This window comes from Streptomyces sp. NPDC006602, from assembly GCF_042870385.1.
In the GTDB taxonomy this organism is placed as follows: Bacteria; Actinomycetota; Actinomycetes; order Streptomycetales; family Streptomycetaceae; genus Streptomyces.
Map to the genome: position 1 here is coordinate 1 of NZ_JBIAHG010000008.1, position 112,971 is coordinate 112,971.

The following is a 112,971-nucleotide window of genomic DNA, read 5'->3' on the forward strand; positions in this document are numbered from 1 at the left end:
TCCACCTCTCCGAGGAATTCCAACTCCACCCCGAACAGTCCACCGACGCCATCGTCATCCACCACCCCGAAGCCAAATACTTCAACGCACGCTGAAACGTCTGAGACGCGTCTCACCGAGCGCGCTGATCGGATAAGTCGTACACTGGTCGGTCCACCGCAGGCCGGTTCCCCATGTGGGAACCGGCCTGATCGTCCCTCAAGGAGGTGCGCCCGGATGACCAGTACGGTCCCTGCGCCAGACACTCGTACGGCCGAAGGCTCAGCCTTGCAGGCCGTGCTCCTCGACATGGACGGAACCCTGGTGGACACCGAGGGCTTCTGGTGGGACGTCGAGGTCGAGATCTTCGCCGGCCTCGGCCACGCCCTCGACGACTCCTGGCGTCATGTCGTGGTCGGCGGCCCCATGAGCCGCAGTGCAGGATTCCTGATCGAGGCCACCGGCGCCGACATCGCCCTCGCTGAGCTCATGATGCTGCTGAACCAGGGTTTCGAGGACCGTATCGACCGTGCCCTGCCACTGATGCCGGGAGCGACCCGGCTGCTCGCCGAACTGGCCGCGCACGAGATTCCCACGGCCCTGGTATCCGCCTCGCACCGGCGCATCATCGACCGGGTGCTCACCTCGCTGGGTCCCCAGTACTTCGCCCTGACGGTCGCCGGGGACGAGGTGGGGCGCACCAAGCCGCACCCCGATCCCTATCTGTTCGCCGCCGCCGGACTCGGCGTGGATCCGACCAGATGCGCGGTCGTCGAGGACACCTCGACCGGCGTCGCGTCGGCGGAGGCCGCGGGCTGCCAAGTGGTGGCGGTACCGTCCGTGGCGCCCATCGCCCCGGCCGCCCGGCGCACCGTCGTGACCTCGCTCGAAGAGGTCGACCTGGCATTTCTGCGCGGCCTGATGACGGAAATGCGCTAGGCGTTCACCCAGCGTGCAGCGCCGATAGGCCGTCAATTCCCAAGGGTAATTCGACCATGGCGGATGGCCGAATTCCGGTACTGGAACAGACCGTTGGGAATGTGACGTTCCCCACTTGCGTGAGGGTCGACAGGGGGATGGGGCGTATGGTCTCCGCCCCCTGTCGGGGGATTGAGGCGTGCCCTTGTGTCCCGATTCGTGAAACCCTGTACTAATCCTTCCGGCCTCGGGTTTTCGGTCTGTCCGCAGCCGGTTCCGCTGCGTGATGGGGCGTCAACTCCGGTGGCTGTGAACTGCCCTGCAGGTGCGGACTAATCTCCTAGCGAGAACATCACCCTTACCCCGTGATCCGCTGCGACACCCCTGCATGCCGGATACACGGACTCGACAGCTCTGGAGAAACTCGAGCATGAACCGCAAGACTTTGGTGCTGCCGGCCGTGATCGGCCTGCTCGCGCCGGTGCTCGCTGCCTGTGGCGGGTCCGACAGCGGGAGTGACAGCGGCAGCGCGATCGTCGTCGGCACCACGGACCGGTTCACCGCCTCGAAGGAGGCCCCCGCGCCCCTCGACCCGGCGTACGCCTACGACGTCGGCTCCTGGAACATCCTGCGCCAGACCGTGCAGACCCTGATGATCCAGCCGAAGGGTGAGGGCGACCCCGTACCCGAGGCCGCCGAGAGCTGCGGCTTCACCGACTCCGGCAACGAGCGCTACGCCTGCAAGCTCCGGAGCGGCCTGAAGTTCGCGGGCGGCGACGCCATCACCGCCGAGGACGTGAAGTTCTCGATCGACCGTGCCCGCGCCATCAAGGCGGACAGCGGTGTGTTCGCCCTGCTGTCCACCATCGACACCGTCGAGACGCAGGGTGACAACGAAGTCATCTTCCACCTCAAGACCGCCGACGCCACCTTCCCGTTCAAGCTGTCGACGCCCGTCGCCGGCATCGTCGACCCCGACGACTACGAGAAGGACAAGCTGCGCGACGGCTTCGACGTGGACGGCTCGGGCCCGTACACGCTGCACGCCGAGGTCAAGAACGACGAGCTCGTCGACGCCGTGTTCACCAAGAACCCCAATTACAAGGGGACTCTGAAGGTGAACAACGACAAGGTCAGCATGCGCTCCTTCAAGGACGCCGACGCCATGGGCGCCGCGCTCGACAAGGGCGACATCGACGTGATGACCCGCACCATGTCGCCGGAGCAGATCGACAAGCTGACCAACGCCACGAGCGGCGACATCGACATCGTGGAGACGGCCGGCCTGGAGATCCGCTACCTGGGCTTCGACACCAACGCTCCGACGGTGAAGTCCAAGGCGGTCCGCCAGGCGATGGCCCAGATCATCAACCGCAGCGAACTCGTCTCCAAGGTCTACGGCTCCCAGGCCGAGCCGCTGTACTCGATGGTCCCGGCGAGCATCACGGGCCACTCCAACGCGTTCTTCAACAAGTACGGCGACCCGAACCTCACCAAGGCCAAGGCCATGCTGGGCCAGGCCGACATCAGCACCCCGGTGAAGCTGACGCTGCACTACACGACCGACCACTACGGTCCTGCCACCAAGCAGGAGTTCGAGGTGCTGCAGAAGCAGCTCAACGACAGCGGCCTGTTCGACGTCAGCATCGAGGGCGCCCCGTGGGACACCTTCCGCCCCGCCGAGCAGAAGGGCCAGTACGACGTCTACGGCATGGGCTGGTTCCCCGACTTCCCGGACGCCGACAACTACCTCGCGCCGTTCCTCGACAAGGACAACACCATCGGCTCGCCGTATGTGAACAGCGAGATCCGCAACACCCTGATCCCGGACTCCCGCCGCGAGGCGGACCGGCTGGCCGCTTCCGCCGACCTGACGGACATTCAGGACATCGTCGCCGACGACGTTCCCGTCCTCCCGCTGTGGCAGGGCAAGCAGTTCGTCGCCGCCCGCGACGACGTCACGGGAACCGCGTACGCGCTCAACTCCTCCTCGACGCTTCAGCTGTGGGAGCTCGGCCGCGGTGTGAGCGGCTGACACCTTCCGTGCCCGGGGCCCGGGTGGGTGGCCCCGGGGTCCGATATCGACGACAAGGCACCTGTACGTGAACAAACGCAACCAGTGGCCGGTCCTGCCCATCGTGGCGGGGCTGGCCTCAGGCCTGTTGACCGGCTGTGGAACGCAGTCCGGCGACTCCTCAGGCAGTGGTTCCTCGGTGGTGATGGGGATGTCCGACGACGTCCTGGCCACCGACCCCGCCTCCGGCTACGACCCCGGCTCCTGGCTGTTGTTCAACAACGTCTTCCAACCGCTGCTGAGCTTCCCCAAGGGCGCCACGGAACCGAAGCCGGAAGCCGCCGAGGAATGCTCCTTCACGGACACACAGACCCAGGTCTACAAGTGCACCCTGAAGAACGGCCTCAAGTTCAGCAACGGTGACTCGCTCACCTCTCAGGACGTCAAGTTCTCCTTCGACCGCATGCTGAAGATCAACGACGACGCCGGTCCCGCGATCATGTTCCCCATGCTGGAGAAGGTCGAGACCCCGGACGAGAAGACGGTGGTCTTCCACCTCAACACGTCCGACGCCACCTTCCCCAGCAAGATCGCCTCGGGTGCCGGCTCCATCGTCGACCACACTCAGTACGACGCCGACGGGCTGCGCAAGGACGGCGAGGCCGTCGGCTCCGGCCCGTACAAGCTGGACTCCTTCGGCGAGGACGAGGCCGTCTTCTCCGTCAATGAGAACTACAAGGGCACCGCCGACGTACAGAACACCGGCGTGACGCTGAAGTTCTTCCATGGCGACCAGTCCGCACTGAAGAAGTCCCTGCTCGACAACAAGGTCGACATCGCCTACCGAGGCCTGTCCGCGAACGACGTAGCCGACATCGAGCAGGCCGACGACAGTTCCGGCGTCGAGATCGTCGAGGGCAGCAGCGCCGAGGTCCAGCACCTGGTCTTCAACATGGACGACCCGGTCGCCGGTCAGCTCGGCGTCCGCAAGGCCATCGCTCACCTGCTCGACCGCGACGCCCTCATCAAGGACGTCTACCAGGGCACGGCCACCCCGCTGTACTCGATCATCCCGGCGGGCATCTCCGGCCACAACACGGCCTACTTCGACACCTACGGCGCCCGCCCCTCCAAGGCCAAGGCCGCCGCCGCCCTCCATGCCGACGGCATCACCGGCAAGGTGAAGCTGACCCTCTGGTCGACCCCCTCCCGCTACGGCCCCGCCACCGACGACGAGCTGAAGGCGATCGCCGAACAGCTCAACGCCAGTGGCCTGTTCGACGCCGACGTGCGGTCCGTGGCCTTCGACCAGTACGAGCAGGACATCGCCGACGGCAAGTACGGCGTCTACGTCAAGGGCTGGGTGCCCGACTACCCGGACGCCGACAACTTCACGGCGCCCTTCTTCGGCAAGGGCAACGTGCTGAGCAACAACTACGCCAACAACACGATCACCGGCTCGCTCATCCCGCAGACCGCCGCTGAGAGCGACCGCGGGGCGACGGACGCCGCCTACGGCAAGCTCCAGAACATCGTCGCCGACGAACTCCCGGTCCTGCCCGTCTGGCAGGCCAAGCAGTACGCCGTCACCCGCGACGACGTCTACGGCCTGGAGTACTGCCTCGACGCCTCGACCGTGTTCCGGTTCTGGGAGCTCAGCAAGGGCTGAGCGATCTCCTGCGAACGCCGAGGGCGCCCCCGCTTGTGAGCGGGGGCGCCCTCGGCGTAGTACGACTGATCACTGCGCGCCGGGGCGCACCAGCCCGCTCTCGTACGCGTACACCGCCGCCTGAACGCGGTCGCGCAGCCCCAGCTTGGTCAGGACGTGACCGACGTGCGTCTTGACGGTGGTCTCGCTGACGAAGAGGTCGGCGGCGATCTCCGCGTTGGACAGACCCCGCGCCACCAGCTTCAGCACCTCCACCTCGCGCTCGGTGAGGGTGTGCAGCGTGTCCGGCACCGGCTCCTCGCCGGACGGCAGATGCGTGGCGTACTTGTCGAGGAGCCGACGCGTGATGCTCGGCGCGAGCATCGCCTCGCCCGCCGCCACCACCCGGATCGCCTGGACCAGCTCGTTGGCCGGGGCGTCCTTGAGCAGGAACCCGCTGGCTCCCGCGCGCAGCGCCTCCACCACGTACTCGTCGAGGTCGAACGTGGTCAGCACCAGCACCTTGGCCGGACCGTCCCGCCCGGGCCCGGTGATCTGCCGCGTCGCCTCCACACCGTCCATCCGCGGCATACGAATGTCCATCAGAACCACATCGGGCTGCAGTGCACGCACCTGGTCGATGGCCTGGAGGCCGTCTCCGGCCTCGCCGACGACCGCGATGTCCTGCTCGGCCTCCAGAATCATCCGGAAGCCGGTACGCAGCAGCGGCTGGTCGTCGACCAGTAGGACGCGGATGGCCACGTAAGTCTCCTTCGCTAGTCCGGCCCCATTCTGCCCTGCGCCGCGTCCCCGGACTCCGGCGCCCTCACCGGCAACGGATAGGGCGGCGGAGTGCCGCCGAACTCCGGGCAGTGGGCCTGGTGGTCGCACCAGCCGCACAGCTTGGTGGGACGAGGACGCCAGTCGCCCGACTCCGTGGCCTCGCGGATCGCCTCCCACAGCGCGTGCAGCTTGCGCTCGACACGCTCCAGGTCGGCGAGGACGGGGTCGTATGTCACGACGTCACCGCTGCCGAGGTAGACGAGCTGGAGCCGGCGTGGGATCACGTTCTTCAGCCGCCACACCACCAGGGCGTAGAACTTCATCTGGAACAGCGCGCCCTCCGCGTACTCGGGCCGGGGCGCCTTGCCCGTCTTGTAGTCGACGATCCGCACCTCACCGGTGGGCGCCACGTCGACCCGGTCGATGATCCCGCGCAGCTTCAGCCCGGAGTCCAGTCGGGCCTCGATGAACAGTTCGCGCTCGGCCGGTTCGAGCCGGGTCGGGTCCTCCAGCGTGAACCAGCGTTCCACCAGCCGCTCCGCCTCGCCGAGCCAGCGAGCCAGCCGCTCGCCCTCCGGATCGTCGGCGAACAGCTCGACGACCTCGGGCCGGGTCTCCCTGAGCCGGTCCCACTGGCCCGGGATCAGCGACTTGGCGCGCGGAGCGGTCCGCTCGGCGGCCGGGGCGTCGAAGAGCCGCTCCAGGACCGCGTGCACCAGCGTGCCCCTCGTCGCCGCCTCGCTCGGCTTCTCGGGCAACCGGTCGATCACCCGGAACCGGTACAGCAGCGGGCACTGCATGAAGTCACCGGCACGGGAGGGGGACAGGGAGGCCGGCGCCAGGGCCGTGGTCCCGGCTATGGCTGTCGTGGCTGTCGTGGCCGCGGGGTCCACCACCGCTGTCGCCGCCGTCGGCTCGGCCATGACCGGTGCGTCCACCTCCGCGGTGTCGCCGCCGGTGGCCGCCATGTCGCCCTCGGTGCTCGTCTCCATGCCCACAGACCATACGGCCCACCACTGACAGTGACCCAGTCGCGGTCGTGACCTCTGCGACCACGGAGGAACCACGGAGGAACCACGGGGGGTGCCGGGGGGAGTGTGTCGCGACGGCCGCATACCATCGACCCGAGACCCTCCCGCCCGGCAGGCGCGGGAGACGCTTCGAACGAGGGGACACCGTGGACGAGAGCGGCGGTAGCGGGCAGCCGCGGCCCGGCAAAGACGAATCGGCCGAGCACCACGCAGCACCTGTGACCCCGGCCCCCGACCCCGCCCTCCCCGACCGGACCACCCCGACCGACGAACCGACCATGGTCGTACGACGGTTGGATCTCCCCGCCGACGACAGCACCGGGGACGAAGACGCGGGCCACGAAGGCGCGGGCCACGAGGACACGGGCCACAAGGACACGGCGCCCGAAGCCAACAGCCCCGCGGAGTCCGGCCAGGACGCGCACGGTCCCGAGGCGCAGGCCCCCGCAGACACCGGACAGGAGCGGGGAACCTCCGACCCCGGCCACCAGCCCACCCGCACTCCCACCCCCGACGACCACCAGAGCGCCCGCACACCCGCCGCCCCCGAGGACCAGCCCCACCCCGACGCCTCCCCCGGGGACCGCACGCTCGCGCACTCCGGTCTCGCCAAGGGCCGACCGCCCCGGCGCCCCCGCCAACCCGGACCCGGCGGCGGCCTGCTGATGGGGCGGCCGTTCGGCGTGCCGGTATACGTCGCGCCCAGCTGGTTCCTCGTCGCCGCCCTGATCACCTGGGTGTTCGGCGGCCAGCTCGACCGCGTGCTGCCGGAACTCGGCGCCGCCCGCTACCTGGTCTCCCTCTTCTTCGCGGTCGCCTTCTACGCCTCCGTCCTCGTCCACGAACTGGCCCACACGGTCGCGGCACTGCGCTTCAAGCTGCCCGTCCGCCGCATCCAGCTCCAGTTCTTCGGCGGCGTCTCCGAGATCGAGAAGGAGGCCGAGACCCCGGGACGCGAGTTCTGGCTGGCCTTCGTCGGCCCGCTCCTCTCCCTCGTTCTCTCCGGCCTCTTCTACCTCGCCCTGCAACCCGTCGAGCCCGGCACGGTTCCGGGCGTCCTGCTGGCCGGCCTCATGATCTCCAACCTGATCGTCGCCGCCTTCAACCTCCTGCCCGGTCTGCCCCTCGACGGCGGCCGTATGCTCCGCGCGGTCGTCTGGAAGATCACCGGCAAGCCGATGAGCGGCACCATCGCCGCCGCCTGGGTCGGCCGCGCCCTCGCCGTCTCCGTCCTGATCGGCCTCCCGCTGCTCACCCAGTCCGGCGCGCTCGGCTCCAACGCCGAGGACAACGTCGGCATGGACACCGTCATGGACGCCCTGCTCGCCGCGATCCTCGCCGCCATCATCTGGACCGGCGCCGGCAACAGCCTGCGCATGGCCCGCCTGCGCGAGCACCTGCCCGACCTGCGCGCCCGCAACCTCACCCGCCGCGCGGTCCCCGTCGAGACCAACACCCCGCTCTCCGAGGCCCTGCGCCGCGCCAACGCCGCCGGAGCCCGTGCCCTCGTCGTCGTCGACGCCGACGGCCACGCCATCTCCCTCGTCCGCGAGGCCGCCATCGTGGGCGTACCGGAACACCGCCGCCCCTGGGTCGCCGTCAGCGGCCTCGCCCAGGACCTCACCGACGGCATGCGAGTCTCCGCGGAGCTGGCCGGCGAGGACCTGCTGGACGCCCTGCGAGCCACCCCGGCCACCGAGTACCTGGTCGTCGAGGAGACCGGCGAGATCTACGGCGTCCTGTCCGCGGCGGACGTCGAGCGCGCCTTCGTGAAGGCCATGGCCCGCCCCTCCTAGTGGTCGGCACCCCTCCGAAACGCCGGTAGGCTGTTCACATGTCCGAACCGACCGGTGCCGCCCGCAGGCGCGGGCCCTTCAAGGTCGGGGACCAGGTTCAGCTGACCGACCCCAAGGGCCGCCACTACACGTTCACGCTCGAGGCCGGGAAGAACTTCCACACCCACAAGGGTTCCTTCCCGCACGACGAACTGATCGGCGCTCCCGAGGGCAGCGTTGTCCGCACCACCGGGAACGTCGCCTACCTCGCGCTGCGCCCCCTGCTCCCCGACTACGTCCTGTCCATGCCCCGTGGGGCAGCCGTCGTCTACCCGAAGGACGCGGGGCAGATCCTCGCCTTCGCCGACATCTTCCCCGGCGCACGCGTCGTCGAAGCCGGCGTCGGCTCCGGCTCGCTCAGCAGCTTCCTGCTGCGCGCCATCGGCGACCAGGGCATGCTGCACTCCTACGAGCGCCGCGAGGACTTCGCCGAGATCGCCCAGCAGAACGTGGAGCGCTACTTCGGCGGCCCGCACCCCGCCTGGCAGCTCACCGTCGGCGACCTCCAGGACAACCTGAGCGACCCCGACGTCGACCGCGTCATCCTCGACATGCTCGCCCCCTGGGAGTGCCTGGAGGCCGTCTCCAAGGCACTCGTCCCCGGCGGCATCCTGTGCTGCTACGTGGCGACCACCACCCAGCTCGCCCGGACCGTCGAGTCCATCCGCGAGATCGGCTGCTTCAACGAGCCGACCTCCTGGGAGACGATGATCCGCAACTGGCACGTCGAGGGCCTGGCCGTCCGCCCGGACCACCGGATGATCGGCCACACCGGCTTCCTGCTCACCGCCCGCCGCCTCGCCGACGGCGTCGAGCCCCCCATGCGCCGCCGCCGCCCCGCCAAGGGCGCCTACGGCGATGACTACACCGGCCCCAACGCCGACGCGGGAGCCGGCCGCTAGGACCAGCCCCAGGGCGGCCCGGTGCCGCGACAACGTACAAGTGCCGTGGCCCAGTTCCCGAAGACACCCGGGAACTGGGCCACAGCGCACCCGTGTTGACACCGGAATCCGCGGAACCACCCACGACCCCCCACAGCGCCCGGCCCCTGAACGCCCACCCCGCCGTTCCCCCGCACTGTGACGTGTGGCACCATGCAGGCCACCCCCACCGGCACAGCCCTCACGGGAGACACTCTTCGTGCAGCAATCCGCCGTCCCGGAACTGGCACACACCCCTACCCGGCCGATCCACTGGGTCGCCACCGCGACGGCGGTCGCCGGGGTCGTGGCCCTCTCCTCGGTTCTGCAACCCAACCCGGCCACGGCGGCCCAGGCGGCCGGCCCTCGGACCAAAGGTGCCCCCGCCCTCACCGCGCCCCCCGATCCCACGGGCGTCGACTTCCCGATCCAGTGCGGCCCCGTCAAGGAACTCGTGCAGAAGAAGGCATCCGGAGACCTCGACGGCGACGGCAGGCCGGAGACGGTGGTCGTGGTGCACTGCGACGCGGCGATGGGAACCCCACCCGACGGCGTGTACGTCCTCACCCGGGCCACGGAGACCGGCAAGCCGCGGGTGGTCGCCACCTTGATCAGCCCCAAGGACCGCCTCACCGTGACCGACTTCGCCCTCCGGGACGGAGCCGTCCTCGCGACGCTCCTCGGTTACTCGTCCGCCGACGTGCCCAGTTGCTGCCCCGACGTGAAGGACAGCGCGAAGTGGCAGTGGAAGAACGGCGCGTTCGTCCGCTCGACACCCGCCGGAACCCGGAACGTGTGAGCCGCGCAACCGGCACGTGTGAGAAATCAGACAGAGATAACGGCGCGTAACGGCAAGATCACTCGGCGTCCGGGCCGTAGATCTCGACCCTGTCCGAAACCCGACGGACGTGGATGCAGTCACCCGGACACTCCTTGGCGGAGTCCACCACATCCGTGAGAAGCGGCAGCGGTACGGGTGTTGTGGCGCCCTTGTCCTGAAGCAACTCGTCGCCGGAGCCCTTCACATAGGCCAAGCCGTCGATGTCCAGCTCGAACACCTCGGGCGCGTACTGGGCGCAGATGCCGTCGCCGGTACAGAGATCCTGGTCGATCCAGACCTCCAGGTCCTCGCTGTCGGCCCCGGCCTCCTGCTGCACGCTCATGTCTCCTGCCGTTTCTGCGCCGAGCCGAACGGGAATCCGGCCAGCTCTGACGGGTGTTGAACGCTTTGACCCTACCTCCGGCAGCTTTCCAATCATGTTCGGTGGGTATTCCCCTGGCGTGAGGGAGAGCGCAAGGGTGAAGATCGGACACACCCCGACAGTCTTTTGATCTAGGGGTTTCAATCGACACCCACCCAGGTAGGGTCTGGAAGCGTCCAGCTCCCCTTGGAGGAGGTGAGGACCGTGGCAGCCCACGACGACGACATGAACCGCGGCATCCGCCCGGGACGAGGGTCCGAAGACCCCGCCGGGCAGGTTGCCTATCTTGAGCAGGAGATCGCCGTCCTGCGACGCAAGCTCGCCGACTCTCCGCGACACACGAGGATTCTCGAAGAGCGGATCGTCGAGCTGCAGACCAATCTGGCCGGCGTGTCCGCCCAGAACGAGCGACTCGCCAACACGCTCCGTGAGGCCCGTGACCAGATCGTGGCCCTCAAGGAGGAAGTCGACCGGCTAGCACAGCCGCCGGCCGGCTTCGGTGTCTTCCTCATGGCGAACGAGGACGGCACGGCGGACATCTTCACCGGCGGCCGCAAACTGCGGGTGAACGTCAGCCCCAGCGTCGAGCTCGAGGAGCTCCGGCGCGGCCAGGAAGTGATGCTCAACGAGGCTCTCAACGTGGTCGAGGCCATGGAGTACGAGAGCGTCGGCGACATCGTCACCCTCAAGGAGATCCTCGAGGACGGCGAGCGCGCCCTGGTCATCGGGCACACCGACGAGGAACGAGTGGTACGGCTCGCCGAGCCGTTGATGGACGTCACCATCCGGGCCGGTGACGCCCTGCTGCTCGAGCCCCGCTCCGGCTACGTCTACGAGGTCGTTCCCAAGAGCGAGGTCGAGGAACTCGTCCTCGAAGAGGTCCCGGACATCGGCTACGAGCAGATCGGCGGTCTGGGCGGCCAGATCGAGGCGATCCGCGACGCGGTCGAGCTCCCGTACCTCTACCCCGACCTCTTCAAGGAGCACGAACTGCGGCCGCCCAAGGGTGTCCTGCTCTACGGGCCTCCCGGATGCGGCAAGACGCTCATCGCCAAGGCCGTCGCCAACTCGCTGGCCAAGAAGGTCGCCGAGGTGACCGGACAGGCCACGGGCAAGAGCTTCTTCCTCAACATCAAGGGCCCCGAGCTCCTGAACAAGTACGTCGGCGAGACCGAGCGGCAGATCCGCCTCGTCTTCCAGCGTGCCCGTGAGAAAGCCAGCGAGGGCACCCCCGTCATCGTCTTCTTCGACGAGATGGAATCCCTCTTCCGCACCCGTGGCTCCGGTGTCAGCTCGGACGTGGAGAACACCATCGTCCCCCAGCTGCTCGCCGAGATCGACGGCGTGGAGGGCCTGCAGAACGTGGTCGTGATCGGTGCCTCCAACCGCGAGGACATGATCGACCCCGCCATCCTGCGGCCCGGCCGGCTCGACGTGAAGATCAAGATCGAACGTCCGGACGCCGAGGCGGCCAAGGACATCTTCGGCAAGTACCTCACCGAGCGCCTCCCCCTGCACGCCGAGGACGTCGGCGAGCACAGTGGCAGCAAGGCCTCCACGGTCCAGAGCATGATCCAGACGGCCGTGGAACACATGTACGCCGAATCCGAGGAGAACCGCTTCCTGGAGGTCACCTACGCCAACGGCGACAAGGAAGTCCTCTACTTCAAGGACTTCAACTCCGGCGCCATGATCGAGAACATCGTGGGCCGCGCCAAGAAGATGGCGATCAAGGACTTCCTGGAGCACAACCAGAAGGGCCTGAGGGTCTCCCACCTCCTCCAGGCCTGCGTGGACGAGTTCAAGGAGAACGAGGACCTGCCCAACACCACCAACCCGGACGACTGGGCCCGCATCTCCGGCAAGAAGGGCGAGCGGATCGTCTACATCCGAACGCTCATCACCGGAAAGCAGGGTGCGGACACCGGACGCTCCATCGACACGGTGGCGAACACCGGTCAGTACCTGTAAAAGACAGGGCGGCTGCGGGTGCCCTCAGCGGGTACCCGCAGCCGACTGTTTTTCGGGCGATGCTGGAGCAAGGCAATGACGCAAATGATCTCCCCACCAGCGCAGAGGCGTTCTAGGCTCTTCCATACCGCCGAGTCGCGCAGTGCGGGGACGGGCACCGCACACGCACCGGAGCGCCAGCGGTACTTGAGCGGCGTCCCCGACCGAGGACGCCGCCGGGCAAGGAGGGCCGCATGACCGTACGGCGAGTAATGGGCATCGAGACGGAGTACGGGATCTCCGTCCCCGGTCACCCCAACGCCAATGCCATGCTCACCTCGTCCCAGATCGTCAACGCCTACGCGGCGGCGATGCACCGGGCCAGGCGAGCCCGCTGGGACTTCGAGGAGGAGAATCCGCTGCGGGACGCGCGAGGCTTCGACCTCGCCCGCGAAGCCGCCGACTCCAGCCAGCTCACCGACGAGGACATCGGCCTGGCCAACGTCATCCTCACCAACGGCGCGCGGCTCTACGTCGACCACGCACACCCCGAATACAGCTCTCCCGAGGTCACCAACCCCTGGGACGCCGTCCTGTGGGACAAGGCCGGCGAGCGCATCATGGCGGAGGCGGCGGAGCGGGCCGCCCAGCTCCCCGGCGCCCAGCCGATCCACCTCTACAAGAACAACACCGACAACAAAGGCGCCTCCTACGGCACGCACGAGAACTACCTGATGAAGCGGGAAACCCCCTTCTCGGACATCGTGCGCCACCTGACGCCGTTCTTCGTCTCCCGCCAGGTCGTCACCGGCGCCGGCCGCGTCGGCGTCGGCCAGGACGGGCACGAGCACGGCTTCCAGCTCAGTCAGCGCGCCGACTACTTCGAGGTCGAGGTGGGCCTGGAGACCACCCTCAAGCGCCCGATCATCAACACCCGCGACGAGCCGCACGCCGACGCCGAGAAATACCGCCGCCTGCACGTGATCATCGGCGACGCCAACCTCTCGGAAATCTCCACATACCTGAAGCTGGGCACCACGGCGCTCGTCCTGTCCATGATCGAGGACGGCTTCATCGCCGTCGATCTGGCAGTGGACCAGCCCGTACGCACCCTCCACCAGGTCTCCCACGACCCGACACTCAAGCGCCTGGTCACGCTCCGCAGCGGCCGGACACTCACCGCGGTCCAGCTGCAGATGGAGTACTTCGAACTGTCACGCAAGTACGTGGAGGAGCGGTACGGCGCGGACGCCGACGAGCAGACCAAGGACGTCCTCGCCCGCTGGGAGGACACCCTCAACCGGCTCGAGAACGACCCGATGAGCCTGGCCGGCGAACTGGACTGGGTCGCCAAGCGGGAACTCATGGAGGGCTACCGCCGCCGCGACAACCTCGACTGGGACGCCGCCCGGCTGCACCTGGTCGACCTCCAGTACGCCGACGTACGGCCCGACAAGGGCCTCTACAACCGTCTGGCGGCCCGCGGCCGTATCAAGCGGCTGCTGACCGACGACCAGGTCGAGCGGGCCCGTACGAAGCCACCGGAGGACACGCGCGCGTACTTCCGTGGCCGCTGCCTGGAGCAGTACGCCGACGACGTCGCCGCGGCCTCCTGGGACTCCGTGATCTTCGACCTGCCGGGCCGGGACTCGCTCCAGCGCGTTCCAACCCTGGAACCGCTTCGCGGAACGCGAAATCACGTAAAGGAGCTCCTGGACCGTTGCCGGACGGCAGAAGACCTGGTCAGGGTACTGTCGGGCAACTGAGGGGTACCCGGGGCCGACTCGGCCCCACAGGGTGGAATCCCCGCCGTCAGGGAATCATCGAGGTGGTTCCCGGACGTTGAGGAAACTGCGGGGCCGATGTCGGACCCTGCTTGTAGGGTCTGATCAAGAACGTCGAACCGAGCGGGGTGAGGGTTATGGCGACCAAGGACACCGGCGGCGGACAGCAGAAGGCGACGCGCAACACCGAGGAGGTCGAGGAGGCGCCCGAGGCGCAGGCATCCGAAGACCTCAAGGAGCGCCAGGAGAAGTTGAGCGACGACGTGGATTCCGTCCTGGACGAAATCGACGACGTACTCGAGGAAAACGCCGAGGATTTCGTTCGAAGCTTCGTGCAAAAAGGCGGACAGTAAGCGGTCGTTCGGCCATTTATCCTTCGAATCGAAGGAAACAGGGGATTCGGGAGTGGCTGGGGAACCGCACGAGAAGCGGTGTACGGGCTGCAAGAGGGACTTGTCCGTTGCCGCATTCGCACAGGACAGGAACCGGAGTGACGGTCTCCAGGTGCGGTGCCGGGAGTGCGTGGCGGAATACAGCGCCGCGCACTACCGGCGCCGCCGGGAGGCCATGGGCAAGCCGGTCCGCGAGAAGGTGGACGTTCCGGCCGGGCACAAGCTCTGTCGGACCTGCGGCGAAGTGAAGCCTCACAGCGAGTGGCATCGCAACGCGAGAGCCTCGGACGGCCTGTCGACGCGCTGCAAGGCGTGCCGAGCCGCCGAGGGGCGTGCGGGTCACCTCAAGCGCCAGTACGGGCTCACCGAAGCCGAACGTGACGAGTTGATCGCGTCTCAAGCGGGCGTCTGCTGCATATGTTTGGCGGCTCCGGCCGCACATGTGGATCACTGCCACAACACGGGTAGGGTCCGAGGCGTACTGTGCTTCAGCTGCAATGCCGCACTGGGGCAGTTCAAGGATCGGCCCGATGCCATAAGGCGGGCTGCTGCTTACGTGGAAGGAATCGCGTGGAAGCCAACACTCGTAGCACCGGGCGTCTACCAGCTGCCTTCCTGACGCCTGGGTCGTCCTCCTTCATGGACTTCCTGTCCGAACACCAGCCGGAGATCCTTCCGGGTAACCGGCAGCTCCCGCCCACCCAGGGTGTGATCGAGGCGCCGCACGGCACCACGATCGTGGCCGTGACGTTCCCCGGCGGTGTCGTGCTCGCCGGTGACCGGCGCGCCACGATGGGCAACGTCATCGCGCAGCGCGACATCGAGAAGGTTTTCCCGGCCGACGAGTACTCGGCTGTCGGCATCGCCGGCACCGCGGGTCTCGCGGTCGAGATGGTCAAGCTGTTCCAGCTGGAGCTGGAGCACTTCGAGAAGGTCGAGGGTGCGCAGCTCTCCTTGGAGGGCAAGGCGAACCGCCTGTCGACCATGATCCGTTCCAATCTCGGCATGGCCATGCAGGGTCTGGCCGTGGTCCCGCTCTTCGCCGGGTTCGATGTGGATCGTGGCAAGGGGCGCATCTTCTCCTACGACGTCACTGGTGGCCGCTCCGAGGAGCACAATTTCGCGGCGACGGGCTCGGGCTCGCTCTTCGCCCGGGGCGCCATGAAGAAGTTCTTCCATGACGGTCTGACCGAGGCCGAGGCCACGATGCTCGTGGTGCAGGCTCTCTATGACGCGGCAGACGACGACTCGGCGACCGGCGGTCCCGATGTCGCCCGCCGGATCTATCCGATCGTGACCGTGATCACCGAGGACGGCTTCCGCCGCCTCGACGAGGACGAGTCCTCCGAGATCGCCCGCTCGATCCTGGAGCGGCGTCTGGAGCAGCCCGACGGCCCGCGTGCCGCGCTGCTTTAGCCGACGGGCCGGTTGTTGCCAAGGTGATCCAGGGAATTCGACGGAATCCAGAAGAGAGGGACGGATAACCGGTGTCGACGCCGTTCTATGTCTCACCCCAGCAGGCCATGGCCGACCGGGCGGAGTACGCCCGTAAGGGCATCGCCCGTGGCCGCAGCCTGGTCGTGCTGCAGTACGCCGACGGCATTGTCTTCGTCGGCGAGAACCCGTCCCGTGCGCTGCACAAGTTCAGCGAGATCTATGACCGGATCGGCTTTGCGGCCGCCGGCAAGTACAACGAGTACGAGAACCTCCGCATCGGTGGTGTCCGGTACGCCGACCTGCGGGGTTACACCTACGACCGTGACGATGTGACGGCGCGCGGTCTTGCCAACGTCTACGCCCAGACGCTGGGCACGATCTTCTCCAGCGCGGCCGAGAAGCCGTACGAGGTGGAGCTGGTGGTCGCCGAGGTGGGCGAGACGCCCGAGGGCGATCAGATCTATCGGTTGCCGCACGACGGTTCGATCGTGGACGAGCACGGCTCGGTCGCGGTCGGCGGCAACGCCGAGACGATCAGCACCTACCTGGATCAGCGCCATGAGGACGGGATGTCGCTCGCCGGGGCGCTGAAGTTGGCCGTTCAGGCCCTGTCCCGTGACACCAACGGCAGTGAGCGGGAGATCCCCGCGGAGCGGCTGGAGGTGGCGGTGCTGGACCGTACGCGTCCGCAGAAGCGCAAGTTCAAGCGCATTGTCGGTCGTCAGCTCGGTCGGCTGCTGGAGGCCGGTGGGGCGACGACCGAGGCGGAGAGCGCCGAGGAACCCGACGAGAAGTAGTCCACCCTGCTCCTGATGTGCCCCGGCCGATCCATCGGCCGGGGCGCAGGTGCTTCAGGGGGCCCGAGGTGGCGCCGTGGAGCCCCGTACGACGAGCTCGACGGGAATGTCCCCTGCCTCGGGTGTTCGGCCCTCCAGGACGGCTAGAAGGGCCAGCATGCCGCGTTCCCCGAACAGTTCGGCGTCCAGTCGTACGGTCGTGAGTTCGGGGTCGATGGCGGTGGCCAGGGCGAGGTCGTCGAGGCCGGTGACGGAGGCGTCGTCGGGGACGCGCAGGCCGAGGCGGCGCAGCGCCTTGTAGGCGCCGGCGGCGAGCTTGTCGTCGTCGCAGACCAGTGCGGTCGGTCGCGGGCCCGGGGCGGCCAGCGCGGCTTCGGCGGCGGCCAGGGCACCCTCGATGGAGATCGGTGCGTGGGCTGTGCGCAGCGAGGTGCCGGGCACGGCGCCGACTCGGGCGGCCAGCTCGTGGGCGCGCACCTCGAAGGTCCAGGAGGGCACGTCTGCCGCCAGGTGCAGGAAGCGGCGGTGTCCCAGGCTCAGGAGGTGCTCGGCGACCTGTCGTACGCCGTCGGTGATGTCCAGGTTGACTGTGGCGACGCCGAGGCTTCCGGATGGATCGCTGTCCAGCATGACCAGCGGCAGCTGGTCGCCGCGGATCGCGGAGAGGGCGTCGGCGGCCATGGAGGAGGCGATGACGCCGTCGAGGGCGGCCTGCGCGGAGGCGAAGGGGTCCCGGGCGGGGCCGATGCCTTCGGGGGAGGGGTACAGGACCACGCCGAAGCCGTGTTCGGCGGCGACCCGGGCCGCGCCTGTGTAGACGCCTGCGAAGAACTCGGTCGTCAGCGCGGGGACCACGAGGAGCACGGTGCGGGTGCGGCCCAGGCGTAGGTTGCGGGCGGCGAGATTGGGCCGGTAGCCCAGCTCGCGCGCGGCTTCCCGGACTCGCTCGGCGGTCGTCTCCGACACCCGTCCGCGCCATTTGTCGCCGAGGACGAGGGAGACCGCGGCCTGGGAGACGCCGGCGGCCTGGGCGACGTCACGGCTTGTGGGGCGGGTGCTGCCTTGTGCCACCGGCTGTTTGCTCCTCTTCTTCGGGTCGTTCGCTCCGGGTGCTCCAGCCGGCTGTCCAGGGTGCGCCCGTGCTCAGCGCTTCGTGCCTCCGCGCGCTCGCGCCCTTGATACTGGCGCGCTCCCTGGGTGACTCCCTGTCGTCTGGACGTGTGACAGCGCACATGGTACGTATGACAGAGGGCGTTATACGTAAAACCTCACGCGTCACCGGCGCACCGGGCGAGCAAAGGGTTGGGACATGGCCGCGGGATACCTGGAGATTCTCAGGGCGAGGCATGCCGTCCGGCTGCTCGCCGGCACGCTGGTGGGGCGGCTGCCGAACGCCACCGCGGCGATCGCGATCGTGCTGTTCGTGCGCGCCGAGGGCGGCACCTACACCCTGGCCGGTGGGCTCGCGGCCGTGTACGGCGTGGCCAACGCGGTGGGTCAGCCCGTGCTCGGCCGCCTCGTCGACCTGCGCGGTCAGCCGCGCGTCCAGCTGCCCGCCGCTCTTGTGTCGGCCCTCGGGATGGCGGTCTTCGCCTTCGCGGGCACCGATCCGCTGCCGCTCGCCTACGCCGCCGTGGCGGCCGCCGGGCTCTTCACGCCGCCTCTGGAGGGCGGTCTGCGGGCACTGTGGCCGAGTGTCCTCCGTAGGGAGGACCAGGTGCACACGGCGTACGCCATGGACGCGGTCGCGCAGGAAATCATGTTCACCGTCGGACCGTTGCTGGTGACCCTGTGCGTGGCGCTGTGGTCGGCGCAGGCCGCGCTGCTCGTCCTGAACGCCGTCGGGGTGCTGGGCGCTCTCTGTGTGGTCCTGTCGCCGCCCTCGCGCGCTTGGCGCTCGGCGCCGCGCGAGGCGCACTGGCTGGGCGCGCTCAGGTCGCCCGGACTCCGCGCGCTCCTCGGCGCGTTCTTCTTCGTCGGCGTCGCGCTCGGCTCCATCACCGTGGCGTCCGTGCCGTACGCGGACGACCACGGCGGCGACGCGGTGTACGGCTGGCTGATGGCGGGCATCGGGCTGGGTGCGCTCATCGGCGGCCTTTGCTACGGGGCGCGTCGGTGGACCGGCGAACCGGCCCGGCGACTGCAGGCCTTGGTGGCGCTTCTGGCGGTGTGTTATCTGCCGTTGACGCTGATGCCTGGCGCGGTCGCCATGACGCTGCTGACGGTCCTCGCCGGCGTCTTCCTCGCGCCCGCCATCGCCTGCGCGTTCGTGCTGGTCGACCGGCACGCGCCGCGTGGCACGGTCACCGAGGCGTTCTCCTGGCTTGTGACGACGTTCACCGTGGGCGCGTCCGTCGGAACGGGCCTCGCGGGGCCGGTCGTCCAGGCGGGCGGGGCCCTGTGGGGCTTCGTCGTACCGGGTGCCGCGGGGGGCGTGTCACTGCTCGTTCTGCTGGCCACCGGGCGGGTCCTCGCAGCTTCCGCCGGGGGTGCGGTGGTTGCGTCTTCATCGGAAAATGATCCAAACCGTGCTGTCGAACCCCGTTTCAGCTCGGGGGATCGGGCGTAATGTTCACTCATGGACCGCCGCATTTTCGGGCTGGAGAACGAGTACGGCGTCACGTGTACGTTCAGGGGACAGCGGCGCCTGTCTCCCGACGAGGTGGCGCGGTACCTCTTCCGCCGTGTCGTGTCATGGGGCCGAAGCAGCAATGTCTTTCTGCGGAACGGTGCCCGCCTCTATCTCGATGTCGGGTCACATCCGGAATACGCGACACCGGAATGTGACAACGTGACCGAACTGGTCACGCACGACAAAGCAGGCGAGCGCATTCTGGAAGGACTCCTGGTAGATGCCGAACGACGCCTGCATGAGGAAGGAATCGCGGGCGACGTCTACCTCTTCAAGAACAACACCGACTCGGCGGGCAACTCCTACGGGTGCCACGAGAACTATCTGGTGGCCCGGCACGGGGAGTTCTCCCGGCTCGCGGACATCCTCATTCCGTTCCTGGTCACGAGGCAGCTTCTCTGCGGTGCCGGCAAGGTGCTGCAGACCCCGCGTGGCGCCGTGTACTGCGTGAGCCAGCGGGCCGAGCACATCTGGGAGGGCGTCTCCTCGGCGACGACGCGCTCCCGGCCGATCATCAACACTCGCGACGAACCGCACGCCGACGCCGAGCGCTACCGCCGCCTGCATGTCATCGTGGGCGACTCCAACATGTCCGAGACGACGATGCTGCTCAAGGTCGGCGCCACCGACCTGGTGCTGCGCATGATCGAGGCGGGCACCGTGATGCGTGACCTCACCCTGGAGAACCCGATCCGGGCGATCCGCGAGGTCAGCCACGACATCACCGGCCGCCGCAAGGTCCGCCTGGCCAGCGGCCGCGAGGCCTCGGCCCTGGAGGTGCAGCGCGAGTACTTCGAGAAGGCCGTGGATTTCTGCGAGCGCCGCGGCATCCGCACCGGCACCGTCGAGCAGGTCCTGGAGCTGTGGGGCCGTACGCTCGACGCGATCGAGGCCGAGGACCTCGACCGGATCGGTACCGAGATCGACTGGGTCATGAAGTACAAGCTCATCGAGCGGTACCGGGCCAAGCACAACATGACCATGTCCCACCCGCGGGTCGCGCAGATAGACCTCGCCTACCACGACATCCACCGACGTCGTGGCCTGTACTACCTGCTGGAGAAGAAGGGCCAAGCCGCCCGGATCTGCAACGACTTGAAGATCTTCGAGGGCAAGTCGGTTCCGCCGCAGACCACTCGGGCGCGGCTGCGCGGCGACTTCATCCGGCGGGCGCAGGAACAGCGCCGTGACTTCACGGTCGACTGGGTTCACCTCAAGCTCAACGACCAGGCTCAGCGCACGGTGTTGTGCAAGGACCCGTTCCGTTCGGTGGACGACCGGGTCGAGAAGCTGATCGCCGGAATGTGAGCATCGCGTTCCGGAGGAACATTCGGAACGCAACACGGGCGCCGTACGTTTCGCGTACGGCGCCCTTCTCACGCCGTAGAGTTGCGCGCACGCCATCAACAAGATCGACCGATTACGAGGCCCCCACCGTGCGCCGACGCTCACTGCTCATCGCCGTACCCGCTGGAATGATCACGCTCGCCGGGTGCGGCGACGACGATGGGGCCGATTCGGCCGAGGCCACTGACAGCGCGTCGCCCTCGGCGTCGGCCTCGGCGTCCGTACCGCCACCGAAGATCGTCGACGGCCCGCTGCCGGCGATCAACGGGGGCACGAAGTTCGGTGAGAAGCCGACGGTGGCCAAGGGCAGCGGCGTCCCGTCCAAGGACCTCGCAGTGAAGACGATCACCCCGGGCAACGGCACCACGGTGGCCGAGAACGACTACATCCAGGCGAACTACCTCGGTCAGATCTGGGACACGGCGAAGGTCTTCGACAACTCCTACGACCGCAAGACGCCGCTGCTCATCCAGCTCGCCACGAGCAGCATCATCGACGGCTGGCGGTATGCCCTGACCGGCAAGAAGACCGGCAGCCGAGTCGAGTTCTCGGTCCCGCCGACGTGGGGCTACGGCAAGGAGGGCTACGCGGAGGGCGGCATCAAGGGCACCGACACGCTGGTCTTCGTCGTCGACCTGATGGAGACGTTCAACGCCAAGAGCTCCGCCAAGGGCACGAACGTCGCCCAGGACAACGTGGACGTGCCGAAGGTCGGCACCAACACCGACGGCAAGGCGCCCTCCATCGAGGTCCCCAAGAGCGACGCGCCGAAGAAGCTGGTCGCGAACTACGTCATCGAGGGCGACGGCGAGGTGGTCGCCGCCGAGAACACCGTGCTCGTGCAGTACAAGGGCGTCCTGTGGGACTCCGGCAAGGAGTTCGACTCGACGTACGGCCGCAAGGCGCTGACGTCGTTCTCGCTCCAGCAGGTCGTCAAGGGCTGGTCGCAGGGCCTGACCGGCAAGAAGGTCGGCAGCCGCGTCCTCGTCGTCGTACCGCCGGACCTGGGCTACGGCGACAGCCCGCCGGCCGGCAGCGAGATCAAGAAGGACTCCACGCTGGTCTTCTCGGTCGACATCCTCGCGAAGATGTGACCCCACCGAGATGTAAGACTGTGCCTGTTGCCTTTCCGTACAACGCACTTTCCGTACACACGCAGGAGCTAGAGACGTGAGCATCGACAAGCCCGAGATCGACTTCCCGGGCGGCGAGCCCCCGGCGGACCTGGAGATCAAGGACATCTGGGAGGGCGACGGCGCGGTGGCGCAGGCCGGCCAGACGGTCACCGTCCACTACGTGGGTGTCGCCTTCAGCACCGGCGAGGAGTTCGACGCCAGCTGGAACCGCGGTACCCCGTTCAGCTTCCCGCTGGGTGGCGGCCGGGTCATCAAGGGCTGGGACCAGGGCGTGCAGGGCATGAAGGTCGGCGGCCGCCGCCAGCTGACCATCCCCGCCCACCTCGCCTACGGCAACCAGAGCCCGACCCCGGCGATCAAGCCCGGCGAGACGCTGATCTTCGTGGTCGACCTCCTCGGGGTCTGATCGCCCGACGACCGGTCTCGACCGCCTGGGGCCCATGCCTGTCCGGGCATGGGCCCTCGGCTTTTGCCGCGCCACTTCGGGGCGGTACGGTCATCGTCCGTAAGCACCATAGGGAGGCGAAGGGCGTCGATGGCCATTGCCAAGGCCGAGCGACTGATGAACCTGGCGCTGTGTCTGCTCGGGACGCGGCGGCCGCTCAGCAAGCGCGAGCTGCGTGAGTCCATCGAGGCCTATCTGGAAGCCGGGTCGGACGACTCCTTCAACCGCATGTTCGAGCGCGACAAGGACGATCTGCGCGAACTCGGCCTGGTCATCGAGACCGTCGAGAACCTGGACGGCGAGGTCGGCTACCTCGCCCGCCGCGACAGCAACCGCCTCCCGCCCGTCACCCTGGACGCCGAGGAGGCCGCCGCCCTCGGGCTGGCCGCCAAGGTCTGGCAACAGGCCCGGCTCGCCGGCGCGGCCAGCGGTGCCCTGCAGAAGCTGCGCGCCGCGGGACTCCCCGAGGACTTCGACCCGTACGAGGCCCATGGCGCCCTCGAGCCGCGCATCCCGGTGCACGAGACCGCGTTCGAGCCGCTGATGCTGGCCTGCCGCGACCGCCGCCCCGTCGTCTTCGACTACCGCAAGGCCACCGCCGCCCGCCCCGAGCCCCGGCACGTCGAGCCGTGGGCACTGGAGTGCTGGCGCGGCCACTGGTACCTGGCGGGCTGGGACCGCGACCGGGGCGCCGAGCGGGTGTTCCGGCTGTCCCGGATCACCGGCAAGGTGCGCAGCCGCGCCACCCGGTTCACCGCCCCCGTGCCCGACGTCGTCACCGTCCGCGAGACCGTCGCGAGCTGGGCCGGCGAGACCGCCGACCGCACCGCGCTGATCCGGCTGCGCTCCGGCGCGGGCTACCCCCTGCGGGCGAAGGCCGCCTCGGTGCGGGAACTGGGGGACGGCTGGGACGAGTTGGAGATTCCGTACGGCCACGGGCTGGACGCCTGGCTGGTGGAGTTCGGGCCGGACGTGGTGGTCCTGGAGCCCGCCGAGCTGCGGGCCGACGTGGTGGACCGGCTGCGCGCCGTGGCCAAGGGCTGAGGGGGCAAGGACGTGGTGGGAAAACCGGCCAGGCCGACGAACGCGATCGACCAGACCAGGCGGATGCTCTCCCTGGTGACCTATCTGAAGGAGCGCCCCGGCGCACGGGTCGAGGACGTCGCCCGGGCCTTCGGGATCACCGAGGACGAGCTGGTCTCCGACCTCGACGTGCTGCCCATGTGCGGTACCAGCTTCCGCGGCGGCGATCTGCTGGACATCGACACCGACGGCGAGCGCATCTGGTGGCACAACCCCGATGACGTCGCCGAGCCGCTCGGGCTCGCCGCCGACGAGGCCACCGCGCTGCTGGTCGCCGCCCGCGCCGTGTCCACGCTGCCCGGCCTGCGTGAGAGCGACCGGCAGGCGCTGCTGCGGGCCACCGCCAAGGTGGAGGCCGCGGCCGGCGAGCAGGCGGGGGCCAGCTCCCGGCTGTCCGTGACCTTCGAGTCGGAGGGCGGCGTCTTCGCGGACGTCGACCGGGCCATCTCCGAGCGCCGCCGCCTGTGGATCCGCTACTACTCGCCCGCCCGCGACGAGGTCACCGAGCGCGAGATCGACCCGATCCGGCTGGTCAGCGTGGGTCACACCTATGTCGAGGCCTGGTGCCGCCGCTCCGAGGCGCGCCGCACCTTCCGGCTCGACCGGGTCGCCGAGATCAAGATCCTCGACGAGCCGTCCGCGCCGCCCGAGATCGAACTGCGGGACCTGTCCGAGGGACTGGTGCAGCCGGCCGCCGAGGACCCGGAGGTCGTCGTCGAGGTCGGCCCCGGCGGACGCTGGGTCGCCGAGTACTACCCGCACGACAGTGCCGATGAGCTCCCGGACGGCGGGCTGCGTATCACTCTGCGCACCCCGGAGCCCGCCTCGCTCAGGCGGCTGGCGCTGCGGCTCGGGCGCGAGGGCCGGATCGTCTCGCCGCGCGACCTCGCCGACAGCGCCCGCGAGGCGGCCCGCGAGGCGCTGGCGGCGTACGACGGGGTCGAGGCGCAGGGCGCGCACGGGGGGCGTGGGGTTCAGGGCGGTCAGTACGACAGTCAGGAGCAGGAGCTTTGAGCGAGACGTCGACGTCCGGCGTGGGAATGACGGTGGCCGCCGCGTTCGCCGGGATGAGGAGCGCGACCCCGGTGACGTTCAGGGCCGGCTGCCCGGACTGCCGGGGCTGCTTCGAGCTCACCGCGAGCTCCCTGCGCCTGGCCATCGGCGCCAACAGCCGCACCACCTTCTACTCCTTCACCTGCCCCGACTGCGGAGCGGCCGTCCGCAAGCCGGCGGGCGAACGGATCGTCGAGCTGCTGACCGGCGGCGGGGTCCGGACCTTGCGGCTGCACTCCACCCTCTAGGCTCGGCCCATGTTCTGGGCGATGTTCGCGGTAGCTGTGGGTTTTCTGGGTCTCGCCGTTCTCGGTGTGCTCGCCGTAAGGGTCTTCCTGGAGGCGCAGCGTCTGGGCAGGCAGGTGACGGACTCGGCGCAGCGCATCAACCGGGCCGCGGAGGATCTGGAGCGCGCCTCCACGAGCGTGGCCCGGTCTGTGGACTCTCTGTGAGGCGTCCGGGGTGGCCCCTGTGAGTTGCGGGTGTGATGCGCTTTGGGGCACTTCGCCCTGTCGACTTGGCGGTTGCGGCAGGTACGCTGCATGTCGCGGTCCGGAGAACGAGGCCCGGGCCGCGGACCGGGAGTATGCACAGGGATTGCCACGCGTTTACCCCTGAGCGTTACGATCGCTGTCAGTACGGTCGATCGGACACATGTCCGACCGGTCGGACAGCACCCCACTCCAGCCGCCTCGGTGAGAAGGTAAAGACTTATGTTCGGAAGGCTCGGCGCCCCCGAGATCATTCTCATCCTCGTCGTCATCATCCTGCTGTTCGGCGCCAAGAAGCTTCCGGACATGGCGCGCTCGCTCGGCAAGTCCGCGCGGATCCTCAAGAGCGAGGCCAAGGCGATGAAGTCCGAGGGCCAGGACAACGCGTCCGCTCCCGCGGCCCCGCCGCACGACGACCAGCAGCCCCCCGTCCAGCGCACCATCCAGGCCGCCCCCGGCGACGTGACGAGCTCGCGCCCGGTCACCGAGCCGACGGACACGACCAAGCGCTGACGCAGGGCCGGTGACCTCCGGCCCGCCGCACGAGATGGGAACGTGGGTTGCTGAAGTCTGCCCGCCAAGAGGAGAAGGATCCCGAGGGGCGGATGCCCCTCGCGGAGCATCTTCGTGAGCTTCGCAACCGGCTCGCGAAGGCGATGCTGGCCATCGTCGCGGTCACGGTCGTCGCCGCCTTCTTCTACAACGACATCATCAATCTCATCACCAGACCGATCCTGGACTCGGTCGGCTGTGAGCAGAGCTTCGAGCAACTGGCGAAGTCGAAGTCCAGTGAGCCGTGTGCGCAGATCACCATCAACGGTCTGCTCACCCCCTTCACCCTGGCGTTGAAGGTGTCGCTGATGGCCGGCGTGGTCCTGGCCTCGCCGGTGTGGCTCTACCAGCTGTGGGCGTTCGTCGCGCCCGGCCTGCACCGGCACGAGAAGAAGTACGCCTACGCGTTCGTCGGCACGGGTGTCCCGCTGTTCCTCGGCGGCGCCTACTTCGCCTACACGGTGCTGCCCACCACGGCGAAGGTGCTGCTCGAGTTCACCCCGGCCGACGCTTCCAACCTGCTGCCGCTGGACGACCTGCTCGATCTCGTCATCCGCATGGTGCTCGTCTTCGGTCTCTCCTTCGAGCTGCCCCTGCTGCTGGTCTTCCTCAACCTCACCGGGGCGATCACCGGCAAGCGGATGCTCGGCTGGTGGCGCGGCATGATCATGGGCATCACGGTGTTCGCGGCTGTCGCCACGCCCAGTACCGACCCGCTGACGATGCTGGCGCTCGCCGGACCGATCTGGGTCCTGTACTTCGGTGCGGTCCTCTTCTCGCTGCTCAACGACCGGCGCAGGCGCCGCCGCGACGAACTGGGCCCCGCCGACGACGAGGCCTCCGAGCTCGACCTCACCCCCGAGGACATCGGCGACGTGGAGACCGTCTCGGCCAGCCGGGCGCTGCCCGAGCAGGCGAGCACGGAGCGGGTCAACGGTTATGACGATGTGACCTGACCGAGTCGGCCGCTTTTGTAACGTCCGGGCCGTGACCAGCGAGATCACCCTCTTCGTCAACCCCACCGCGGGTCGCGGCCGGGGCGCCCACGCGGCGCAGCCGGCCGCTTCCGCTGTGCGGGCGGCCGGTTTCTCCGTGCGTACGGTCCTCGGTGCGAACGCCGAGGACGCCCTCGCGCGCGCGAGCCGCCGTCGCGGAGGGCACCGGCGCGCTGATCGCCGTCGGCGGTGACGGCATGGCGAATCTGGCCCTCCAGGCGGTCGCCGGTACCCGCACCCCCTTCCGCCTGGTCGCCGTCGGCACCGGCAACGACTTCGCCCGCGCCCTCGGCCTGCCCGTGCGCGACCCCGCCGCCGCGGGCCGCCTGGTCGCCGACGCGCTCAAGGGCGCCCGGCTGCGCGACATCGACCTCGGTCGGGTGGACGGCCGCCGACCGTCCCAAGGTCACCGTGGTGCGGGCGGCCAAGGTCGAGAGCGCCGCCGACGGGATCACGGGGTACGCGGACGGGGAGCCGCTCGGGCCGCTGCCGCTGACCGCGCGCTGTGTGCCGGCTGCCGTACGGATCGTAGGGCCGTGAGCTGCGGGGATTCGATGTTTATCGTCATCGGATCCGGATAATGATCGTCCTGTTGTCAGTGGGGCCCGGTAGTCTCGAAAGCACGATGACAGAGGACCTCTCACCGGCCGAGCGGTACGCGGCAGCACGTAGGCGCGCTGTCGAGCAGGCCACCGCGCTCGCCGGTTTCCGCGAGATGTACGACTTCGGCCTCGACCCCTTCCAGATCGAGAGCTGTCAGGCACTCGAGGCGGGAAAGGGCGTGCTGGTGGCCGCGCCCACCGGCTCGGGCAAGACGATCGTCGGCGAGTTCGCCGTCCACCTCGCCCTCCAGCAGGGCAAGAAGTGCTTCTACACGACACCCATCAAGGCGCTGTCGAACCAGAAGTACGCCGACCTGTGCCGCCGTTACGGCGCGGACAAGGTGGGACTGCTCACCGGCGACAACAGCGTCAACTCGGGCGCCCCGGTGGTCGTGATGACCACCGAGGTGCTGCGGAACATGCTGTACGCGGGCTCGCAGACCCTCCTCGGCCTCGGGTACGTGGTCATGGACGAGGTGCACTACCTCTCCGACCGCTTCCGGGGCGCGGTGTGGGAAGAGGTGATCATTCACCTCCCCGAATCGGTCACGCTGGTTTCGCTGTCGGCCACCGTGTCGAACGCCGAGGAGTTCGGCGACTGGCTCGACACCGTGCGCGGCGACACCGAGGTGATCGTCTCCGAGCACCGGCCCGTCCCGCTGTTCCAGCATGTGCTCGCCGGGCGGCGGATGTACGACCTGTTCGAGGAGGGCGAGGGCCACAAGAAGGCCGTCAACCCCGACCTCACGCGGCTGGCCCGCATGGAGGCGAGCCGGCCGTCGTACCAGGACCGCAAGCGCGGCCGTGCGATGCGGGAGGCCGACCGCGAGCGGGAGCGCCGGCAGCGCTCCCGCGTCTGGACGCCGAGCAGGCCCGAGGTCATCGAACGGCTCGACGCCGAGGACCTGCTGCCTGCCATCACCTTCATCTTCAGCCGCGCCGCCTGCGAGGCCGCCGTCCAGCAGTGTCTGCACGCGGGTCTGAGACTCAACGACGACGAGGCGCGGGAGAAGGTGCGCGCTCTGGTCGAGGAGCGCACGGCGTCCATTCCTACGGAGGATCTGCACGTCCTCGGATACTACGAGTGGCTGGAGGGCCTGGAGCGCGGCATCGCGGCCCACCACGCGGGCATGCTGCCGACGTTCAAGGAGGTCGTCGAGGAGTTGTTCGTACGCGGTCTCGTCAAGGCGGTGTTCGCGACCGAGACTCTCGCGCTGGGCATCAACATGCCTGCGCGTTCCGTGGTGTTGGAGAAGCTCGTCAAGTGGAACGGCGAGCAGCATGCCGACATCACCCCGGGCGAGTACACCCAGTTGACAGGGCGTGCGGGTCGGCGCGGCATCGACGTCGAGGGCCATGCGGTCGTGCTCTGGCAGCGCGGCACCAGCCCCGACCACCTGGCGGGACTGGCCGGTACCCGCACGTATCCGCTGCGCTCCAGCTTCAAGCCGTCGTACAACATGGCGGTCAATCTCGTCGAGCAGTTCGGGCGGCACCGCTCTCGTGAGCTGCTGGAGACGTCGTTCGCGCAGTTCCAGGCCGACAAGTCGGTCGTCGGGATCTCGCGGCAGGTGCAGCGCAACGAGGAGGGGCTCGAGGGCTACAAGGAGTCCATGACCTGCCACCTCGGCGACTTCGAGGAGTACGCGCGGCTGCGCCGCGAACTCAAGGACCGGGAGACCGAGCTGGCCCGGCAGGGTGTCAACCAGCGGCGCGCCGAGGCGGCCGTCGCGCTGGAGAAGCTCAAGCCGGGGGATGTCATTCACGTCCCGACGGGCAAGTACGCGGGCCTCGCCCTGGTGCTGGATCCGGGGCTGCCTGCCGGTCGGTCCAACGGCCACCGCGGCTTCGAGCAGCACGACGGCCCGCGCCCGCTGGTGCTGACCGCCGAGCGGCAGGTCAAGCGGCTCGCGTCGATGGACTTCCCGGTGCCGGTCGAGGCGCTGGAGCGGATGCGGATCCCGAAGTCCTTCAACCCGCGCTCGCCGCAGTCCCGTCGGGACCTCGCCTCCGCGCTGCGCACCAAGGCCGGGCACATTACGCCGGAGCGGGCTCGGAAGGGGCGGTCCCAGGCCGCCGACGACCGGGAGATCGCCCGGCTGCGCACCGCCCTGCGCGCGCATCCCTGCCACGGCTGCAGCGATCGGGAGGATCATGCCCGTTGGGCCGAGCGCTATCACCGGCTGTTGCGTGACACGTCGCAACTGGAGCGGCGTATCGAGGGGCGCACGAACACCATCGCTCGTACGTTTGACCGGATCGTCGCGCTGCTGACCGAGCTGGACTACCTGCGCGGCAACGAGGTCACCGAGCACGGGAAGCGGCTGGCCCGGCTGTACGGCGAGCTGGACCTGCTCGCGAGTGAGTGCCTGCGGGCCGGTGTGTGGGAGGGGCTGGCCCCGGCCGAACTGGCTGCCTGCGTCTCGGCGTTGGTGTATGAGTCCCGGGTTTCCGACGATGCCATGGTGCCCAAGGTGCCCTCGGGCAAGGCGAAGGCCGCGCTCGGGGAGATGGTGCGGATCTGGGGGCGGCTGGACGCGCTGGAGGAGGAGTTCCGGATCACCCAGACCGAGGGGGTGGGGCAGCGTGAGCCGGATCTCGGGTTCGCCTGGGCCGCGTACATGTGGGCGTCCGGGAAGGGGCTCGACGAGGTGCTGCGCGAGGTGGAGATGCCTGCCGGTGACTTCGTACGCTGGTGCAAGCAGGTCATCGACGTGCTCGGGCAGATCTCGGCCGCCGCGCATGCCGAGGGGTCTACGGTGGCGAAGAACGCGCGCAAGGCGGTCGATGAGCTGCTGCGGGGGGTTGTCGCTTACTCGTCGGTGGGCTGAGTCGAGGGTGCGTGTCGCGTGTTGCGCCTTCGGTTGTGGTGGGGTCGGGGCTGTGTCGGGGGGTGTGTCCGTCCTCGGAACGGCGCGGAATCGGTTGCTCGCCGACTCAGCGGTGTTGACGCGCCAACCCTGCGGGCGGACACCCCCCGACACGTCCTCTTCTCGCCGTGGGCGGGTGCGGGGTGCGGGGTGCGTGGAGTCCGACTGACTGACTTCAGCGGCTGAGGTACGCGCGCCAGCCGCCGTACGACGTGATGTCCTCGGCGTTCTTGAGAGCGCTTGGTTCGCAGAGGAAGCCGGGGAGGCAGGTGCCGTCCGCGAGTTCCACGCTGCCCAGGGTCATGGGGCGGGGGAGGGCGCTCAGGAGTCTGCCGAGGCCCTCTGCGGGGAGGCGCCATATTTCTGTTTCGATGGGGGCTCCGCCCTCGCCTACGTGGACGAGGCCCGGCTTCGGCGGGTCTGTGGCCAGTGCGTGCAGGTGGTACGCGGGCGCTGTTGTGGTCGTACGGTCCAGGCGGGCGCCCAGGGACAGGAGTTGCGGGTTGAGGGGTTGGCCCGAGAGGTGGGCCCCTACTACCGCGAGGCGCGTTTGTTGCTGGAGGAGGGCGGCTATGCGGGCGAGGCGTTCGTCCGTGAAGGCCGGGCCGATCAGCATGACGCCGAAGGGCAGGCCGTTGACCTCGCCGGCGGGGGCCGCCACCGCCGCCAGGTCGAAGAGGTTCGTGGAGTTGGTGAAGCGGCCCAGGCGGGCGTTGGCGCCCAGCGGGTCGGCGGCCACCTCGGCGAGGGTGGGGTGACCGGGGGTGGTGGGGAGGAGGAGAGCGTCCGCGTCGGCCAGTTCGGCGAGGGTGCGGGTGCGCAGGAGCGTCAGGCGGTCGGTGTCGGCGAAGAGCTGGTGGGCCGGGATGTCGCGGGCGCGGGTGATGATGCCGGCGACAGTGGGGTCCAGGGACTCGTCGGCTTGGGTTATTGCCTTGTCGACAAAGGCGCCTACTGCTGTGTAGCGCTCGGCTACGAACGCGCCCTGGTAGAGCATCGCGGCGGCCTCGGTGAAGGGGCCGAGGTCGATCTCCCGCACCGAAGCGCCCGCCTGGACGAGGTGGGCGACCGTGGCCTCGTACGCCTGTGCCCAGCCCTCGTCCAGTTCGCCGAGCTGGTCCCGTGGCGGGACCGCGATCCGCCATGGGCCCGGTGTGCGCTGCGGGAGCGGGGGGAGGTCGCGGTCGGGCGGGGACGCCATGCAGGACAGTGCCTGCTCGGCCTCCGGGAGGGTGCGGGCGAAGACCGTCACGCAGTCGAGGGAGGCGCAGGCCGGGACCACGCCCGTGGTCGGGACCAGGCCGCGGGTCGGCTTCAGGCCGACGATGCCGTTGAACGCGGCCGGGACGCGGCCCGAGCCCGCGGTGTCGGTGCCGAGGGAGAAGTCGACGATACCGAGAGCCACCGCTACGGCCGAGCCGGAGCTGGAGCCGCCGCTGATCCTGGCCGGGTCGAGCGCGTTGCGGACGGCGCCGTACGGGGAGCGGGTGCCGACCAGGCCCGTCGCGAACTGGTCCAGGTTCGTGGTGCCCAGCACGATCGCGCCCGCCGCGCGCAGGCGGGCGACGACCGGGGCGTCTGCCTCGGGGTCGTAGGCGTACGACGGGCAGCCCGCCGTGGTGGGCAGGCCGGCCACGTCGATGTTGCCCTTGGCGGCGAACAGGCGTCCGGCGAGGGGGAGTGGTTCGCGGGCGGCGACCCGTTCGTCGATCGTGCGGGCCTCCGCCTCGACCTCCGGCTGTGGGCGCAGGTCGATCCAGATCTCGGGGCGGTCGACCGCTTCGATGCGGGCGTAGGCCGCGCGGACACGGGAGAGGGCGGTGGACATTTCTGTTTCCTCTTTCACTGTGCGGCAGGGGCCAGGACCAGAAGTGCCGTCCCTGCCTCCACCTGGTCCCCCGGCCTGGCCAGGATCTCCGTGACCACGCCGGCCATCGGCGCGTGCACCCTGGACTCCATCTTCATCGCCTCCAGGGCCAGCAGCGGCTGTCCGGGCGTCACCTCGTCGCCCGCCTCGACGTTCAGCTGCCATACGGATGCGGCGAATTCGGCTTCGATCAGACGGCCGCCCGGCGGGAGGATCACCTCGGCCGGGGGAGCGGCCGGTGCGGCCGCGGCCTCCGCCCGGGTGAACTCGCCCGCCGCCTCCCACGCGTCCCGCTCGGCGGAGAAAGCCGTCTGCTGGCGGGACCTGAACTCGGCGATCGACTCGGCGTTCTCAGCCAGGAAGGCCTGGTACCCGGCCAGCGAGAAGGTGCCCTCCTCGATGCGCGGTACGAAGCGGCCGGACGTGATGTCGGCGCGGAGGTCGAGGAGTTCGTCCGCGTCGACCGGGTACCACTTGATGCGGTCGAAGAAGCGGAGCAGCCAGGGGGAGCCGGGCTCGAACGCGCCGCGCTGCTGCCAGCCCGACCAGACCTGGGTCGTCCGGCCCACGAACTGGTAGCCGCCGGGGCCCTCCATGCCGTAGATGCACAGGTACGCGCCGCCGATGCCGACCGAGTTCTCGGCCGTCCAGGTGCGTGCCGGGTTGTACTTGGTCGTCACCAGGCGGTGGCGGGGGTCGAGGGGGGTGGCGACCGGGGCGCCCAGGTAGACGTCGCCGAGGCCGAGGACGAGGTACTCCGCGTCGAAGACCGTGTCGTACACGTCCGCCACCGACTCCAGTCCGTTGACCCGGCGGATGAACTCGATGTTCCACGGGCACCAGGGCGCGTCGTCGCGGACGCCCGCCATGTAGCGGGCGATCGCCTCGCGGGTCGCCGGGTCGTCCCAGGAGAGGGGGAGGTGGACCGTGCGGGAGGGGACCACCAGTTCGTCGCTCGGGGGGAGGATCGTGGTGATCTCCCGTACGGCGGTGAGGAGTTCCTGCTGTGGCAGGCGGTGCGGGTCCGTCCGGATCTGGAGGGAGCGGATGCCCGGTGTGAGGTCGGTGATGCCTTCCGGGCCCTGCTCGGTCAACGCCTCCATCAGGGCGTGGACACGCATGCGCAGCGCCAGGTCCAACTGCATCGGGCCGAACTCGACCAGCAGGTTGTCGTCGCCGCTGCGGCGGTACGTGACGTCGCCGTCCCGGGCGAGGATGCCGCCGTCCACGATGGCGGGGCGGGGACCGCCCGACACGTCCACCGGGGCGAAACGCACCGTGTCGCCGGGGCGCAGCTGGCCCATCTTCCAGCGTTCGGTGCTGATCACCGTCGCCGGGCAGACGAATCCTCCGAGGGAGGGACCGTCCGGGCCGAGCAGCACCGGCATGTCGCCCGTGTAGTCGACGGCGCCAACCGAATACGGCGTGTCGTGGATGTTGGACGGGTGCAGTCCCGCCTCGCCGCCGTCGGTACGCGCCCAGCGCGGCTTCGGACCGACCAGGCGGACGCCCGTGCGCGCCGAGTTGAAGTGGACCTTCCAGTCGGCGGCGTAGAAGTCGTGGATGTCGGCCTCGGTGAAGAACTCCGGTGCCGCGTGCGGGCCTTCGACGGCCCGGATGTGCCATGCGGCGGTGAAGTCCGGGCGGTCTTCGTGCGGTACCGGCCCGCCCTCGGCGACCGTCCCGCCGTGCAGGACGTCACCCGTGCGCAGCGCCCGTCCGCCGTGCCCGCCGAACCGGCCCAGGGTGAAGGTGCTCGCGCTGCCGAGGAAGGCGGGCACGTCGAGGCCCCCGGCGAACAGTACGTACGTCCGCAGGCCGTGCTCGGCGGGGGCGCCGATCTCCAGTACGGACCCCGCGGGCACCGTCACCGGCTCCCACTGCGCGACCGGCGTACCGCCGACGGTGATCGGGGCAGGCGCGCCCGTCACGCACACGGTCGTGGGGTGGGTGAACCTCAAGGACGGGCCGTTGAGGGTGCATTCGAGGCCGGGAGCGCTCTCTTCGTTGCCCAGGGCCCGGTTGCCGAGCCGGAACGACAGGTCGTCCATCGGTCCGCACGGGGGCACGCCGACCTGCCAGTAGCCGGTGCGGCCCGGCCAGTCCTGCACGGTGGTGAGGGTGCCGCCGGCGACGACCTCGATGCGCGGAGTCGGATCGCTCACGGAGGCGAGCGTCGCGGTGGAGTGCGCGGCCGTGGTGAAGTCCCGGTGTGCGAGTGCCGCCCGTACCAGGCCCAGGTTGGTCTCGATGCCGTCGACGCGGGTGCGGGCCAGTGCCTCGTCCAGCCGCCGCAGCGCGTGCGCCCGGTCCGGGCCGTACGCGATGACCTTCGCCAGCATCGGGTCGTACGACGTCGTCACCTCGGTACCGGTCTCGACCCAGCCGTCGACGCGCACGCCATGCGGGAACTCGACCCGCGTCAACAGGCCCGCGCTGGGCCGGTGGTCGCGGGAGGGGTCCTCGGCGTACACGCGGGCCTCGACGGCGTGGCCGCGCGGTGCGCCCGGGTCGCGGACGACATCCTGCTCGCCGCGCGCCAGCCGCAGCATCCAGGCGACCAGGTCGACGCCGTAGATCTCCTCGGTGACCGGGTGCTCCACCTGGAGGCGCGTGTTGACCTCCAGGAAGTACGCCTCCTCGCGGGCGGCGTCGTAGACGAACTCGACGGTTCCGGCGGAGCGGTAGCCGACGGAGGCGCACAGGTCGCGTGCGGATACGGCGAGTTGCTCGCGGACGTGGGCTGGCAGGCCCGGTGCCGGAGCCTCCTCCAGGACCTTCTGGTTGCGGCGCTGGAGGGAGCAGTCGCGGTCGCCGAAGGTGACGACCCTGCCGTCGCCGTCACCGAAGACCTGCACCTCGACATGGCGGGCGTGCTCGACGAGGCGTTCCAGGAAGACGCCGGCCAAGGAGAAGGAGGCGGCGGCGACGCGCTGCACCCGCTCCCAGGCGTCGGCGAGTTCGTCGGCGGAGTGACATGCCGACATGCCGATTCCGCCGCCACCGCCGGTCGCCTTGAGCATGACCGGATAGCCGATGTCGGCGGCCTGTGCGAGTGCTTCGTCCAGTGACGCCAGCAGCTCCGTCCCCGGCGCCAGCGGCACCCCGGCCGCCTGGGCCGCCGCCCGTGCCGTGTGCTTCGCGCCGAACAGGTCCAGCTGTTGCGGCGTCGGACCCACGAAGACGATCCCGGCGTCCTCGCAGCGGCGTGCGAAGGACGCGTCCTCGGACAGGAAGCCGTAGCCGGGGTGGATCGCGCCGGCGCCGGTGTCCTTGGCCGCCTTCAGCACCAGGTCGGCGTCGAGGTACGACTCCTTCGCGGGCGCCGGGCCGAGCCGCACCGCCTCGTCGGCGAGCCGGACGTGCGGGGCGGAGCGGTCCGGGTCGGAGTACACCGCGACCGTGCGCAGGCCGAGTTCGCGTGCGGTGCGGATGATCCGGACCGCTATCTCGCCCCGGTTGGCGACGAGGAGGGTGTCGAAGGTCATGCGGTGCCCGCCTCGCTGATCGTCATCTCCACCGCCGTCGGCTCGAAGCCGTTGCACGGGTTGTTGATCTGGGGGCAGTTGGAGACGAGGACGAGGACGTCGCTCTGGGCCCGCAGGGTCAGCTTCACGCCTGGCGCGGACAGTCCGTCGACGATGCCGAGGGTGCCGTCCTTCTCGACCGGCACGTTCATGTACCAGTTGATGTTGGAGACCAGGTCCCGCTTGCCGAGGCCGTGCTTGGCGCCCTCGGCGAGGAAGTTGTCCACGCAGGCGTGCTGCGACCAGGTGTGATGGCCGTAGCGGAGGGTGTTCGACTCCTTGGAGCAGGCGCCGCCGACCGTGTCGTGCCGGCCCACCTCGTCGGCGACGACGGTCATCAGCGGGGTGTGCTCGTTGGACATGAGCACGCTGCCCGTGGTGAGGAAGATGTTGCCCTGTGCGTGGATCGTGTCGGGGGCGCTGTAGCGGACCGACGTGTCGTGGGCGTCGTAGACGAGGAAGTCGACGGCCTGGTTGCCGTGCAGGTCGGTGATGGTGAGGGTCTCGCCGGACCGTACGACGGCGGACCACGCGGCGCGTGCGGGCACGACGGTCGTGTTCGTCCGGGTGCTCATGCGATCCCCCTCGCTGCGAGGAACTCGGCGGTGTTCAGGAAGGCGCGGCGGCCCTCGGGCGTGGCGTCCCACCGCGGGTCTCCGGGCCCGGTGGCCTCGGAGCGCCAGGCGAGCACCTCCAGCGGGGTGCTGACGTACTCGGCGCGGGAATCGGCCGGGTGCGGGACGTTGGCGATCAGGACCGTCACGTCCTGCTCGGCGCGCAGCGTCACGCTGCTTCCGGGGCCGGCCGAGCCGGTGAAGTCCAGGACGCCGTCCTCGCGGACCTCCACGCCCTGGAAGAAGGAGAGCGACGGCGGCAGGTCGCGGGGGCCCAGGCCGTTCTTGGCGGCGGCCAGCTTGAACAGTTCGCGGCCCGCGGGGGAGGGGCTCTGCGGGGTGCCGTCGCCGTACCGCTCGGTGTTGCGGGCGAGGGTGGAGGTGCCGCACAGGGCGTCGTGCCGTCCGGAGGTGTCGGCGATCACGGTGGCCAGGACCCGGCCCTGATCCGACAGGAGCAGTTGGCCCTCGCCGAGGTAGGCGTTCCACTGGACCTTCACCGTGTCGGCCACGTTGAGCCGCTCCCAGGGCCGGTCGACGACGAACAGCAGCAGGTGGGCGCAGGCGTCGCCGTGCGGGTCGGTCAGGCGCAGTTCGGTGCCGCGGGCCAGCACGCGGTGCGTGTAGTTGCCGCCCGCCACCGTCTCCGCCCACACCAGGTGGCCCGCCTCGCAGGGCGGGTTCGGCCAGGTGCCGGCCGGTACGACGGGCATGGCCTCGGTGCGCGTGCCCTCCTGGGCGCGTGCGTGGGCGCGGGCTCCGTATGTGGTCGCTGTCGCCATACCGGCACCTCCGGCTGTGGGTCTCGGGTCGAATTTCTGTCGCTCGACAGAAATTAGGGGCGGGCCGGGTCACGGGCATTGCCGCGCTGTTGCCGCTCGGTTACCGGGCCCTCACGAAGATCGCCGTGGACCGGCGTGTGCGAGGATCGAACGCATGGGGACAGCAGGCGCAGACCGGAGCCGACGGGTCGGCAGGCCGCGGGCCGCGCAGCGGCCGGACAGCGGTCTCGAGCCGCGCGAGGAACTCCTCTCGGCCGCCGCGGAGTTGTTCACCACGCTCGGCTACGCTGCCACCTCCACCCGGGTCGTCGCCGAGCGCGCGGGCATGCGGCAGGCGTCCATGTACCACTACGTCTCCGGCAAGGAGGAGCTGCTCGCCGAGCTCCTGGAGTCCACGGTCACGCCCTCGCTGGCGTACGCTCGGGAGCTCCTCGCCGACGACGCCGCCACGGCCGAGGACCGGCTGTGGGAACTGTGCCGGGCGGACGTGGAGGTGCTGTGCGGCGGACCGCACAACCTCGGCGTCCTCTACCTGCTGCCCGAGGTGCGCGCCGAGCGGTTCGCCGGCTTCCACGCCGTGCGCGCCGAACTCAAGGACGCCTACCGGCAGTTGCTCGCCGCCACCGAAGTGGGCGGGGCGCTCGCCAAGAGTGAGCTCGACCTGCGGACGGACCTCGTGTTCGGGCTGATCGAGGGTGTCATCCTCGTCCACCGCTCGGATCCCGAACGACCCGTCTCGGCGTTCGCGGAGGCCACGGCGGACGCCGCGCTGCGCATCGCGGGGGTCTGAACCCGGAGAGTTCCGGGGGCACTTCACTCGTCACGGTGAGTGGTTTCGCATGGCTGCGCGCCGTAACGCACCGTATGCGAATGGACCCGCTGCGTGTAAATGGGACGAGAGTACTCCTCTTGTCAGCCCCATTTCAGGTGCTTGCCGAATATGACATGGCGATGATCCGGTCGGACTAAGCTCGCCCGCAGCGCACCGAGTTGGGATGTATTCGTGCGCTTGTTCCCAAAAGTACCGAAGATTCCGACAGATCCATGACGTACCCCCCTGCAAGCTCCCCCGAACTCCAGCCGATTTGTTCCAGAGGGCCCACATGGTGAGTGTTCAATCTCCTCCAGGTCGCCGTGAACTTCCGTACGCGCGCGTGCTGTTGCTCCCCGCCATACTGATGGCCGCGGTGACCGGGGCCGCCGTCGCCTTGGTGACGGAGCCGGCCCGGGCGGCCGTCGGCTGGTGCGGAGCCGTCGCCACGCTGCTGGTGATCGCGACGGCGGCCGAAGCGATGCGGCGCCGCCGCGAAGTACGAGACCTGCGCACGGAGCACGTCCGTCACACCGCGTATCTGGAGCGGCGGATCGCCGCCCACGACGAGGAGATGACGCGCCTCGCCAAGGAGATCGCGCCCGCCGCGCTGGACCGACTGCGCCGCGGAAATACCCCCGAAGAGGTGATTCGTCACCTCGGCGACATCGACCCCGCCTGGCGCGATCTCCCCGAGGCGCAGGTGTCGTTGATCAGGACGGTGCTCAAGATCGTCGACCAGGAAGACGTCCTGCGTGACTCCACACAGCGCTCCTTCGTCAGCATCGCCCGCCGCGTCCAGGCGATCGTCCACCAGCAGGCCAGTGAACTCCGCGAGATGGAGGAGGACCACGGCCGCAACCCCGAGGTCTTCGACGACCTGCTGCGCATCGACCACGGCACCGCGCTGATCGGCCGGCTCGCCGACTCCATCTCCGTCCTCGGCGGCGGCCGGCCGGGCCGTCAGTGGCCCGAACCCGTCGCCCTGTACAGCGTGCTGCGCGGCGCCATGTCCCGGATCCTGGAGTACGGGCGCATCGACCTGGCCTCGATCGCCAAGGTCAACGTCAAGGGCACCGCCGTCGAGCCCGTCATCCACGCCGCGGCCGAACTCCTCGACAACGCCACCCGCTACTCCCCGCCGCAGACCAAGGTCCACGTCACCGCCACCGAGGTGCAGACCGGCGTCGCCATCGAGATCGAGGACGCCGGCGTCAGCCTCAGCGAGGAGACCAGGGCCAAGGCCGAGGGCATGCTGGAGCGCGCCAAGGCGGGCGTCGACTTCCAGGACCTCGGCGAGTCACCCCGCCTCGGCCTCGCCGTCGTCGGCCGGCTCTGCAAGACGTACGACATGCAGGTCTCGCTGCGCGCCTCCGCGTACGGCGGGGTCCGCGCCATCCTCGTGGTGCCCAGCGACATGCTCACCTCCGAGCCCGGCGTCGGACTCGCCCACGGCATCGGCGCCACCGCCGTGCCCCAGGTCGATCTGGGCGCCCTCCCCGGTCCCAAGCGCACGATCAAGAAACGCCGCCCCACCAGCCCCAAGATCACGGCATCGCTCTCCCTGGAGGACGACGTCCCCGAGGTCACCGAGTGGACCGCGGGCGGCCTGCCGCAGCGCCGCAGCCGGGTCAAGACCTCGCTCACCCAGCGCTACGCCGAGCAGGCCGCCATCGAACAGGCGGAACGGGAGGGCCGGCCGACCATCTGGTCGACCGCCAAGCGGGAGCCCGAGCCGGAGCCGGAGCCCGAGAAGGCCGCAGAGCCCCCACCGGGCCTGTGGGTCCAGGCGTTCTTCGACGGACTCAAGCGCCCGGACCCCAACGCATACACCCAGCCGACCAACGAACCGGCCCACGTCGAGGCCGACGATGAGGGGAACCTCAAGTGATCCAGCAGCGAGGCAACTTCGACTGGATGCTCACGGACCTCGCCAAAGGCGTACCGGGCATCCAGATGATCGTGGTGCTCTCCGCCGACGGCCTGCGCATCGCCCGCCACGGCGGCGACCCGGACACCGCCGACCGCGTCGCCGCGGCCTGCGCGGGCCTGCAGAGCCTGGCGACCGCCGTCGCCCAGGAGATCCCGGGCAGCGAGGGCGAGATGAAGATGGTCCTCATCGAGATCAAGGGCGGCTACTTCTACCTGATGGCCGCGGGCCCCAACGCCTATCTCGCGGTGCTCTCCGACGTGCGAGCCGAGCCCGGCTTCATGAGCTCGCGCATGAGCGACCTGGTCGTCCGGATCGGCGCGCACCTCACCAGTCCGCCCAGGCGCAACGGCCAGACCGTATGACTCCTCCGCAACGCCGGCGGCGATACCTTGAGCCAGAACCCGTTCCGCAACCCCCGCAGGAGGAACAGAAACCCCCGGAGGGGCAGAAGAGGAACCCCGAGCGGCTGTACGTGATCACGGGACCGGACGGCGTCGAGCGCGTCGAGCTCGACCTGGTCACGTTAATCGTGGCGCGCGCCGACCCACCGCCCTCCGCCACGCCCGAGCAGGCGGCGCTGCTCCGGCTGTGCACGGCCCCCCTGTCCGTGGCCGAGCTGTCGGCCTACCTCAGTCTGCCGTTCGGCGTGGTGACCGTCCTGCTCACCGAGCTGTTGACGGCCGAACTGGTGACGGCACGCGCCCCGATCATCCGACAGGCGCTGGCCGACCGTTCCCTCCTCGAAGCGGTGATGCATGGACTTCAAAAGCTCTGACACCATCACAGGTCCACGAACAGAGGACCAACTCCCGCCCACCGCCCAGGCCGCGGTGAAGATCGTCATCGTCGGCGGCTTCGGGGTCGGCAAGACGACCATGGTCGGCTCGGTCAGCGAGATCAAACCGCTGACCACCGAGGAGACCATGACGCAGGCCGGCGTCGGGGTCGACGACAACTACGGCTCCGAGACCAAGACGGCCACCACCGTGGCGATGGACTTCGGCCGCATCAGCATCACCGACCAGCTCGTGCTGTACCTCTTCGGCACCCCCGGTCAGGAACGCTTCTGGTTCCTGTGGAACGGCCTGTTCGAGGGCGCGCTCGGTGCGGTCGTGCTGATCGACACCCGTCGGCTCGAGGTCAGCTTCGACGTCATGGGGCGCCTGGAGGAGCGTGGCGTGCCGTTCGTGGTCGCCGTCAACTCCTTTCCGGACGCGCCTCGTTACGCCGTCGAGGAACTGCGCACGGCGCTCGACCTGAGCGCGGACATCCCCATCATCGAGTGCGACGCGCGCCGCCGCGCCTCCAGCCGGGACACGCTGATGACCCTCATGCGCTTCCTCCACTCCCTCGCGATGACGGGCTCGCTACGACGATGACCGCGTACCGGCCGCGACTCGTCGGCCCCGGCCGGAGACGGTTCCCCCCGGACACAGGTCCCCGCCCGGGCAGGGCTCCTCGCCCGGGGACGGTTCTCCAGTCGGGCACAGCTCTCCGCCCGGGCACAGCTCCTGAGCCAGACACGACCCTGCAGACAGACACAGACACCGGATCCACCTCGGAGCAACCACTGTGACGCCTGAATCCCACTCCCTGACCGGTACGGACCCCTCCCTCGGCCCGCCGCCCGGCTGCCCCGCCCACGGCCGCGGACCCGGCGGACTGCACCGGCTCTACGGCCCCGAGGCGGAGGACCTCGGCTCCCTGTACGAGCGACTCCGGGAGGAACACGGCCCGGTGGCACCCGTGCTGCTGCACGACGACGTACCGATGTGGGTAGTGCTCGGCCACACCGAGAACCTGCACATGCTGCGCACGCCCTCGCAGTTCTGCCGGGACAGCCGCATCTGGACCCCGCTCCAGGAGGGCATGGTCAAGCCCGACCACCCGCTCATGCCTCACATCGCCTGGCAGCCCATCGCCTCGCACGCCGAGGGCGACGAGCACCTCAGGCTGCGCGGCGCGGTCACCGGTGCCATGTCGACCATCGACCACCGGGGCATCCGCCGCCACATCAACCGCCACACCCAGCGGCTCGTCAACCGCTTCTGCGAACAGGGCACGGCCGACCTCGTCAGCGAGTTCGCCGAGCACCTCCCGATGGCCGTGATGTGCGAGGTCCTCGGCATGCCCGACGAGTACAGCGATCGGCTCGTGCAGGCGGCCCGCGACGCGCTCAAGGGCACCGAGACCGCGATCGCCAGCCATGGCTACGTCATGGACGCGCTGAGCCGCCTGACCGCCCGGCGCCGAGCACAGCCCCAGGAGGACTTCACCAGCCACCTCATCACCCACCCGGCGCGGCTGACCGACGACGAGGTCAGGGAGCACCTGCGTCTCGTCCTCTTCGCCGCCTACGAGTCCACGGCCAACCTCATCGGCAACGTGCTGCGGATGGTGCTCACCGACCCGCGCTTTCGCGCCCAGCTCAGCGGCGGCCAGATGACGGTTCCCGAGGCGGTGGAGCAGTCCCTGTGGGACGAGCCGCCGATCAGCTCCGTCCTCGCGTACTTCGCCAAACAGGACACGGAGCTGGGCGGCCGGCGCATCCGCAAGGGCGACGGCATGCTCTTCGGCATCGCGCCGGGCAACATCGATCCACGAGTGCGCCCGGACCTGTCCGCCAACATGATGGGCAACCGCTCCCACCTCGCCTTCGGTGGCGGGCCGCACGAGTGCCCCGGCCAGGACATCGGCCGTGCCATCGCCGACACCGGCGTCGACGCGCTGCTGATGCGACTGCCGGATGCCGAACTCGACTGTGACGAGGACGAGTTGACCTGGGCCGAGTCGATCGCCTCCCGTCACCTGGTGGAACTGCCCGTCCGGTTCGACCCGAAGCCGCAGCAGGACGTGCTGGACAAGCCCGGCCACGCCGCGGTTCCCTCGCAGCGGTCCAACTGGCAGGTCGGCACCCACCCGCCGGAGTCGGCCCCCGCGGCCGCGGCCCAGCCCCAGCCGGTCGCGGTCCCGCCGCAGCCCGCGCCCGCGCCGACGCCCGAGCCGGTCCGGCCGATGGGCGCCTGGCGGCGGTTCCTGCGCTGGTGGCGCGGTTACTGACCGGCCCACTCGTCGTACGAGGACCAGGCCACAAGAGTCCTCGGGCTCCGGAACCGGTGCGCCATTCCCGTGACCGGATCGGTGAACTCCAGGGTCCGCGCCAGCAGTTGGAGCGGGCGCCGGAAGTCACCGGCCGGTACGGGGCCGGTCACCACCGGGTAGAGCGGGTCGCCGAGGATGGGCACGCCGAGGGCGTTCATGTGGACCCGCAGTTGGTGGGTCTGCCCGGTGGTGGGAGTGAGCCGGTACCGGCCGAGGCCGTGCCCGCCGTGCTCGGCCGGCTCGATTCGGGTGACCGCGTTCGGCTCGCCCCTGACCTCGTAGGCGGCCAGCACCCCGCGTTCCTTCACGATCCGACTGCACACGGTCCGGGGCAGGGCGAGCGCGGGATCGTAGGGCGCCACCGCCTCGTACTCCTTGCGCACCAGCCGGTCCCGGAACAGCGACTGGTACGCGCCGCGCTCCTCGGGCCGTACGGTGAACAGCACCAGCCCGGCGGTGAGCCGGTCGAGCCGGTGCGCGGCGCCGAGCGTGGGAATGTCCAGTTCGCGGCGCAGCCGGGCGAGCGCGGTCTCGGTGACGTGGCTGCCGCGCGGGGTGGTGGCCAGGAAGTGCGGCTTGTCGGCGACGACGATGTGCTCGTCGCGGTGCACCACCTCGATCGGGAACGGCACCGGCACCTCGGCCGGCAGCTCCCGGTGGAACCACACGAACATCCCCGGCACGTATGCCGCGTCCGGCGCCACCGCCCGCCCGTCCGCCCCGACGACCCGCCCCGCGTCGAACATCCCGTCGACGACACCGGCGCCCGCTCCGGACAGCCGTTCCGTCAGGTGAGCGCGCACGGTGGCCCACGGCCCCTCGACGGGCAGCCGCACCCGCACCGGATCCACCCCCTCGCGCTGCGGCAGGGGAGAGGGCGGGATCCGGTGGTTGCGTGTCATCACGGGCAAGCGTAAGCGTTTACGCCGTGACCCGGGCGGGGTTACGCCGCGACCGCCTCGGGCGCCTCCGCCACCACCGCACGGGCCTTGTACGCCCGGTAGGCCACGCCGATCACCACGGTCACGGCGAGGAACAGGACGGTGAACCACTGGAAGTACCAGTGACCGCCCGTCGGGTCGTACACCGCGGCCCGGGGCCAGGCGAGGTTGACGGTCATGAACAGGCCGTACAGGAGGGCGAGGGCGTTGACGGGGACGCCCCAGCGACCGAGGGAGAAGAGGCGGGCGCCCGTCTCGTCGGTGCCTTCGGTGCCTTCGGAGCCGAACTCGCCGCGCAGGCGGCGGACCAGGAGCGGGCCGGTGACCATCGCGTAGGCCAGGTACAGCATCACGATGCAGGTCGTGCCGATGGCCAGGAACGCGTCCGGGGAGGCGAAGTTGAGCAGCAGCAGGGCTGCCGCCAGGACGCCGACCACCAGGGCCGGGGCGCTCGGCATGCCCGTGCGCGGGTTGACCTTGGCAAGACGGCCGGAGAAGGGGAGCTGGCCGTCGCGGGCCATGGAGAAGAGCATCCGGCAGGCGGCCGTCTGGATCGCCAGGGTGGCCACCGCGATCGCCACCACCACGTCGGCCAGCAGCACGCGGCCGACGCCGTCGCCCAGGCTGCTGGTGAGGACGTAGCTCAGGCCGTCGACGGCCAGATGCCCGTCGGTGAGGCTGGGAGCGGCGAGCAGGCCGCCGAGGACGATCAGAGTGGCGAGCAGACCGGCCGCGCCGAGCGCGACGAGGATGGTGCGGGGTGCGGTGCGCCGGGGGTGGTGCGTCTCCTCGCTCATCTCGCCCGCGCTGTCGAAGCCGATCATCACGTACGCCGCCGCGAACGAGCCCACCATCAGGGCCCCGAACAGGCCTGACTGGGCGGCGCCCTCGGTGTGGAAGGTGATGCCGGGGGTGCGCTCGGAGTGGGTCAGCAGCAGGACGATGATCAGAACCGCTCCGATGATCTCGGCGGTGACGCCGACCCGGTTGATCACCGACATCACGCGGTTGTCCAGGATGTTCACCAGCGTGGTCAGCACCAGCAGGATCACGCCGAGGACGGCCGCGTTGGCCGCGCCGTCAGCCGAGGTGATCGCCGAGTCGGTGCCGATCAGCTGGAAGCCGGACCAGATCGCGGGCAGCACCAGCTGCAGCGCCAGTGCCGCGGCCGCGACCACCACGATCTGCCCGATCACCATGATCCAGCCGGCGAACCAGCCGAACGTGAGGTTCGAAAGACGCGAGGACCACTGGTAGATGGCACCGGAGATCGGGTAGCGGGCGGCCAGTTCGGCGAAGCAGGCGGCCACCAGGAGCTGCCCGACCAGTACCGCCGGCCAGGTCCAGAAGAAGACGGGGCCGCCGAACGCGTACCCGAAGGCGAAGAACTGGAAGACGGTCGTCAGGACGGAGATGAAGGAGAAGCCGGCTGCGAAGGACGCGTACCGGCCCAGGCTGCGGTGCAGTTCCTGGCGGTAGCCGAATTCGGTGAGGGAGCGGTCGTCGGGGGAGTGCAGTGGATCGGGACGTACCTCGGAGGGGCTGGTTGTCGTCACGGCGGCACCTGCCTTCAGCGCAGGGAGCGGAATTTCTGTCGGTTGACAGAAATTAAGGAGGCGCTGTTTCGGCCGAATGACGTAGCCGTATCCGTGGCGGGCCCAAGTTCTCACGCTCTTGCTGGTTCAGTCGATCGCGATACATCGCGTGTATCGGAATCGCGATATCGGCTACGGCTGTTCGGAAACGAGGTGACGTCCTGGCGATGAAGCGCCGCAAGCTGAGCAAGCCGCTCGCGCTCGCCGGCCCGGTGACCCGCCGACAGAGGCCGATGCACGAGATCGCACAGACCCTGCGCCGCCAGGGTAAGGACACCAGCACGAAGATCAACTACGGCTCGCTCCACACGGTGGTGCAGAGCCTCGAGAAGCATGGCTTCGTCGAGGTGACCGATGTGCAGCGGCAGACCGATGTGCAGCGGCAGGGCAACCGGTCCGAGCGCACGGTCTACGGGCTCACCGAGGCCGGGCGCGAGGAGATGGCCGAGTGGTTGTCGGACCTCAACGCCGTGCCCGTGTTGGAGTACCCGATCTTCGAGACCGCCCTCTCGCTGATGGGCGCGCTGCCTCCCGACGAGGTGGAGCGGCTGCCGGCGGAGCGGCTCTCGTCCCGGCGGTGTGGCTGTCCATCCGGACGTTCCGGTCGTACCAGCGGTCGGTGTGAGGCCCCGACACAGTGAAGCGGCGGCACTCTGGAAGGTGCCGCCGCCTCAAGACGCGGGAGTGGCTATGCGGCGGGCGCCGCCCCCTCCTGCTCCGCCTCGATGCGTGCGTTCCACTCCCGCTTCGAGGCCTGCCAGCCGTCCTCGTTGTGGCCGAGCCGCCAGTAGCCGGAGATCGACAAGTCCTCGCGCGCGACCCCGCGCTCGACCCGCAGGAGATGGCGCAGCTGCTTCACGAAGTGCGCCTCGCCGTGCACGAACGCGTGCACGCGGCCATCCGGGAACTCCAGCGCCCGGACGGCCTCGGTCAGCGCGTCGCCGATGCGGCCCTCGCCGCGGTGCAGCCAGACGACCTCAACGTCGGAGTCGATCTTCTGCTCCTCCTCGGGGCCGGCCACCTCGATGAAGGCGTGGGCGCGGGCGCCGGTGGGCAGGACCTCAAGGGACCGGGCGATCGCGGGGAGCGCGCTCTCGTCACCGACGAGCAGATGCCAGTCGGCGGCAGGGTCGGGGGCGTAGGCGCCGCCGGGGCCCATGAACCAGACCGTTTCCCCCGGTTGGGTGCGCAGGGCCCACGGTCCGGCGAGGCCCTCGTCGCCGTGGATCACGAAGTCCAGCGTCAGCTCGCGGTGTTGGGGGTCCCAGGCGCGGACCGTGTACGTCCGGGTCACGGGCCACTGTTCGCGCGGGAACTCTTCGCGGATTCGCTGCATGTCGAAGGGCTCGGGGTAGGTCGCGCCGTCGGCCGGGAACAGGATCTTCACGTAGTGGTCGGTGCAGGTGTCCGCCGAGAAGTCGGCCAGACCCTCGCCGCCGAGCACCACCCGCTGCATGTGCGGGGTCAGTCGCTCGGTTCGCACGACCTGCGCGGAGTGGGGCTTCCGCGGCTGTCGTCCCGGTCGTTCTGCCATGGCGGCCTCCCTGTTTCCATGCTTAGGCTTACCTAAGTTAGCATCTCCCCCATTGAATACCCCCCGGATGAGAGGACCATGAACCTCTCTTGGGAGATTGTGAGCCCCGGGACAACGCCTGAGCGACGTGCGGTGACGTCGCTTAAGCGACGAGCGTGGCGAGCAGCCGCTGCAATGATCCACCCAGTCCCCAGTGGGCCGCCAGCTCCTTCAGCGCGACGGGATCGCGCGGCACCCGCGGCAGTGCCGTGTCGACAACCGGCAGGGGCACGTCGTCCGCGACCTTGACGACCTTGGGTGCCACCGCCAGATACGGCCGCGACTCGTCCAGCCGCCTGCGCTGCGCCGGCGTGAGCCTTGCCTTCGGGTCGTCGACCGCGGCGATGATCCCGGCCAGGTCGCCGAACTCGGCGAGCAGCTTCGCCGCCGTCTTCTCGCCGACGCCGGGAACCCCCGGCAGGCCGTCGCTCGGGTCGCCGCGCAGCAGCGCCAGGTCCGCGTACCCCTTGCCGTCGACCCCATACTTCTCGCGCAGCCACGCCTCGTCGGTCAGCTGCAGCGAGCCGACGCCCTTGAGCGGGTACAACACGCGCACCCCGCGCGCGTCGTCCACCAGTTGGTACAGGTCCCGGTCGCCGGTGACGATGTCGACCGGGCCCTCGGCCCGCGCGGTGAACGTGCCGATCACGTCGTCCGCCTCGTACTCCGCCACGCCCACGCGCGCGATGCCGAGCGCGTCCAGGACGGCCTCGATGACGGGTACCTGGGGCGAGAGGGTGTCCGGCACCTCCTCCTCGTCGGGGCCCGCCGCGTGCTCCTCGGCGACGCGGTGGGCCTTGTAGGAGGGGATCAGCTCGACCCGCCAGCGGGGGCGCCAGTCGGCGTCCATGCAGGCCACCAGGTGGTCGGGGCGATGGTCCTTGACCAGGCGGTCGATGAAGTCGAGGAGCCCGCGCACGGCGTTCACCGGCGTGCCGTCCGGGGCCTTCACGGACTCCGGCACGCCGAAGTAGGCGCGGAAGTACAGCGAGGCGGTGTCGAGGAGCATGAGTCGTCCGGTCACGCCACGCATCATGCCGTACGGCACTGACAGAGAGGTGCCGGTGACGCAGCGCTTCACGCGCGTAAACGTCCTGTGAACTGGACCACCTCCCCGTTTGGCCGGAACCGGTCCGGGCAGGCGCCGCCTCGGAGCGATGCCGGTTGCGCATTCAACTGTTGTTGGCCGTTCGCCCCCCACTCCTGGCCGTCGAGACAAGAGGTACGCGTGTCATCCAGACTTGAGGCCGAAGCGCTCTACAAGGTGTTCGGCAGACGACCGGACGAGGCAGTCGAACGGCTCCGGCAGGGGACCGACCGGGAGGAGCTGCGTGCCGACGGCACCACCGCGGCGGTGATCGACGCCTCCTTCACCGTGGAGCCGGGGCAGATCTTCGTCGTGATGGGCCTGTCCGGCTCCGGCAAGTCCACGCTGCTGCGCATGCTCAACGGCCTCCTGGAGCCGACCGCGGGCAGCGTCCGCTTCGACGGCGACGACCTGACGGCGCTCTCCGACCGCGAACTGCGCGCGGTCCGTGCGAAGAAGATCAGCATGGTCTTCCAGCACTTCGCGCTCTTCCCGCACCGCAGTGTCCTGGAGAACGCCGCCTACGGCCTGTCCGTCCAGGGCGTACCCCGCCGCGAGCGCGAGGCGCGTGCCTCCGAGGCGCTCGCCCTGTGCGGCCTGGCCGGCTGGGAGAAGTCCTGGCCCGACGAGCTGTCCGGCGGCATGCAGCAGCGCGTGGGCCTCGCCCGCGCCCTCGCCACCGACGCCGACCTGCTGCTCATGGACGAATCCTTCAGCGCGCTGGACCCGCTGATCCGCCGTGACATGCAGGACCAGCTCCTGCAGCTCCAGGACACCCTGAAGAAGACGATCGTCTTCATCACGCACGACCTCAACGAGGCCATGCGCCTGGGCGACCGCATCGCCGTGATGCGCGACGGCCGTATCGTCCAGATCGGCACGGCGGAGGACATCCTTGTCCGGCCCGCAGACGACTACGTTGCCTCGTTCACCAAGGACGTCGACCGCTCCCGCGTCCTGACCGCCTCCGCCGTCATGGACACGGATGTCATCGGCGAAGAGGTCAGCTGCAACTGCGAGACCGCGACGCCGGACACACCGTTCGCCGAACTCTGTGCGATCAGCGCCCGTCTGACGCACCCCGTGGCGGTCCTCGACGCGGAAGGCGAACTCGTCGGTCGCGTGCCCAGGCAACGCCTCGTCGGCTTCCTCGGCGACGAGCAGGGCGCCCCCGCGGCCTGTGACTCCCCGCGGGACACGGGCGGCGACAAGGTGGTGTCGCGTGCCTAGGATTCCGCTCGGCGACTGGGTCAACGACGCCGTCAACTGGCTGCTCGGCCACATGTCGTGGCTCTTCGACTTCCTCAAGTCCGTCTTCACCGGCACCTACGACGGCATCGACGCCGTCCTCCAGGCGCCCGAACCCCTGATCCTGGCGGGCATCTTCGCGGTGCTTGCCTTCTGGCTGCGCGGCACGCTCGCCGGTGTCCTCACCTTCGCGGGATTCGCCTTCATCGACTCCCTCGAGCTGTGGGAGGACGCGATGGTGACGCTGTCGCTGGTCCTCGTGGCCACGCTCATCGCGCTCGTCATATCGGTGCCGGTGGGCATCTGGGCGGCGCGCTCGAACCGGGTCAGCGGGCTGGTCCGGCCGGTGCTGGACTTCATGCAGACGCTGCCCGCGATGATCTACCTCATCCCGGCGATTCTGTTCTTCGGCACCGGCGCCTCCGCGGGCATCGTCGCCACCCTGATCTTCGCGCTCGCCCCCGGCGTGCGCATGACGGAGCTGGGCATCCGCCAGGTCGACAAGGAACTGGTCGAGGCAGCCGAGGCGTTCGGCACTCACCCACGCGACACACTCCTGCGGGTCCAGTTGCCGCTCGCACTGCCCACCGTCATGGCCGGGGTGAACCAGGTCATCATGCTGGGCCTGTCCATGGCCGCGATCGCCGGCATGGTCGGCACCGGCGGCCTCGGCGGCGACGTCAACCAGGCCATCGGCCAGCTCAACGTCGGCCTCGGTTCCGAGGCCGGCCTCGCCATCGTGATCCTGGCGATCTACCTCGACCGCATGACCAGCGCCCTCGGCGTCCACGTCTCCCCGCTGGGCCGCCGCGCCGCCGCCAAGGCACGTGCCGCGCAGGGCCTCAAGGTCTGGTCGTACCGGCCGCGCCCGCAGATCGCCGTGGTCGGCGTCGTCGTCCTCGCCCTCGTGGCGGGCGGGATGGGCGTCTTCGGCGGCAACGGCGGCTCCTCCACTGTCGCCGACGCCAAGGACGTCGGTCAGGGCAAGAAGATCACCATCGGCTACATCCCCTGGGACGAGGGCGTCGCCTCCACCTACCTGTGGAAGGAGATCCTGGAGGAGCGCGGCTACCAGGTGGAGACCAAGCAGCTCGACGCCGGACCGCTCTACACCTCCCTCGCGCAGGGCAGCATCGACTTCCAGACCGACGCCTGGCTGCCGACGACCCACGAGCAGTACTGGAAGAAGTACGGCAGTCAGCTGGAGGACCTCGGGGCCTGGTACGGCCAGACCTCCCTGGAGCTGAGCGTGCCCTCCTACATGAAGGGCATCGACTCCCTGGCGGACCTCAAGGGCAAGGCCGCCACCTTCGGCGGGAAGATCACCGGCATCGAGTCCAGCGCCGGCATGATGAGCCTGCTCAAGACGAAGGTCCTCAAGGAGTACGGCCTCGACAAGGAGTACAAGGTCGTCGACAGCTCCACGCCGGCGATGCTGGCCGAACTCAAGCGGGCCTACAGCAAGAAGGAACCGATCGTCGTCACGCTCTGGTCCCCGCACTGGGCCTACAGCGACTACGACCTGAAGAAGCTCAAGGACCCCAAGGGCGCCTGGGGCAAGGGCGACGGCGTCCACACGACCGCCCGCAAGGGCTTCACCGCCGACAATCCGGTCGTCGGTGGGTGGCTGAAGAACTTCACGATGGACGAGAAGCAGCTCACCGGCCTGGAAGCCGAGATCAACAAGGCGGGTCAGGGCAAGCAGCAGGACGCCGTGCGCGCCTGGCTGAAGAAGAACCCCGGCGTCGTCGACAAGCTGGCCCCCGTCGCGAGCGGCTCCGGCTCGACCCCCGCGGAGGCCAAGCGGCCCATCGACGTGGCCTGGTTCCCCTGGGACGAGGACATAGCCGTCACCTACCTCTGGAAGAACGTCCTGGAGCGGCGCGGCTACAAGCTGAACCTCAAGCAGATGGACGTCGGCCCGGTCTACACCGGCCTCGCCTCCGGAGACCTCGATCTCAACTTCGACGCCTGGCTGCCGTACGCGCAGAAGAACTACTGGGACCAGAACAAGGAGAAACTCGCCGACCTGGGGACCTGGTACGAACCGACCTCCCTTGAGGTCGCCGTGCCCTCGTACGTCAAGGACGTCAAGTCCTACGAGGACCTCAAGGGCAAGGCCGGCCTCTTCGACGGGAAGGTCATCGGCATCGAGCCGGGCACCGGCGAGATGAACCTGCTCAAGACGAAGGTCCTGCCCGGCTACGGCCTGGACAAGGAGTACGACGTCGTCGACGGCTCCACGCCAGCGATGCTGGCCGAGCTCAAGCGCGCCTACGCCAAGAAGGAGCCCGTCGCGGTCGTCCTGTGGTCGCCGCACTGGGCGTACAGCCAGTACGACCTCACCAAGCTGAAGGACGACAAGAAGCTCTTCGGCGAGGGGAACACGATCCGCACGATTTCCAGCTCGAAGTTCCCCGGACAGTACCCCGAGCTCACGAAGTGGATCAAGAACTTCAAGATGAGCGAGGACGAGCTCGGCACCCTGGAGGGCGAGATCAACAAGCACGGCCAGGGCAACGAGGAGGAAGCGGTCGCCGCGTGGCTGAAGGACCACCCGGACATGGTCGACCGGATGACCCCGCGGTAGCCGCCGCACCGAAGCCGCCCGAGGGGCGGGCCTCCTCACGCGTCCTGACAGCGTGTGGCGGGGTCCGCCCCTCGGGTCGTGTCCGGGGGCCTCGTCCCGGGGTACTCGTGCGGAGGTACCCTCGTCCACGAGAAGGATCCGGCCAATCACACAGAGCTACGCACCTTGGGCCCTGACTGCCGCCCGGCCTGCTGGTCGGCCTCTTCGCCCCGCGGGAGAAATCCCCGCCCGCGGACTCCGGGGAGCCGATCCGCTGGCGCGATCCGTGAGGTCCGGTGACACCGTGTGTGTCGTCGATGTGACGGCCGCATGAAACGGTTTGCCGAACCTGCGTAGGGTGCAGAGAACTCATCAGGAGCAGTGCGCCCGAACGGTGGCGCAGGGGATCCGGACCGACGAGCGAAGGAGGGAGCCGGAGCGATGGGCGACCACAAAGAACAGCCACTTCGGGTGGGCGCGGCCGTAAGACGCCGGCGCCGGGCGCTGGAGCTCACCCTCGCCGTCGTGGCCCAGCGCAGCGGCCTGTCCGTCCCCTTCCTGAGCCAGATCGAGAACGAACGCGCCCGGCCCAGCCGCAGCTCCCTGGAAAAGGTCGCCGACGCGCTGCGCACCACCGCCGTCGAACTCCTCGCCGCCGCCGACCCGGCGTGCAGCGTCGACGTCGTGCGCGCCGACGGGGCCGAGGCTCCGCCGCCGGAACCCCGGGCGCGTTCCCTGGTGCGCGGTCACCACCAGATGCACGCCTCGGAGTTCACCGGGGACCATGAGGCGGGCCGTGAATTCCAGTACCGCAACGACCAGTTGATGTACGTCGCCGACGGCGCCGTGGACATCGAGGCCGAGGGCCGCGCCTACCGGCTGGGCCGTGGCGACACGCTCTACCTCACCGGCGGTGTGCGGCACCGCTGGCGGGCGACGGTGGCCGACACCCGCGTGGTCGTCGTCGCCGTGGCCGAGCACATCGAGGCGGTCCAGGACCGGCCGCGCCGGTGAGAGTCGTCTCGCTCGTCCCGTCCCTCACGGAGGCCGTGGCGGGGACCGGCACCCTGGTCGGCGCCACCGACTGGTGCACGCACCCCGCCGACCTCGACGTCACCCGCGTCGGCGGCACCAAGAACCCGAAGGTCGACCGGATCGTCGCCCTCGCCCCCGACCTGGTGATCGCCAACGAGGAGGAGAACCGAGCCCCCGACCTGGCCGCCCTGCGTGAGGCGGGCGTCGAGGTGCTGGTGACCGAGGTTCGGGACGTGCCGCAGGCCTTCCGGGAACTCCAGCGCGTGCTTCGGGCCTGCGGGGCGAGGACCCGCCCGCGCTGGCTGGACGAGGCGGAGGAGGCATGGTCGGCGCTACGGCCACCAGAACGCCGTACGACAGCGGTCGTGCCGATCTGGCGTCGGCCGTGGATGGTCGTGGGCCGGGACACCTTCGCGGGTGATGTCCTGGCCCGCCTGGGCGTCGACCACCTGTACGCGGGACACGCCGAGCGCTATCCGCGCATCCCCGTCGAGGAGTTGCGCGCCGCCGCGCCGGACGTGGTCGTCCTCCCCGACGAGCCCTACCGCTTCACTGCCGACGACGGCCCGGAGGCCTTCCCCGGCCTGCCCTGCGCGCTGGTCAGCGGGCGGCACCTGACGTGGTACGGACCGTCGCTGGCCGAGGCGCCGCGGGTACTGGGCGAGGCGCTGCGAGCAGCGAGCCGCTGAGCAGACCGCGCGCGGTGTGCACGGCGGCGGTGGCCCAGGCGGCGACGAGGACGCCGTACAGGCCGACGGCGAGCCCGTCGTAGGCGAGGAGCCCGGTGTGCCGGGCCAGGGCCTCCGCGCCCGTGACGCAGGTGCCCACCGGGAAGGTGAACGCCCACCAGGTCATCGCGAAGCCCATGCCCTGCCGCCGCGCGCGCAGCACGTGCGCGGTGGCGAGCCCGAACCACAGCAGGGCGAAGCCCATGACCGGGACGCCGTAGAGGACGGCGAAGACGGCGAAGCCTTCGCTGGAGGGAGCCGGTACGACACCGGGCGCCACGTCGGCGAACTTGCCGACCGCGGTCGTGGACTGGCCGAGCGGGCCGAGCACCAGGAACAGGGTCGGGGTGAGGGTGAGGGGCAGGGGTCCGACGGTGATCAGGCGAGCGAAGATCACCGGCAGCATGGCCAGGGTCGCGAGCAGGCTCAGCCCGAACATCGCGAAGCAAGCCAGGAGAAGGGTCTCCCGCGGCTGACCGGGCGGCAGATGCGGCACGAGCAGTGGCCCGAGGGCCGCGGACACCATGGGCGCGACCACGGGCAACAGCCACACCGGCGTGGCCTGTCCGGGCTCCACACGATGGCGTACGGCCATCAGGTACGGCACGGCGACGGCGGCCGCCAGCCCCACGACCGTCCCGGCGGTGAACAGCACGGCGTCGAGCGCGACCGCCGCCTCGGTGCCGATCCAGTCCCGGCCGACGGTGAGGGTGCCGCCACCGACGGCCAGCAGGGCCATGGCGAGGCAGCCGTAGAAGGGAGCCGTGGCCGGGTCGAGGAGGTGGGCGCGGGCCTGGTCGCGGTGGTGCCTCCAGTGCAGTGCGCGGGCGCAGAGCAGGACGAGGAGCAGCGCCAGGGAGAGGGCCCAGACGGCGGTGCAGGCGGTGCGCAGGCCGGGGACCTGCCCGGGAAGGCCGGCGCCAGCGGTGGCGACGATGGCGGTGCCCATGACGGAGGCGTACCAGTTCGGTCCGAGGTGACGGACGGCGAGGGCGCGCGGAGGGTGTTGGTGTGCGGTGGCACGGGGGAGGGGCCGGGCAGCGGTGACCATGTGTCCACCGTCTCGCCGGTGAAGGGCCGCTACCAGGGAGTATGTCCCTATGACTGCATAAGCTGTCTTTATGAGCGGCGATGGGGAACAGGACAACTCCCGGTTCGAGGTGAGCGGCTCGCTGTCGCACCGGGTGCCGGATCTCGGGGCCCTGGAACTGCTGCTGGCGGTGGCGCGGCTCGGAAGTCTGGGCGCTGCGGCGCGCGAAGTGGGCATCACCCAGCCCGCCGCCAGCAGCCGGGTCCGCTCGATGGAACGCCAGCTGGGGGTGGCCCTCGTGGACCGCTCGCCGCGCGGCTCCCGGCTCACCGACGCCGGTGCGCTGGTCACCGACTGGGCCCGGCGGATCGTGGAGGCGGCCGAGGCCTTCGACGCGGGGGCGCAGGCACTGCGGGACCGCCGCGACTCCCGGCTCCGGGTGGCGGCGAGCATGACCATCGCCGAGTACCTGCTGCCGGGCTGGCTGCTCGCGCTGCGCGCCCAGCGTCCGGACACCGCGGTGTCACTGCTCGCGGGCAACTCGGCGGCGGTCGCGGAGCGGTTGCTGACGGACGAGGCGGACCTCGGGTTCGTCGAGGGGCTCAGTGTCCCCACGGGTCTGGACTCCGTGGTCATCGCCCACGACCGCCTGATCGTGGTGACGGCGCCGGGGCATCCGTGGGCGCGGCGGCGCCGCCCTCTGGAGGGCTCCGAACTGGCTGTGACACCCCTGATCCTGCGTGAGAAGGGCTCGGGCACGCGTCAGGTCCTCGATACGGCGCTGGGGGGTCTGGCGCGTCCGCTGATCGAGCTGTCGTCCACTACGGCGGTGAAGGCGGCGGTGGTGAGCGGGGCGGGGCCGGCGGTGCTCAGCGAACTTGCGGTGCGGGAGGAGCTGGCGATGCGGAGGTTGGTGAGCGTGCCGGTGGAGGGCGTTTCGCTGGCGCGGGACCTTCGGGCGGTGTGGCCCACGGGGCACCGGCCGGTCGGACCGGCGAGAGAGCTGTTGTCGCTCACGCGCGGGTAGTTGCCGGGGCTTCGCCCCCGGACCCCCGGACCTATGCCCGCCCACCGCCCGACTCGGTGGGTCGAGAAGTGGACCACTGAGAAGCCGCTTCCACCAGCGCCCGCATCACCCGCAGGTCCTCGCCCATCTCCGGATGCCACTGCACGCCCATCACCCAGTGCGGGCCGGGAAGCTCGACCGCCTCCAGCGTTCCGTCCGCCGCGTGCGCCGAGGGGATCAGGCCCGCGCCGAGGCGGTCGACCGACTGGTGGTGGAAGGTGGGCACCGAGGTCTCCTCCGGGACGACATCGGCGTACGTCGTGCCCGGTACGGGCTTGACCGGGTGTCGGCCGAAGACCCCGGGCACTTCCGCGTGCCCGTCGATGTGCTGGACCAGGGTGCCGCCCAGGGCGACGTTCAGCAGCTGCATGCCCCGGCAGATGCCCAGCAGCGGGATCCGTGCGGCCAGGGCCGCCTCGATCAGGGCGAGCTCCCAGGCGTCCCGGGCGCGGGCGGGCGGTCCGGTGCGGGGGTCGGCCTGTGCGCCGTAGCGGACCGGCTCGACGTCCGGGCCGCCCGCGATCACCAGACCGTCCAGGCGGGCCACGGTCGCCGCTGCGTGCTCCGGCGCGTCCGGCGGGAGCATCGCGGCGAGCCCGCCCGCGCGCTGCACGAGCCGCGGATAACCGGCGGGCAGCAGCGCCGCCTCCAGCTCCCACACGCCCCAGCGTGCCCCGGCCTCCAGGTACGTACTGACACCGATCAGCGGCCTGCCCGACATGGACCCCTCCGACCCCTCAATGGACTTCTTCCGAACCTTTCCATCACCGCGGTCTCCTCCTCACGTGATCACGCCAGGAATCCCCGCAGCAGCGCCGCCGTCCCCGCGCAGTGCTCCCGCATCATCTCCCGCGCCCCGTCCGCGTCCCCGTCGAGGACCGCCTCGACCAGCGCGGTGTGCTGGCGCTGCGAGTGCTCGAGGTTGCGGACCAGGAGCGGGATGCAGTCGAGGAGGTCGTTCACCGAGGCGCGTACCGCCGCGTACTGCGCGGTCAGTGTCGGCGAGCCGCACAGCTCGGCGAGGGTGAGGTGGAGCAGGGTGTCCAGGCGGCGGTACTCGGGCAGCGGCGCGTCCTGCGTCGCGGCCAGTGCCTCCCGCAGTCGCCCGGCCTGCTCCGCCGTCAGGCCGTGCGTCGCGCACAGCCCCGCCGCCCCCACCTCGAGAACCTCCCGGAAGCGAAGGACGTCTTCGATGTCGACCTCGGCGATCCGCCGCCGCAGCTCGTCCTCGCCGCGCGCGTCGGCGCGGGGCAGGACGAACGTTCCGCCGTACCGCCCGCGCCGCGACTCCACCAGACCCTGGTCCTGGAGCACCTTCAGCACCTCGCGCAGCGTGACCCGGCTGATGCCGAGCCGTTCCGCCAGCTCCCGCTCCGCGGGCAGCCGCTCCCCGCCCGGCACCAGACCGAGCCGTACGACCTGGAGGATCTGCTCCAGGGCCTCCTCGAAGCCGTTGCCCGCCCGCACCGGCCGCAGCACCGGCGTCAGCCGGTCGTCCGGGCCGCCGTCAGCCTCCAGCGACATGTGGCCGTGCCCCCTTCCCAAGCAATGGTTCTCCGCAATACCTTATGGCTTCCGGCTGACCGAAGAAGCCGAAGGAGGCTTTCCCGTGGCAGACCGCACACCCCCGCTGAGCGTCGAGGAGCTGCACACCCTCGTCGCCGGCGGTGAGATCGACACTGTCGTCCTGGCCTTTCCCGACATGCAAGGGCGGCTCCAGGGCAAGCGGTTCGCCGCCCGTTTCTTCCTCGACGAGGTCCTCCACCACGGCACCGAGGGCTGCAACTATCTCCTCGCCGTCGACACCGAGATGAACACCGTCGACGGCTACGCGATGTCCTCCTGGGACCGGGGGTACGGGGACTTCGCCATGCACCCGGACCTGTCCACCCTGCGCCGCGTGCCCTGGAACGCCGGTACGGCGATGCTGATCGCCGACCTCGCCTGGAACGACGGCTCCCCGGTCGTCGCCGCGCCCCGCCAGATCCTGCGCCGCCAGCTGGAACGCCTCGCCGAGCACGGCTTCACCGCCCAGGTCGGCACGGAGCTGGAGTTCATCGTCTTCAAGGACAGCTACGAGCAGGCCTGGGACGCGAACTACCGGGGGCTGACCCCGGCCAACCAGTACAACATCGACTACTCGGTGCTCGGCACCGGCCGCATCGAACCCCTGCTGCGCCGCATCCGCAACGAGATGGCGGCCGCCGGCCTGACCGTCGAGTCCGCCAAGGGCGAGTGCAATCCAGGCCAGCACGAGATCGCCTTCCGCTACGACGACGCCCTGGTCACCTGCGACCAGCACGCCGTCTACAAGACCGGCACCAAGGAGATCGCCTCCCAGGAGGGCGTCTCGATCACCTTCATGGCCAAGTACAACGAGCGCGAGGGCAACTCCTGCCACATCCACCTCTCCCTCGCGGACGCGGCCGGAAACAACGCCATGGCGGGCTCCGCCCAGGACGAGGGCGGCATGTCGGAGGTCATGCGCCACTTCCTCGCCGGACAGCTGGCCGCGCTCCGAGACTTCTCGCTCCTCTACGCCCCCAACATCAACTCCTACAAGCGGTTCCAGCCGGGCTCCTTCGCCCCGACCGCCGTCGCCTGGGGCTACGACAATCGCACCTGCTCGCTGCGCGTGGTCGGCCACGGCCGCTCGATGCGCTTCGAGAACCGGCTGCCCGGCGGCGACGTCAACCCGTACCTCGCCGTGGCCGGGCTGGTCGCGGCCGGGCTGCACGGCGTAGAGCAGAAGCTGGAGCTTCCCGAGGCCTGCGCGGGCAACGCCTACACCGCCGGGTTCGACCACGTGCCGACCACCCTGCGCGAGGCCGCCGAGCTGTGGGAGAACAGCCCGATCGCCCGGGCCGCCTTCGGCGACGAGGTCGTCGCGCACTACCGCAACATGGCTCGCGTCGAACTGGACGCCTTCGACGCCGCGGTGACCGACTGGGAGCTGCGCCGCTCCTTCGAACGCTTGTGAGGCCCCTGTTGTCTGCCGAGTACACGCTGGACGTACTGAACCCCGCGACCGAGGAGGTCGTCGCCACCGTCCCGGCCGCCACCGCCGCCGACGTGGACGCGGCCGTCGTCCATGCCACGAAGGCACAGGCCAGGTGGGCCGGCCTCGCGCCCGGCGACCGGGCCCGGCTGCTGCGCCGGTTCGCGACGAAGGTCGACGAACACCTCGAAGAGCTGGCCCGGTTGGAGGTCCGGGAGGCGGGTCACACCGTCGGCAACGCCCGCTGGGAGGCGGGCAACGTACGCGATCTGCTCGACTACGCGGCCGGAGGAGTGGAGCGGCTGACGGGACGGCAGATCCCGGTCCCCGGCGGTCTCGACGTCACGATCCTCGAACCGCTGGGAGTCGTCGGCGTCATCGCGCCCTGGAACTTCCCGATGCCGATCGCGGCCTGGGGCACCGCCCCGGCGCTCGCAGCGGGCAACGCGGTCATCCTCAAGCCCGCCGAGACGACCCCGCTGACCGCCCTGCGCCTGGCCGAGCTCGCCCTGGAGGCGGGCCTGCCCGAGGGCCTCTTCCAGGTGCTGCCCGGGCACGGTCCCGTAGCGGGCAACGCGCTCGTCGAGCACCCGGGCGTGGCGAAGATCGTCTTCACCGGGTCGACGGCCGTGGGCAGACAGGTGGCTGCGAAGGGCTCGGCCCTGCTCAAACCCGTCACTCTCGAACTCGGCGGCAAGAGTCCCAACATCGTCTTCGCCGACGCCGACCTCGAAGCGGCCGTGGCCGCCACCCCCATGTCCTTCCTCGACAACTCCGGCCAGGACTGCTGCGCCCGCACCCGCATCCTCGTCCAACGCGGCGTCTACGACCGCTTCCTGGACCTCCTCGCCCCCGCGATCGAGTCGGTCCTGGTCGGCGACCCGGCGGACGAGGGCACGCAGATGGGCCCGCTGATCTCCAAGAGCCAGCTGGAGCGGGTCCGTTCGTACGTCTCCGCGGACGCCCGGGGCATCCGCGGCAAGGCCCCACAAGGGCCCGGCTTCTGGTTCCCTCCCACCGTCCTCACCGGCGTCGACCCGCACGCGCGCGTGGCCGTCGAGGAGGTCTTCGGCCCGGTCGCCGTCGTTCTCCCCTTCGAGGACGAGGCGGAGGCCGTCGCGCTGGCCAACGCCACCGACTACGGCCTCTCCGGCTCCATCTGGACCCGCGACGTCGGCCGCGCCCTGCGTGTCTCGCAGGCGGTCCGCGCGGGCAACCTGTCCGTCAACTCGCACTCCAGCGTCCGCTACTGGACGCCCTTCGGCGGTTTCAAGCAGTCCGGCATCGGCCGCGAGCTCGGCCCGGACGCCCTGACCGCCTTCACCGAGACCAAGAACGTCTTCATCAGTACGGAGGCCTGAGCCACCCATGACCGAGCAGGCTGAACAGTCTCAGCACACCATCTGCCGCCGCCTCGTCGGCCGTACCGCCGTCGTCACGGGAGCCGGCAGCGGCATCGGCCTCGCCACCGCCCGCCGGCTCGCCTCCGAGGGCGCGCACGTCGTCTGCGGCGACGTCGACGAGGCCCGCGGCAAGGCGGCCGCCGACGAGATCGGCGGGATCTTCGTGAAGGTCGACGTCACCGACCCCGAGCAGGTCGAGGCGCTCTTCAAGACGGCGTACGACACCTACGGCAGCGTCGACATCGCCTTCAACAACGCGGGCATCTCCCCGCCCGACGACGACTCCATCCTGGAGACCGGCCTGGAGGCCTGGAAGCGCGTCCAGGAGGTCAACCTGACCTCCGTCTTCCTGTGCTGCAAGGCCGCCATCCCGTACATGCGGCGCCAGGGCAAGGGCTCCATCATCAACACGGCGTCCTTCGTGGCCCGGATGGGCGCGGCGACCTCGCAGATCTCGTACACGGCGTCCAAGGGCGGCGTCCTGGCCATGTCCCGGGAACTGGGCGTGCAGTTCGCGCGGGAGGGCATCCGCGTCAACGCCCTGTGCCCCGGACCGGTCAACACCCCCCTGCTCCAGGAACTGTTCGCCAAGGACCGGGAGCGGGCCGCGCGTCGTCTGGTGCACATTCCGGTCGGCCGGTTCGCCGAGGCCGACGAGATCGCCGCCGCCGTCGCCTTCCTGGCCAGCGACGACTCCTCCTTCGTGAACGCCACCGACTTCCTGGTGGACGGCGGAATCTCGGGGGCGTACGTCACGCCGCTCTAGCCCGCGCCCTACAGTGCCGGGATGAGCATGGCGCCCCCGCCCGGCTGGTACCCCGACCCCCAGGTCCCTCACCTGGAGCGCTGGTGGGACGGGGCCGTGTGGACCGAACACCTGCGCGCCCCGGAAATGCCGGGACCCCCGCGGCCGGCCGGCGGGGCGTCCTGGCGCGCGAAGGCCGTCGCCCTCACGACCGCGGCCGTCGTCCTGGTCGCCGCGATCGTCACGGGAGTGGCCGTACTGGGCCAGGACGGCGGCGGCCCGGCGGCGGACGCCCTGCCGACGTCCGTCACGCCCACCGAGCTCCCCACGCCGACGCGGACCACCTCCGCACCGCCCGCCGGAGATCCGGACATCGTGGTGGACGAACTCAACGGCATCACCCTGCCGCTGCCCGACGGCTGGACCACGCCGAAGAACGTCGCCGAGGACGATGCCGTCATGACCACGGACGACGGGACGTACGACTGCCCGGCGGGCGTCGGCATCTGCCGCCACGGCCTCGTCCTCACCCGCACGGTCACCGAGAACGACGAGAAGTCGCCCGAGACCCTCGCCGAGCAGGACATCCCGGACGCGGCCGGCGCGGCCTACGACCGTGACAGCCTCGACCGGCGCCGCTACGGCGGCATCGAGTCGCACCGGACCGTCAAGTCCGGGCCGGTCGCGGTGGCGGGAGGCGCCGGGTACTTCGTGCGCTGGCGGGTGAGGACCGCCGACGGACCCGGCGGTTACGTGCAGTCCCTGGCCGTTCCGTCCAGCGTCGGTAGCGAGTCGCCGGTCATCGTGCGGTTCGTCTTCGACGCGGGCCCGGACGGCCCGCCACTCGCCGACATGGACCGGATCACCAAGGGAATCCGGCCGATCGGCGACGCGGAAACGGGCGGGCGCGTGGGCGGCAGTATCGGCCCGTCGAGCTAGAGGAAGGTGTGGCCTTCCCCGCGATACGTCGGGACGGTCGCCGTCACCGCGTCCCCCTCGATCAGGTGCAGCGCGTCGAACCGTTCGCACAGCTCACCGGCCTTGGCGTGCCGGAACCACACCTTGTCGCCGAGCAGCAGGTCGTCGGCCGGGGCGCCGAGCAGGGGCGTCTGGACCTCGCCGGGACCCTCCTGAGGGTCGTACTTCAGCCCTTCGGGCAGATACGGCACCGGCAGGCGGTCCGGCCCGGCCGCGCCGGAGGCGGGGTAGCCGCCGCCGAGGACCGTCACGATCCCGACCCCCGGCCGCCGTACGACGGGCTGGGCGAACAGTGCCGCCGGACGACCGCTGAAGGACCTGTAGTTGTCGAACAGCCGCGGTACGTACAGCCCCGACCCCGCGCCGATCTCGGTGACCGCGTCCTCCGCGGCGGTGTGCTGCACACTGCCCGTGCCGCCGCCGTTGACGAACTCCAGGTCCGGCACCACGGCCCGCACCGCGCGCACCACCGCACCGCGCCGCTCGGCGAGTTCCTTGCGGGCGGTGGCCTGCATCAGCCGGACCGCACGCGACCGCAGCGGCCGACCGGCGACCGCGTCACCGACACCGGCGATGTGCCCCTCGTACGCCATGATCCCGACCACCTTGAACCCCGGCCGCCGGGCCACGGCACGGGCCAGGTCGGCGACCTGGGCGGGGGAGTGCAGCGGGGAGCGCAGGGCGCCGACCCGCACCCGGCCCCCGAGCAGCTTCAGCGAGGTGTCCAACTCCAGGCAGACGCGCACGACTTCGCTCCCGCCGCCGCGCGCCTCGTCGATGAACCCGAGCTGCGCCGGGTCGTCGACCATCACCGTCACGGCTGCGGCGAGTTTGGGGTCGGCGGCCAGTTCGGCGAAGCCGGCGCGGTCGGCGGATGGGTAGGCGAGCAGGATGTCGTCGAACCCGCTCCGCGCCAGCCACAGGGACTCGGCGAGGGTGAACGACATGATTCCCGCGAAGCCGTCCTTCGCCAGAACGCGTTCCAGCAGGGCCCGGCAGCGTACGGACTTGCTGGCGACCCGGACCGGCTTGCCGCCGGCGCGGCGGACGAGATCCTCCGCGTTGGCGTCGAAGGCGTCCAGGTCCACAATCGCGAGGGGGGCGTCGAGATGGGCGGTGGCCCGCTCGTATCGGGCCCGGTCGGCAGCGCGCGCAGTCATGAACGCAGCCTGCCAGACAGGATTACCGCGGGGTAGGGGGATGTTCCGGGCAGATGCCCCGGGCTCGTGGACTGGTTCCCGTTCGCGCAGCAACAACCCGTAGAGTGACGCGCACGCACGGAGGACGTCCCGCCCCCGGTCGCAGGCCCGCGCCGGATGCCGGTCTCCCCGTGCGGGTATGTGTGCCCGGACGGCAGTCCGCACCGGGCCGGGCCACCACGACAACGGCCCGCGTACGAGAGACGGCCCGGGCACGAGGAAACGGGGGGTGGCCCGCATGAGCACAGAGGCACGCCGCCCCGCCGTTCCCCAACGCCCCACCGAACCGCCGATGGAGGGGGACCCCGAGACCGAGCGGCCGGCGCCGGCTCCGACCGCGGGTGCGCACGCGGACACCTCCCCGTGGGACGGCTTCCCCGGTGCACGCGGCTCGGCCGCTCCGACAGGCGGTGACGGCTCCGGTGCGGTGACATCGCCCCGGCGCGGCAGCGAGGCCGACGGGGCCCGTACGGCCTCCGGTTCCCAGGACGCCCGGCCCGACTTCCCGAACCTCCGCACCCCGTCCCCCCGTGCCGCCGCCTCCCCGCCCCCGCCCATGGCATCCGCCCGCTTCCCGGACACCCCACCGAAGGCTGGCCGCGAGACACCCGAGGACCCCGCGGGTCCGAGCACCGGCGCGCCGAGTTCAGCGCCCGCTGCGTCAGGTTCTGCATCGGCCCGGTCGGGCGCAGGCACCGATGTGCCGGGTCCTGTGTCGTCCCGCCCGAGTGCCGGGCCTTCCGGTTCGGGCGCCGTGCCGCCTCAGCTTGGTGCCGAGCCCGCCGCGTCGGGTTCGGTGCCGCCTCGCCCGAGTGCCGCGCCTCCCGCGTCGGGTTCGGTGCCGCCTCGCCCGAGTGCCGCGCCTCCCGCTTCGGGCTCCGTGCCGCCTCGGCCCAGCCATCGCCCGCCGATACCGCCCCGCCGTACCGGCGCGCCTCCCGAGACCGCGGCGGAGACGACCTTCCGGCTGCGTCCGATTCCCGCGGAGCTGCCCCCCGAGGTGGACACTCGCCGGGGTGCGACGCCCGCCGAGCCCGGACGTCGCCCCGCCTTTCCCCCGCGGCCCGCGCATGAGGCACCGGTTCCGGGCCGCACCAACCCGCCGCGCACTTCCCCGGCGCCCACGGGCCAGGGAAGCGACCCGGGTACGTCGTCGGCGGCCACCGGCCCCGGAAACAGCTCGCGCACCCCTTCTGCACCCCCCGCTCCCGCGAGCGCCTTCCGCGTCCCTTCGGCACCCTCGGCCCCTCCGAGCGCCGCCCGCATGCCCTCGGCGCCCCCCGCTCCCGCGAGCGCCACCCGTATCCCTTCGCCACCCACCGCCCCTCCGAGCACCCCACGCACCTCCTCGCCGCCCCCCGACACCACCACCCTGACCCCGGACCCCGCCCTCTCATGGAGCGCACCCATGGCGCCGGATGGGACGGCTGGTTCGGGGCGGCCCGTGATTTCGTTCGGGGAGCCGGAGGGGTACGACGCGAGGGCGTGGCCTCGGGCGCTCAGGGGGCGGTCGCGGATCGCCGTCGTGGCCGCGTGTGTCGTGCTCGGGCTGGGGCTCATCGGTGGTGCCGTGACCGGGAGCTGGCTGATCGGGGAGCCGGGGGAGGCCGGGCCCGGCGACACCTTCGCCACCGCCCGCGGGCTGTGGCACAGCATCCCGGTCGATCAGTTGTTCCCGCCCACGGTCGAGGGCCAGGGCGCCGGCCCCGGCGGCGCCGACCGGACCTGGACGCGTATCGCCGTCGCCCCCGACAGCGACTGCCAGAACGCCTTCGACCCGCTGCTGCGCAAGGCCCTGTCGACCGTCGGCTGCGCCCGCCTCCTGCGCGCCACCTACACCGACGCCACCCGGAGCTACGTCACCACCGTCGGCCTCCTCTTCACCAAGGCCGACGCCGCCGCCATGAGCACCCTCGGCAAACGGTTCAAGGACGAGGGCCTCGCCGACCGCACCGACCTCATGCCCCGGCCGTACTCCGCCAAGGACACCGTCGCCGCCGGCTTCGGCAACGAGCAGCGCGCTTCCTGGACCGTCTCCGTCCTCACCGACGCCCCAGTCGTCGTCTACGCCGTCTCCGGCTGGGCGGACGGCCGTACGGTCGACACCCCGGAGCCCGCCGTCGAGGCCATGAAGTCCGGCGCGACCACCGCCCCCGCCCAGGCCGGCCTCGGCAACGAGGCGCAGGGCCTCGCCGACCGCGTAGAACGCGGACTGCGCAAGACCGTCAGCTCGCCCTCGGAGAAGCCCTCATGAGCCGCACGAGTCGCGTGAGTCGAGTGAGCCTCACCACCCGCCGAGCCGGCCTCCTGAGCGTCCTCCTCGCCGCCTCGATCGCCCTCGTCCCGCCCACCGCCGCGCACGCCGACGGCATCCGCGCCAAGCAGTGGGCCCTGGACGCCATGCACACCCAGGAGGCCTGGCGCACCACCAAGGGCGCGGGCGTCACCGTCGCCGTCCTCGACACCGGCGTCGAGGCTGACAACCCCGACCTCGACGGCAACGTCCTCACCGGCAAGGACATGATCGGTTTCGGGGCGAAGGAAGGCCAGCGCCCCTGGGCCCGCCACGGCACCGCGATGGCCGGCATCATCGCCGGCCACGGACACGGCATCGGCGACGCCGACGGCGTCATGGGCATCGCCCCCGAGGCGAAGATCCTCCCCGTCCGCGTGATCCTCGAAGACGACGACCCGGCCCGCGCCAAGGCCCGCAGCACCCGCGGCAACGCTCTCGCCGAAGGCATCCGCTGGGCCGCCGACCACGGCGCCGACGTCATCAACCTCTCCCTCGGCGACGACTCCGCCTCCGCCCACCCCGAACCCGCCGAGGACGAGGCCGTCCAGTACGCCCTCAAGAAGGGCTCCGTCGTCGTCGCCTCGGCCGGCAACGGCGGCGAGGAGGGGGACCACATCTCCTACCCGGCCGCCTACCCGGGCGTCATCGCCGCCACCGCCGTCGACCGCTACGGCACCCGCGCCTCCTTCTCCACCCGCCGCTGGTACGCCACGGTCAGCGCGCCCGGCGACCACGTCGTCATCGCCGACCCGGACCACAAGTACTACGAGGGCTGGGGGACGAGCGCAGCCTCCGCCTTCGTCTCCGGCGCGGTCGCGCTCATCAGGGCCGCACACCCGGGTCTGACACCCGCCCAGGTCAAGAAACTCCTGGAGGACACGGCCCGCAACGCCCCGGCCGCCGGCCGCGACGACTCCCGCGGCTTCGGCTTCGTCGACCCCGCGGCCGCCCTCGCCGAGGCCGACCGCCTCAAGCCGGAGGGCCTCCAGGCCGCCGCCTACGGCGAGAAGTACTTCGGCTCCGGCCCCGACAGCGCCGAGTCCGACAACGACACCGCCGACTGGGCGGCCCCCCTCGCGGGCGGCCTCGGCGGCGTACTCCTCATCGCGGCGGTGGTCCTGTGGCGCGGCCGCCGCGAGCGGTACGAGGACTCCTGAGTCCGAGCGACCCACGGCGGCGTACGACGCCTTCGGGGCGGCTACTTGAAGACAGCCGCTGATGCAGTCGCCGATGCCGATGCCGATGCCGATGTCGAGGCCGACGCACCGCCTTCCGTGAACACCGACACCGCCGCCTTCGCCGCCGCCTCCGCCCGCGCGATCCCCTTCGCCTGCGTCGAGTTGCCCTTCGACAGCAGGGCCACCAGATAGCCGTGGCCGTCCACTGTCACGCGCCCGATGCTGTTGATGTCCCACAGCCCGGTGGTGCTGCGCGCCAGCCAGCCGTTCTTCAGGGCCCACGCGGAACCGTCCGCCGCGGCCGACACACCCCAGTGCTGATCGACGGCTATCTGGCCCATCAGTCCCTGGACGTACGTCCGCGAGGCTTCGCTCAGCTGAGAGTCGTCCACGAACACCTGCTGAAGCAGAGCGAGTTGGTCGGCGGCGGTGGTCTGGGTCAGTCCCCACAGCATGTCGTCGCCGCCCTCGGTGTCCGTGAGCCCGAGCCGCTCGTTCGCGGCGTCGAGACCGTCCGCCTTCCCGATGATCCGCCACAGGGCCGACGCGGAGGCGTTGTCGCTGTTCTCGATCATCGAGGTGGCGTACGACTTCTCCTGCGCGGTGAGATGCCGGTCCGCGTCCTGCGCCTGGAGCAGCAGCGTCGCCAGGATGTCGACCTTCACGATGCTCGCCGTGTCGAAGGCGCCCTCGCCGTACGAGGCGCTCTCGCCGGAGTCCAGGTCGAGCACGGCCGCGGACAGCTCCGCGCCGGCCTCCACGCCGACCGACTCCAAGGCGTCGGCCAGCAGATCGTCGAGGTCGACGGTCGGCTCCACCACAGGTTCCACCGATGTCTCCCCGTCCGTCGAAGCGGAAGCCGCAGCCGAAGGTGATGCCGACGCCGACGGCGCGTCCGGCATCGACCCCGACGGCATCGACCCCGACGGCGTCGCCGACGACGATACGGCGCCCGCACCCGAGTGCGCCTGCGCCTTCACGTACACGGTCCCGGCCGCCGTACCGCCGAGGATGGCGACGGAGGCGAGCGCGGTGTACATCAGAGAGCGGCGCCGGGACAGACCGGAGCGGAGGCTGCGGGCGGCTCTGAAGGACTCCATGCCCGCGATGCTCGGGGTACCGGCTGTGCGGGCCGTTAGACGGACGTTAGATGTGTGTCAGGGATATCTGAGAAACCCGTGAAAGTCGTCACGGGCAGGTTTCCGGGCCCGCACAAGCCCAGCAGCATCCCCCCTATAGGGTCGGTGACCGTGGCGAACAAGAACATTCCCGACTCCGGCTTCTCCGACGACGACGGCTCGGCCGACCCCCGGCTGAGCGCGGCGCTCGCCGCCTGGGCCGAGGACCGCACCGCCGCGGGACCCGTCCTGGAGGCCCTCAAGGGCGCCCGGCTCCTCGTCCCGGTGGTGGCCGTACTCGGCGAGGTCGAGGAGGACGAGAACGGGCTGCGCCGCGAGAAGACCAGCGACATGGCCGTACCCACCCTGAAGGCCGGCTCCCGCACCGCCCTGCCCGCCTTCACCTCCACCGAGTCGCTGGCCCGCTGGGACCCGGTCGCCCGCCCCGTCGCCGTACCGCTGCACCAGGCCCTCCAGGCCGCCGCGCACGAGAAGGCGGACACCGTCCTGCTGGACATGGCCGGTCCGGTGGCGTTCGAGCTGACGGGGGCCGCGCTGCTGGCGCTCGCGGAGGGGCGTACGACCACGGACCCGCTCGCCGACCCGGCCGTCATCGAGGCCGTACGGGACGCCGTGGCCGCCGAGCCCGCCGTACTGCGCGCCCACCTCGGGCCGGGGCAGGCCGATGGCACCCTCGCCCTGGTGCTGGACCCGTCCACGCCGCCCGCCGAGGCCGCCCGGGCCCTCGCGCAGCGGCTCGCCGCCGACGAAACGCTGAGGGCCCGCCTGGTGCGCGGCCTCGACCTGGCACTGCTGCCGGCCGGGGCGACGCCGCCTGGCGAGCCCTTGTACGTCCGTCCCTGAGTCTGTCCCTGAGTCAGCCGTAGATCGGGCCGGTGTACTTCTCACCGGGGCCCTGGCCCGGCTCGTCCCGGACGAGGGACGCCTCGCGGAACGCCAGCTGCAGCGACTTCAGGCCGTCGCGCAGCGGCGACGCGTGGAAGGAGCTGATCTCGGTCGCGCTCGCGTCCAGCAGACCGGCGAGGGCATGCACCAGCTTGCGGGCCTCGTCCAGGTCCTTGTACTTGTCGCCCTCCTCCGTCAGACCGAGCTTCACGGCGGCGGCGCTCATCAGGTTGACGGCGACCGTCACGATCACCTCGACGGCGGGGACCTCGGCGATGTCGCGGGTCATCTCGTCGAAGTCGGGGCCCGCGGCGGACTCGGCGGACTCGGAAGGGGTGTCACTCATGCCCCACACGATAGGCCCCGAGGTACGGCGGTTCGCACCACCCCCGGGTAGCTGCTAACCTTGTGTGACGACCGGCCGGACACGCGTGTGTAGTGTGACTGGCCCACAAGTGGAGGCTCCGATCTCCCACCTGACCGTCCCCCGGGACGGCGGGTCACCCCGGTCAGGCGGCCACCATCGTTCCGTACGGACGATGGAGTCGCCCGAATGTGCGCCCCGCGGCATCACCGCGGCGGTGCTCCGGTAGTGCTTGGAGCCCCGCCTGTGATCGTCCGGGGCATTTTTTGTGCTTCGGCGCGGTTAGGTCTGTTGTCGAAAAGAGACAAACGCGGCCGTCCGCCAGATGGCCGTGTGGTGCTAACCGAGGAGGATCCATCAGCGCCGAGCCCCGCATCAACGACCGGATTCGCGTTCCAGAGGTGCGACTTGTCGGTCCCAGTGGCGAGCAGGTGGGCATCGTCCCCCTGGCCAAGGCACTGGAGCTTGCGCAGGAGTACGACCTGGACCTGGTCGAGGTGGCGGCGACCGCCCGTCCGCCTGTGTGCAAGCTCATGGACTACGGGAAGTTCAAGTACGAGTCGGCCATGAAGGCCCGTGAGGCGCGCAAGAACCAGGCGCACACGGTCATCAAGGAGATGAAGCTCCGGCCGAAGATCGACCCGCACGACTATGACACCAAGAAGGGTCACGTCGTTCGGTTCCTCAAGCAGGGCGACAAGGTCAAGATCACGATCATGTTCCGTGGTCGCGAGCAGTCCCGGCCGGAACTCGGCTACCGACTGCTGCAGCGTCTCGCGGAGGACGTGGCCGACCTCGGGTTCGTGGAGTCGAACCCGAAGCAGGACGGCCGAAACATGATCATGGTTCTCGGTCCGCACAAGAAGAAGACCGAGGCGATGGCCGAGGCCCGCCAGGCTCAGGAAGCCCGCAAGGCAGAAGCGAAGGCCAACCCCGGCAAGTCGCAGAACGCCGCGGAGTCCGAGGATGCCGAGGGCGAAGTCGAGGCTCAGGCCGAGGCTCCCGCCGAGGCGTGATCCCGGGGGACGCGAGTCCCCAGGACGTAACCGATACAAGAGCGACGCTCCACAGTGCCCGGTTTTCGTGACCGGGCACCGGAGCGCCACCGACGAGGAGAGAACGGCGCCATGCCGAAGAACAAGACGCACAGCGGTGCCAAGAAGCGCTTTCGGGTGACCGGCTCGGGCAAGGTGCTGCGCCAGCGCGCCGGCCGCCGCCACTACCTGGAGCACAAGCCCTCGACGCTGACCCGCCGCCTGGCCGGCACCGTCGAGCTGGCGCCGGGCGATGCCGCCAAGGCCAAGAAGCTCCTCGGGATCTAGTGCACGCCCTGCGTGGGCAGGGCGCAGCCGATAACCGGGACCAAGCCGTTCTCGGGTCACCCCCGTGACCCAGCTACAAGGAGTTAACAAGTGGCACGCGTCAAGCGGGCAGTCAACGCCCACAAGAAGCGCCGGGCGATCCTCGAGCAGGCCTCCGGCTACCGCGGTCAGCGCTCGCGCCTGTACCGCAAGGCCAAGGAGCAGGTCACCCACTCGCTGGTCTACAACTACAACGACCGCAAGAAGCGCAAGGGTGACTTCCGCCAGCTGTGGATCCAGCGCATCAACGCCGCTGCCCGCGCGAACGGCATCACGTACAACCGCTTCATCCAGGGTCTCAAGGCCGCGAACGTCGAGGTCGACCGCAAGATCCTGGCCGAGCTGGCCGTGAATGACGCCGGTGCGTTCGCCGCGCTGGTCGAGGTGGCCCAGAAGGCGCTGCCGAGCGACGTCAACGCGCCCAAGGCGGCGTGACGCTGCGCGTCGCCGCGCCGGCTGTGGCCGACGTGACTGAACGGACCCGTGGGCAGGTGCCCGCGGGTCCGTTGTGTTGACCGGTAACCGAAGGTGAGTTGCATGCCCCCCGTCGCCCCCGAGCTGATCTCCCCGCGTTCCCCCCGCGTATCCGCCGCCCGGCGGCTCGCCAAGCGGAACTTCCGGGGCAAGGAGCGGCTGTTCCTCGCGGAGGGGCCGCAGGCCGTGCGGGAGGCGGCGGCGTACGCGGCCACGCTGGTCGAGCTGTTCGCCACGCCGGACGCGGCGGAGCGGTACGCCGACATCATCGGGGAGGCCCGTGCCGCCGGGGCCCGGGTGCATCTCGCCGACGAGCAGGTCATCGCCGACATCTCCACCACCGTCACCCCGCAGGGCCTCGTCGGGATCTGCCGGTTCCTGGACACGCCCTTCGAGGAGATCCTCGCCACCCGGCCCAAGCTGGTCGCCGTCCTCGCGAACGTACGGGATCCCGGGAACGCCGGGACCGTCCTGCGCTGCGCCGACGCGGCCGGTGCCGAGGCCGTCGTACTGACCGATGCCTCGGTCGATCTCTACAACCCCAAGGCCGTACGTGCCTCGGTGGGCTCGCTGTTCCACCTTCCCGTCGCCGTCGGCGTTCCCGTGGAGGAGGCGGTCGCGGGGCTCAAGGGAGTCGGCGTGCGGATCCTCGCCGCCGACGGCGCCGGAACGGACGACCTCGACGACGAGCTCGACAAGGGGACCATGGGCGGTCCGACCGCCTGGGTGTTCGGGAACGAGGCCTGGGGGCTGCCGGAGGAAACCCGCGCACTCGCGGACGCCGTGGTCCGCGTCCCGATCCACGGGAAGGCCGAGAGCCTGAACCTCGCCACAGCCGCCGCCGTATGTCTCTATGCGTCAGCCCGTGCACAGCGCGCCTCCGGAGGGTGCCGCTCCGTCACCGAGAGCTAGTAGGGTGACCAGCTCGGGGGCCCCTCAGACGCCTGAGAGGTGGGGTACGGGGATGAGCGTCGGCACGAGCAGCGCACCGGGAGCACGGGACGTACGGCGCCCGCCCGCGTCCCGGCCCGGTGATCTCGCCGAGCTCGGCATCGATCCCGACCAGCTGCCCGACGGACTGGTCGTCGCGGACGAGCACGGGCGCGTGATCTGCTTCAACGCCGCCGCGGCCCGGATCACCCGCCTCCCCGCCGAGGACGCCCTCGGACAGCGGCTGGAGAAGGCCCTGCCGTTAGAGGACCTGGAGGGCCGTCGCTGGTGGCAGCTGACCGATCCGTACGGCGGTCTCGCCATCAGAGTGGGACAGCCCGAGCGCAATCTGCTGCTTCCCGGGGGGCGTGAGGTGCTGGTCTCGGCGAAGTACCTGCGGACGCGGCCCACCGGACCCGTCCGCCGGGTCGTCGTCTCGCTCCGGGACACCGAGGCCCGCCGCCGCACCGAACGCAGCCACGCGGAGTTGATCGCCACCGTCGCCCATGAGCTGCGCTCCCCGCTGACCTCGGTCAAGGGCTTCACAGCCACCCTGCTCGCCAAGTGGGAACGCTTCACCGACGACCAGAAACGGCTGATGCTGGAGACCGTCGACGCCGACGCCGACCGGGTCACCCGGCTCATCGCCGAGCTGCTCGACATCTCGCGGATCGACTCCGGGCGACTGGAGCTCAGGCGCCAGCCCGTCGACATCGGCGCCGCCGTCGGGCGGCACATCCAGGCGTACGTCGCCGCCGGCCTCGCCGCCGACCGGTTCCTGCTGCGGCTGGAGCAGCCGCTGCCCGCCCTGTGGGCCGACCCCGACAAGATCGACCAGGTGCTCAGCAACCTGCTGGAAAATGCCGTGCGGCACGGCGAGGGAACCGTCACGATTGACATCACGCCCACGGCGTCCCCGCGCGAAGGGGAAGGCCATGAAAACGCAGCTACGTCGGTCACGGTGAGCGACGAGGGGTCCGGCATCCCGGAGGAGTCCATGAACCGCGTCTTCACCCGCTTCTGGCGGGGCAGCAAGCGCGGCGGCACCGGCCTCGGGCTCTACATCGTCAAGGGCATCGTCGAGGCCCACGGCGGCACCATCACGGTCGGCCGCGCCCCAGGCGGCGGCGCCCAGTTCCGATTTACGTTGCCCGTGAGCGCTCCGGCCTACCTGACCTGAGCAGCCCGCGGGCGCATTCGTACAGCTCCACCCCGTTAGACTCGGCCATTGGCACCTTTGCGTCCTGAGCCGAGCGATTCGCCCGAGCGTCGGCGACGGGGACCTCCAGCCAGCCAATCGGAAGTACGGGAAGAGATGTCGGCACCGAACAAGTCGTACGACCCTGTCGAGGTCGAGGCGTTGAAACCGGAAGAGATCGAGCGCATGCGGGACGAGGCGCTCGCCGCCTTCGCCGCCGCGGACTCCCTCGACGCGCTCCAGGAGGCCAAGGTCGCCCACACCGGCGGCGCCTCCCCGCTGGCCCTCGCCAACCGCGAGATCGGCGCCCTGCCCCCGCACGCAAAGGCCGAGGCCGGCAAGCGTGTGGGCCAGGCCCGCGGAGCCGTGAACAAGGCCCTGGCCGCCCGCCAGGTCGAGCTGGAAGCCGAGCGCGACCAGCGGGTACTGGTCGAGGAGGCGGTGGACGTCACGCTGCCGTACGACCGCGTACCGGCCGGCGCCCGCCACCCGCTCACCACGTTCTCCGAGCGCATCGAGGACGTCTTCGTGGCCATGGGCTACGAGGTCGCCGAGGGCCCGCAGGTCGAGGCCGAGTGGTTCAACTTCGACGCCCTGAACATCGGCCCGGACCACCCGGCCCGCGGCGAGGCCGACACGTTCTTCGTGCAGGGCCAGGGCGGCGGCACCGAGTCCGGCGTCGTGCTGCGCACCCACACCTCGCCCGTGCAGATCCGCTCCCTGCTGGAGCGGGACCTGCCGGTCTACGTGATCTGCCCCGGCGTCGTGTACCGCACCGACGAACTGGACGCCACCCACACCCCTGTCTTCCGCCAGGTCGAGCTGCTGGCCGTCGACGAGGGCCTGACCATGGCCGACCTCAAGGGCACGATGGACCACATGGTCCAGGCGCTCTTCGGCGAGGGCATGAAGACCCGGCTGCGGCCCAACTTCTTCCCCTTCACCGAGCCGTCCGCCGAGATGGACATGGTGTGCTACGTCTGCCGCGGCGAGTCCGTCGGCAACCCCGACCGGCCCTGCCGCACCTGCTCCAGCGAGGGCTGGATCGAGCTCGGCGGCTGCGGCATGGTCAACCCCAAGGTGCTGACCGCCTGCGGCGTCGACCCGGAGAAGTACAGCGGCTTCGCCTTCGGGTTCGGCATCGAGCGGATGCTGATGTTCCGCCACAACGTCGAAGACATGCGAGACATGGTCGAGGGTGACGTCCGGTTCACCCGGCCGTTCGGGATGGAGATCTGATGCGGGTCCCGCTTTCTTGGCTGCGGGAGTACGTCGACCTGCCGGCGACTCAGACCGGGCGTGACGTCCAGGCCAAACTCATTTCGGCCGGTCTCGAGGTCGAGACGGTCGAGCAGCTCGGCCACGACCTCAAGGGCCCGCTCGTCGTCGGCCAGGTGCTGACCATCGAGGAGCTGGAGGGCTTCAAGAAGCCGATCCGCTTCTGCACGGTCGACGTCGGCCAGGCCAACGGCACCGGCGAGCCCCAGGAGATCGTCTGCGGCGCCCGCAACTTCGCCGTCGGCGACAAGGTCGTCGTGGTCCTGCCCGGCGCCACGCTGCCGGGCGGCTTCTCGATCTCCGCCCGCAAGACGTACGGCAAGACGTCCCACGGCATGATCTGCTCCAGCGGCGAGCTGGGCATGGGCGACGACGGCAGCCACGGCATCATCGTGCTGCCGCCGGAGACCGAGGTCGGCAAGGACGCCATCGAGCTGCTCGAACTGGTCGACGAGGTCCTGGACATCGCCGTCACCGCCAACCGCGGCGACTGTCTGTCCATCCGCGGCGTCGCCCGCGAGACCGCCATCGCCTACGGCCTTCCGCTCAGCGACCCGGCCCTCCTCGACGTGCCCGGCCCGAACGCCTTCGGCTACCCGGTCAAGGTCCTGGACCCCGTCGGCTGCGACCGCTTCACGGCCCGCACCGTCACCGGGCTGAGCCCGGAGGCGCGCTCCCCGATCTGGCTCCAGCGCCGCCTGCAGAAGGTCGGCATGCGGCCGATCTCGCTCGCCGTCGACGTCACCAACTACGTGATGATGGAGCTCGGCCAGCCCCTGCACGCCTACGACCGCTCGCTCGTCCAGGGCACCATCGGTGTCCGCCGGGCCGAGGAGGGCGAGAAGATCGTCACCCTCGACGGCGTCACCCGCACCCTGCACGCCGAGGACCTGGTGATCACCGACGAGCGCGGCCCGATCGGCCTCGCCGGTGTCATGGGCGGAGCCAACACCGAGATCGCCGATCACACCGAGGCCGAGGGCACGACCGACATCGTGATCGAGGCCGCGCACTTCAACGCGGTCTCCATCGCCCGTACGGCCCGCCGCCACAAGCTGTCCTCCGAGGCGTCCAAGCGCTTCGAGCGCGGCGTCGACCCGCAGGCCGCCTCCGCCGCCGCCCAGCGCACCGTCGACCTGCTGGTGCTGCTCGCGGGCGGCACCGCCGAGGCCGGCGTCACCGAGGTCATCGCGCCGTCGGCGCCGCACACCATCACCGTCCCGGCGAACCACCCGGACAAGGTCGCGGGCGTCGAGTACGGCCGTGAGACCGTCGTACGCCGGCTCCAGGAGATCGGCTGCGACGTGTACGGGCAGGACGAGCTGATCGTCACCGTGCCGTCCTGGCGGCCCGACCTCGCCGAGGTCAACGACCTGGCCGAAGAGGTCGTCCGCCTGGAGGGCTACGAGAACCTGCCCTCCACGCTGCCCAAGCCGCCGTCAGGCCGCGGCCTGACCCACCGGCAGCGCCTGCACCGCCGCGTCGGCCGGGCCCTGGCCGGCGCCGGGTACGTAGAGGCGCCGAACTACCCGTTCGTCAGCGAGCAGGTCTTCGACCAGCTCGGCCTCGCGGCCGACGACCCGGCCCGCCGAGTCGTCAAGCTGGTCAACCCGCTCAACGACGAGGAGCCGGCGCTTCGTACGTCGCTGCTGCCGGGCCTGCTCGGTGCCCTGCGGCGCAACGACGGCCGGGGTTCGCACGACCTGGCGCTGTTCGAGACCGGGCTGGTCTTCCTCCCGCGGGCGGAGCAGGGGGTCGCCGTCTCGCCGCCCGTCGATCGGCGTCCGACCGACGAGGAACTCGCGTCGCTCGACGCGGTCCTGCCCGAGCAGCCGCGTCACGTCGCCGTCGTCCTCGCGGGCGCCCGCGAGCAGGCCGGCTGGTGGGGCAAGGGCCGCCCGGCCGACTGGGCCGACGTGGTCCAGGCGGCGCGTGCCGTCGCCCGAGAGGCCGGTGCCGAACTGGTTGTCCGCGGCGGGCAGTACGGGCCGTGGCATCCGGGGCGGTGCGCCGAGTTGGTGGTCGTCGCCGACGGTGCCGAGCGGGTTGTCGGTCACGCGGGTGAGCTGCATCCGCGCGTCGTGAAGGCGCTGGGGCTGCCCGCGCGTACGTGTGCGGCGGAGCTGGACCTGGACGCGCTGGAGCGGGTCGGTGACGGTACGCCGCAGGCGCCGAGCATCTCGACGTTCCCCGTCGCCACGCAGGACGTCGCGCTGGTGGTCGACAAGTTCGTACCGCACGCCGAAGTGGAGGCCGCGCTGCGTGACGGTGCGGGTGAACTGCTGGAGGCGATCCGGCTGTTCGACGTGTACGAGAACGCCGAGCAGCTCGGTGAGGGCAAGAAGTCGCTGGCCTATGCGCTGCGGTTCCGGGCGGCTGATCGGACGTTGACGGTGGACGAGGCGTCGGCGGCGAGGGATGCGGCGGTTGCGCTGGCGGGTGAGCGGAGCGGGGCTGTGTTGAGGGGCTAGGGCGCCCGGCGCCAAAGGGGCGGGGGGCTGTGGTTTGCCCGCGGCTGCGGGCCTGTTGTGGCTGGTCGCGCCCACGCGGCGGAGCCGCATATCGATACAGCCCCGCGCCCCTTGTGGGGGGCATGCCCGCACACCCCCAAATCCGTTCACCTCACTCGATTGAGTGACTTCTCCCGATGATCTGGCCACTTGGGGCCATATGGTCGACAGAATCGGACCGGCCTTTCGGGGTCGGTCCGATTGCGCTGTCAGGCCTAATTGGGGGGCCATCGGCATGATCCGCATCAAGGCTGGTGTGCCCCGCAGGGCGACGCTCTCGCTCGTGCTGCCCACGGTGTGGGGCGCCGTCGCGGTCACGTACAAGCTGGTCTGTCCGCTGGCCCAGCAGGACGGCTTCGGCGCGCGTGTCGTCACCAGTGCCGTCTTCTTCGTCGTCGGCACCGGACTGATCCTCCACGTCCGCCAGACCCTGCTGCGTGAGCTCCGGCAGGCCCGTCGGGTCGCGGGCGCCGCCCAGAGCGTGCTGCTGCGGCCGCTGCCGCCGCGCATCGAGGGGCTGAACCTCGCCGCCGCCCAACTGTCCGCGGACCGCGGGGCCACCATCGGCGGCGACCTGTACGAGGTCGTCGCCACCGAGCAGGGCGTCCGGGTCGTGATGGGCGACGTCCGCGGACACGGGCTGGCGGCGATCGGCACGGCCGCCGCCGTCCTCGGCAGCTTCCGCGAGGCCGTCCACGAGGAGTCCGAACTCGACGGTGTGCTGCGCCGGCTGGAACGCGCACTGGCCCGGCACCTGCGCGAGCGCTCCCGCGCCGAGCACCCGTCGGCCGGACCGGCGCCCGCCAACCCGGTCGCCGAGGAGTTCGTGACCTTGCTGCTGCTGGAGATCTGCCGGGACGGAGAGGTGCGGGCTCTGAACTGCGGTCACCCGTGGCCGTATCTGCTGAGCGGTACCCGCGTCGATCTTCTCGCCCGTGCGGATCCTCTCCCGCCCCTCGGCCCGTTCCCGCTGCCGTCCGAGCTGCCCGCGCTGCACTGCGGACACCTGCAGCCGGGAGAGGCATTGGTCCTCTGTACGGACGGCGTCGAGGACGCGAGGGACAGCCGTGGCCGGTTCTTCTCCCTGTCCGAAGCGCTGTCCCAGGCGGTCCACGCCAACCCGATCGCCCCCCCACAGGTCGTCCTGGGCTCGGTCTTCACCGCGCTGCTGCGCCATGCGGGCGGCACACCCGCGGATGACGTCGCCTTACTGGTGCTTCGAAACGGCCGCCCAGTACGCCATGCCTCAGGAACCGCAGGACCAGCCACCACCAACCAGCAGTCGACGACGCACCGTTGAGCACCCGGCACCGCACGCGGACGCCGGGCCGCCGCACTGTACGAGGGGGAGCCGGCGGCCCGGCCGGCCTCTTGCGAGGCATTTCAGTCAACCGGCTGGAAACTCTCCGCGACAGTGTGCACACGGTGCGGATTCGAGTACTCCGTTCACACCCCGTGTGAAGGCCGACCCACTACTCTGACGGCACCGAGCCACCCGGGGGGCATCCCATGCAGCCCAACACTCTGCTCGACGCGATCCTCGACGAGGCGGGCATCTCGCACGCGGGACTCGCCGCCCATGTCAACCAGGCCGGCCGGGCGCGCGGTCTCGCGCTCAGATACGAACACACCGCCGTGGCACGGTGGTTGAAGGGGCAGCGGCCCCGCGGCCAGGTGCCCGACCTGATCTGCGAGGTGCTCGCCGCCCGGCTGCATCGCCCCGTCACCCTCGACGACATCGGTCTCGGCGTGCCCGGCGAGCCCTCCGCCCCGCACGGCACGTCGCTGTCCGGTTTCGTGGAGCGGGCCACCGCCCTGTGGCGCTCCGACGAGCAGCAGCGCCCGCACATCCTGGGCGCTCCCGCGGTCACGGGCACGCCCGCCGTCATGCCCGTGTGGGAGTGGGAGAACCCGCCCGAGGACGTCGACGTGTCGCGGGGCGGCAGGCACCGGGTCACCTCGGCCGACATCGAGATGCTGCGCGCGGCCCGCACGCACTACGAGCAGATGTACCGCAAGGCCGGCGGCGTGGCGACCCGCACCCGGATCGTCGGCTTCCTGAACGCCGAGGCCGCCCCGCTGCTGCGCGGCAGCTACACCGACGAGACGGGCCGTCAACTGCACCGGGCCACAGGCGGGTTGGTGGCGGTCGCCGGGATCTGCGCGTACGACTCCGACGCGCACGGCCTGGCCCAGCGCTATTTCCACCAGGCGCTCAGGCTCGCGAAGGCCAGTGGGGACCGGGGGCTGGGCGCGTACGTGATCGCGCTTCTCGTCAACCAGGCGCTGTTCATGCGGGAGTACCGGCAGGCCGTCGCCTTCGCGGAGGCCGCGCTGCGCGCCGCCGGCCGGCACATCACCCCGGCGCTCGCCTCCGACCTGTACGCGATGCAGGCGAAGGCGTACGCACACCTCGGCGACGGCACGAGCGCGCTGTCCTGCATCCGGCGGGCCGAGCAGGCCGCCGAACGCATCCGGCGCGGTTACGAGCCGGACGAAACGGGCTATGTCCAGCCGGGACTCGTCAACGTCCAGGTGGCGGAGGCGCTCCTGAGCCTCGGTGAAGTGGCGGCGGCGCGGGAACACGCCATGGCCGCCGTCGACAACCCCGCCCACGACCGCGGCCGGGTGCACCGGCTCGCCATGCTCAGCACCATCGAACTGCGCCAGGGCAACGCCGACAAGGCGGTGGCCATCGCCGTACAGATGGCCGAACAGGCCCGGGGAATGGAGTCCCAGCGCCTGCGCGACAGACTCCGGGCGGTGCGCGAACGCCTCGTGCGCAGCGGCTGTGCGGGCACGGCCGAGGCCGCCGCACTCATCGACGGTGCACTGCGCGTACCGCTGTAGACGGGCGCACGACCACCGACACCCATCGTCCCTGCTGCGATATTGCCACTTACTCGACGGAAGGTGGCAGAACCGTGCAGTGGACGAAACATAACGAGCAAACTGTGTATGCGAACCGCTGGTTCAGCGTCAATCTCGCCGATGTCGAGCTGCCGGACGGTCGGCACCTCGATCACTTTTTGATACGGCTGCGGCCCGTTGCCGTGGCCACGGTGGTGAACGAGGCCAATGAGGTCCTTCTCCTGTGGCGCCACCGCTTCATCACCGACAGCTGGGGGTGGGAACTCGCGGCGGGTGTGGTCGAGGACGGCGAGGACATCGCCGTCGCGGCCGCCAGGGAACTCGAGGAAGAGACCGGCTGGCGGCCGGGACCCCTGCACCACCTGATGAGCGTGGAGCCGTCCAACGGGCTCACCGACGCCCGGCACCACATCTACTGGGCCGACGAGGGCGAGTACCTCGGACACCCCGTGGACGACTTCGAGTCGGACCGCCGGGAGTGGGTCCCCCTCAAACTCGTCCCCGACATGGTCGCCCGCGGCGAGGTCCCGGCCGCGAACATGGCGGCCGCGTTACTGCTGCTGCATCATCTCCGGCTCGGGCAGGACGCCATGCCCTGATCCCCCCACCGCGTCCTGGAGCCGTACTAGCGGCCCAGGGCCTGCCAGACCGTCACGACGAGCGCGCCCACGGCGGCGAGTACCGCAACCGCGGGCAGTGGCCAGCGGGCGTGCTCGAGGGCGACGATCCGGTTGCTCAGGTCGTCGACTTCCTTGTCCGTCTCCTCGGTGCGATGACTGAGCAGAGCCAGTCCTCCCTCCACCCGCGCGTAGGCGACGTCGAGGCGGCGGCGTAACTCTGCGAGTTCGCCATGGACCACGGGATGCTCAGGGTCGGTGGTCACGAGTCCGTTCCTTTCTGTAGTCGGCTCATCCCTTGCATGCGCATGAAGAGTCAACTCGCCTGGTGGGCAGGTGGGGAGAGTGTGCGGGCGGCATATGCGAGCCCGGTGCGCACACGGCGTGTGAATGCAGTGGGCCCGGCACTCCGAAGAGTGCCGGGCCTTTCGAGCCACGGTGCGTAATCAGCCGTAGGTGTAGAAGCCCGAGCCCGTCTTCCGCCCCAGCCGGCCGGCGTCGACCATGCGTTGCAGCAACGGAGGAGCGGCGTAGAGCGGTTCCTTGTACTCCTCGTACATCGAGGACGCCACGGACGCGACCGTGTCCAGGCCGATCAGGTCGGTCAGCTTCAGCGGGCCCATCGGGTGGGCGCAGCCGAGCTCCATGCCGTTGTCGATGTCCTCGCGGCTGGCGATGCCCGACTCGAACATCCGGATCGCGGAGAGCAGATACGGGATCAGCAGCGCGTTGACCACGAAGCCGGAGCGGTCCTGGGCGCGGATGGCGTGCTTGCCGAGCACCTTCTCGGCGAAGACCTGGGCCCGGCCGAGCGTGCCCTCGGAGGTGGTGAGCGCCGGGATCAGCTCGACGAGCTTCTGCACCGGGGCCGGGTTGAAGAAGTGGATCCCGATGACGTGGTCGGGCCGGGAGGTGGCGACCGCCAGCTTCACCAGGGGGATCGAGGAGGTGTTGGAGGCCAGGATCGCGTCGGCCCGGGTCACCACCTGGTCGAGGACCTGGAAGATCTCGGTCTTGACCTGCTCGTTCTCGACGACGGCCTCGATCACCAGATCGCGGTCCGCGAACTCGCCGAGGTCGGTGGTGAAGCTGAGCCGCGCCAGCGTGGCGTCCCGCTCCTCCTCGGAGATCTTGCCGCGCTCGGCGGCCTTCGCCAGGGAGTTCAGCAGCCGGGTCCGGCCGATCTCCAGGGCCTCGCCGGTGGTCTCGGCGACCTTCACCTCCAGGCCGGCGCGGGCGCACACCTCGGCGATGCCCGCTCCCATCTGGCCGCAGCCGACCACTCCGACGCGCTCGATGTCGGTCACATCGTCCCTTTCGCTGGTCTACGGGCATCGCAGGGCCCCATTGGTCCGGTGCGCCTGCTCCGTTCGTGCACGTTACCGCCAAGTATCGATGATCGATCGCCGGGGTCGGGCAATCGGTCGGGCATCCTGGGGCGCGGAGACGGTCCGTGACCATGCGGATCCGCGGTGTTCGGGGGTGTGCAGATGGGGCGAGTGTCACGTCGGGCGGTCGCGCTGGCAGCGCTGGCGACGCTCATGTCGGCCTCGGGCGGTGCGTCGGCCGCACCGGGCCACCGGGCGGCCCGGCCGCGGAAGGTGGCCGAGATGCGGGGCGTGTGGCTGGCGACCGTGATGAACCGGGACTGGCCCTCCCGCCCGGGCCTGAGCGCGGCGGCGCAGCGGGCCGAACTGGTCGCCCATCTCGACAAGGCCGTTCAGAGCGGCCTCAACACGGTGCTGTTCCAGGTCCGTCCCACCGCCGACGCCCTGTGGCCCTCGCCGTACGAGCCCTGGTCGCAGTACCTCACCGGTACCCAGGGCAGGCATCCCGGCTGGGATCCGCTGGGCACGGCCGTCCAGGAGGCGCACGCCCGCGGCCTGGAACTGCACGCCTGGTTCAACCCCTACCGGATCGCGGCCCACGCGGATCTCGGGAAGCTGGTCGAGGCCCACCCCGCCCGCCGGCATCCGGACTGGGTGGTGACGTACGGCGGAAAGCTCTACTACAACCCGGGGCTGCCCGAAGTCCGCGCCTTCGTCCAGAACGCGATGCTCGACGCGGTGAAGAAGTACCCCGTCGACGCCGTGCACCTCGACGACTACTTCTACCCGTATCCGGTGCCGGGCCAGACCTTCGACGACGACGCGGCCTACGACCTGCACGGCGGCGGCTTCCCGAACCGGGCCGCCTGGCGGCGCGGCAACATCGACCTGCTGGTGCGCGAGACCTCTGCCCGTATCAAGGCGATCCGGCCCGCCGCCCGCTTCGGCATCAGCCCCTTCGGGGTGTGGCGCAACGACACCACCGACCCGCGCGGCTCACAGACCCGAGCGCTGCAGGCGTACGACGACCTGTACGCGGACACCCGCACATGGGTCCGGAAGAACTGGATCGACTACATCGTCCCGCAGCTGTACTGGAACATCGGCTTCCCAGCCGCCGACTACGCGAAGCTGCTGCCCTGGTGGGCGGAGGTGGCCCGGGGCACCAAGACGCGGTTGTACGCGGGTGAAGCGCTGTACAAGGCGGGCGACCCGGCGCAGTCCAGGGCCTGGCAGGACCCCGCCGAACTCTCCCGGCATCTCACGCTCGCCAAGGACCACCCCGAGGTGCGCGGGCACGTGTTCTTCGCCGCCAAGGACGTGGCGGCGGACCCCGTCGGAGCCATGGCACGGGTGATCGCCGACCACTACGGGCAGCCGGCGAGGACCCCGGGGGACTAGGACCTGTCCGGCGGATCAGGCCCTAGCGGTTCATCTCCTTGTGCCGGATCTCGGTGTCGGGGCCGGGGGAGCACACCCCCTCGTGCCCGTCCTCGAAGCGGACGCGGTACGGGGGGTTGCCTTCTCGCCCCAGCACTTCGACGATCTCGCCGATCTTGTCGTGCTGTCCGACCACCCTGCCGTGCTGGACAAGCTGGTCGCCCACGGTTGCACGCATCTGTCGGGCCTCCTCAGCATCTGCGGGAGCAGCGGTCCGTGTTCCTCGAGTTTACGGCGCGGGGCCCGGTCGGGACCGGTGCGTGCGCGCCGTTCAGCCGCGCGCCCGCTGGGTCACGGCGATGCACACGAGCACCGCCACGGCCGTCAGCGGTGCGGCCACCGTCAGGTGCTCGCCCAGCAGCAGCACCGACCACACCAGTGTGAGCAGCGGCTGGGCCAACTGCAACTGGCTGGCCCTGGGGATGCCGATGGCGGCCATGCCCCGGTACCAGACGAGGAGACCGAGGAACTGCGAGCCCGCCGCCACCCACAGCAGTCCCGCCACGCTGTGCAGGGTGAGGTGGGCGGGTTCGTACGACAGCCCCACCGCGGCGGCGGGCCCGGCGAGCGGCAGACACAGCACCAGCGCCCAGCCGATGACCTGCCAGCCCGGCATGACCCGGGCCAGCCGGCCGCCCTCGGTGTACCCGGCCGCGCACACCAGCAGCGCCCCGAAGAGGTAGAGGTCGGCGATGGTGAGCGCGCCGCCGCTCTGCTGCGCGGTGAAGGCGGCCACCGCGGCCGCGCCCGCGAGCGCCGCCGCCCAGAAGGTGCGGGAAGGGCGGGTGCCCATGCGCAGGGCGGAGAACAGGGCGGTGGTCAGCGGGAGCAGACCGACCACGACGGCGGCGTGCGCGGTGGTGGAGGTCTCCAGCGCGAGCGTGCTCAGCAGCGGGAAGCCGAGGACGACACCGGCGGCGACCACCGCGAGGCCGGGCCAGTGGCGCCGGGCGGGCACCGGTATGCGCAGCGCGAGCAGACAGCCGCCCGCGATCAGCGCCGCGAGGACGCTGCGCACGGCGACGAGGGACCAGGGGCCGAAGCCCTGCAGGCCCCAGACGGTGGCGGGGAAGGTGAGGGAGAAGGCGACGACGCCGAGGGCGGCGTGGAGGGTGCCGGCGGCCGTGGTCCCGGTGGTTCCGGTCGTCCCGCCCGCCGGGCTTACCGCTATCCGGGTCGGTGCAGTAGCGCTACTCTGTGCTCTCATGCGTGAGCGTAGCAGTGTGGACGATCTGGCGGACCAGCTGCGTCGGGAGCTGGAGCGCTACTCACCAGGTGGAAAGCTCCCGTCGAGCCGTGCCCTCGTCGAACGCTTCCGGGTCAGCCCGGTGACCGTCTCCCGGGCCCTCGCGCAACTGGCCGCCGAGGGCTTGGTCGTCACCCGGCCCGGTGCCGGCGCCTTCCGTGTCCGACCGCGTCCGCAGGCCGCCGCCGTGGGTGACACGTCCTGGCAGGAGGTCGCCCTCAGCGCGGACAGCGCGGCCGAACTCGTCCCGCGCTCGGTGGACGCTTCCGGTGTGCTGGTCACGCTGGCCGCCCCGGCAGCCGGCGTGATCGAGTTCAACGGCGGCTATCTGCATCCGTCGTTGCAGCCGGAGCGGGCGATGGCCGCGGCGCTGTCCCGCGCGGGCCGTCGCCCCGGAGCGTGGGGACGGCCGCCGGTGGAGGGGTTGCCGGAGCTGCGGGAGTGGTTCGCGCGGAGCATCGGCGGTGCGGTCACGGCCGCGGAGGTGCTCGTCACCTCGGGCGGCCAGTCCGCGCTGACCACCGCACTGCGCGCGCTCGCCCCGCCCGGCGCACCCGTGCTCGTCGAATCGCCCACCTACCCGGGCATGCTGGCGATCGCCCGCGCGGCCGGTCTGCGCCCGGTCCCGGTGCCGGTCGACGCGGACGGCGTACGGCCGTCCCTGCTCGCCGACGCCTTCCGGGCCACCGGTGCCCGGGTCTTCGTCTGCCAGCCGCTGTTCCAGAACCCGACGGGCGCCGTGCTCGCCCCCGAGCGGCGCGGCGAGGTGCTGCGCATCGCGCGCGAGGCGGGCGCGTTCGTCGTCGAGGACGACTTCGTACGACGGCTCGTACACGAGGACGCGGGGCCGCTGCCGCGCCCGCTGGCGGCCGACGACCCCGACGGCGTCGTCGTCCACGTCGGCTCGCTGACCAAGGCGACCTCGCCGAGCTTCCGGGTGAGCGCGCTCGCCGCGCACGGGCCGGTGCTGGAGCGGCTGCGGGCCATCCAGGTCGTCGACACCTTCTTCGTGCCCCGGCCCCTGCAGGAGGCGGCGCTCGAACTCGTCGGCTCGCCCGCCTGGCCGCGGCATCTGCGCGCGATCTCCGCCGAGTTGAAGACCCGCCGCGACACGATGACGGCCGCGCTGCGGCTCGACCTGCCGGAACTCTCCCTCCCGCACATCCCGTCCGGCGGCTACCACCTGTGGCTCCGCCTCCCCGAGGGCACTGGGGGCACCTCCCAGGCCTTCGGCTCCGGGGGAGAGTCCGCTCTCGTGGCGGCCGCCCTGCGCGCGGGCGTCGCGATCACCCCCGGCCGCCCCTACTTCAGCGCCGAACCGCCTGCCGGACACGTGCGGTTGAGCTTCGCGGCGGTGGCGGGGACGGGGGAGATCACGGAAGGGGTACGGCGGCTTCGTAGGGCCTGTGAGGAGGTGCTCTAGAAGGCTCTGTCGGGCTCTCGGGGGCTCTAGAGGTGCTTCAGAAGTGCTTCGGAGGTCCTCCGGAAAACGGCTCGACTACGTCGCCCGCGGCCTGCGAACCTCCCCGCATGACCGACACCCCGACCCTCGCCGAGGGCTACGAGATCTCCACCGACCCCGACCGCGTCGACGCCGAGCGCGTGCACCGCTGGCTGTCCACCGACGCGTACTGGGCGATCGGGCGGCCCCGGGAGAAACACGACCGAGCGATCGAAGGGTCGCTCAATTTCGGGGTGTATGAGTCGGTTTCCGGTGAACAGGTGGCGTATGCCCGGGTGATCACGGACCGGGCGACCTTCGCGTGGCTGTGCGACGTGTACGTCGACCCGGCGGTGCGCGGCAAGGGGATCGGCACAGCGCTCGTCGGGGCCGTACGGGAGCACCTGCGGCCCTGCGGGCTGCGGCGGATCCTCCTCGCCACGCACGATGCCCACGGGGTGTACCAGAAGCTGGGGTTCGCGCCGCTGGAGAAGCCGGACCAGTGGATGGCGCTCGTCTTCTAGCGGCCGACCCGCATAACTCCCAGGTAACACCTCTTGACCTGCGGACTCTCGCGACACACCATCGCCGCATGCAACTACGGGTCACGTTCGTCGCCGCCGCGCGCAGCTCCCCGCTGCTCGCCGAGCGCTTCGAGGACGACCGTCCGCTGGACCAGGCCGGCTGGGACGAGGTGCAGCGGGTCGCCCAGGATCTGATCCCGCTCGCGGCGGCCGAGCTGCGCTACTGCTCGCCGACCCCGCGCAGCCGCGCCACCGGCGATGCCCTGGGCTACTCGCCTCTGGTGCAACTCGCCCTGCGGGACTGTGGCATGGGGCGTTGGCGCGGACTGACGCTCGGCGAGGCGATGGCCCGTGAGCCGGGGGCCGTGGATGCCTGGCTCGCCGACCCGAACGGCACGCCGCACGGCGGTGAGTCGCTGCGGGAGTTCATCTCCCGGGTTGGGGGCTGGCTGGACACCCGGCCCGTCGGGGACGGCGGCCGGATCGTCGCCGTGGCCGAGCCCTCGGTGATCCGCGCCGCCCTGGTGTACGTGCTGAAGGCGCCGCCTCCGACGTACTGGAACATCGACGTCCGCCCGCTGTCGACGACCGTCGTCACGGGCCGGGCGGGGCGCTGGAACCTCCGCCTCGACGGAGTGTCGGCTCAGCCCTCACGGGCGTAGTCGGTGGTCAGGACCAGGTCCTTCGCGGGTCCGCCCACGCGCCACACGGTCCGCCAGTGGTCGGGGCCGCGGACGGTGAACTCCCCCCGGTAGAGGTCGGCCGAGCAGGGGTGGTCGGTGACATGGTGTCCCGAGGTCAGGTCCAGGTCGTGGAAGGGCCGCCCGTCGGCGAAGCGCACCTCCGCCGATCCGCGTGAGCGTCCCGTGCCCGACCCGGGCCCCGGCAGGAAGCGCAGGGTGCGCTCGGCGGGGCGGGGGACGCCTTGCCAGGTGAAGGTGCCGGACTCTTCGTGCAGCAGTCCGCCGTCGTCCAGCGGGCTGAAAGTCGTCGTACCGGAGAAGTGGCCCTCCGCGCCGCTCGTCAGATCCCGTACGGATCGCTCCACGCGCCAGCTCCCGGCCAGATACGCCAGTACGTCCGGCACTGGCCAGAACTCGCCCATCCCGTCCCGACCTCCGTCACATCGGTTGTTGTGCGATCCATTGACGCGTCCCTGCCCCCTCCCTATCTTGCCGTTCGAAGTGCTGATCATTGTCTGATATATCGAACGCACCTCTTTCGAACCGCACAACTCCACACCCCTGAGCCGCGGAGTATCCATGTCACGCACCCGCACCCGCTGGAGACTCGGTCTCACGGCCACCGCCTTCCTGGTGGCGGCCGGCCTCGTCCCGGCACCCGCGCACGCCGAGGACGTCACCGACTACGCGATCACCGTCGACCCGTCCGCCGAGGGCGCGAAGATCGACGACACGATGTACGGAGTCTTCTTCGAGGACATCAACCGGGCTGCCGACGGCGGTCTGTACGCCGAGCTCGTGCAGAACCGGTCCTTCGAGTACTCCACCGCCGACAACACCTCGTACACGCCCCTCACCTCCTGGACGGTGGACGGCGCCGCGCAGGTCGTGGACGACGCCGGCCGCCTCAACGAGCGCAACCGCAACTACCTCTCCCTGGGCGCGGGTTCGTCGGTCACGAACGCCGGCTACAACACCGGCATCCATGTGGACGAGGGCAAGAAGTACGACTTCTCGGTGTGGGCCCGTGCCACCGGCACCACCGCCCTCACCGTCGCCCTCCAGGATGCCGACGGCACGCTGGCCACCGCCCGCAAGGTGGCCGTGAAGAAGAGCGGCTGGGCCAAGTACACCGCCACCTTCACCGCGACCCGCACCAGCAGCAACGGCCGTCTCACCGTGGCCTCCTCCGCCGCGGCGGCTCTCGACATGGTGTCCCTCTTCCCGCGCGACACCTACAGGCACGAGCCCAACGGCCTGCGCAAGGACCTCGCCGAGAAGGTCGCCGCCCTGCACCCCGGCTTCGTGCGCTTCCCCGGTGGCTGCCTGGTCAACACCGGGTCCATGGAGGACTACAGCGAGGCCTCGGGCTACCAGCGCAAGCGCTCCTACCAGTGGAAGGACACCGTCGGCCCCGTCGAGGAGCGCGCCACCAACTCCAACTTCTGGGGCTACAACCAGTCGTACGGCCTCGGCTACTACGAGTACTTCCGCTTCGCCGAGGACATCGGCGCGATGCCCCTGCCCGTGGTCCCGGCGCTGGTGACCGGCTGCGGCCAGAACAAGGCCGTCGACGACGCGGCGCTGCTCGAGCGGCACATCCAGGACACCCTCGACCTCATCGAGTTCGCCAACGGGCCCGTGACCAGCGAGTGGGGTCGCAAGCGCGCCGAGATGGGCCACCCCAGGCCCTTCCACCTCACCCATCTCGAGGTCGGCAACGAGGAGAACCTCCCGGTCGAGTTCTTCGCCCGGTTCAAGGAGTTCCGCGCCGCCATCGAGGCCAAGTATCCGGACATCACCGTCATCTCCAACTCCGGCCCGGACGACGCCGGTTCGACCTTCGACACGGCCTGGCAGCTCAACAAGGACGCCAAGGCCGACATGGTCGACGAGCACTACTACAACAGCCCGCAGTGGTTCCTGCAGAACAACGACCGCTACGACTCCTACGACAGGAACGGCCCCAAGGTCTTCCTCGGCGAGTACGCCTCCTGGGGCAACGCCTTCAAGAACGGCCTCGCCGAAGCCGCGTTCATGACCGGCCTGGAGCGCAACGCCGATGTCGTCGAACTCGCCTCGTACGCGCCGCTGTTCGCCAACGAGGACTATGTGCAGTGGAGCCCGGACCTGGTGTGGTTCAACAACCACGCCTCCTGGAACTCCGCCAACTACGAGGTCCAGAAGCTGTTCATGAACAACGTCGGCGACCGGGTGGTGCCCTCCACGGCCACCGGCACGCCCTCGCTGCTCGGGCCCATCACCGGTGCCGTCGGTCTGTCGACATGGGCGACCACGGCGGCGTACGACGATGTGAAGGTCACCGGCGCGGACGGTTCGACCCTGCTCGGCGACGACTTCAGCGGGGACGCCTCACGGTGGACTCACACCGGCGGCGGCAGCTGGAGCGTCCAGGACGGGCAGTACGTGCAGACCGACATGGCCGCCGAGAACACCATGGTCTCGGCCGGCGACCCGTCCTGGCACGACTACGACCTGCATGTGAAGGCCACCAAGAAGTCAGGCAAGGAGGGCTTCCTCGTCGCCTTCGGCGTGAAGGACACCGGCAACTACTACTGGTGGAACCTGGGCGGCTGGAACAACACCCAGTCCGCCGTCGAGCAGGCCGTGGACGGCGGCAAGTCGACGCTGATCTCCAAGGCCGGGTCGATCGAGACGGGTCGTGACTACGACATCGACATCAAGGTGCGAGGCCGGCAGGTCACCCTCTACCTCGACGGCCAGGAGTGGGGCAGCTTCACCGACGACAAGCCGGCCGAGCCGTTCCGGCAGGTCGCCACCTTGGACAAGAAGACCGGTGACCTGATCGTCAAGGTCGTCAACGCCCAGTCCTCGGCGGCCCGCACGGCGATCGACCTGGGCGGCGCGAGGGTCGCGTCCAAGGCGAAGGTCACCACGCTGGCCGCCGCGCCGGACGCGGTGAACACGGAGACCGCGACGGCGGTGGCACCGGTGACGTCCACCTTCTCGGGGGTCGCCGACACGTTCACGTACACCTTCCCGGCGAACTCGGTCACGTTCCTGAGGATCAAGCAGAGGTAGTCGCATCTGGCGTGGGCCGCTGTCCCCAGGGGGCGGCGGCCCGACGCCGCGCTCTCCCGCACGGCTCCCCCGCGAACGTGCTCCCCATGCCGGGCAGGTTACGGGGATGCACAAACCGGATTGCATAAACGTGCAGCGAAACGTATAGTCATGCCATCCAAGAGGAGGATGGATCCCATGACGGTACGTGCGGCAGTGGCCGGAGCGAGTGGATACGCGGGCGGAGAGCTCCTGCGTCTCCTCCTGGCGCACCCCGAGGTCGAGGTCGGCGCCCTGACCGGCAATTCCAACGCCGGACAGCGGCTCGGCGCGCTGCAGCCGCACCTGCTGCCGCTGGCCGCCCGCGTGCTCCAGGAGACCACCGCGGACGTCCTGGCCGGACACGATGTCGTCTTCCTCGCCCTTCCGCACGGGCAGTCCGCCGCCGTCGCCGAGCAGCTCGGCCCGGATGTGCTCGTCGTCGACATGGGGGCCGACTTCCGGCTCAAGGACGCCGGTGACTGGGAGAAGTTCTACGGCTCCGCGCATGCCGGCACCTGGCCGTACGGCCTGCCCGAACTGCCGGGCGGCCGCGCCGCGCTGGAGGGGTCCAAGCGCATCGCGGTGCCCGGCTGCTATCCGACCGCCGTCTCGCTCGCGCTGTTCCCGGCGTACGCCGCCGGACTCGCCGAGCCGGAGGCCGTGATCGTCGCCGCGTCCGGGACGTCCGGCGCGGGCAAGGCGCCCAAGCCGAACCTGCTGGGCAGCGAGGTCATGGGCTCCATGTCGCCGTACGGCGTCGGCGGCGTCCACCGGCACACGCCCGAGATGATCCAGAACCTCAGCGCGGCGGCGGGGGAGCGGGTCTCCGTCTCCTTCACTCCCACCCTCGCGCCGATGCCCCGCGGCATCCTCGCCACCTGCACCGCTTCCGCCAGGGCGGGCGTCACGGCCGAGTCCGTCCGCGCCGCCTACGAGAAGGCATTCGCCGACGAGCCCTTCGTCCACCTCCTGCCGGAGGGGCAGTGGCCCGCCACGGCGTCCGTCTACGGTTCCAACGCCGTTCAGGTGCAGGTCGCGTACGACGAGGCCGCCGGCCGCATCATCGCGATCAGCGCCATCGACAACCTGACCAAGGGCACCGCGGGCGGTGCCGTCCAGAGCATGAACATCGCCCTCGGCCTCCCCGAGGAGCTCGGTCTTTCCACGATCGGAGTCGCACCGTGAGCGTCACGGCAGCACAGGGATTCCAGGCGGCGGGCATCGCCGCCGGGATCAAGGAGAACGGCAACCCGGACCTGGCCCTCGTGGTCAACACCGGGCCGCGCCGCGCCGCCGCCGGCGTCTTCACCTCCAACCGCGTCAAGGCCGCGCCCGTCCTGTGGTCCGAGCAGGTCCTCAAGACCGGCACGGTCTCCGCCGTGATCCTCAACTCCGGTGGCGCCAACGCCTGTACGGGCCCGAAGGGCTTCCAGGACGCGCACGCCACCGCCGAGAAGGTCGCCGAGGTGCTCGGTCTGGGCGCCGTCGAGGTCGCCGTCGCCTCCACCGGTCTGATCGGCATCCTGCTCCCGATGGACAAGCTGCTGCCGGGCGTCGAGCAGGCGGCCGAGGCCTTGAGCGAGCACGGCGGTGAGAAGGCCGCCATCGCCATCAAGACCACCGACTCCGTCCACAAGACCTCCGTCGTCACCAAGGACGGCTGGACCGTCGGCGGCATGGCCAAGGGCGCGGGCATGCTCGCTCCCGGCCTCGCCACCATGCTCGTCGTCCTCACCACCGACGCCGACCTCGACAGCGCGACCCTGGACAAGGCGCTGCGCGCCGCCACCAAGGTCACCTTCGACCGCGTCGACTCCGACGGCTGCATGTCCACCAACGACACCGTGCTGCTGCTGGCCTCCGGGGCCTCCGAAGTCACCCCGCAGTACGAGGAGTTCGCCGAGGCCGTACGCGCCGTGTGCGACGACCTCGGGCAGCAGCTCATCCGGGACGCCGAGGGCGCCAGCAAGGACATCAAGGTCGAGGTGATCAACGCCGCGAGCGAGGACGACGCCGTGGAGGTGGGCCGCACCATCGCCCGCAACAACCTTCTCAAGTGCGCCATCCACGGCGAGGACCCCAACTGGGGCCGCGTACTCTCCGCGATCGGCACGACGAAGGCCGCCTTCGACCCCGACGCGCTCAACGTCGCCATCAACGGCGTCTGGGTGTGCAAGCACGGCGGCGTCGGCGAGGACCGGGAGAAGGTGGACATGCGCTACCGCGAGGTCCGCATCACGGCGGACCTCGCGGCAGGCAATGAGTCTGCGGTGATCTGGACCAACGACCTGACGGCCGATTACGTCCACGAGAACAGCGCGTACTCCTCTTGACGTGCCCACTTGGTTGTCGCGGGTCCTCGCCGTCACCGACGAGGGTTCCTGTTTCATCGGCGACAGCTCGTCCCGGACGAGTCCGGGATGAGTCTTACACCGCCTCCGCAGGCCAGCACCGCCCGCCCGGCGGCTGATCCGAGATCTTTCCGAAAGTCGGCTATGACGGTCAATCACTCAGAAGAGGGAAAGTCCCCCACTCGTAAACACACCGCCCTCCCCAAGGCGCAGATCCTCATCGAGGCGCTGCCCTGGCTGGTGAGGCACAACGGCAAGACCGTCGTCATCAAGTTCGGCGGCAACGCCATGATCGACGAGGACCTGAAGGCCGCCTTCGCGCAGGACGTCGTGTTCCTGCACCACGCCGGCCTCAAGCCCGTCGTCGTGCACGGCGGCGGCCCGCAGATCAGCGCCGCCCTCGACAGGGCCGGCATCGTCAGCGAATTCAAGGCGGGCCTGCGCGTCACCACCGAGGACGCCATGGACGTCGTCCGCATGGTGCTGGCCGGGCAGGTGCAGCGCGAGCTGGTCGGACTGCTCAACGAGCACGGGCCGCTCGCCGTCGGCCTGACCGGCGAGGACGCGCACACCATCACCGCCGTCAAGCACCAGCCCGAGATCGACGGGGAGTTGGTCGACATCGGGCGGGTGGGCGAGATCACCGACATCGACACGGGCGCGATCGAGGCGCTGCTGGCGGACGGCCGTATCCCGGTCGTCTCGTCGATCGCCCGGAGCCAGGACGACCACCATGTCTACAACGTCAATGCTGATACGGCGGCTGCGGCACTCGCTGCTGCGCTGGGCGCCGAAACCCTCATGGTCCTCACGGACGTCGAGGGCCTCTACGAGGACTGGCCCCACAGCGACGAGGTGATCAGCCGCCTCACGGCTTCCCAACTGGAGAAATTGCTGCCGGAGTTGAGCTCCGGCATGGTGCCGAAGATGGAGGGCTGTCTGCACGCCGTACGCAACGGTGTGAACACCGCCCGGGTCATCGACGGCCGGGTCCAGCACTCGATCCTGCTGGAGATCTTCACCGACGAGGGCATCGGCACGATGGTCGTGCCCGACGAAAAGACCGACGCACAGGGGGAGTCATGAGCAACGAGGAACTGACCGCGCGGTGGCAGGGCGCGCTCATGAACAACTACGGCACTCCACGCCTGCCCCTCGTCCGCGGCGCGGGCAGCAAGCTGTGGGACGCCGACGGCAAGCAGTACCTCGACTTCGTCGGCGGCATCGCGGTCAACGCGCTCGGCCACGCCCACCCGGCGATCGTCGAGGCGGTCAGCACGCAGATCGCCGCCCTCGGCCATGTCTCCAACCTCTTCATCGCCGAGCCGCCCGTCGCGCTCGCCGAACGGCTGATCCAGCGCTTCGGCCGCGACGGCAAGGTGTACTTCTGCAACTCCGGTGCCGAGGCCAACGAGGGCGCCTTCAAGATCGGGCGGCTGACCGGGCGGAGCCACATGGTGGCCACCGACGGTGGCTTCCACGGCCGGACCATGGGCGCCCTCGCCCTGACCGGTCAGCCCGGCAAGCAGGAGCCCTTCCTGCCGCTGCCCGGTGACGTCACGCACGTGCCGTACGGAGACGCTCAGGCACTGGCCGCCGCGGTCACCGAGGAGACCGCGCTCGTCATCATCGAGCCGATCCAGGGTGAGAACGGGGTCGTGGTGCCCCCGGCCGGCTACCTCAAGGCTGCCCGGGCGATCACCGCGTCGACCGGCTCGCTGCTGGTCCTGGACGAGGTGCAGACCGGGATCGGGCGGACCGGGCACTGGTTCGAGTACCAGGCCCACGAGGGCGTCCTGCCGGACGTCGTCACGCTCGCGAAGGGGCTCGGCGGCGGACTGCCGCTCGGTGCGACGGTCGCCTTCGGGCGGGCCGCGGAGTTGCTGCAGCCCGGCCACCACGGTACGACCTTCGGCGGCAACCCCGTCGCCTGCGCGGCCGGGCTCGCGGTCCTGGACACGATCGCGGCCGAGGGCCTCCTGGAGAACGTCAAGCGGCAGGGCGAGAAGCTGCGTGACGGAATCGAGGGAGCCGACGGCAGCCCCAGCCATCCGTTGATCGCACATGTCCGGGGTGCGGGCCTCCTCCTGGGTATCGTGCTCACCGAGCCGCTCGCGCCGAAGGTGCAGCAGGCGGCTCAGGACGCCGGGTTCCTGGTGAACGCGCCCGCCCCTGATGTCGTACGGCTGATGCCTGCGCTGAACCTCGGGGATGACGAGGTGGACGCGCTGCTCCAGGCACTGCCCGGCATCCTGGACGTGGCCAAGGGGGACGGATGATCCGGAGAATGAGACGACGATGAGCCAGGCGCAGGAGCACGAGCAGACCGCAGGGCCTGCCGTACCGCAGACCCGCACCGCACGCCACCGCCGGATCGTGGACATCCTCAACCGGCAACCGGTGCGGAGCCAGAGCCAGTTGGCGAAGCTGCTCGCGGACGACGGGCTGAGCGTCACTCAGGCGACGCTCTCCCGGGATCTCGACGAGCTGAACGCGGTGAAGATCCGCAACACCGACGGTGACCTGATCTATGCGGTGCCGAGCGAGGGGGGGTTCCGTACGCCGCGGGTCCCTCTCGGGGGGTCGGCGAAGGAGGAGCGGATGCGGCGGCTGTCGGCGGAGCTGCTGATCTCCGCGGAGGCTTCGGCGAACCTGGTCGTGCTGCGGACGCCGCCGGGTGCCGCGCAGTTTCTGGCCTCGGCCATCGATCAGGCCGAGCTGCACGACATTTTGGGGACCATCGCGGGTGACGACACATTGCTGTTGATCAGCCGGGATCCTCTTGGGGGGCAGGCGTTGGCGGATCATCTGCTGCGGTTGGCTCAGAACGGGCACGGGAACGGCCACTGAGGGGGCGGGTTCGGGTGGTGTGCCGGGTGCGGTGGGTGGGGGCTGGTCGCGCCATTCCCCGCGCCCCCAGGTAGGTGCACTCACCCGAGTCGAGCTGCTGGGCGCCCCGTCCACCGCACCCTGTCGCCCGCCGTGATCAGCCCCCCGTCCAGCCGCGGGCAGTCGTGCCGCCGGCGTCACCGGTGGGCGCGGGCGGCACCCCGTAAGCGCCGGGCTGCGCGACCCACCCCCGCCCCGCTGCCGCGGCGGTCAACCCAGCCGCGCCGCGAGTCCTCCCGTGCAGCGCACCTCGTCGCCCGCTGTGATCAGGAGTGCCTCCACGTCCGGGAGGGACTCCAGCCAGCCCAGTGCCTCTCGTGAGCCCATCGCGAAGGCCGCGGTCGCCCAGCAGTCCGCCCACGTCAGGCGAGGAGCGACGACGGTGACCGCCAGCAGGTCGGTCACCGCGGAGCGGCCCGTTCGGGGGTCGACGATGTGCGTGCCGCGCTCGGCCGTGCCGGACGTGGCGACGGCCAGTTCGGGGACACCTGCCGCTGAGACGACGGCCGCGAGGCCCCCAGGCCGCAACGGATCCGACACCCCGATCCGCCACGGTCGCTCCGGTCCCGGTACGCCCAGCATCTGGACGTCTCCACCGCCGTTGACGCTCACCCCGGTCGCCCCGGCCTCGGCCAGTCGCAGGGCGGCCCGCTCCGCGGACCAGCCTTTGACGATGCCGGTCGGGTCGAGGCGGCCCTCGTAGCGCATGCTGAACCAGCCGTCGCTGGCCCCCTCGGCCTCGGCGCCGAGGCCGAGGACTTCGGCGACCATCGGATCGCACTCCTCGACGGTCAGCTCGCCCCGGGCCAGCCGGGAGATCTCGCTGTCGTCGCGGTACGTGCTGAACACCTCGTCGACGCGATGCAGTCCGGCCACCGCCTCGCGCAGTGCCGCCTGTACGACAAGGGGATCCCCGCCGCGGACGTCGAAGGAGAAGACCGTCCCCATGACCTCCTCCGCATGACGTACCGCGGCGGGAGCTTCTGCCGACTCGGCCACCGTGTCAGCCACCGGCCTGGTCCAGGGCCGACTGCAGCGACTTCTTGTAGCCGGCGCTGGTGTAGGTGGCTCCGGAGACGGCGTCGATGTCCGCGTTTCCGGCCGCGACCGCTGCCTGGTTGAGTTTGGGTACGGCGTTGGCGGTGATCTGGTCGCTCTGGCCGCCCTTGGGTGCTTGTACGGTCTCGGCTTTGGTGATCTTGCCGCCTGCGACGGTGATGCGTACCTGGACTGCGCCGTACTGGGTCTGGGCGGCGTCTCCGGTGACGGTCTTGGCGGCCTGGGCGTTGCCCGCGTCCTCGGCGGCCCCCGACCCGGCCGTGGCGTTCGCCTTGTCGATCGCCGACTGCAGCGACTTCTTGTAGCCGGCGCTGGTGTAGGTGGCTCCGGACACCGCGTCGATGTCCGCGCTCTGCGCGGCCACCGTCGCCTGGTTGAGCTTGGGTACGGCGTTGGCGGTGACCTGGTCGCTCTGGCCGCCCTTGGGTGCCTGGACGGTCTCGGCCTTGGTGATCTTGCCGCCCGCGACGGTCAGCCGGACCTGGACGGCACCGTACTGGGTCTGGGCCGCGTCCCCGGTGACCATGCCGGTCCCGGCGGCCTGGGCGCCGCCCTGGGCCGACTGCCCCGCGGCCGGCGGCTGTGACGCCGCTCCGTCGGCGGCCGCGGAGGACGGGTCGGACGACGGTTTCAGTGACAGCAGCAGCACGACACCGGAGACGGTGGCGGCGCTCGCGAGCATCACACGTCGGATGGGGTGACTCTTCCTCATCGCTTCTACAGCTCCTGAAGTCCCGTCGCTCACATCTCGAACGACTCGTGATGGATGCGGCGGGCGGGCACACCCGCGCCGCGCAGTGCTTCGTACACGGACTGCGCGAACCCGGGCGGGCCGCACATGAAGACGTCGTGGTTGTCGATGTCCGGCAGCTTCTGCCGCAGCCGCTCCGCAGAGATGTCGGGGCGTTCCCCGTCAGGGCTGTTGACCGCGTACATCAGCCGGGCCCCGCGCTCGTCCGCGATGGTGGCCAGCTCGTCCCACAGGGCCAGGTCCTGGGTGCTGTTGGCCCGGTAGAGCAGGGTGATGTCGCCGGACGCGCCGGGCAGCGTCTCGAACAGCGCCCGCATCGGGGTGATCCCTACGCCGCCCGCGACCAGCAGCACCTTGCCGCGGCTGCGGCGGGCGGCGGTCAGCGCGCCGTACGGGCCCTCGGCCCACACCTTGGTGCCGGCCGTCAGCTCGCGCAGCCGTTCGCTGTGGTCGCCGATCGCCTTCACCGTGATCCGCAGCATGTCGGGGCGGGGCGCCGCCGACAGCGAGTACGGGTGCGAGCTGAACCGCATGCCCGGCGCCAGGAACCGCCAGCGGAAGAACTGGCCGGCCTCCGCGCCCATCCGGTGCAGCTTCCGCCCGCCGATCAGCACCGACACGATGCCCGGGGTCTCCTCGATGACCGCCGCCACGTACATCCGGTGCCGCAGGTTCAGGCGGATCGGAGTGAGGATCCGGTACCAGATCACCAGCGCCGTCACCGAGCCGTACAGCCCGTACCAGACGGTTTTTGCGGCCGGTTCGACGGCGAACTCGTTGCCGGTGGTGAGCTGGTGCCAGAAGGTCAGGAACACCGCCGCGTACGTCAGCAGGTGCACGTGGTACCAGGTGTCGTACGGAATCCGGCGGCGCACCGGGCCGATCGACAGGAGCCCGATCAAGAACAGCAGGCCGGTGCCGATGGCGGCCTTGCCCATGTCCGGCAGCTGGTTGATGGAGTCCATCGTCTGCTGGACGATGTCGCCGAGGCCCTTGCCCGCCTGGAGGGCGTAGCCCCACATGATCAGGAAGACGTGGGCGACCGTCAGGCAGAGCGTGTAGCGGCCGCTCATCGCATGCCAGCGTGCCACCCGGTCGGAGCCCACCCGGCGCTCCAGCGCGGGCACCCGGGCCATCTGGAGCACCACCAGCGCCATGAGGTAGCCGGCGAGCAGACCGGTGATCCGGCCCGCGTTGAGGATCTTGCCGTTGTTGTCGCTGATCGAGGGGGTGTTGGCCCACCACAGCCACAGCACACCCGCTGCCCCGGCCCACACGGCGAGCAGCAGCAGGGTCGCCGGGGAGCGGCGCGGGCGGATGCGGCGCATCGTCTGGCGGCGGGCGGCGCGGCCGCCTGCGAGCGTGGTGGTCACGGTTCCTCCGAGGGCGGGGCAAGGGGGGTGGCGTGGTCCCTTGGTTCTCAGATACGTGCCGCGACGCCTGTGTGTTCAGCCGCCTGCCGAGTCCAGTGCGGACTGGAGTGACTGGCGGTAACCGTCACTTGTGTACGTCGCTCCCGAGACCGTGTCGATGTCGGCGCTCTGCGCGGTCAACGCCTCGCTCCGCAGCCGGGGGAGGGCGTAGCTGTTGATCTCCTGGTCCCGGGGATTGTCCGTGGGGTAGGTGACGGCCGTGACGTCGGTCAACCGGCCGTTCTTCAGGGTGATTCGTACCTGGACGGGGCCCCAACGGGTCTGCACGGTCTCGCCGTTGACGGTCTTCGTGACCGCGGCGGAGCCACCGGATCCGCTCGAACTGCTCGAACTGCTCGAGGGCGCCGGTACCGCGAGCGCGACCTGCGGGGCGGTGTGCGGCTTCAGCGACAGCAGCAGCACCATGCCGGAGACGGTGGCCGCGCTCGCCAGGACGATGCGGCGCAGGGGACGGTTCTTCTTCAGTGCGTGCACGTGCGGGCCTCGCAACTCTCACAGCTCGAACGACTCGTGGTGGATACGCCGGTCCGGCACACCGGCGGCGCTGAGCGCCTCGTAGACATCTCGGGCGAAACCGTGCGGTCCGCAGACGTACACGTCGTGCGCGGCGAGGTCCGGTACGGCCGCGCGCAGGGACTCGGCGGTGAGGCTCGGGCGACGCCCGTCCGGCCCGTTGAGGGCATAGTGCACGCGCGCTCCGCGCCACCGCGCGATGGCCTCCAACTCCCCGCCCAGCGCGAGGTCTTCGGCGCTGCGCGCCCGGTAGAGGAGGGTGACCTCGCCCGGCAGGGTCTCGAACAGGGCCCGCAGCGGGGTGATGCCGACCCCGCCCGCGATCAGCAGGGACTTCGGGGCGCTCTGCCGTTCCGCGGTCAGGGAACCGTACGGGCCCTCCGCCCACACCCGCGTGCCGGGCCGCAGCAGGGAGACCGCCGCGCTGTGGTCGCCGAGGGCCTTGACGGTGATCCGCATCCGGTCGCGGCGGGGCGGTGCCGACAGCGAGTACGGCGTCGACGTCCAGCCCATGCCCTCGCCGAAGAACCGCCAGCGGAAGAACTGCCCCGGCTGCGCGCCCAGTTCGTCGAGCCGCCGCCCCCGTACGACGACGGAGTACACGCTCGGCGCCTCCTTGTGGACGGACTCCACGCGCAGCCGGTGCCGCAGGTTCAGCCGCACCGGCACCAGCAACCGGAACCAGACCACCAGGGCCGCGACGCCCAGGTACAGCGCGTACCAGGCGGCCGTGGCCGTGGCGTTGCCGCTGAGGTCGTTGCCCAGGGTCAGCTGGTGGAAGAAGGCGAGGAAGACGGCGACGTACGTGAGCAGGTGGACGTAGTACCAGAACTCGTGGCTCAATCGTCGCCGTGCGGCGCGCGCCGAGGTGATGCCCACCGCGAACAGGATGATCGTGCCGAAGCCGGCCTTCAGCATGTCCGGGTAGTCCAGGACCACCGTGACCGTCTCGTGCCAGAGCGAGGCGCGGTCCTGGGCCGCGTACCCGAGGAGGATCAGCGTGATGTGCGCGACCAGCAGGCACACGGTGTACCGGCCGGCCATCGCGTGCCAGCGGGCCACCCGGTCGGATCCGATCCGCCGCTCCAGCAGCGGAACGCGCGCCATCAGCCCGACGAGCATCGCGCAGGCGTACCCGCACAGCAGCCCGGCGATCCGCCCGGCGCCGGTCAGCCACCCCGCCGTGCCGACCACCGAGCCGGTGTCGGCCCACCACAGGGCCACGACGGCCGCCGCCCCGGCCCACAGCAGGGCGAGCACCACTCCCGCGGGGGAGCGGCGCGCGACCGGCATCACGGCCGGTGCCGTCCGCCGTTCGTACACGGTGGTCATGTGTGCGTCCTTTCGTCTGTCCAGGACGCCACTGTGCGGGCGCAAGCTCTCAGCACGCTCTGAAACGGCACCCCTCCGAGCGCACTCAGAGGAAACTCAGAGCCTTCGACGGCGGCCGCGGTCGCCGGGAGGGGTGATGCTGGAGAGGCCATGAACACCACCCGCTCCGGCCGCCCAGCCCTCACCCGTCCCGACGGCACTCCGCTGCGCGTCCTCGTCGTCGACGACGACCCCGACCTCGCCGAGGTGCTCTCCGGGGCCCTGCGCTACGAGGGCTGGCAGGTCCGCACGGCCGGAGACGGGGCGTCCGCCGTCACCGCGGCCCGGGAGCTGATGCCGGACGCGGTCGTCCTGGACGTGATGCTCCCGGACACCGACGGTTTCGCCGTGCTGCGTTCCCTGCACAGCGTGAAGGCGGACGTGTGCGTCCTCTTCCTCACCGCGCGGGACGCGGTGGAGGACCGTATCGCCGGCATCACGGCGGGTGGCGACGACTACGTGACCAAGCCGTTCAGCCTGGAGGAGGTCGTCGCCCGGCTCCGTGGCCTGCTGCGCCGCGCCGGCATGGCCCGGCAGCTGGACGAGGGGCCACGGCTCATCGTGGGCGACCTGGTCATGGACGAGGAGGCCCGCGAGGTGACCCGCGCCGGCGAGCTGATCGAGCTGTCGCCGACCGAGTTCGAACTCCTCCGCTTCCTGATGCGCAACCCGCGCCGTGTGCTGAGCAAGGCGCAGATCCTCGACCGCGTCTGGTCCTATGACTTCGGGGGCCGTGCCCACGTCGTCGAGCTGTACATCTCGTATCTGCGCAAGAAGGTGGACGTCGGCCGGGAACCGATGATCCACACGGTCCGCGGGGCCGGGTACGTGCTCAAGCCGGTGACCTCATGAGGTTCCTGCGGCGCCTGCCGCGCCCGTACACCCTCCGGGCGCGGCTCACCGTCGGCCTGGTGGTGCTGCTGGCGGTCAGTTGCGCCGCCGTCGGCGTGGCCGCCGTGGTGGAGCTGAACGGCTTCCTCACCAGCCGTCTCGACGAGCAGCTGGCCGAGGTGGGAAACCGGTTCCCGGCGAGCCTGGAACACGGCGGCACGCTGCCGGACGACCACGACGGCGACGAACACGGCGACGACCGCAGACAGGCCACGGGAACCTTCGGCGCCCGCCTGCTCGACGGCACCACGACCAACGCGGCGGTCGTCCGCCCCACCGGCGTCCAGAACGTCCCCCTGACCGGCCGGGACAAGAAGGAGCTCGCCGCGATCCCGGTCGACGGCGACGGGCACAGCATCGACCTCTCCCACCTGCACGAATACCGGGTCGCCGCGTCCGAGGGGATCGACGGCGACGTACTGATCACCGGCCTGCCCCTGGAACCCGTCGAGGCCACCGTCCACCGCCTGGAACTGGTCGCCGGGATCGTCTTCGGCGCCGCCCTCACCGTCACCGGCGTGGTCGGCGCGCTCTGGGTGCGCTGGTCGCTGCGCCCGCTCAGGCGGGTGGCCGCCACCGCCACCCGGGTCAGCGAACTCCCGCTGGCCAGCGGCGAGGTGACCCTGCCCTCACGCACCCCCGAGTCGGACCCGCGCAGCGAGGTGGGCCGGGTCGCCGGAGCCTTCAACCGCATGCTCGGCCACGTCGAGGACGCACTCACCAAACGCCACGCCAGCGAGGAACGGCTGCGCAGCTTCGCCGCCGACGCCAGCCACGAACTGCGCACCCCGGTCGCCTCCGTTCGAGGCCACGCCGAGCTGGCCCTGCTGCACCCGGGCCCGGTGCCGCCGGAGGTCACCCGTGCGCTGGACCGCATCGCCGCCGAGTCCTCCCGCATGGGCGAGATGGTCGACGACCTGCTGCTCCTGGCCCGCCTGGACGCGGGCCGCCCCCTGGAACGCGCCCCCGTCGACCTCACCCGCCTGGTGCTGGACGCCGTGACGGACGCGCGGGCCGCGGGCCCCGGCGACCGCTGGGAACTGGACCTCCCGGAGGACCCGGTGACGGTCACCGGTGACGAACACCGCCTCCACCAGGTGTTGGCCAACCTGTTGGCCAACGCGCGGCTGCACACACCCCTGGGCACCAAGATGACGGTCACCCTCGAGACCGACGGCCGGGCAGCCACCCTCACGGTCCACGACAACGGACCCGGCATCCCCGACGACATCCAGCCCGCAGTCTTCGAACGCTTCACGAGAGCCGACCACCGCCGCACCGACGCCCCCGGCGGGGGAGCGGGCCTGGGCCTGTCGATCGTGGCGGCGGTGGTGGAGGCGCATGGCGGGAGCGTGGCACTGGAGAGCCGCCCGGGCTCGACGACGTTCACGGTCCGGCTTGGTACCGGGTGACCTCGGCACCGAATGATTTCAGTACCGGGTGACCTCAGTACCGGGTGATCGCCGTACGACCGCTCCGCGTCCCGATGGCGATGTGCGGGCCCTTCCCCGGCTCGGCCCACCGCAGGATCCGCCGCATCGCCGCCGCGGACACCGACACACAACCGGCCGTGGACCCCCGCCCGTTGACATGCAGAAAGATCCCGGCGCCTCGCCCGCGCACCGGCTCGGCGTAGTTGAACCCGATGACCATCGCGTACGCGTACTGCGTGCCGTAGGAGATCAACCGCTCCGCCTCCGCCGCCCGGCAGTCCGCGGGCCGCGGCTCCACCCACCGGTTGTAGGACCGCGAGTCGTTGTCCTGGCACCACCAGGAGTGCTCCCGCACCGCCCGGTACTTGTACGTCGTCCCACCCGGCGCCCCCTTGATCCCGAAGGCATACGGCAATGAGTACAGCCCCGTAGGCGTGGTGTTCGTCCCCTGCCTCCGTACGGCCCCCTCGACGAGCCCCTTCGCCCCGAACCGGGCGGCGGCCGAACCGGCCTTCACCCACTGCCCGCTGCGCCGGTCCCACCACGTCACCGTGCCCGACGTCGAACCGGCCTGCGCGGCCACCGCCGTGATCAGCTGGCTGCCGCCACCCGTGTCCGCCATCCGCGCGGGCAGCGGAGCCGTCGGCCCACCACCGGGCGCGGCACCGACAACGAGCAGGGACGCGGACGCCAGGGCGGCGACGACAACAGAGCGCATGATCCCGAACCTACGGCGAGGCAACGGCGACGGCATCGGGGCTGACCCGTTCGGGGGTGTCCCCGCGGTGTTGCTAAAGCGGACCGAGTGGCAACGGCAGTCCGGGCAGGCCGTCCATGCTCGTGGCGATGTGCTCCTTCTTCGCGAAGTACGCGCTCAATGACTCGTCGTCCTCGCGCGCGAAGCGCTTGCCGTGCAGCTCGCGATCCGAGTCGTACGACATGTACGGCACCGCGTACCCGCAGGAGTCCCGGATGAGTTCGGCCCGTACGACGACTATGGCGCGCAGGCCGTGCGAGGCCGGGTCGATGTCCGGGAAGTGCGCCAGCAGTTCTTTGAAGCGCGGGTCGTCGCGGAAGACCGGCTCGCCGCGGCCGTGGACGCGCACGATGTTCGGCGGGCCCTGGAAGGCGCACCACATCAGGGTGATCCGGCCGTTCTCGCGCAGATGCGCGATCGTCTCCGCGGTGGACCCGGCGAAGTCCAGGTAGGCCACGGTGAGTTCGTCGAGGATCACGAAGGAGCCCTTGAGGCCCTTGGGGGAGAGGTTCACCGTGCCGTCCCCGGACAAGGGGGCCGACGCGGTGAAGAAGAGGGGCTGTTCCTCGATGAACTTGCGGAGCCGGCCGTCTATGCGCTCATAAGTCTTTCCCATGTCTAACGATTATGGGCGCAAGTCTTTCGCCTGTCTAATGAATTCCGGCGTCCGCTTCTGCTGGGAGCTTCGAGACCTGGCGGCCTCGGAGAGACTCCGAGACCCTCCGTGGCCGCCCCGGCCGGCGCTCACGCGGGGCGGCCACAGCGCCTGTCACGTCACTCGGTGACCGTGCAGGCGGCCAGGGAGTTCAGGCCCTCGGGCTTCTCGGCGGTACGGCCGATGGAGATGGCGATGCGGTCGATGGTCGACACGCGCTTGTCCTCCAGCGGGCCGAGGATGGCGTTCTGGACGAAGTTGGGGCCGCCCTGGCCGACGGTGTCGACGAGTCGCTTGTTGGCCTCGTCGATCTGGGTCTGGAGGAGGGTGAGGTTGCGGTCGACCTCGGCCTGTGCGGAGGCCGGGATCGCGGGCAGCTCCGACGCGACGTCCGGGCAGCTGATGGTGCCCACCGCGCCGGCGTCGTCCGCCTCCCCTGTGTCGCCCGCCTCGCCGGTGTCCCCGCCGGCCCCCTCGGTGGCGGTCGCGCTCGGCGTGGCCTCGGCCTCGCCGCCGGCCTGCTCCTCGCCCGCACCGGCCTCCTCGCCGGTCTCGGCGGCACCGTCCGCGTTGAGGGCGCACGGCGCGAGCGCGTCGAGGCCGACCGGCTTCTCCGCCGTACGGCCGATCGCGGTGGCGATGCGGTTGACGGTGGCGATCCGCTTGTCCTCCAGCGGGCCGAGGATGGCGTTCTGGACGAAGTTGGCCCCGCCCTGGCCGACGGTGTCGACGAGTCGCTTGTTGGCCTCGTCGATCTGGGTCTGGAGCAGGGTGAGGTTGCGGTCGACCTCGGCCTGTGCGGAGGCGGGGATCGCGGGCAGTTGGGACGCGACGTCCGGGCAGCTGATGGTGCCGGGGCCGGCCAGCGTCCGGGCGTTCGTGGTGCCGCTCTTCGATCCCGCCGACTCCCCGGCGAGGGCGGAACCGGCGATGACCGCGCCGGTCATGACCACCGCGGCGGCGCCGCCGATCAACGCGACGCGACGCTTGTTGTACTTCGGAAGAGCCCTGGACATGCGGATGCCTCACTCGGGTCAGGTGGTCTCAGTGGTGACAAACGCGGCGCCTGCGTTCGGCGAGAGATACGGGAAAGCGGTTTCCGGTGTTCAAACCCCGGGCGAGATTGACGAATCATGCAGACTCCTGCATACTCATGCATGTCAGCGAAGCACTGTGAGGAGAACCCCGTGACCGAGCGCGTCGTACTCGCCTACTCGGGCGGTCTGGACACCTCCGTCGCCATCGGCTGGATCGCCGAGGAGACGGGCGCCGAGGTCATCGCGGTCGCGGTCGACGTCGGCCAGGGCGGCGAGGACCTGGACGTCATCCGCAAGCGCGCCCTCGCGTGCGGCGCGGTCGAGGCCGAGGTCGCGGACGCCAAGGACGAGTTCGCCGAGGAGTACTGCCTCCCGGCGATCAAGGCCAACGCCCTCTACATGGACCGCTACCCGCTGGTCTCCGCGCTCTCCCGGCCGACGATCGTCAAGCACCTCGTCGCCGCCGCCAAGAAGCACGGCGCCACCACCGTCGCCCACGGCTGCACCGGCAAGGGCAACGACCAGGTCCGCTTCGAGGCCGGCATCGTCGCCCTCGCCCCCGACCTCCAGTGCATCGCCCCGGTCCGCGACTACGCGATGACCCGCGACAAGGCCATCGCGTTCTGCGAGGACAAGGACCTCCCGATCGCGACCACCAAGAAGTCCCCGTACTCCATCGACCAGAACGTCTTCGGGCGCGCGGTCGAGACGGGCTTCCTGGAGGACATCTGGAACGGCCCGATCGAGGACATCTACGAGTACACGCAGAACCCGGCCCTCCCGCGCGAGGCCGACGAGGTGATCATCACCTTCAAGGAGGGTGTCCCGATCGCCATCGACGGCAAGCCCGTCTCGGTGCTCCAGGCCATCCAGCAGCTCAACGAGCGCGCCGGTGCCCAGGGCATCGGCCGGATCGACATGGTCGAGGACCGGCTGGTCGGCATCAAGTCCCGTGAGGTGTACGAGGCTCCCGGCGCGATCGCCCTGATCACCGCCCACCAGGAGCTGGAGAACGTCACCGTCGAGCGTGAACTCGCCCGCTACAAGCGGCAGGTCGAGCAGCGCTGGGGCGAACTGGTCTACGACGGCCAGTGGTTCTCCCCGCTCAAGCGCGCCCTGGACGGCTTCGTCAACGAGGCCAACCAGCACGTCTCCGGTGACATCCGGATGACCCTGCACGGCGGCCGCGCGGTCGTCACCGGCCGGCGTTCCCAGTCGTCGCTGTACGACTTCAACCTGGCGACGTACGACACGGGCGACACCTTCGACCAGGCCGCGGCCAAGGGCTTCATCGACATCTACAGCCTGTCGTCGAAGATCGCCGCGCAGCGCGACCTGGCGTGGCAGTAGGGACCCTGCACAAGCAGTAGCGTGAATGCCGCCTCCCTGACCGCCGGTCGGCAGGGAGGCGGTGGCACATCCACGAACATGCCTTTGAGGAGCAACGCAAGTGAGCAGCAACAGCGGTGACGTACGGCTCTGGGGCGGCCGTTTCGCCGACGGTCCCGCCGAGGCCCTGGCGAAGCTGTCCGCGTCCGTCCACTTCGACTGGCGGCTCGCGCCCTACGACATCGCCGGTTCGCGTGCCCACGCGCGCGTGCTGCACAAGGCGGGACTCCTCGCCAAGGACGAGCTGGCCCGGATGCTCGCGGGCCTCGACCAGCTCGCGACGGACGTGGCATCGGGCGACCTCGTCGGCACCATCGCCGACGAGGACGTCCACACGGCCCTGGAGCGAGGCCTCCTGGAGCGCATCGGCCCCGACCTCGGCGGCAAGCTCCGCGCCGGCCGCTCCCGCAACGACCAGGTCGCGACCCTCTTCCGCATGTACCTGCGCGACCACGCCCGCATCATCGGCGGCTTGATCGCCGACCTCCAGGACGCCCTGATCGGCCTGGCCGAGGCCCACCCGGACGTGGCGATGCCCGGCCGCACCCACCTCCAGCACGCCCAGCCGGTGCTCTTCGCCCACCACGTCCTCGCGCACGTCCAGTCCCTGTCCCGGGACGCCGAACGCCTGCGCCAGTGGGACGAGCGGACGGCCGTGTCGCCGTACGGCTCGGGCGCCCTCGCGGGCTCCTCCCTCGGCCTGGACCCGGAAGCGGTCGCCAAGGACCTCGGCTTCGAGCACGGTAGCGTCGGCAACTCCATCGACGGCACGGCCTCCCGTGACTTCGTCGCCGAGTTCGCCTTCATCACGGCGATGATCGGGGTCAACCTCTCCCGCATCTCCGAGGAGATCATCATCTGGAACACGAAGGAGTTCTCCTTCGTGACCCTGCACGACGCGTTCTCCACGGGCTCGTCGATCATGCCGCAGAAGAAGAACCCGGACATCGCGGAGCTGGCGCGCGGCAAGTCGGGCCGCCTGATCGGCAACCTGACCGGCCTCATGGCGACCCTCAAGGCGCTCCCGCTCGCCTACAACCGCGACCTCCAGGAGGACAAGGAGCCCGTCTTCGACTCCTGCGACCAGCTGGAGGTCCTGCTCCCCGCCTTCACCGGCATGATCGCCACCCTCACCGTCAACCGCGAGCGCATGGAGGAGCTGGCCCCGGCCGGCTTCTCGCTCGCCACCGACATCGCCGAGTGGCTGGTCAAGCAGGGCGTGCCGTTCCGGGTCGCGCACGAGGTCGCCGGCGAGTGCGTGAAGGTCGCCGAGGCAGAGGGCAAGGAGCTGGACGGCCTCACCGACGAGCAGTTCGCGAAGATCTCCGCCCACCTCACCCCCGAGGTCCGGTCCGTCCTCAACGTGGCCGGCGCCCTGGCCTCCCGCAACGGCCGCGGCGGTACGGCACCCAGCGCGGTGGCCGTGCAGCTGGCGGAGGTCAAGGCGGACGTGGCGGCGCAGCACGAGTGGGCGGACGCAAAGAAGAAGGCGTGAGGACAGCGCCCCGTAAGGGGCGCGGCGAACTGCGCGAGTAACCACCACGCGCCCGCACTCGCCGAAACACCGCACGAGCCGAGCTCTGGGGCGAAGGTCATCGCGGGATACGTTGGTCAAAAGCCGTACCGGAGCCGACCGAACGGAGCCCGCGATGCCCTTCGCACGTCTCGCGACCGCCACGACCCCCACCTGCCACATCGGCTTGGGCCTCGCAGCCGTCGGCCGCCCCGGCTACATCAACCTCGGCCGGGACCACGACCTCGGAGACAACCGCAGCGTCGAGACGCTGCGCACCCGCACCCACGAACTCCTCGACGCCGCCTACGCCCAGGGCGTCCGTTACTTCGACGCGGCCCGTTCCTACGGCCGCTCCGAGGAGTTCCTCGCCGACTGGCTGAACGCCCGCCCCGACATCGACGACATCGTCGTCGGCAGCAAGTGGGGCTACACCTACACGGCGGCGTGGAGCACCGACGCCGACCGGCACGAGGTCAAGGACCACACGCTCGCCACGTACGAGCGGCAGCGCGCCGAGAGCGACGAACTGCTGGGCGACCGTCTCGACCTCTACCAGATCCACTCCGTGACCCCGGACAGCCCGGCCCTCACCGACAAGGAACTGCACGTGAGGCTGGCGGAAGCCGCCGCGCAGGGCCTCACCGTCGGCTTCTCCACCAGCGGCCCCGCCCAGGCCGACGCGATCCGGGCCGCGCTCGCCGTGACGGTCGACGGTGAGCCCCTCTTCCGTACCGTCCAGTCGACGTACAACGCCCTGGAGACCTCGGCCGCCCCCGCGCTCGCCGAGGCCCACGACGCCGGACTCACGGTGATCGTCAAGGAGGCCATGGCCAACGGGCGCCTCGCGGCCCCGCACGCGCCGGACGCGCTGAAGGCCGTAGCCGAAGAAACGTCTCTGGGGTGCGACGCGGTCGCCCTCGCACTCGTTCTGCGCCTCCCCTGGGCCGGCGTCGTCCTCTCCGGCGCCGCCACCGTAAACCAGCTCTCCTCGAACCTGCACGCGGCGGTCGTCGACCTCGACGAGGACCAGCTGACCCGGCTGGCCGCACTCGTCGAGGAGCCGCGGACGTACTGGGAGAAGCGCGGGCAGCTGCCCTGGCACTGAGAAGCCCCTGATGGGCACGCATACGTGAGACGTCCATGCCCGTGGTGAGACAGAAGTGTCTCATTTGGGCTATGGTTGTCTCATGACCGTCGATCGTGACCACGTACTGCGCAGCGCCGCAGCCCTGCTGACCCGCAAATCCACCGCGACCATGGATGAGGTCGCCAAGGCGGCCGGGATCAGCCGGGCGACGCTGCACCGCCACTTCGCCGGGCGGGACGCGCTCGTACGGGCGTTGGAGGCGCTGGGCATCGTGGAGTGCGAGGCGGCCCTGGACGCTGCCCGCCTGGACGACGGTTCCGCCAGCGACGCCGTGCGGCGCCTGGTGCGCGAGCTCGAGTCCGCCGCCGGCCTGCTCGCCTTCCTCTACACCGAGAACCAGCTGTTCGAGGGCGAGGCGCAGAACGCGGGCTGGTCCCGCATCGACGACCGGATCTCCGCCCTGTTCCGGCGCGGACAACTCGGCGGCGAGTTCCGCATCGACCTCACGCCGGCCTGGCTCACCGAGGCGCTGTACGGCCTGCTGGCCTCCGGCGCCTGGATGATCCAGAGCGGCAAAGGCGCCCCCAAGGACTTCCAGCACATGATCGCCGAGCTGCTGCTCGGCGGCGCCCTACGGCATCCCGCGGTCGGGCACCCCGCACGACAGAGAGAGGAATCATGACCAGCACCCTGCAGCCGGCGAACCCCATCGAGGCGGTGAAGCGTCCCGGACGTTGGCTGGCGCTGTCCGTCCTCGTGCTCGCCGTGCTGCTGGTGGCCGTGGACGCGACCGTCCTCGGCCTCGCGACCCCGTACATCAGCGAGGACCTGAAGCCGTCCGGCACCCAGCTCCTGTGGATCGGTGACGTCTACTCCTTCGTCATCGCCGGTCTGCTCGTCTCCATGGGCAGCCTCGGCGACCGCATCGGCCGCAAGCGGATCCTGCTCGTCGGTGCCACCGCGTTCGGCGCGATCTCCGTCCTCAACGCCTATGCCACGACGCCGGAATTCATGATCTTCGCGAGGGCGCTGCTCGGCGTCGCCGGCGCGACCCTGATGCCGGCCACGCTCGCCCTGATCCGCAACATCTTCCACGACCCGCGCGAACGCAGCCTCGCCGTCGTCTCCGGCGGCCTCGCGGCCGTCGGCCTCGCCCTGGCCGCGCTCACGGTGATCGACCAGTCCACCGGCTACCCGCTCCTCGGAACCGCGCTGCTGTTCGTCGGCATCGGAGCCGGCTTCTCCTTCACGGTGACCGCCGACGTGATCCTCGGTTCCGTACCCAAGGAACAGGCGGGCGCGGCTTCGGCGGTGTCCGAGACGGCGTACGAGCTGGGCGCGGCTCTGGGTATCGCCGTGCTGGGCTCGATCGTGACGGGCGTCTACCGCGACTTCACGGGCCCGGCGGGCACATCGGCCCAGGCGCACGAGTCGCTGGGCGGGGCGGTGGAGGCGTCGGCGGGTCTACCGGCCCGGACGTCGGAGGCGTTGCTGGACGCGGCGCGGGCGTCCTTCGTCGATGGACTCGCCCTCGCGGCGGGGGCAGGCGCGGCGGTGCTCCTCACTGCGGCGGTAGCGGCATGGTTCCTGCTCCGAGGCCAACGGCTGGACAGCGCCGCCTAGGGGCGCGGGGCTTTCCCCTCCCACACATCACCGGGCTCGCACCGGACCCGGCTTCGCCATCGTCCGGCAGATCGTGGGGTCGCACGGCGGGCAGGTCCGGCTGTTCTCCCGGGTCGGCGTGGGCTCGACGTTCGCGCTGTGGTTCCCGGTGTCCGGCGCCGGACACACCAACGGCGGACCGCCAGAGGAGCAGCCCGCCGTACAGCCGTACGGAAAACCGTTTACGCGGCCTTCGCCTTGGTGGCGTACATGTCCACGTACTCCTGCCCGGACAGCCGCATGACCTCGGTCATCACGGAGTCGGTCACCGCCCGCAGCACATAGCGGTCGCGGTCCATGCCCTCGTACCGGGAGAACTCCATCGCCTCGCCGAAGCGGACCGTGACCCGGCCGGGGCGCGGCATGCCGGCGCCGCCGGGCTGGATCTTGTCCGTGCCGATGATGGCGAACGGCACGACGGGCGCGCCGGTCATCATGGCCAGCCGGGCGATGCCCGTACGACCGCGGTAGAGGCGGCCGTCGGGGGAGCGCGTGCCCTCCGGATAGATGCTGAAGACCTTGCCCTCCTCCAGCACCCGGCGGCCGGTCATCAGCGCCGCGACACCGCCGCGGCCGCCGTCCCGGTCGACCGGGATCATGCCGCAGCCCGTGAAGAACCAGGCCATCAGCCGGCCCTTGATGCCCTTGCCGGTGACGTACTCGTCCTTGCCGATGAAGAAGACCTGCCGGTCGCAGAAGAGCGGCATGATCATCGAGTCGATGAACGTGAGGTGGTTCCCGGCCAGGATCACCGGACCGTCGCCCGGAATGTGCTCCGCGCCCTCCACCTGTGGGCGGAACATCAGGCGCATGATCGGTCCGAGCACTGCCTTGATGAGCGCGAAGCGGGACAACGGGCCCTCCTGTGTCAAGAGAATGGTGAGGGAATCTGTATGAGTCTGTGCAGGTGAGGACATTACTCGCGGCCCGGGGGGTCGCGCACATCCGGCACGACGTATTCACCGAGGTCTTACGCACTGTTGACGCCCGTTCACCTGCGGTGGCACCGCGTTGCGCGGTGGTAACCCGAACGGAACGATGTGACACAAGTCGCCTACCCCGCGCCGCGGCCAGGAAGCCGACAGAGCATCAGACATCTGTTCCCTTACGACATCATGCGTCACCCGCGTGTTCCGCCGCCGGTCTCCCGTCCGCCATGGACCCGCCCCTACGATCGGCGCGCACGGTCGGGCCGATGGCAGGAGGGCGCTCATGGGAACGCAGGGGTCACAAGGGTCGCAGGGGGCGAACGAGCAGACGGGCGGGACCGGGCGTCGGGCGCTTCTCGGCGCGGCGGTGCTCGGGGCCGGCGGAGCGGTCCTGGGACTGTCCGGCACCGCGAGAGCTGCCGGCGCGGGGCACGGGAGCAGTGGGGTGAACAGCCTGCCCGTGCCCACGATCATCGGTCACCGCGGTGCCAGCGGCTACCGCCCGGAGCACACCTTCGGCTCCTACCAGCTCGCCCTCGACATGGGCGCGGACATCGTCGAGGCGGGCGACCTGGTGCCCACCAGGGACGGCCACATCGTCTGCCGCCACGAGCCCGAGATCGGCGGCACGACCGACGTCGCGAACCATCCCGAGTTCGCCGACCGCAGGACCACGAAGGTCCTCGACGGCGTCTCCACCACGGGCTGGTTCACCGAGGACTTCACACTCGCCGAGCTCAAGACGCTCCGCGCGATCGAACGCATCCCGGCCAACCGCCCGCACAACACCCTGTACAACGGCCGCTGGGAGATCCCCACCTTCGAAGAGGTCCTGAAGTGGCAGGACGAGCAGACCCGCAAGCGCGGCAAGCAGGTCTGGATCTACCCCGAGACCAAGCACCCCACCTACTTCCGCAAGCTGGGCCTCGGCCTCGAGGAGCGGGTCGCCAGGCTGCTGCGCAAGTACGGCAAGGACAAGAAGAACTCTCCGGTCATCCTGCAGTCCTTCGAACCGACGAGCATCCAGCGGCTGAACAAGCTCGTCGGCACCCCCCTTGTGGTGCTCCTGTCCTCCGCGGGCAGCCGCCCCTGGGACTTCGTCGAGACCGGCGACCCCCGCACGGTCGCCGACCTCATCACCCCGAAGGGCCTCAGGGAGATCGCCTCCTACGCCCAGGGCATCGGCCCGACCCTCGACCTGGTCACCCCGCGCGACGCGGCAGGCAAGCTCACCACGCCGACCACTCTGGTCAAGGACACCCACGCGGCGGGCCTGATCCTGCACCCGTACACCATGCGCAACGAGAACCCCTTCCTGCCCGCCGACTTCCGCAAGGGCACGGACGCGGACGCCTACGGCGATGCCTTCGGCGCCTTCCAGGTCTACTTCGCGACCGGCATCGACGGCGTCTTCACCGACAACCCGGACACCGGCCTGCTGGCACGAGAGGACTTCGTCAACGGCTGAGCCGGCGGCCCCGGTTGGGGTGACAGTCGGCCGCCCGGGCAACCCACGGCCCGGGCGGCCGCGTTGCTCTGCATATGACGCACGACCTCGTCACCACCCTGGGCCCCCTGCTCACCGCCGAAGCCTCCGCCGAGGCACATGCCACCGGTACGGAGCCGGGCGACCTGGAGCAGGCGGTCTGGCTCCGCCTCCTGGAGCTCCTGGAG

At 70.4% G+C, this 112,971-nt stretch carries 101 protein-coding genes and 3 pseudogenes (1 of these 104 only partly in view); 72 read left to right on the forward strand and 32 right to left on the reverse strand.

The genetic code is table 11. The features are described from left to right. The first annotated feature begins 216 nt into the window (after window positions 1-216). The 3 genes from ACFYO2_RS21560 to ACFYO2_RS21570 all read left to right on the forward strand — a co-directional run bounded on the left by ACFYO2_RS21560 (window position 217) and on the right by ACFYO2_RS21570 (window position 4,580). The gene (locus ACFYO2_RS21560) at window positions 217-918 is read left to right on the forward strand and encodes an HAD family hydrolase (protein ID WP_388351307.1); all 702 of its coding nucleotides are present in this window, start codon (window positions 217-219) and stop codon (window positions 916-918) included. A 409-nt stretch (window positions 919-1,327) separates the two neighbouring features. After that, complete coding sequence (locus ACFYO2_RS21565) at window positions 1,328-2,932, forward strand: ABC transporter substrate-binding protein (RefSeq protein ID WP_388351310.1); 1,605 nt, start codon at window positions 1,328-1,330, stop codon at window positions 2,930-2,932. Between the two features lie 67 nt (window positions 2,933-2,999). Next, window positions 3,000-4,580, forward strand: a complete 1,581-nt coding sequence (locus ACFYO2_RS21570) for an ABC transporter substrate-binding protein (protein ID WP_388351312.1) — start codon at window positions 3,000-3,002, stop codon at window positions 4,578-4,580. A 69-nt stretch (window positions 4,581-4,649) separates the two neighbouring features. On the opposite strand, the gene ACFYO2_RS21575 is transcribed toward ACFYO2_RS21570, so the two are convergent. Both ACFYO2_RS21575 and ACFYO2_RS21580 read right to left on the reverse strand, forming a co-directional pair. Continuing rightward, window positions 4,650-5,321, reverse strand: coding sequence for a response regulator (locus ACFYO2_RS21575; protein ID WP_388351315.1), 672 nt, complete (start codon window positions 5,319-5,321; stop codon window positions 4,650-4,652). A 14-nt stretch (window positions 5,322-5,335) separates the two neighbouring features. Then, window positions 5,336-6,334, reverse strand: a complete 999-nt coding sequence (locus tag ACFYO2_RS21580) for a RecB family exonuclease (protein WP_388351318.1) — start codon at window positions 6,332-6,334, stop codon at window positions 5,336-5,338. A gap of 185 nt (window positions 6,335-6,519) precedes the next feature. Between ACFYO2_RS21580 and ACFYO2_RS21585 the strand changes: the two genes are divergently transcribed. From ACFYO2_RS21585 to ACFYO2_RS21595, 3 genes are all read left to right on the forward strand, one after another. After that, window positions 6,520-8,169, forward strand: a complete 1,650-nt coding sequence (locus ACFYO2_RS21585; RefSeq protein ID WP_388351321.1) for a site-2 protease family protein — start codon at window positions 6,520-6,522, stop codon at window positions 8,167-8,169. 38 nt (window positions 8,170-8,207) lie between these two features. After that, window positions 8,208-9,110, forward strand: coding sequence for a tRNA (adenine-N1)-methyltransferase (locus tag ACFYO2_RS21590; protein ID WP_388351324.1), 903 nt, complete (start codon window positions 8,208-8,210; stop codon window positions 9,108-9,110). Between the two features lie 238 nt (window positions 9,111-9,348). Beyond that, on the forward strand, window positions 9,349-9,927 hold the full coding sequence (locus ACFYO2_RS21595; protein ID WP_388351327.1) for a hypothetical protein: 579 nt from the start codon (window positions 9,349-9,351) through the stop codon (window positions 9,925-9,927). A gap of 58 nt (window positions 9,928-9,985) precedes the next feature. Here the strand turns inward: ACFYO2_RS21595 and ACFYO2_RS21600 are convergent, their stop codons facing one another. Beyond that, entirely contained in the window at window positions 9,986-10,291 is a 306-nt protein-coding gene (locus ACFYO2_RS21600) for a ferredoxin (RefSeq protein WP_388351330.1), read from the reverse strand. Window positions 10,292-10,534: 243 nt separating this feature from the next. Here ACFYO2_RS21600 and arc point away from each other — a divergent pair, with 243 nt between their 5' ends. From arc to prcA, 6 genes are all read left to right on the forward strand, one after another. Continuing rightward, complete coding sequence (gene arc / locus ACFYO2_RS21605) at window positions 10,535-12,301, forward strand: proteasome ATPase (protein WP_388351332.1); 1,767 nt, start codon at window positions 10,535-10,537, stop codon at window positions 12,299-12,301. Window positions 12,302-12,534: 233 nt separating this feature from the next. Next, a complete protein-coding gene (gene dop / locus ACFYO2_RS21610; RefSeq protein WP_388351335.1) occupies window positions 12,535-14,046 on the forward strand; it encodes a depupylase/deamidase Dop in 1,512 nt (503 codons plus the stop codon). A 155-nt stretch (window positions 14,047-14,201) separates the two neighbouring features. Next, window positions 14,202-14,417, forward strand: a complete 216-nt coding sequence (locus ACFYO2_RS21615) for a ubiquitin-like protein Pup (RefSeq protein ID WP_030038375.1) — start codon at window positions 14,202-14,204, stop codon at window positions 14,415-14,417. A gap of 52 nt (window positions 14,418-14,469) precedes the next feature. Beyond that, window positions 14,470-15,075, forward strand: coding sequence for an endonuclease VII domain-containing protein (locus ACFYO2_RS21620; protein ID WP_388351338.1), 606 nt, complete (start codon window positions 14,470-14,472; stop codon window positions 15,073-15,075). Further along, on the forward strand, window positions 15,027-15,872 hold the full coding sequence (prcB, locus tag ACFYO2_RS21625) for a proteasome subunit beta (protein ID WP_388351341.1): 846 nt from the start codon (window positions 15,027-15,029) through the stop codon (window positions 15,870-15,872). Before ACFYO2_RS21620 ends, prcB begins: the two co-directional genes overlap by 49 nt. 71 nt (window positions 15,873-15,943) lie before the next feature. Further along, a complete protein-coding gene (gene prcA, locus ACFYO2_RS21630; RefSeq protein ID WP_388351344.1) occupies window positions 15,944-16,690 on the forward strand; it encodes a proteasome subunit alpha in 747 nt (248 codons plus the stop codon). 54 nt (window positions 16,691-16,744) lie between these two features. Here prcA and ACFYO2_RS21635 read toward each other — a convergent pair whose 3' ends face one another. Then, window positions 16,745-17,761 carry a LacI family DNA-binding transcriptional regulator gene (locus tag ACFYO2_RS21635; protein WP_388351347.1) on the reverse strand — a complete coding sequence of 339 codons (1,017 nt, stop codon included), beginning with the start codon at window positions 17,759-17,761 and terminating at the stop codon, window positions 16,745-16,747. Window positions 17,762-17,999: 238 nt separating this feature from the next. Here ACFYO2_RS21635 and ACFYO2_RS21640 point away from each other — a divergent pair, with 238 nt between their 5' ends. The 12 genes and pseudogenes from ACFYO2_RS21640 to ACFYO2_RS21695 all read left to right on the forward strand — a co-directional run bounded on the left by ACFYO2_RS21640 (window position 18,000) and on the right by ACFYO2_RS21695 (window position 29,857). Next, the gene (locus tag ACFYO2_RS21640; RefSeq protein ID WP_388351350.1) at window positions 18,000-19,259 is read left to right on the forward strand and encodes an MFS transporter; all 1,260 of its coding nucleotides are present in this window, start codon (window positions 18,000-18,002) and stop codon (window positions 19,257-19,259) included. Between the two features lie 9 nt (window positions 19,260-19,268). Continuing rightward, the gene (gene pafA, locus ACFYO2_RS21645; protein ID WP_121404192.1) at window positions 19,269-20,630 is read left to right on the forward strand and encodes a Pup--protein ligase; all 1,362 of its coding nucleotides are present in this window, start codon (window positions 19,269-19,271) and stop codon (window positions 20,628-20,630) included. A gap of 128 nt (window positions 20,631-20,758) precedes the next feature. Then, window positions 20,759-21,763, forward strand: a complete 1,005-nt coding sequence (locus ACFYO2_RS21650; protein ID WP_388351353.1) for an FKBP-type peptidyl-prolyl cis-trans isomerase — start codon at window positions 20,759-20,761, stop codon at window positions 21,761-21,763. Window positions 21,764-21,839: 76 nt separating this feature from the next. After that, entirely contained in the window at window positions 21,840-22,211 is a 372-nt protein-coding gene (locus tag ACFYO2_RS21655) for an FKBP-type peptidyl-prolyl cis-trans isomerase (protein WP_307673602.1), read from the forward strand. Window positions 22,212-22,340: 129 nt separating this feature from the next. Continuing rightward, window positions 22,341-23,294: a helix-turn-helix transcriptional regulator gene (locus ACFYO2_RS21660; RefSeq protein WP_388351355.1), complete on the forward strand. Its 954-nt coding sequence runs from the start codon at window positions 22,341-22,343 to the stop codon at window positions 23,292-23,294. Between the two features lie 12 nt (window positions 23,295-23,306). Further along, complete coding sequence (locus ACFYO2_RS21665; RefSeq protein WP_388351358.1) at window positions 23,307-24,347, forward strand: helix-turn-helix transcriptional regulator; 1,041 nt, start codon at window positions 23,307-23,309, stop codon at window positions 24,345-24,347. Next, complete coding sequence (locus ACFYO2_RS21670) at window positions 24,344-24,634, forward strand: hypothetical protein (protein ID WP_388351361.1); 291 nt, start codon at window positions 24,344-24,346, stop codon at window positions 24,632-24,634. Before ACFYO2_RS21665 ends, ACFYO2_RS21670 begins: the two co-directional genes overlap by 4 nt. A gap of 9 nt (window positions 24,635-24,643) precedes the next feature. After that, a complete protein-coding gene (locus ACFYO2_RS21675) occupies window positions 24,644-24,838 on the forward strand; it encodes a hypothetical protein (protein ID WP_388351363.1) in 195 nt (64 codons plus the stop codon). A gap of 261 nt (window positions 24,839-25,099) precedes the next feature. Continuing rightward, entirely contained in the window at window positions 25,100-25,390 is a 291-nt protein-coding gene (tatA, locus tag ACFYO2_RS21680) for a Sec-independent protein translocase subunit TatA (RefSeq protein ID WP_383864993.1), read from the forward strand. A gap of 47 nt (window positions 25,391-25,437) precedes the next feature. Beyond that, window positions 25,438-26,385 (forward strand): twin-arginine translocase subunit TatC, encoded by a 948-nt coding sequence (tatC, locus tag ACFYO2_RS21685; protein ID WP_388351366.1) that lies wholly within the window; start codon window positions 25,438-25,440, stop codon window positions 26,383-26,385. A gap of 31 nt (window positions 26,386-26,416) precedes the next feature. Then, a pseudogene (locus tag ACFYO2_RS21690) lies at window positions 26,417-26,964 on the forward strand (diacylglycerol kinase family protein). 40 nt (window positions 26,965-27,004) lie between these two features. Next, entirely contained in the window at window positions 27,005-29,857 is a 2,853-nt protein-coding gene (locus ACFYO2_RS21695) for a DEAD/DEAH box helicase (RefSeq protein ID WP_388351368.1), read from the forward strand. Window positions 29,858-30,071: 214 nt separating this feature from the next. Here the strand turns inward: ACFYO2_RS21695 and atzF are convergent, their stop codons facing one another. The 4 genes from atzF to ACFYO2_RS21715 are packed head-to-tail and all read right to left on the reverse strand — an operon-like array spanning window position 30,072 to window position 36,686. Next, window positions 30,072-31,724 carry an allophanate hydrolase gene (atzF, locus tag ACFYO2_RS21700; protein WP_388351370.1) on the reverse strand — a complete coding sequence of 551 codons (1,653 nt, stop codon included), beginning with the start codon at window positions 31,722-31,724 and terminating at the stop codon, window positions 30,072-30,074. Between the two features lie 14 nt (window positions 31,725-31,738). Further along, window positions 31,739-35,251, reverse strand: coding sequence for a 5-oxoprolinase/urea amidolyase family protein (locus tag ACFYO2_RS21705; RefSeq protein WP_388351372.1), 3,513 nt, complete (start codon window positions 35,249-35,251; stop codon window positions 31,739-31,741). Beyond that, window positions 35,248-35,865: an urea amidolyase associated protein UAAP2 gene (locus tag ACFYO2_RS21710; RefSeq protein WP_388351374.1), complete on the reverse strand. Its 618-nt coding sequence runs from the start codon at window positions 35,863-35,865 to the stop codon at window positions 35,248-35,250. The genes ACFYO2_RS21705 and ACFYO2_RS21710 overlap by 4 nt, the downstream gene beginning before the upstream one ends. Then, window positions 35,862-36,686 (reverse strand): urea amidolyase associated protein UAAP1, encoded by an 825-nt coding sequence (locus tag ACFYO2_RS21715; protein ID WP_388351376.1) that lies wholly within the window; start codon window positions 36,684-36,686, stop codon window positions 35,862-35,864. The genes ACFYO2_RS21710 and ACFYO2_RS21715 overlap by 4 nt, the downstream gene beginning before the upstream one ends. Window positions 36,687-36,840: 154 nt before the next feature. On the opposite strand from ACFYO2_RS21715, the gene ACFYO2_RS21720 reads away from it, so the two are divergent. The 6 genes from ACFYO2_RS21720 to ACFYO2_RS21745 all read left to right on the forward strand — a co-directional run bounded on the left by ACFYO2_RS21720 (window position 36,841) and on the right by ACFYO2_RS21745 (window position 42,490). After that, window positions 36,841-37,476, forward strand: a complete 636-nt coding sequence (locus ACFYO2_RS21720) for a TetR/AcrR family transcriptional regulator (protein WP_388351379.1) — start codon at window positions 36,841-36,843, stop codon at window positions 37,474-37,476. 313 nt (window positions 37,477-37,789) lie between these two features. Then, on the forward strand, window positions 37,790-39,388 hold the full coding sequence (locus ACFYO2_RS21725; RefSeq protein ID WP_388351382.1) for a sensor histidine kinase: 1,599 nt from the start codon (window positions 37,790-37,792) through the stop codon (window positions 39,386-39,388). After that, window positions 39,385-39,792, forward strand: coding sequence for a roadblock/LC7 domain-containing protein (locus tag ACFYO2_RS21730; protein ID WP_388351385.1), 408 nt, complete (start codon window positions 39,385-39,387; stop codon window positions 39,790-39,792). The genes ACFYO2_RS21725 and ACFYO2_RS21730 overlap by 4 nt, the downstream gene beginning before the upstream one ends. Beyond that, on the forward strand, window positions 39,789-40,205 hold the full coding sequence (locus ACFYO2_RS21735; RefSeq protein WP_388351387.1) for a DUF742 domain-containing protein: 417 nt from the start codon (window positions 39,789-39,791) through the stop codon (window positions 40,203-40,205). The genes ACFYO2_RS21730 and ACFYO2_RS21735 overlap by 4 nt, the downstream gene beginning before the upstream one ends. Then, the gene (locus tag ACFYO2_RS21740; protein ID WP_388351390.1) at window positions 40,186-40,809 is read left to right on the forward strand and encodes an ATP/GTP-binding protein; all 624 of its coding nucleotides are present in this window, start codon (window positions 40,186-40,188) and stop codon (window positions 40,807-40,809) included. Before ACFYO2_RS21735 ends, ACFYO2_RS21740 begins: the two co-directional genes overlap by 20 nt. A gap of 193 nt (window positions 40,810-41,002) precedes the next feature. Next, the gene (locus ACFYO2_RS21745; protein WP_388351393.1) at window positions 41,003-42,490 is read left to right on the forward strand and encodes a cytochrome P450; all 1,488 of its coding nucleotides are present in this window, start codon (window positions 41,003-41,005) and stop codon (window positions 42,488-42,490) included. On the opposite strand, the gene ACFYO2_RS21750 is transcribed toward ACFYO2_RS21745, so the two are convergent. Together ACFYO2_RS21750 and ACFYO2_RS21755 are read right to left on the reverse strand one after the other, a co-directional pair. Next, window positions 42,484-43,434, reverse strand: coding sequence for an RluA family pseudouridine synthase (locus ACFYO2_RS21750; protein WP_388351396.1), 951 nt, complete (start codon window positions 43,432-43,434; stop codon window positions 42,484-42,486). The two genes, ACFYO2_RS21745 and ACFYO2_RS21750, sit on opposite strands and share 7 nt — an antisense overlap. Before the next feature lie 41 nt (window positions 43,435-43,475). After that, the gene (locus ACFYO2_RS21755; protein WP_388351399.1) at window positions 43,476-45,029 is read right to left on the reverse strand and encodes an amino acid permease; all 1,554 of its coding nucleotides are present in this window, start codon (window positions 45,027-45,029) and stop codon (window positions 43,476-43,478) included. Window positions 45,030-45,235: 206 nt separating this feature from the next. On the opposite strand from ACFYO2_RS21755, the pseudogene ACFYO2_RS21760 reads away from it, so the two are divergent. Continuing rightward, a pseudogene (locus ACFYO2_RS21760) lies at window positions 45,236-45,667 on the forward strand (PadR family transcriptional regulator); the annotation flags it as partial. 89 nt (window positions 45,668-45,756) lie between these two features. Here the strand turns inward: ACFYO2_RS21760 and ACFYO2_RS21765 are convergent. Together ACFYO2_RS21765 and ACFYO2_RS21770 are read right to left on the reverse strand one after the other, a co-directional pair. Then, window positions 45,757-46,602, reverse strand: a complete 846-nt coding sequence (locus tag ACFYO2_RS21765; RefSeq protein ID WP_388351402.1) for a siderophore-interacting protein — start codon at window positions 46,600-46,602, stop codon at window positions 45,757-45,759. 142 nt (window positions 46,603-46,744) lie between these two features. After that, a complete protein-coding gene (locus tag ACFYO2_RS21770) occupies window positions 46,745-47,674 on the reverse strand; it encodes a 5'-3' exonuclease H3TH domain-containing protein (RefSeq protein WP_388352000.1) in 930 nt (309 codons plus the stop codon). Window positions 47,675-47,869: 195 nt separating this feature from the next. On the opposite strand from ACFYO2_RS21770, the gene ACFYO2_RS21775 reads away from it, so the two are divergent. From ACFYO2_RS21775 to ACFYO2_RS21790, 4 genes are all read left to right on the forward strand, one after another. Further along, complete coding sequence (locus ACFYO2_RS21775; protein WP_388351405.1) at window positions 47,870-48,958, forward strand: glycine betaine/L-proline ABC transporter ATP-binding protein; 1,089 nt, start codon at window positions 47,870-47,872, stop codon at window positions 48,956-48,958. Next, entirely contained in the window at window positions 48,951-51,566 is a 2,616-nt protein-coding gene (locus ACFYO2_RS21780; RefSeq protein WP_388351408.1) for an ABC transporter permease/substrate binding protein, read from the forward strand. Before ACFYO2_RS21775 ends, ACFYO2_RS21780 begins: the two co-directional genes overlap by 8 nt. Window positions 51,567-51,986: 420 nt before the next feature. Continuing rightward, a complete protein-coding gene (locus ACFYO2_RS21785) occupies window positions 51,987-52,559 on the forward strand; it encodes a helix-turn-helix domain-containing protein (RefSeq protein ID WP_388351411.1) in 573 nt (190 codons plus the stop codon). Then, window positions 52,556-53,269 carry a helical backbone metal receptor gene (locus tag ACFYO2_RS21790; RefSeq protein ID WP_388351414.1) on the forward strand — a complete coding sequence of 238 codons (714 nt, stop codon included), beginning with the start codon at window positions 52,556-52,558 and terminating at the stop codon, window positions 53,267-53,269. The genes ACFYO2_RS21785 and ACFYO2_RS21790 overlap by 4 nt, the downstream gene beginning before the upstream one ends. Here the strand turns inward: ACFYO2_RS21790 and ACFYO2_RS21795 are convergent. After that, complete coding sequence (locus tag ACFYO2_RS21795; RefSeq protein ID WP_388351417.1) at window positions 53,181-54,359, reverse strand: TDT family transporter; 1,179 nt, start codon at window positions 54,357-54,359, stop codon at window positions 53,181-53,183. The two genes, ACFYO2_RS21790 and ACFYO2_RS21795, sit on opposite strands and share 89 nt — an antisense overlap. 70 nt (window positions 54,360-54,429) lie before the next feature. On the opposite strand from ACFYO2_RS21795, the gene ACFYO2_RS21800 reads away from it, so the two are divergent. After that, entirely contained in the window at window positions 54,430-55,365 is a 936-nt protein-coding gene (locus ACFYO2_RS21800; RefSeq protein ID WP_388351420.1) for a LysR family transcriptional regulator, read from the forward strand. Window positions 55,366-55,396: 31 nt separating this feature from the next. Here the strand turns inward: ACFYO2_RS21800 and ACFYO2_RS21805 are convergent, their stop codons facing one another. Together ACFYO2_RS21805 and ACFYO2_RS21810 are read right to left on the reverse strand one after the other, a co-directional pair. Further along, window positions 55,397-56,125, reverse strand: a complete 729-nt coding sequence (locus ACFYO2_RS21805; RefSeq protein ID WP_388351422.1) for a gamma-glutamyl-gamma-aminobutyrate hydrolase family protein — start codon at window positions 56,123-56,125, stop codon at window positions 55,397-55,399. A gap of 68 nt (window positions 56,126-56,193) precedes the next feature. Further along, complete coding sequence (locus ACFYO2_RS21810) at window positions 56,194-56,928, reverse strand: FadR/GntR family transcriptional regulator (RefSeq protein WP_388351425.1); 735 nt, start codon at window positions 56,926-56,928, stop codon at window positions 56,194-56,196. An 85-nt stretch (window positions 56,929-57,013) separates the two neighbouring features. Between ACFYO2_RS21810 and ACFYO2_RS21815 the strand changes: the two genes are divergently transcribed. From ACFYO2_RS21815 to ACFYO2_RS21830, 4 genes are read left to right on the forward strand one after another with little or no spacing between them, the layout of a single operon-like run. Then, a complete protein-coding gene (locus ACFYO2_RS21815; RefSeq protein ID WP_388351428.1) occupies window positions 57,014-58,384 on the forward strand; it encodes a glutamine synthetase family protein in 1,371 nt (456 codons plus the stop codon). 8 nt (window positions 58,385-58,392) lie between these two features. After that, window positions 58,393-59,763: an aldehyde dehydrogenase family protein gene (locus ACFYO2_RS21820; RefSeq protein ID WP_388351430.1), complete on the forward strand. Its 1,371-nt coding sequence runs from the start codon at window positions 58,393-58,395 to the stop codon at window positions 59,761-59,763. 7 nt (window positions 59,764-59,770) lie between these two features. After that, complete coding sequence (locus tag ACFYO2_RS21825; RefSeq protein WP_388351433.1) at window positions 59,771-60,571, forward strand: 3-oxoacyl-ACP reductase; 801 nt, start codon at window positions 59,771-59,773, stop codon at window positions 60,569-60,571. A 27-nt stretch (window positions 60,572-60,598) separates the two neighbouring features. Beyond that, window positions 60,599-61,489, forward strand: a complete 891-nt coding sequence (locus ACFYO2_RS21830) for a DUF2510 domain-containing protein (protein ID WP_388352002.1) — start codon at window positions 60,599-60,601, stop codon at window positions 61,487-61,489. On the opposite strand, the gene ACFYO2_RS21835 is transcribed toward ACFYO2_RS21830, so the two are convergent. Continuing rightward, the gene (locus tag ACFYO2_RS21835; RefSeq protein WP_388351436.1) at window positions 61,486-62,688 is read right to left on the reverse strand and encodes an amino acid deaminase/aldolase; all 1,203 of its coding nucleotides are present in this window, start codon (window positions 62,686-62,688) and stop codon (window positions 61,486-61,488) included. The two genes, ACFYO2_RS21830 and ACFYO2_RS21835, sit on opposite strands and share 4 nt — an antisense overlap. A 1,564-nt stretch (window positions 62,689-64,252) precedes the next feature. On the opposite strand from ACFYO2_RS21835, the gene ACFYO2_RS21840 reads away from it, so the two are divergent. Both ACFYO2_RS21840 and mycP read left to right on the forward strand, forming a co-directional pair. Then, entirely contained in the window at window positions 64,253-64,981 is a 729-nt protein-coding gene (locus tag ACFYO2_RS21840) for a hypothetical protein (protein WP_388351437.1), read from the forward strand. Continuing rightward, window positions 64,978-66,180: a type VII secretion-associated serine protease mycosin gene (mycP, locus tag ACFYO2_RS21845; protein WP_388351440.1), complete on the forward strand. Its 1,203-nt coding sequence runs from the start codon at window positions 64,978-64,980 to the stop codon at window positions 66,178-66,180. Before ACFYO2_RS21840 ends, mycP begins: the two co-directional genes overlap by 4 nt. Window positions 66,181-66,221: 41 nt before the next feature. Here mycP and ACFYO2_RS21850 read toward each other — a convergent pair whose 3' ends face one another. Beyond that, entirely contained in the window at window positions 66,222-67,301 is a 1,080-nt protein-coding gene (locus ACFYO2_RS21850) for a serine hydrolase (RefSeq protein WP_388351442.1), read from the reverse strand. Between the two features lie 150 nt (window positions 67,302-67,451). Between ACFYO2_RS21850 and ACFYO2_RS21855 the strand changes: the two genes are divergently transcribed. Beyond that, complete coding sequence (locus ACFYO2_RS21855) at window positions 67,452-68,183, forward strand: SseB family protein (RefSeq protein WP_388351445.1); 732 nt, start codon at window positions 67,452-67,454, stop codon at window positions 68,181-68,183. Window positions 68,184-68,196: 13 nt separating this feature from the next. Here ACFYO2_RS21855 and ACFYO2_RS21860 read toward each other — a convergent pair whose 3' ends face one another. After that, the gene (locus ACFYO2_RS21860) at window positions 68,197-68,571 is read right to left on the reverse strand and encodes a DUF1844 domain-containing protein (protein WP_388351448.1); all 375 of its coding nucleotides are present in this window, start codon (window positions 68,569-68,571) and stop codon (window positions 68,197-68,199) included. A 349-nt stretch (window positions 68,572-68,920) separates the two neighbouring features. On the opposite strand from ACFYO2_RS21860, the pseudogene infC reads away from it, so the two are divergent. The 10 genes and pseudogenes from infC to ACFYO2_RS21910 all read left to right on the forward strand — a co-directional run bounded on the left by infC (window position 68,921) and on the right by ACFYO2_RS21910 (window position 79,810). Continuing rightward, window positions 68,921-69,605 (forward strand): annotated as a pseudogene (gene infC, locus ACFYO2_RS21865) (translation initiation factor IF-3). A gap of 111 nt (window positions 69,606-69,716) precedes the next feature. Next, entirely contained in the window at window positions 69,717-69,911 is a 195-nt protein-coding gene (gene rpmI, locus ACFYO2_RS21870; protein WP_217239718.1) for a 50S ribosomal protein L35, read from the forward strand. A gap of 90 nt (window positions 69,912-70,001) precedes the next feature. Further along, the gene (gene rplT, locus ACFYO2_RS21875; RefSeq protein ID WP_004002577.1) at window positions 70,002-70,385 is read left to right on the forward strand and encodes a 50S ribosomal protein L20; all 384 of its coding nucleotides are present in this window, start codon (window positions 70,002-70,004) and stop codon (window positions 70,383-70,385) included. Between the two features lie 102 nt (window positions 70,386-70,487). Then, window positions 70,488-71,336, forward strand: coding sequence for a TrmH family RNA methyltransferase (locus tag ACFYO2_RS21880; protein ID WP_388351451.1), 849 nt, complete (start codon window positions 70,488-70,490; stop codon window positions 71,334-71,336). 52 nt (window positions 71,337-71,388) lie between these two features. Further along, on the forward strand, window positions 71,389-72,534 hold the full coding sequence (locus ACFYO2_RS21885; RefSeq protein ID WP_388351454.1) for an ATP-binding protein: 1,146 nt from the start codon (window positions 71,389-71,391) through the stop codon (window positions 72,532-72,534). 135 nt (window positions 72,535-72,669) lie between these two features. Continuing rightward, on the forward strand, window positions 72,670-73,791 hold the full coding sequence (pheS, locus tag ACFYO2_RS21890; RefSeq protein ID WP_388351456.1) for a phenylalanine--tRNA ligase subunit alpha: 1,122 nt from the start codon (window positions 72,670-72,672) through the stop codon (window positions 73,789-73,791). Further along, complete coding sequence (pheT, locus tag ACFYO2_RS21895) at window positions 73,791-76,301, forward strand: phenylalanine--tRNA ligase subunit beta (protein WP_388351459.1); 2,511 nt, start codon at window positions 73,791-73,793, stop codon at window positions 76,299-76,301. Before pheS ends, pheT begins: the two co-directional genes overlap by 1 nt. A gap of 274 nt (window positions 76,302-76,575) precedes the next feature. Continuing rightward, window positions 76,576-77,640 carry a PP2C family protein-serine/threonine phosphatase gene (locus tag ACFYO2_RS21900; protein ID WP_388351462.1) on the forward strand — a complete coding sequence of 355 codons (1,065 nt, stop codon included), beginning with the start codon at window positions 76,576-76,578 and terminating at the stop codon, window positions 77,638-77,640. 209 nt (window positions 77,641-77,849) lie between these two features. Next, the gene (locus ACFYO2_RS21905) at window positions 77,850-79,190 is read left to right on the forward strand and encodes a transcriptional regulator (RefSeq protein ID WP_388351465.1); all 1,341 of its coding nucleotides are present in this window, start codon (window positions 77,850-77,852) and stop codon (window positions 79,188-79,190) included. A 74-nt stretch (window positions 79,191-79,264) separates the two neighbouring features. After that, window positions 79,265-79,810 (forward strand): NUDIX hydrolase, encoded by a 546-nt coding sequence (locus ACFYO2_RS21910; RefSeq protein ID WP_388351468.1) that lies wholly within the window; start codon window positions 79,265-79,267, stop codon window positions 79,808-79,810. Window positions 79,811-79,836: 26 nt separating this feature from the next. Here ACFYO2_RS21910 and ACFYO2_RS21915 read toward each other — a convergent pair whose 3' ends face one another. Both ACFYO2_RS21915 and ACFYO2_RS21920 read right to left on the reverse strand, forming a co-directional pair. Continuing rightward, window positions 79,837-80,094 (reverse strand): hypothetical protein, encoded by a 258-nt coding sequence (locus tag ACFYO2_RS21915; RefSeq protein WP_388351471.1) that lies wholly within the window; start codon window positions 80,092-80,094, stop codon window positions 79,837-79,839. A 180-nt stretch (window positions 80,095-80,274) separates the two neighbouring features. Further along, the gene (locus ACFYO2_RS21920; RefSeq protein ID WP_388351472.1) at window positions 80,275-81,135 is read right to left on the reverse strand and encodes a 3-hydroxybutyryl-CoA dehydrogenase; all 861 of its coding nucleotides are present in this window, start codon (window positions 81,133-81,135) and stop codon (window positions 80,275-80,277) included. Window positions 81,136-81,318: 183 nt separating this feature from the next. Between ACFYO2_RS21920 and ACFYO2_RS21925 the strand changes: the two genes are divergently transcribed. Continuing rightward, window positions 81,319-82,557, forward strand: coding sequence for a glycoside hydrolase family 10 protein (locus tag ACFYO2_RS21925; RefSeq protein ID WP_388351475.1), 1,239 nt, complete (start codon window positions 81,319-81,321; stop codon window positions 82,555-82,557). A gap of 22 nt (window positions 82,558-82,579) precedes the next feature. Here the strand turns inward: ACFYO2_RS21925 and ACFYO2_RS21930 are convergent, their stop codons facing one another. Beyond that, a complete protein-coding gene (locus ACFYO2_RS21930; protein WP_388351477.1) occupies window positions 82,580-82,774 on the reverse strand; it encodes a DUF1918 domain-containing protein in 195 nt (64 codons plus the stop codon). 93 nt (window positions 82,775-82,867) lie between these two features. Beyond that, window positions 82,868-83,803 carry a DMT family transporter gene (locus ACFYO2_RS21935; protein WP_388351480.1) on the reverse strand — a complete coding sequence of 312 codons (936 nt, stop codon included), beginning with the start codon at window positions 83,801-83,803 and terminating at the stop codon, window positions 82,868-82,870. Here ACFYO2_RS21935 and ACFYO2_RS21940 point away from each other — a divergent pair. The 3 genes from ACFYO2_RS21940 to ACFYO2_RS21950 all read left to right on the forward strand — a co-directional run bounded on the left by ACFYO2_RS21940 (window position 83,802) and on the right by ACFYO2_RS21950 (window position 86,469). Then, window positions 83,802-85,265: a PLP-dependent aminotransferase family protein gene (locus ACFYO2_RS21940; RefSeq protein ID WP_388351483.1), complete on the forward strand. Its 1,464-nt coding sequence runs from the start codon at window positions 83,802-83,804 to the stop codon at window positions 85,263-85,265. The genes ACFYO2_RS21935 and ACFYO2_RS21940 overlap by 2 nt on opposite strands. A gap of 107 nt (window positions 85,266-85,372) precedes the next feature. Further along, window positions 85,373-85,807, forward strand: coding sequence for a GNAT family N-acetyltransferase (locus tag ACFYO2_RS21945; RefSeq protein ID WP_388351486.1), 435 nt, complete (start codon window positions 85,373-85,375; stop codon window positions 85,805-85,807). A 68-nt stretch (window positions 85,808-85,875) separates the two neighbouring features. Further along, window positions 85,876-86,469 (forward strand): histidine phosphatase family protein, encoded by a 594-nt coding sequence (locus ACFYO2_RS21950; protein ID WP_388351490.1) that lies wholly within the window; start codon window positions 85,876-85,878, stop codon window positions 86,467-86,469. Here ACFYO2_RS21950 and ACFYO2_RS21955 read toward each other — a convergent pair. Next, complete coding sequence (locus ACFYO2_RS21955; protein WP_388351492.1) at window positions 86,451-86,912, reverse strand: DUF6314 family protein; 462 nt, start codon at window positions 86,910-86,912, stop codon at window positions 86,451-86,453. The genes ACFYO2_RS21950 and ACFYO2_RS21955 overlap by 19 nt on opposite strands. A 157-nt stretch (window positions 86,913-87,069) precedes the next feature. On the opposite strand from ACFYO2_RS21955, the gene ACFYO2_RS21960 reads away from it, so the two are divergent. The 6 genes from ACFYO2_RS21960 to ACFYO2_RS21985 all read left to right on the forward strand — a co-directional run bounded on the left by ACFYO2_RS21960 (window position 87,070) and on the right by ACFYO2_RS21985 (window position 94,775). Further along, on the forward strand, window positions 87,070-89,553 hold the full coding sequence (locus ACFYO2_RS21960) for an alpha-L-arabinofuranosidase C-terminal domain-containing protein (RefSeq protein ID WP_388351494.1): 2,484 nt from the start codon (window positions 87,070-87,072) through the stop codon (window positions 89,551-89,553). A gap of 177 nt (window positions 89,554-89,730) precedes the next feature. Next, on the forward strand, window positions 89,731-90,759 hold the full coding sequence (gene argC, locus ACFYO2_RS21965) for an N-acetyl-gamma-glutamyl-phosphate reductase (protein WP_388351496.1): 1,029 nt from the start codon (window positions 89,731-89,733) through the stop codon (window positions 90,757-90,759). Further along, entirely contained in the window at window positions 90,756-91,907 is a 1,152-nt protein-coding gene (argJ, locus tag ACFYO2_RS21970; RefSeq protein WP_388351498.1) for a bifunctional glutamate N-acetyltransferase/amino-acid acetyltransferase ArgJ, read from the forward strand. Before argC ends, argJ begins: the two co-directional genes overlap by 4 nt. A 162-nt stretch (window positions 91,908-92,069) precedes the next feature. Continuing rightward, window positions 92,070-93,011, forward strand: a complete 942-nt coding sequence (gene argB, locus ACFYO2_RS21975; RefSeq protein ID WP_388351499.1) for an acetylglutamate kinase — start codon at window positions 92,070-92,072, stop codon at window positions 93,009-93,011. After that, window positions 93,008-94,204 carry an acetylornithine transaminase gene (locus ACFYO2_RS21980; RefSeq protein WP_388351501.1) on the forward strand — a complete coding sequence of 399 codons (1,197 nt, stop codon included), beginning with the start codon at window positions 93,008-93,010 and terminating at the stop codon, window positions 94,202-94,204. Before argB ends, ACFYO2_RS21980 begins: the two co-directional genes overlap by 4 nt. 19 nt (window positions 94,205-94,223) lie before the next feature. Then, window positions 94,224-94,775, forward strand: coding sequence for an arginine repressor (locus ACFYO2_RS21985; protein ID WP_388351504.1), 552 nt, complete (start codon window positions 94,224-94,226; stop codon window positions 94,773-94,775). A gap of 249 nt (window positions 94,776-95,024) precedes the next feature. Here ACFYO2_RS21985 and ACFYO2_RS21990 read toward each other — a convergent pair whose 3' ends face one another. The 5 genes from ACFYO2_RS21990 to ACFYO2_RS22010 all read right to left on the reverse strand — a co-directional run bounded on the left by ACFYO2_RS21990 (window position 95,025) and on the right by ACFYO2_RS22010 (window position 99,902). After that, window positions 95,025-95,825 (reverse strand): FAD:protein FMN transferase, encoded by an 801-nt coding sequence (locus ACFYO2_RS21990; RefSeq protein WP_388351506.1) that lies wholly within the window; start codon window positions 95,823-95,825, stop codon window positions 95,025-95,027. Next, on the reverse strand, window positions 95,818-96,585 hold the full coding sequence (locus tag ACFYO2_RS21995; RefSeq protein WP_388351509.1) for an FMN-binding protein: 768 nt from the start codon (window positions 96,583-96,585) through the stop codon (window positions 95,818-95,820). The genes ACFYO2_RS21990 and ACFYO2_RS21995 overlap by 8 nt, the downstream gene beginning before the upstream one ends. 29 nt (window positions 96,586-96,614) lie before the next feature. Then, the gene (locus ACFYO2_RS22000; RefSeq protein ID WP_388351511.1) at window positions 96,615-97,997 is read right to left on the reverse strand and encodes a ferric reductase-like transmembrane domain-containing protein; all 1,383 of its coding nucleotides are present in this window, start codon (window positions 97,995-97,997) and stop codon (window positions 96,615-96,617) included. A 75-nt stretch (window positions 97,998-98,072) separates the two neighbouring features. After that, window positions 98,073-98,531, reverse strand: a complete 459-nt coding sequence (locus ACFYO2_RS22005) for an FMN-binding protein (RefSeq protein ID WP_388351514.1) — start codon at window positions 98,529-98,531, stop codon at window positions 98,073-98,075. Window positions 98,532-98,549: 18 nt separating this feature from the next. After that, the gene (locus ACFYO2_RS22010; protein WP_388351517.1) at window positions 98,550-99,902 is read right to left on the reverse strand and encodes a ferric reductase-like transmembrane domain-containing protein; all 1,353 of its coding nucleotides are present in this window, start codon (window positions 99,900-99,902) and stop codon (window positions 98,550-98,552) included. A gap of 150 nt (window positions 99,903-100,052) precedes the next feature. Between ACFYO2_RS22010 and ACFYO2_RS22015 the strand changes: the two genes are divergently transcribed. Further along, entirely contained in the window at window positions 100,053-100,793 is a 741-nt protein-coding gene (locus ACFYO2_RS22015) for a response regulator transcription factor (protein WP_388351519.1), read from the forward strand. Next, a complete protein-coding gene (locus ACFYO2_RS22020) occupies window positions 100,790-102,244 on the forward strand; it encodes a sensor histidine kinase (protein WP_388351522.1) in 1,455 nt (484 codons plus the stop codon). The genes ACFYO2_RS22015 and ACFYO2_RS22020 overlap by 4 nt, the downstream gene beginning before the upstream one ends. Window positions 102,245-102,278: 34 nt before the next feature. Here ACFYO2_RS22020 and ACFYO2_RS22025 read toward each other — a convergent pair whose 3' ends face one another. From ACFYO2_RS22025 to ACFYO2_RS22035, 3 genes are all read right to left on the reverse strand, one after another. Then, window positions 102,279-102,983 (reverse strand): L,D-transpeptidase, encoded by a 705-nt coding sequence (locus tag ACFYO2_RS22025; protein ID WP_388351525.1) that lies wholly within the window; start codon window positions 102,981-102,983, stop codon window positions 102,279-102,281. 73 nt (window positions 102,984-103,056) lie between these two features. After that, window positions 103,057-103,638, reverse strand: coding sequence for a pyridoxamine 5'-phosphate oxidase family protein (locus tag ACFYO2_RS22030; RefSeq protein WP_388351527.1), 582 nt, complete (start codon window positions 103,636-103,638; stop codon window positions 103,057-103,059). A gap of 158 nt (window positions 103,639-103,796) precedes the next feature. Further along, window positions 103,797-104,693, reverse strand: a complete 897-nt coding sequence (locus ACFYO2_RS22035; protein WP_388351530.1) for a hypothetical protein — start codon at window positions 104,691-104,693, stop codon at window positions 103,797-103,799. A 171-nt stretch (window positions 104,694-104,864) separates the two neighbouring features. Here ACFYO2_RS22035 and ACFYO2_RS22040 point away from each other — a divergent pair, with 171 nt between their 5' ends. The 5 genes from ACFYO2_RS22040 (at window position 104,865) to ACFYO2_RS22060 (ending at window position 110,329) form a co-directional block, all read left to right on the forward strand. Further along, complete coding sequence (locus tag ACFYO2_RS22040; protein WP_388351533.1) at window positions 104,865-106,064, forward strand: argininosuccinate synthase; 1,200 nt, start codon at window positions 104,865-104,867, stop codon at window positions 106,062-106,064. Window positions 106,065-106,164: 100 nt separating this feature from the next. Continuing rightward, window positions 106,165-107,598 carry an argininosuccinate lyase gene (gene argH / locus ACFYO2_RS22045; protein ID WP_388351536.1) on the forward strand — a complete coding sequence of 478 codons (1,434 nt, stop codon included), beginning with the start codon at window positions 106,165-106,167 and terminating at the stop codon, window positions 107,596-107,598. 154 nt (window positions 107,599-107,752) lie between these two features. Then, the gene (locus ACFYO2_RS22050; protein WP_388351539.1) at window positions 107,753-108,724 is read left to right on the forward strand and encodes an aldo/keto reductase; all 972 of its coding nucleotides are present in this window, start codon (window positions 107,753-107,755) and stop codon (window positions 108,722-108,724) included. Between the two features lie 82 nt (window positions 108,725-108,806). Continuing rightward, entirely contained in the window at window positions 108,807-109,388 is a 582-nt protein-coding gene (locus ACFYO2_RS22055) for a TetR/AcrR family transcriptional regulator (protein ID WP_388351542.1), read from the forward strand. After that, window positions 109,385-110,329, forward strand: coding sequence for an MFS transporter (locus ACFYO2_RS22060; RefSeq protein ID WP_388351545.1), 945 nt, complete (start codon window positions 109,385-109,387; stop codon window positions 110,327-110,329). The genes ACFYO2_RS22055 and ACFYO2_RS22060 overlap by 4 nt, the downstream gene beginning before the upstream one ends. A gap of 221 nt (window positions 110,330-110,550) precedes the next feature. Here the strand turns inward: ACFYO2_RS22060 and ACFYO2_RS22065 are convergent, their stop codons facing one another. Continuing rightward, window positions 110,551-111,285, reverse strand: coding sequence for a lysophospholipid acyltransferase family protein (locus ACFYO2_RS22065; RefSeq protein WP_388351548.1), 735 nt, complete (start codon window positions 111,283-111,285; stop codon window positions 110,551-110,553). 295 nt (window positions 111,286-111,580) lie between these two features. Here ACFYO2_RS22065 and ACFYO2_RS22070 point away from each other — a divergent pair, with 295 nt between their 5' ends. Together ACFYO2_RS22070 and ACFYO2_RS22075 are read left to right on the forward strand one after the other, a co-directional pair. Continuing rightward, window positions 111,581-112,765: a glycerophosphodiester phosphodiesterase gene (locus tag ACFYO2_RS22070; protein ID WP_388351551.1), complete on the forward strand. Its 1,185-nt coding sequence runs from the start codon at window positions 111,581-111,583 to the stop codon at window positions 112,763-112,765. Between the two features lie 74 nt (window positions 112,766-112,839). Beyond that, a protein-coding gene (locus tag ACFYO2_RS22075) for a sigma-70 family RNA polymerase sigma factor (RefSeq protein WP_388351554.1) crosses the window boundary here: on the forward strand, window positions 112,840-112,971 show its beginning. 375 nt of this gene lie beyond the right edge of the window; 132 of the gene's 507 nt are visible here — the first part of the coding sequence; its start codon is at window positions 112,840-112,842; its stop codon lies off the right edge, out of view.

Bases quoted from the DNA above. Each gene is read 5' to 3' on its own strand.
- ACFYO2_RS21590 (WP_388351324.1), top strand. From the start codon at position 8,208: ATGTCCGAACCGACCGGTGCCGCCCGCAGGCGCGGGCCCTTCAAGGTC.
- ACFYO2_RS21925 (WP_388351475.1), top strand. From the start codon at position 81,319: ATGGGGCGAGTGTCACGTCGGGCGGTCGCGCTGGCAGCGCTGGCGACG.
- ACFYO2_RS21735 (WP_388351387.1), top strand. From the start codon at position 39,789: ATGACTCCTCCGCAACGCCGGCGGCGATACCTTGAGCCAGAACCCGTT.
- ACFYO2_RS21860 (WP_388351448.1), bottom strand. From the start codon at position 68,571: ATGAGTGACACCCCTTCCGAGTCCGCCGAGTCCGCCGCGGGCCCCGAC.
- ACFYO2_RS21710 (WP_388351374.1), bottom strand. From the start codon at position 35,865: ATGAGCACCCGGACGAACACGACCGTCGTGCCCGCACGCGCCGCGTGG.
- argB (WP_388351499.1), top strand. From the start codon at position 92,070: ATGACGGTCAATCACTCAGAAGAGGGAAAGTCCCCCACTCGTAAACAC.
- ACFYO2_RS21675 (WP_388351363.1), top strand. From the start codon at position 24,644: ATGTTCTGGGCGATGTTCGCGGTAGCTGTGGGTTTTCTGGGTCTCGCC.
- ACFYO2_RS22015 (WP_388351519.1), top strand. From the start codon at position 100,053: ATGAACACCACCCGCTCCGGCCGCCCAGCCCTCACCCGTCCCGACGGC.
- ACFYO2_RS21955 (WP_388351492.1), bottom strand. From the start codon at position 86,912: ATGGGCGAGTTCTGGCCAGTGCCGGACGTACTGGCGTATCTGGCCGGG.
- ACFYO2_RS21795 (WP_388351417.1), bottom strand. From the start codon at position 54,359: ATGGTCACCGCTGCCCGGCCCCTCCCCCGTGCCACCGCACACCAACAC.
- ACFYO2_RS21960 (WP_388351494.1), top strand. From the start codon at position 87,070: ATGTCACGCACCCGCACCCGCTGGAGACTCGGTCTCACGGCCACCGCC.
- ACFYO2_RS21695 (WP_388351368.1), top strand. From the start codon at position 27,005: ATGATCGTCCTGTTGTCAGTGGGGCCCGGTAGTCTCGAAAGCACGATG.
- ACFYO2_RS21810 (WP_388351425.1), bottom strand. From the start codon at position 56,928: ATGTCGCTGGAGGCTGACGGCGGCCCGGACGACCGGCTGACGCCGGTG.
- ACFYO2_RS22060 (WP_388351545.1), top strand. From the start codon at position 109,385: ATGACCAGCACCCTGCAGCCGGCGAACCCCATCGAGGCGGTGAAGCGT.
- ACFYO2_RS21770 (WP_388352000.1), bottom strand. From the start codon at position 47,674: ATGCGTGGCGTGACCGGACGACTCATGCTCCTCGACACCGCCTCGCTG.
- tatA (WP_383864993.1), top strand. From the start codon at position 25,100: ATGTTCGGAAGGCTCGGCGCCCCCGAGATCATTCTCATCCTCGTCGTC.
- ACFYO2_RS21765 (WP_388351402.1), bottom strand. From the start codon at position 46,602: ATGGCAGAACGACCGGGACGACAGCCGCGGAAGCCCCACTCCGCGCAG.
- ACFYO2_RS22020 (WP_388351522.1), top strand. From the start codon at position 100,790: ATGAGGTTCCTGCGGCGCCTGCCGCGCCCGTACACCCTCCGGGCGCGG.
- ACFYO2_RS21940 (WP_388351483.1), top strand. From the start codon at position 83,802: ATGCGTGAGCGTAGCAGTGTGGACGATCTGGCGGACCAGCTGCGTCGG.
- pheS (WP_388351456.1), top strand. From the start codon at position 72,670: ATGTCGGCACCGAACAAGTCGTACGACCCTGTCGAGGTCGAGGCGTTG.
- ACFYO2_RS21905 (WP_388351465.1), top strand. From the start codon at position 77,850: ATGCAGCCCAACACTCTGCTCGACGCGATCCTCGACGAGGCGGGCATC.
- ACFYO2_RS21715 (WP_388351376.1), bottom strand. From the start codon at position 36,686: ATGGCGACAGCGACCACATACGGAGCCCGCGCCCACGCACGCGCCCAG.
- ACFYO2_RS21660 (WP_388351355.1), top strand. From the start codon at position 22,341: ATGGCCATTGCCAAGGCCGAGCGACTGATGAACCTGGCGCTGTGTCTG.
- ACFYO2_RS21950 (WP_388351490.1), top strand. From the start codon at position 85,876: ATGCAACTACGGGTCACGTTCGTCGCCGCCGCGCGCAGCTCCCCGCTG.
- argC (WP_388351496.1), top strand. From the start codon at position 89,731: ATGACGGTACGTGCGGCAGTGGCCGGAGCGAGTGGATACGCGGGCGGA.
- ACFYO2_RS21740 (WP_388351390.1), top strand. From the start codon at position 40,186: ATGGACTTCAAAAGCTCTGACACCATCACAGGTCCACGAACAGAGGAC.
- ACFYO2_RS21930 (WP_388351477.1), bottom strand. From the start codon at position 82,774: ATGCGTGCAACCGTGGGCGACCAGCTTGTCCAGCACGGCAGGGTGGTC.
- atzF (WP_388351370.1), bottom strand. From the start codon at position 31,724: ATGTCCACCGCCCTCTCCCGTGTCCGCGCGGCCTACGCCCGCATCGAA.
- ACFYO2_RS21835 (WP_388351436.1), bottom strand. From the start codon at position 62,688: ATGACTGCGCGCGCTGCCGACCGGGCCCGATACGAGCGGGCCACCGCC.
- ACFYO2_RS22030 (WP_388351527.1), bottom strand. From the start codon at position 103,638: ATGGGAAAGACTTATGAGCGCATAGACGGCCGGCTCCGCAAGTTCATC.
- ACFYO2_RS22050 (WP_388351539.1), top strand. From the start codon at position 107,753: ATGCCCTTCGCACGTCTCGCGACCGCCACGACCCCCACCTGCCACATC.
- ACFYO2_RS21750 (WP_388351396.1), bottom strand. From the start codon at position 43,434: ATGACACGCAACCACCGGATCCCGCCCTCTCCCCTGCCGCAGCGCGAG.
- ACFYO2_RS21725 (WP_388351382.1), top strand. From the start codon at position 37,790: ATGGTGAGTGTTCAATCTCCTCCAGGTCGCCGTGAACTTCCGTACGCG.
- ACFYO2_RS21885 (WP_388351454.1), top strand. From the start codon at position 71,389: ATGAGCGTCGGCACGAGCAGCGCACCGGGAGCACGGGACGTACGGCGC.
- dop (WP_388351335.1), top strand. From the start codon at position 12,535: ATGACCGTACGGCGAGTAATGGGCATCGAGACGGAGTACGGGATCTCC.
- ACFYO2_RS22035 (WP_388351530.1), bottom strand. From the start codon at position 104,693: ATGTCCAGGGCTCTTCCGAAGTACAACAAGCGTCGCGTCGCGTTGATC.
- ACFYO2_RS22025 (WP_388351525.1), bottom strand. From the start codon at position 102,983: ATGCGCTCTGTTGTCGTCGCCGCCCTGGCGTCCGCGTCCCTGCTCGTT.
- mycP (WP_388351440.1), top strand. From the start codon at position 64,978: ATGAGCCGCACGAGTCGCGTGAGTCGAGTGAGCCTCACCACCCGCCGA.
- ACFYO2_RS21705 (WP_388351372.1), bottom strand. From the start codon at position 35,251: ATGACCTTCGACACCCTCCTCGTCGCCAACCGGGGCGAGATAGCGGTC.
- ACFYO2_RS21560 (WP_388351307.1), top strand. From the start codon at position 217: ATGACCAGTACGGTCCCTGCGCCAGACACTCGTACGGCCGAAGGCTCA.
- pafA (WP_121404192.1), top strand. From the start codon at position 19,269: ATGGACCGCCGCATTTTCGGGCTGGAGAACGAGTACGGCGTCACGTGT.
- ACFYO2_RS21850 (WP_388351442.1), bottom strand. From the start codon at position 67,301: ATGGAGTCCTTCAGAGCCGCCCGCAGCCTCCGCTCCGGTCTGTCCCGG.
- ACFYO2_RS21805 (WP_388351422.1), bottom strand. From the start codon at position 56,125: ATGTCGGGCAGGCCGCTGATCGGTGTCAGTACGTACCTGGAGGCCGGG.
- ACFYO2_RS21640 (WP_388351350.1), top strand. From the start codon at position 18,000: ATGGCCGCGGGATACCTGGAGATTCTCAGGGCGAGGCATGCCGTCCGG.
- ACFYO2_RS21615 (WP_030038375.1), top strand. From the start codon at position 14,202: ATGGCGACCAAGGACACCGGCGGCGGACAGCAGAAGGCGACGCGCAAC.
- ACFYO2_RS22065 (WP_388351548.1), bottom strand. From the start codon at position 111,285: ATGTCCTCACCTGCACAGACTCATACAGATTCCCTCACCATTCTCTTG.
- ACFYO2_RS21580 (WP_388351318.1), bottom strand. From the start codon at position 6,334: ATGGAGACGAGCACCGAGGGCGACATGGCGGCCACCGGCGGCGACACC.
- ACFYO2_RS21825 (WP_388351433.1), top strand. From the start codon at position 59,771: ATGACCGAGCAGGCTGAACAGTCTCAGCACACCATCTGCCGCCGCCTC.
- ACFYO2_RS21980 (WP_388351501.1), top strand. From the start codon at position 93,008: ATGAGCAACGAGGAACTGACCGCGCGGTGGCAGGGCGCGCTCATGAAC.
- ACFYO2_RS22010 (WP_388351517.1), bottom strand. From the start codon at position 99,902: ATGACCACCGTGTACGAACGGCGGACGGCACCGGCCGTGATGCCGGTC.
- ACFYO2_RS22055 (WP_388351542.1), top strand. From the start codon at position 108,807: ATGACCGTCGATCGTGACCACGTACTGCGCAGCGCCGCAGCCCTGCTG.
- ACFYO2_RS21800 (WP_388351420.1), top strand. From the start codon at position 54,430: ATGAGCGGCGATGGGGAACAGGACAACTCCCGGTTCGAGGTGAGCGGC.
- ACFYO2_RS21945 (WP_388351486.1), top strand. From the start codon at position 85,373: ATGACCGACACCCCGACCCTCGCCGAGGGCTACGAGATCTCCACCGAC.
- ACFYO2_RS21785 (WP_388351411.1), top strand. From the start codon at position 51,987: ATGGGCGACCACAAAGAACAGCCACTTCGGGTGGGCGCGGCCGTAAGA.
- rpmI (WP_217239718.1), top strand. From the start codon at position 69,717: ATGCCGAAGAACAAGACGCACAGCGGTGCCAAGAAGCGCTTTCGGGTG.
- ACFYO2_RS22070 (WP_388351551.1), top strand. From the start codon at position 111,581: ATGGGAACGCAGGGGTCACAAGGGTCGCAGGGGGCGAACGAGCAGACG.
- ACFYO2_RS21600 (WP_388351330.1), bottom strand. From the start codon at position 10,291: ATGAGCGTGCAGCAGGAGGCCGGGGCCGACAGCGAGGACCTGGAGGTC.
- ACFYO2_RS21985 (WP_388351504.1), top strand. From the start codon at position 94,224: ATGAGCCAGGCGCAGGAGCACGAGCAGACCGCAGGGCCTGCCGTACCG.
- ACFYO2_RS21935 (WP_388351480.1), bottom strand. From the start codon at position 83,803: ATGAGAGCACAGAGTAGCGCTACTGCACCGACCCGGATAGCGGTAAGC.
- ACFYO2_RS21880 (WP_388351451.1), top strand. From the start codon at position 70,488: ATGCCCCCCGTCGCCCCCGAGCTGATCTCCCCGCGTTCCCCCCGCGTA.
- ACFYO2_RS21830 (WP_388352002.1), top strand. From the start codon at position 60,599: ATGGCGCCCCCGCCCGGCTGGTACCCCGACCCCCAGGTCCCTCACCTG.
- ACFYO2_RS21900 (WP_388351462.1), top strand. From the start codon at position 76,576: ATGATCCGCATCAAGGCTGGTGTGCCCCGCAGGGCGACGCTCTCGCTC.
- ACFYO2_RS21565 (WP_388351310.1), top strand. From the start codon at position 1,328: ATGAACCGCAAGACTTTGGTGCTGCCGGCCGTGATCGGCCTGCTCGCG.
- ACFYO2_RS21720 (WP_388351379.1), top strand. From the start codon at position 36,841: ATGGGGACAGCAGGCGCAGACCGGAGCCGACGGGTCGGCAGGCCGCGG.
- ACFYO2_RS21995 (WP_388351509.1), bottom strand. From the start codon at position 96,585: ATGAGGAAGAGTCACCCCATCCGACGTGTGATGCTCGCGAGCGCCGCC.
- pheT (WP_388351459.1), top strand. From the start codon at position 73,791: ATGCGGGTCCCGCTTTCTTGGCTGCGGGAGTACGTCGACCTGCCGGCG.